Source organism: Tenacibaculum sp. TC6 (genome assembly GCF_050606265.1).
GTDB lineage: Bacteria > Bacteroidota > Bacteroidia > Flavobacteriales > Flavobacteriaceae > Polaribacter.
Genome location: NZ_JBOCUK010000003.1, coordinates 1 through 115,343 on the forward strand (window position 1 = coordinate 1; position 115,343 = coordinate 115,343).

General features: G+C 31.6%; 65 protein-coding genes and 1 pseudogene (1 of these 66 running past the window's edge). 52 read left to right on the forward strand and 14 right to left on the reverse strand.

Annotated features, from left to right (window positions below; genetic code table 11):
* Positions 1-166 precede the first annotated feature (166 nt).
* The 4 genes from ACQY1Q_RS02545 to ACQY1Q_RS02560 all read right to left on the reverse strand — a co-directional run bounded on the left by ACQY1Q_RS02545 (position 167) and on the right by ACQY1Q_RS02560 (position 6,824).
* A complete protein-coding gene (locus tag ACQY1Q_RS02545) occupies positions 167-2,521 on the reverse strand; it encodes a sodium-translocating pyrophosphatase (protein WP_431003718.1) in 2,355 nt (784 codons plus the stop codon).
* A 109-nt stretch (positions 2,522-2,630) separates the two neighbouring features.
* Positions 2,631-3,158, reverse strand: a complete 528-nt coding sequence (locus ACQY1Q_RS02550; RefSeq protein ID WP_431003719.1) for an inorganic diphosphatase — start codon at positions 3,156-3,158, stop codon at positions 2,631-2,633.
* Between the two features lie 102 nt (positions 3,159-3,260).
* Positions 3,261-5,765 (reverse strand): DUF5686 family protein, encoded by a 2,505-nt coding sequence (locus tag ACQY1Q_RS02555; protein ID WP_431003720.1) that lies wholly within the window; start codon positions 5,763-5,765, stop codon positions 3,261-3,263.
* Positions 5,766-5,843: 78 nt separating this feature from the next.
* On the reverse strand, positions 5,844-6,824 hold the full coding sequence (locus tag ACQY1Q_RS02560; RefSeq protein ID WP_431003721.1) for a pyruvate dehydrogenase complex E1 component subunit beta: 981 nt from the start codon (positions 6,822-6,824) through the stop codon (positions 5,844-5,846).
* Positions 6,825-7,076: 252 nt separating this feature from the next.
* Here ACQY1Q_RS02560 and ACQY1Q_RS02565 point away from each other — a divergent pair, with 252 nt between their 5' ends.
* The 9 genes from ACQY1Q_RS02565 (at position 7,077) to gldA (ending at position 14,834) form a co-directional block, all read left to right on the forward strand.
* A complete protein-coding gene (locus tag ACQY1Q_RS02565) occupies positions 7,077-7,385 on the forward strand; it encodes a hypothetical protein (protein WP_431003722.1) in 309 nt (102 codons plus the stop codon).
* Positions 7,386-7,541: 156 nt separating this feature from the next.
* The gene (locus tag ACQY1Q_RS02570) at positions 7,542-8,282 is read left to right on the forward strand and encodes an electron transfer flavoprotein subunit beta/FixA family protein (RefSeq protein WP_431003723.1); all 741 of its coding nucleotides are present in this window, start codon (positions 7,542-7,544) and stop codon (positions 8,280-8,282) included.
* A 72-nt stretch (positions 8,283-8,354) separates the two neighbouring features.
* Entirely contained in the window at positions 8,355-9,308 is a 954-nt protein-coding gene (locus tag ACQY1Q_RS02575; RefSeq protein ID WP_431003724.1) for an electron transfer flavoprotein subunit alpha/FixB family protein, read from the forward strand.
* 144 nt (positions 9,309-9,452) lie between these two features.
* Positions 9,453-10,058 (forward strand): bifunctional nuclease domain-containing protein, encoded by a 606-nt coding sequence (locus ACQY1Q_RS02580; protein ID WP_431003725.1) that lies wholly within the window; start codon positions 9,453-9,455, stop codon positions 10,056-10,058.
* A 24-nt stretch (positions 10,059-10,082) separates the two neighbouring features.
* The gene (locus ACQY1Q_RS02585; RefSeq protein ID WP_431003726.1) at positions 10,083-11,822 is read left to right on the forward strand and encodes a NupC/NupG family nucleoside CNT transporter; all 1,740 of its coding nucleotides are present in this window, start codon (positions 10,083-10,085) and stop codon (positions 11,820-11,822) included.
* 92 nt (positions 11,823-11,914) lie between these two features.
* A complete protein-coding gene (locus ACQY1Q_RS02590) occupies positions 11,915-12,739 on the forward strand; it encodes a thymidylate synthase (protein ID WP_431003727.1) in 825 nt (274 codons plus the stop codon).
* An 83-nt stretch (positions 12,740-12,822) separates the two neighbouring features.
* Positions 12,823-13,005, forward strand: coding sequence for a hypothetical protein (locus ACQY1Q_RS02595; protein WP_431003728.1), 183 nt, complete (start codon positions 12,823-12,825; stop codon positions 13,003-13,005).
* A complete protein-coding gene (locus ACQY1Q_RS02600) occupies positions 12,987-13,937 on the forward strand; it encodes a dihydrofolate reductase (RefSeq protein ID WP_431003729.1) in 951 nt (316 codons plus the stop codon). The genes ACQY1Q_RS02595 and ACQY1Q_RS02600 overlap by 19 nt, the downstream gene beginning before the upstream one ends.
* 3 nt (positions 13,938-13,940) lie before the next feature.
* The gene (gldA, locus tag ACQY1Q_RS02605; RefSeq protein WP_431003730.1) at positions 13,941-14,834 is read left to right on the forward strand and encodes a gliding motility-associated ABC transporter ATP-binding subunit GldA; all 894 of its coding nucleotides are present in this window, start codon (positions 13,941-13,943) and stop codon (positions 14,832-14,834) included.
* Positions 14,835-14,900: 66 nt separating this feature from the next.
* Here the strand turns inward: gldA and ACQY1Q_RS02610 are convergent, their stop codons facing one another.
* The 5 genes and pseudogenes from ACQY1Q_RS02610 to ACQY1Q_RS02630 all read right to left on the reverse strand — a co-directional run bounded on the left by ACQY1Q_RS02610 (position 14,901) and on the right by ACQY1Q_RS02630 (position 21,214).
* Entirely contained in the window at positions 14,901-15,692 is a 792-nt protein-coding gene (locus tag ACQY1Q_RS02610; protein ID WP_431003731.1) for a hypothetical protein, read from the reverse strand.
* Positions 15,693-15,837: 145 nt separating this feature from the next.
* The gene (locus ACQY1Q_RS02615; RefSeq protein ID WP_431003732.1) at positions 15,838-16,452 is read right to left on the reverse strand and encodes an NADAR family protein; all 615 of its coding nucleotides are present in this window, start codon (positions 16,450-16,452) and stop codon (positions 15,838-15,840) included.
* Positions 16,453-16,474: 22 nt separating this feature from the next.
* Positions 16,475-17,521, reverse strand: a pseudogene (locus ACQY1Q_RS02620) (phosphoribosyltransferase-like protein).
* A 271-nt stretch (positions 17,522-17,792) separates the two neighbouring features.
* Positions 17,793-19,415, reverse strand: coding sequence for a DNA recombination protein RmuC (gene rmuC, locus ACQY1Q_RS02625; protein WP_431003733.1), 1,623 nt, complete (start codon positions 19,413-19,415; stop codon positions 17,793-17,795).
* Positions 19,416-19,948: 533 nt separating this feature from the next.
* Positions 19,949-21,214, reverse strand: a complete 1,266-nt coding sequence (locus tag ACQY1Q_RS02630; protein ID WP_431003734.1) for a hypothetical protein — start codon at positions 21,212-21,214, stop codon at positions 19,949-19,951.
* 740 nt (positions 21,215-21,954) lie between these two features.
* Between ACQY1Q_RS02630 and ACQY1Q_RS02635 the strand changes: the two genes are divergently transcribed.
* The 20 genes from ACQY1Q_RS02635 (at position 21,955) to ACQY1Q_RS02730 (ending at position 52,909) form a co-directional block, all read left to right on the forward strand.
* Positions 21,955-22,530 carry a DUF4255 domain-containing protein gene (locus tag ACQY1Q_RS02635; protein ID WP_431003735.1) on the forward strand — a complete coding sequence of 192 codons (576 nt, stop codon included), beginning with the start codon at positions 21,955-21,957 and terminating at the stop codon, positions 22,528-22,530.
* Positions 22,531-22,536: 6 nt separating this feature from the next.
* Positions 22,537-23,607, forward strand: coding sequence for a hypothetical protein (locus tag ACQY1Q_RS02640; RefSeq protein ID WP_431003736.1), 1,071 nt, complete (start codon positions 22,537-22,539; stop codon positions 23,605-23,607).
* Positions 23,608-23,636: 29 nt separating this feature from the next.
* On the forward strand, positions 23,637-25,598 hold the full coding sequence (locus tag ACQY1Q_RS02645; RefSeq protein ID WP_431003737.1) for a phage tail sheath family protein: 1,962 nt from the start codon (positions 23,637-23,639) through the stop codon (positions 25,596-25,598).
* A 118-nt stretch (positions 25,599-25,716) separates the two neighbouring features.
* A complete protein-coding gene (locus ACQY1Q_RS02650) occupies positions 25,717-26,163 on the forward strand; it encodes a phage tail protein (RefSeq protein ID WP_431003738.1) in 447 nt (148 codons plus the stop codon).
* On the forward strand, positions 26,163-26,603 hold the full coding sequence (locus ACQY1Q_RS02655; RefSeq protein ID WP_431003739.1) for a phage tail protein: 441 nt from the start codon (positions 26,163-26,165) through the stop codon (positions 26,601-26,603). The genes ACQY1Q_RS02650 and ACQY1Q_RS02655 overlap by 1 nt, the downstream gene beginning before the upstream one ends.
* A gap of 1 nt (position 26,604) precedes the next feature.
* Positions 26,605-26,766, forward strand: coding sequence for a DUF5908 family protein (locus tag ACQY1Q_RS02660; RefSeq protein WP_431003740.1), 162 nt, complete (start codon positions 26,605-26,607; stop codon positions 26,764-26,766).
* Positions 26,766-27,452 (forward strand): LysM peptidoglycan-binding domain-containing protein, encoded by a 687-nt coding sequence (locus ACQY1Q_RS02665; protein WP_431003741.1) that lies wholly within the window; start codon positions 26,766-26,768, stop codon positions 27,450-27,452. The genes ACQY1Q_RS02660 and ACQY1Q_RS02665 overlap by 1 nt, the downstream gene beginning before the upstream one ends.
* Positions 27,453-29,198: a type VI secretion system tip protein VgrG gene (gene vgrG, locus ACQY1Q_RS02670; protein ID WP_431003742.1), complete on the forward strand. Its 1,746-nt coding sequence runs from the start codon at positions 27,453-27,455 to the stop codon at positions 29,196-29,198.
* Positions 29,199-29,330: 132 nt separating this feature from the next.
* The gene (locus ACQY1Q_RS02675) at positions 29,331-29,621 is read left to right on the forward strand and encodes a PAAR domain-containing protein (RefSeq protein ID WP_431003743.1); all 291 of its coding nucleotides are present in this window, start codon (positions 29,331-29,333) and stop codon (positions 29,619-29,621) included.
* A 4-nt stretch (positions 29,622-29,625) separates the two neighbouring features.
* Positions 29,626-30,039: a GPW/gp25 family protein gene (locus ACQY1Q_RS02680; protein WP_431003744.1), complete on the forward strand. Its 414-nt coding sequence runs from the start codon at positions 29,626-29,628 to the stop codon at positions 30,037-30,039.
* Positions 30,040-30,045: 6 nt separating this feature from the next.
* Complete coding sequence (locus ACQY1Q_RS02685) at positions 30,046-33,234, forward strand: baseplate J/gp47 family protein (RefSeq protein ID WP_431003745.1); 3,189 nt, start codon at positions 30,046-30,048, stop codon at positions 33,232-33,234.
* Entirely contained in the window at positions 33,222-35,960 is a 2,739-nt protein-coding gene (locus ACQY1Q_RS02690) for a hypothetical protein (RefSeq protein ID WP_431003746.1), read from the forward strand. Before ACQY1Q_RS02685 ends, ACQY1Q_RS02690 begins: the two co-directional genes overlap by 13 nt.
* A gap of 40 nt (positions 35,961-36,000) precedes the next feature.
* Complete coding sequence (locus tag ACQY1Q_RS02695; RefSeq protein WP_431003747.1) at positions 36,001-41,100, forward strand: hypothetical protein; 5,100 nt, start codon at positions 36,001-36,003, stop codon at positions 41,098-41,100.
* Complete coding sequence (locus ACQY1Q_RS02700; protein WP_431003748.1) at positions 41,097-42,923, forward strand: contractile injection system tape measure protein; 1,827 nt, start codon at positions 41,097-41,099, stop codon at positions 42,921-42,923. The genes ACQY1Q_RS02695 and ACQY1Q_RS02700 overlap by 4 nt, the downstream gene beginning before the upstream one ends.
* A gap of 36 nt (positions 42,924-42,959) precedes the next feature.
* Positions 42,960-44,861: an eCIS core domain-containing protein gene (locus tag ACQY1Q_RS02705; RefSeq protein ID WP_431003749.1), complete on the forward strand. Its 1,902-nt coding sequence runs from the start codon at positions 42,960-42,962 to the stop codon at positions 44,859-44,861.
* Between the two features lie 37 nt (positions 44,862-44,898).
* On the forward strand, positions 44,899-45,450 hold the full coding sequence (locus ACQY1Q_RS02710; protein ID WP_431003750.1) for a hypothetical protein: 552 nt from the start codon (positions 44,899-44,901) through the stop codon (positions 45,448-45,450).
* A 3-nt stretch (positions 45,451-45,453) separates the two neighbouring features.
* Complete coding sequence (locus ACQY1Q_RS02715) at positions 45,454-49,749, forward strand: DNA/RNA non-specific endonuclease (protein WP_431003751.1); 4,296 nt, start codon at positions 45,454-45,456, stop codon at positions 49,747-49,749.
* Between the two features lie 11 nt (positions 49,750-49,760).
* Positions 49,761-51,110: an ATP-binding protein gene (locus tag ACQY1Q_RS02720; protein WP_431003752.1), complete on the forward strand. Its 1,350-nt coding sequence runs from the start codon at positions 49,761-49,763 to the stop codon at positions 51,108-51,110.
* Between the two features lie 46 nt (positions 51,111-51,156).
* Positions 51,157-51,975 carry a hypothetical protein gene (locus ACQY1Q_RS02725; protein WP_431003753.1) on the forward strand — a complete coding sequence of 273 codons (819 nt, stop codon included), beginning with the start codon at positions 51,157-51,159 and terminating at the stop codon, positions 51,973-51,975.
* 184 nt (positions 51,976-52,159) lie between these two features.
* Positions 52,160-52,909, forward strand: coding sequence for a HesA/MoeB/ThiF family protein (locus ACQY1Q_RS02730; protein WP_431003754.1), 750 nt, complete (start codon positions 52,160-52,162; stop codon positions 52,907-52,909).
* Here the strand turns inward: ACQY1Q_RS02730 and ACQY1Q_RS02735 are convergent.
* Positions 52,906-53,664 (reverse strand): response regulator transcription factor, encoded by a 759-nt coding sequence (locus ACQY1Q_RS02735; RefSeq protein ID WP_431003755.1) that lies wholly within the window; start codon positions 53,662-53,664, stop codon positions 52,906-52,908. The genes ACQY1Q_RS02730 and ACQY1Q_RS02735 overlap by 4 nt on opposite strands.
* A gap of 159 nt (positions 53,665-53,823) precedes the next feature.
* Here ACQY1Q_RS02735 and ACQY1Q_RS02740 point away from each other — a divergent pair, with 159 nt between their 5' ends.
* From ACQY1Q_RS02740 to ACQY1Q_RS02780, 9 genes are all read left to right on the forward strand, one after another.
* Entirely contained in the window at positions 53,824-54,474 is a 651-nt protein-coding gene (locus tag ACQY1Q_RS02740) for a hypothetical protein (RefSeq protein ID WP_431003756.1), read from the forward strand.
* A 77-nt stretch (positions 54,475-54,551) separates the two neighbouring features.
* Positions 54,552-56,888: a TonB-dependent receptor domain-containing protein gene (locus tag ACQY1Q_RS02745; RefSeq protein ID WP_431003757.1), complete on the forward strand. Its 2,337-nt coding sequence runs from the start codon at positions 54,552-54,554 to the stop codon at positions 56,886-56,888.
* 114 nt (positions 56,889-57,002) lie between these two features.
* Entirely contained in the window at positions 57,003-57,179 is a 177-nt protein-coding gene (locus ACQY1Q_RS02750) for a class I lanthipeptide (RefSeq protein WP_431003758.1), read from the forward strand.
* A gap of 67 nt (positions 57,180-57,246) precedes the next feature.
* On the forward strand, positions 57,247-57,420 hold the full coding sequence (locus ACQY1Q_RS02755) for a class I lanthipeptide (RefSeq protein ID WP_431003759.1): 174 nt from the start codon (positions 57,247-57,249) through the stop codon (positions 57,418-57,420).
* Between the two features lie 384 nt (positions 57,421-57,804).
* Entirely contained in the window at positions 57,805-58,989 is a 1,185-nt protein-coding gene (locus ACQY1Q_RS02760) for a lanthionine synthetase LanC family protein (RefSeq protein WP_431003760.1), read from the forward strand.
* Positions 58,986-60,218, forward strand: coding sequence for a lanthionine synthetase LanC family protein (locus tag ACQY1Q_RS02765; RefSeq protein WP_431003761.1), 1,233 nt, complete (start codon positions 58,986-58,988; stop codon positions 60,216-60,218). The genes ACQY1Q_RS02760 and ACQY1Q_RS02765 overlap by 4 nt, the downstream gene beginning before the upstream one ends.
* Before the next feature lie 3 nt (positions 60,219-60,221).
* On the forward strand, positions 60,222-61,172 hold the full coding sequence (locus ACQY1Q_RS02770; RefSeq protein WP_431003762.1) for an LLM class flavin-dependent oxidoreductase: 951 nt from the start codon (positions 60,222-60,224) through the stop codon (positions 61,170-61,172).
* Positions 61,162-64,284: a lantibiotic dehydratase gene (locus tag ACQY1Q_RS02775; RefSeq protein ID WP_431003763.1), complete on the forward strand. Its 3,123-nt coding sequence runs from the start codon at positions 61,162-61,164 to the stop codon at positions 64,282-64,284. Before ACQY1Q_RS02770 ends, ACQY1Q_RS02775 begins: the two co-directional genes overlap by 11 nt.
* Positions 64,285-64,290: 6 nt before the next feature.
* Positions 64,291-66,465: a peptidase domain-containing ABC transporter gene (locus tag ACQY1Q_RS02780; RefSeq protein ID WP_431003764.1), complete on the forward strand. Its 2,175-nt coding sequence runs from the start codon at positions 64,291-64,293 to the stop codon at positions 66,463-66,465.
* Positions 66,466-67,007: 542 nt separating this feature from the next.
* Here ACQY1Q_RS02780 and ACQY1Q_RS02785 read toward each other — a convergent pair.
* Entirely contained in the window at positions 67,008-67,364 is a 357-nt protein-coding gene (locus ACQY1Q_RS02785) for a hypothetical protein (protein WP_431003765.1), read from the reverse strand.
* A 4-nt stretch (positions 67,365-67,368) separates the two neighbouring features.
* On the reverse strand, positions 67,369-71,703 hold the full coding sequence (dnaE, locus tag ACQY1Q_RS02790) for a DNA polymerase III subunit alpha (RefSeq protein ID WP_431003766.1): 4,335 nt from the start codon (positions 71,701-71,703) through the stop codon (positions 67,369-67,371).
* Between the two features lie 295 nt (positions 71,704-71,998).
* On the opposite strand from dnaE, the gene ACQY1Q_RS02795 reads away from it, so the two are divergent.
* The 4 genes from ACQY1Q_RS02795 to ACQY1Q_RS02810 all read left to right on the forward strand — a co-directional run bounded on the left by ACQY1Q_RS02795 (position 71,999) and on the right by ACQY1Q_RS02810 (position 74,152).
* The gene (locus ACQY1Q_RS02795) at positions 71,999-72,190 is read left to right on the forward strand and encodes a cold-shock protein (protein ID WP_408028972.1); all 192 of its coding nucleotides are present in this window, start codon (positions 71,999-72,001) and stop codon (positions 72,188-72,190) included.
* Between the two features lie 154 nt (positions 72,191-72,344).
* The gene (locus ACQY1Q_RS02800) at positions 72,345-72,845 is read left to right on the forward strand and encodes a 30S ribosomal protein S16 (protein ID WP_431003767.1); all 501 of its coding nucleotides are present in this window, start codon (positions 72,345-72,347) and stop codon (positions 72,843-72,845) included.
* Between the two features lie 17 nt (positions 72,846-72,862).
* The gene (gene rimM, locus ACQY1Q_RS02805; RefSeq protein ID WP_431003829.1) at positions 72,863-73,390 is read left to right on the forward strand and encodes a ribosome maturation factor RimM; all 528 of its coding nucleotides are present in this window, start codon (positions 72,863-72,865) and stop codon (positions 73,388-73,390) included.
* 171 nt (positions 73,391-73,561) lie between these two features.
* Entirely contained in the window at positions 73,562-74,152 is a 591-nt protein-coding gene (locus tag ACQY1Q_RS02810) for a PhnA domain-containing protein (protein ID WP_431003768.1), read from the forward strand.
* Positions 74,153-74,197: 45 nt separating this feature from the next.
* On the opposite strand, the gene ACQY1Q_RS02815 is transcribed toward ACQY1Q_RS02810, so the two are convergent.
* Positions 74,198-75,247 (reverse strand): nucleoid-associated protein, encoded by a 1,050-nt coding sequence (locus tag ACQY1Q_RS02815; protein ID WP_431003769.1) that lies wholly within the window; start codon positions 75,245-75,247, stop codon positions 74,198-74,200.
* A gap of 58 nt (positions 75,248-75,305) precedes the next feature.
* On the opposite strand from ACQY1Q_RS02815, the gene ACQY1Q_RS02820 reads away from it, so the two are divergent.
* Positions 75,306-75,833, forward strand: coding sequence for a hypothetical protein (locus tag ACQY1Q_RS02820; RefSeq protein ID WP_431003770.1), 528 nt, complete (start codon positions 75,306-75,308; stop codon positions 75,831-75,833).
* Between the two features lie 48 nt (positions 75,834-75,881).
* Here the strand turns inward: ACQY1Q_RS02820 and ACQY1Q_RS02825 are convergent, their stop codons facing one another.
* Positions 75,882-76,481, reverse strand: a complete 600-nt coding sequence (locus ACQY1Q_RS02825) for a ribonuclease HII (protein WP_431003771.1) — start codon at positions 76,479-76,481, stop codon at positions 75,882-75,884.
* A 70-nt stretch (positions 76,482-76,551) separates the two neighbouring features.
* On the opposite strand from ACQY1Q_RS02825, the gene ACQY1Q_RS02830 reads away from it, so the two are divergent.
* From ACQY1Q_RS02830 to ACQY1Q_RS02870, 9 genes are all read left to right on the forward strand, one after another.
* Entirely contained in the window at positions 76,552-78,516 is a 1,965-nt protein-coding gene (locus ACQY1Q_RS02830; protein ID WP_431003772.1) for a putative porin, read from the forward strand.
* Positions 78,517-78,519: 3 nt separating this feature from the next.
* On the forward strand, positions 78,520-78,759 hold the full coding sequence (locus ACQY1Q_RS02835) for a hypothetical protein (RefSeq protein ID WP_431003773.1): 240 nt from the start codon (positions 78,520-78,522) through the stop codon (positions 78,757-78,759).
* 399 nt (positions 78,760-79,158) lie between these two features.
* Positions 79,159-79,680, forward strand: coding sequence for a UpxY family transcription antiterminator (locus tag ACQY1Q_RS02840; RefSeq protein WP_431003774.1), 522 nt, complete (start codon positions 79,159-79,161; stop codon positions 79,678-79,680).
* 77 nt (positions 79,681-79,757) lie between these two features.
* Complete coding sequence (locus ACQY1Q_RS02845; RefSeq protein WP_431003775.1) at positions 79,758-81,881, forward strand: AMP-binding protein; 2,124 nt, start codon at positions 79,758-79,760, stop codon at positions 81,879-81,881.
* A 64-nt stretch (positions 81,882-81,945) separates the two neighbouring features.
* Complete coding sequence (locus tag ACQY1Q_RS02850; protein ID WP_431003776.1) at positions 81,946-86,916, forward strand: aminotransferase class III-fold pyridoxal phosphate-dependent enzyme; 4,971 nt, start codon at positions 81,946-81,948, stop codon at positions 86,914-86,916.
* A gap of 28 nt (positions 86,917-86,944) precedes the next feature.
* Complete coding sequence (locus tag ACQY1Q_RS02855; RefSeq protein WP_431003777.1) at positions 86,945-99,565, forward strand: amino acid adenylation domain-containing protein; 12,621 nt, start codon at positions 86,945-86,947, stop codon at positions 99,563-99,565.
* A 126-nt stretch (positions 99,566-99,691) separates the two neighbouring features.
* A complete protein-coding gene (locus ACQY1Q_RS02860) occupies positions 99,692-101,122 on the forward strand; it encodes an aspartate aminotransferase family protein (RefSeq protein ID WP_431003778.1) in 1,431 nt (476 codons plus the stop codon).
* A 103-nt stretch (positions 101,123-101,225) separates the two neighbouring features.
* Positions 101,226-109,919, forward strand: a complete 8,694-nt coding sequence (locus ACQY1Q_RS02865) for an amino acid adenylation domain-containing protein (RefSeq protein WP_431003779.1) — start codon at positions 101,226-101,228, stop codon at positions 109,917-109,919.
* Positions 109,920-109,960: 41 nt separating this feature from the next.
* Positions 109,961-115,343: the start of an amino acid adenylation domain-containing protein gene (locus ACQY1Q_RS02870; protein ID WP_431003780.1), read on the forward strand. Its footprint extends 7,331 nt past the window's final position; only the first 5,383 of its 12,714 coding nucleotides appear in the window; it begins with the start codon at positions 109,961-109,963; the stop codon falls past the right edge of the window.

Consider the following 115,343-nt stretch of genomic DNA (forward strand, 5'->3'; position numbering starts at 1 on the left):
TACTAACACCAGAGAAAATGCATGAACAATGTAAAATCAAAACAAAAACCTACAAAAAGAAAATCTCTCAACAAACACATGTTTGTTGAGAGATTTTATATCTTTAATCATACTAAAAAACTGTAATGGTTTTTTAGGACGACACAAGATTTAGATTTTTTATTCTTTATTTCTCTATTTCTTTTGAAATTTCTTGAGCCTGCTTTTCAATTTCTTCAACAGTTCCCTCAATCTCTCTTGTTTCAGTTGTCGTTTTTCCATCTTTAGTTGTAGTCATGGTTATGGTGGCCTGAGCTGTTTCATTACCAGATGAAGTTATGGCTACCTTAACTTCCTTTTTAATTTCTTTATGAGCATGCTCATTGTTTGTAGAGTGCCCTCCTAAAATTGGAGCAATAACTAATCCAACTAAACAAGTTAATTTAATTAAAATGTTCATTGAAGGTCCTGAAGTATCTTTAAAAGGATCACCAACAGTATCACCGGTAACAGCGGCTTTGTGAGCATCAGAACCCTTATAGGTCATTTCTCCGTTAATTTCTACTCCGGCTTCAAATGATTTTTTAGCGTTATCCCAAGCACCTCCTGCATTATTCTGGAAAATAGCCCACATAACACCTGAAACACATACACCGGCCATATACCCTCCTAATGGTTCTGGACCAAATAATAAACCAATAAGTATAGGAGTAATAATGGTTATTAAACCAGGAAGCAACATTTCTTTTAAAGCTGCTCGAGTAGAAATATCTACACATTTAGCATATTCAGGAGTTCCTGTACCTTCCATAATTCCGGGAATTTCTCTAAACTGACGACGTACCTCATGAACCATTTCCATAGCCGCTTTTCCTACAGACTGCATAGCTAAGGCTGAAAATATAACAGGAATCATTCCTCCTACAAATAAAGCAGCTAATACATTTGCTTTAAAAATATTAATCCCGTCAATTCCTGTAAAGGTAACATAAGCGGCAAATAAAGCTAAAGCTGTTAAAGCTGCAGAAGCAATAGCAAAACCTTTACCTACGGCAGCGGTTGTATTTCCTACAGAATCTAAAATGTCTGTACGTTCACGCACATGATCTTCTAATTCACTCATTTCTGCAACTCCCCCTGCATTATCCGCAATAGGTCCGAAGGCATCAATAGCTAATTGCATCGCAGTAGTTGCCATCATAGCAGAAGCTGCTAAAGCCACCCCATAAAAACCGGCAAAATAATAAGAACCGTAAATGGCTGAGGCAAATAAAAGAACAGATAAAAATGTTGATTTCATTCCTACTGCTAAACCGGCAATTATATTAGTTCCAGCCCCGGTAGCACTGTTTTGAACAATCTCTAATACAGGTTTTTTACCTAAACTGGTATAATATGAAGTAACCATTGAAATCAAAGCCCCTACTGCTAAACCAATACAAGCAGCTATGAATACATTAATAGAAGAAACATTTTTTATTCCCTCACCAAAAAAACTCATTTGCATAGTTTCAGGAAGCATCCACTTAATTAAGAAGAAACTCGCAACTAATGTTAAAATGATTGATACCCAGTTTCCGGTATCTAAAGCTTTTTGAACTTGTGCTTCTTTAGCTGAATTATCTTTAATATTAACCAGGAAAGTTCCAATAATCGAGGCAATGATTCCTACACCGGCAATTACTAAGGGTAATAAGATGGGACCCATTCCATTAAATCCATCAGAAAATGGTGTTGTAGCCGACATGTCTCTGATAACGTAGTTTCCAAGAACCATGGCAGCTAATACAGTAGCCACATAAGACCCGAATAAATCGGCACCCATACCGGCAACATCTCCTACGTTGTCTCCTACGTTATCAGCAATTGTTGCCGGGTTACGTGGATCGTCTTCAGGAATACCTGCTTCAACTTTTCCAACTAAATCAGCACCAACGTCAGCAGCTTTTGTATAAATACCACCTCCAACACGAGCAAATAAAGCGATAGATTCAGCCCCTAATGAAAAGCCTGCTAGAGCTTCTAAAACTACGGTCATTTCATTGTAAAAATTTCCTCCATCAGTAATAAACTGACTAATAAATAAAAGGAAAAATAAACCGAGTCCTAAAACGGCTAAACCTGCAACACCCAATCCCATTACAGTTCCTCCTCCAAAAGAAACTTTTAAGGCTTGTGGTAAGCTTGTTTTAGCAGCTTCAGCTGTTCGAGCATTTGCATCAGTTGCAATACGCATTCCTATATTACCTGCTAAGGCAGAAAAAATTGCTCCTACAATAAACGCGGGAACAATCATGATGCTAGTAGTTTCAACTATTTGAGAAATTCCGAATAACGCCAATGAAGCAATAACAACAAAAATTAATAAAAGACGATATTCAGCGGCTAAAAAAGCAAGAGCTCCTTCTTTAATGCTTTTAGAAATAGATTGCATTTTGTCACTTCCGGCAGCTTGTTTTTTTACCCAAACCATTTTTACATACATAAAAATAAGTCCTAATAATGCCAAAAGAATAGGCACATACATCATGTTTTGTTTCATGTTTTTTCTTATTTGATTAGTTATAGTTTGGGTAAATATAACTAAATCAAAGGGTAATAAAAAAACTCTCAGAGAAATCTGAGAGTTTTTTAACTAATTTATGGTGTATTTATATGGTAAAGCTAGCTTTTTCTCTATGTTCGCTTTCTTCATAACGATCTAAACATTTTTGTAAAATGTCATAAGCTTCGTTAGCATCTCCCCAATCACCAACATCTACTTTCTTTTTCTCAAGATCTTTATATACTTGGAAAAAATGAGTAATTTCTTCTTTACGGTGAGGGTTTAAGTCAGTAATATCATTATACTTATTCCAAATAGGATCAGAAACTGGTACACAAACTATTTTTTCATCCGGTCCTTTTTCATCAGCCATATGGAAAACACCAATAGGTTTTACCTCCATAACGCACATTGGAAATGTAGGCTCAGCTCCTAATACTAATACATCTAAAGGATCTCCATCTAAAGCTAAGGTTTTAGGAACGAAACCGTAATCACCCGGGTACATCATTGAAGAGAATAACATTCTATCAAAACGAATTTTCTTTAGTTCAAAATCGTATTCGTATTTATTTCTACTTCCTTTTGGTATTTCAATTAAAACATCTACTGTTTTTCTTTCTTTTGCAGTCATATTATTAACTTAACTTCGTTTCTTAAAATCGGAAGGCAAAAGTAGCGATTTTTTCATATTCTATATATAAAAATCACTGTTATTTTACGGTTAATTCTATGGTTATAAGCCCGGTTTAATTCCTATTCTGATTGCAAATTTTGGAGATGGAGCTATTTTTAATCCGCTAGGAGGTGTGTAATCACTTCTCCATATAGCATCTATACGAAGAAAACGTAAGTTACCGTAGCCAATATTTTCAATTCCAACTCCATACTCATAATATAGTTTGTCAGGAGTATTATAAGTTATATTAGATCTGCTAATAGCTCTGTTTTTATCTGAAACGGAACCGTATGCTGCCCTGAAAGTTACTAAACTACGCAGTTTTAATTTTTTTAATAATGGAATTCTGTTAAAAATAAAACCATTAAAATGATGTTCTAAATGAGTAGCTGCGTAAGTGTCTGTTACAAAATCGTAATAATTAAGTAAAGAGAATGTATCTTTTACCAGAGAAAAAGATTGGTTAGCAGGTATAGGATTTAATAAACCAATAGGAACTGTTCCAAAAGTTTTACCACCTTCAATAGTAGCATCTAATAACCCAAGTTCACCTAGAAGAATAGGGTGATTGTATTTTATTTGAACTTTATCGTAATCATGGGTGCCGTTAAACGGTCCTTTATAACCTTTACGGTAATTTAAAATCAGAGTTGGGAAAATATTTCTACCAAAACGTCTTTCTACACCTAACCCATAAACAAACCTTCCGGGCGTATATGATACGTAAACATCGGAAGCAACGTCAGTAATTTGTGATTGTAACTTACCTTGTTCATCAATATAATTCATGGAGAAATTTTGTTCAGAAGCTGAACGAATTCTCGCATGCGTTAAGTTAAACCCAATATGAAGGTTTTGTTGGATTTGATAATCAAAGTTTGCAGCAATTTTATGTACATCAGATAAAAAATAGTTGTCTCCTCTGTTAAAAAGTGCAGTTGTACCAAATGTTGTTCCTAATAATTGAGTAGTGTTTAATAAAGTACTTCCTAACTGTTCGTAATCTTTTTGATAAGCAACGCCGACAGCTATCCTAGGCTGATATGATAAAAGATATCTGGCCTCTGCCCCGTATTTTATTTTTTGATCTTTAAAACCATAGGCTACATGTCCTCCTAATCTGAAACGATCATCTTTTGTTGTAAAAGTTCTAAATCCAAGTTTGGTTCTAAAACCTTCTACTTCGTTATTCGCAAAAATTGTCCAAAAAGGTCCGAATTGTATACCAAGTCGAGTATTAAAATAACCATTAGCTATGGTGTTTATAAAACCGGTAATATTTTGAATTTTCTTCTTAGTTTTTACTGTATTGATAAGTGAATAAGTTTCTGAGTCTACAACTTTTTCGGACTCTTTCCAGTAAGTACTGTCCTTTTCAAATTGATCGGGTCTTATTTTTTCTATTTTTTGACTGTAAAACTCGGATGATTTTGGTTGATTTAAAATGTAGTTATCAAAAGTAACGGTCTTTTTTATAGTTAACCCTTTATTACTTTCGTTTTTGTCAACCAATGTAAAGTCACCATCATATACATTTCTAGTAGATAAATAAATGCTATCATTCTTCACTTCATATTCTTTCTCAAAGCGTAACCCTCTTACAAAATTCAGGTTAATACTTTTGTGCACATGCATTTTGATTTTTTTAACTGAATAATTAGTGTCGGCAATCCAAACATTTCCTTGAAAAGCAAGATCTCCTTCTCTTCTAGGGAAAAAATAAATGTTATATAATTTTTGATTGTCTTTTACAATACTGTCGTATAAAACATAATCATAAGTAGCAAATCCATTTGAAGATAATGGGCTAACAAATGATTTTTGTAATAAGGTTATATTGTTTTTAAAAATATCAATGTTTTGGAAAGTATTGGACATTCTGTCAAAAACAAAACCTTGTGCACCAAGCCCTTCTTCCTTTTCAGCTTCAATATCTTCTCGAACTTTACTATCTACATTATTACCATAAACTTTGGTAACTTTTTCTTGTAAAAAAACAGGAATGTAATAATTAATACCATCGCTATCATATTTAACCTGTTTAATGTCTTTTTGATAATTTTCTTTAAAAATACTTTTTAGAAATACGGTATCAAGATTATTCAATCCAATCTCTATAGCAGCATGTTTTTTATATTGGTAATAATCAACAAGATTTAACCCCAGCTTTCTTTTGCGTTTCCATACCTCTTTTAAAATTTGGTAGGCCGGATTTTCTTCTTTTTTCAACCTTTTTTTAGGTTTGGTTACCACAACAACTTCATCCAGTTGATTTGAAGTTTCTTTTAAAACTACATTAAGATATTTTGTTTTTTGATTAACCTTTAATATTTGAGTTTCAAAACCAACAAATGATATTTCAAGGATTCCTCTATTTTTGGGAGTTTTTAAATAAAACTTACCATCGTCATCTGTTGTTGTACCATAAGTAGTATTCTGTATAACAACATTTACAAAAGGTAATGGATTGTCAAATTCATCAACCACTTTACCTTTTAAAGTTAATTGTGCACTTACTGAGGTTGTTAAGAGTAGTAGTAAGTATAAAATTTTATTTTTCATTATTTTTTTTACTGCAAAATCCTTTTGACTGTGTAAGAGTCAAAAGGATTTTGAATTATTTTTTCAATTTCAGTAGTTCTATTTAATATATAATACTTCTTTTACAGCGGTAATTACATCATTAGCATTTGGTAACCATTTTTCTAATAATACCGGTGAATATGGTGCAGGTGTGTCTGCTGTTGTAATTCTTTTTATAGGAGCGTCTAAATAGTCAAAAGCTTGCTCTTGAACTCTAAAAGTAATTTCTGAAGAAACACTACCAAATGGCCAAGCTTCTTCTAAAACAACTAATCGGTTTGTTTTTTTAACAGACTCTAAAATTGTTTTATGATCCATTGGACGAACAGTACGTAAGTCAATAATTTCAATAGAAATACCTTCTTTAGCTAATTCATCAGCAGCTTTATAAGCTTCTTTTATAATTTTACCAAAAGAAACTACAGTTACATCAGTACCTTCTCTTTTAATATCAGCTACCCCAATAGGAATAATATATTCTCCTTCAGGAATCTCCATTTTGTCTCCGTACATTTGCTCAGACTCCATAAAAATAACCGGATCATCATCTCTGATGGCAGCTTTTAATAAACCTTTAGCATCGTATGGGTTCGATGGAACGATTACTTTTAAACCAGGACAATTTGCAAACCAGTTTTCAAAAGCTTGTGAATGGGTTGCTGCTAACTGACCAGCTGAAGCCGTTGGACCTCTAAAAACAATAGGGCAATTAAATTGACCCCCACTCATTTGTCTTATTTTAGCTGCGTTATTTATAATTTGATCAATTCCTACAAGAGAAAAATTGAAAGTCATGTATTCAACAATCGGGCGGTTTCCGTTCATAGCTGAACCTACAGCAATTCCACCAAAACCAAGCTCAGCAATAGGAGCATCAATTACACGTTTTGGACCAAACTCGTCCAACATTCCTTTACTGGCTTTATAAGCACCATTATACTCAGCAACCTCTTCACCAATTAAATAAATGCTTTCATCTCTACGCATTTCCTCACTCATTGCTTCGCAAACGGCCTCTCTAAATTGTACTGTTTTCATACGTTTTATAAGTAGTTGTTTATCAAGATTGCAAAAGTAATAAAAATAGATGTAAAAAAATTATATTTGACAGTTATAAAAGTCATATGAAAATGTTAAATGCTAGCATTAAGACTATTCATGTAGTTGTTTCACTTTTGTTGTATTTGTTAATTAATAGCTTATTTGTAGTTAAATATGCTGCTAGACAGTCGGTTGTTTCTGAGTTTGTAGTTGTGCTTAGTTACATTGTTTTTGTGATTTGTGTTTTTTTTGCTTAAACAAAAGCATAGTGAAATTAATAAAATAAGACGATTCTTTTTAGCAGGTATATTTCTTTTCACAATAGTATTCATTACCATCAATGTTTTTGTAGATGCTGAAACATTGCATGTTGATAGATGGTCTGCCATGGAAATTACTATTAAGAGTTTGTTAAAAGGAGCGTATCCGTATAATCAATTAGATCATTTAGGACAAACCTCTTCTAATCTACCTGCTTTATCGTATCTGGGTATGATGTTACCATTTGCTATAATGGTTTTATCAGGACAAGTCATAAAAAATGAGGGAACTTCATAAACTTTAAGAAGAAAAAATCAGTTTAATTTGGTTTTTAAATGTTTACTTTTGTGAGGGAGGAATGTAAGGAATAAAAAATATTATGCACGCATAGTATTTTTTAAAAAAAATACTTAACTTCGTCGTTCAAAATAAGATTCTTTAAAACAACAATATATGAAAATATTAGTATGTATCAGTCATGTTCCTGATACCACTTCAAAAATTAACTTCACAGAGAATGATACTAAGTTTGATACTAATGGGGTTCAATTTGTTATAAATCCATATGATGAGTTTAGTTTAACCAGAGCTATGTGGTTTAAAGAAAAGCAAGGAGCTACGGTAACAGTTGTTAATGTAGGAGATGCTACAACTGAACCAACATTAAGAAAAGCTTTAGCAATTGGTGCTGATGATGCAATTAGAGTAAATGCCAATCCTACAGATGGTTTTATGGTTGCCAAAGAATTAGCAGAAGTAGTAAAAAACGGAGGCTATGATTTAGTATTAGCAGGAAAAGAGTCTGCTGATTATAACGGGCAAATGGTTCCGGGTATGTTAGCTTCATTATTAGATTTTAATTTTGTAAACGGTTGTGTAGGAATTGAAGTAGAAGGTACTACAGCTACATTAAATAGAGAAATTGATGGAGGAGAAGAAAAAGTAACATCAACATTACCTATGGTCGTTGCCGGACAAAAAGGAATTGTAGAAGAAAAAGACTTACGTATACCTAATATGAGAGGTATTATGATGGCACGTAAAAAACCGTTAACAGTTGTTGAACCTACCGGAGTTGCGGCTGCTACAACTACTCAAAGTTTTGAGAAGCCTGCGCCTAAAGGAGCTGTTAAATTAGTGGATAGTGTTGATGAATTAATCAACTTATTACATAACGAAGCGAAAGCAATCTAAGAGTAGATCAATAAAAAATAAAAATATTTGTTTGTGTTTACTAAATACAAACTACTAAAAAAATAAATAAATATGTCTGTATTAGTTTTTGCCGATTCATCGGAAGGAAAATTCAAAAAAACAGCTTATGAAGTTGTTTCATACGGAAAAAAAGTTGCTGAACAATTAGGAACAGATTTAGTAACATTAACTATCAATGGTGGTGATGCTTCTGAATTATATACTTACGGAGCAGAAAAAGTGGTTGAGGTTAAAAATAGCTTAACAACGTTTAATGCTAAAGCATATGCTTCTATTATTAAACAAGTTGCAGAAGCTAAATCGTCAAATGTTGTAGTTATTGATTCTAGCGTTGACGGATTAACAGTTGCACCATTAGTAGCAGTAGCTTTAGAAGCAGGATATGCATCAAATGTTGTGGCTTTGCCAAATAGCACAACTCCTTTTGTTGTTAAACGTAAGGCGTTTTCTAACAAAGGATTTAACAATACTGAAATTTCAACTGAGAAAAAAGTAGTAGGAGTGGCTAAAAACTCATACGGAGCTCATGAAAATCCGGTATCAGGGAGTACTGAGAGTTTTGAGGCAACATTACCGGAATTAGGGGTTACGTCAGAAGCCGTTAGCAAAGCATCAGGAAAAGTAACTATTGCAGATGCAGATATCGTAGTTTCTGCAGGTAGAGGATTAAAAGGACCTGAGAATTGGGGAATGATTGAAGAGTTAGCAGACGTTTTAGGAGCTGCAACAGCTTGTTCTAAACCGGTTTCTGATTTAGGTTGGAGGCCTCATAGTGAACACGTTGGACAAACAGGAAAGCCGGTAGCTTCAAACTTATACATTGCTATAGGTATTTCGGGAGCTATTCAGCACTTAGCAGGAGTAAATGCATCAAAGGTAAAAGTGGTTATTAATAACGATCCGGAAGCACCTTTCTTTAAAGCTGCAGATTATGGTATTGTTGGTGATGCTTTTACCGTTGTTCCGGAGCTTATTGAAAAGCTGAAAACATTTAAACAAGCATAATAAAATAGGGTTAAATTTTCTTTTTAAAGAAATTAGAGAAGAACTCATAATTTTTAGTAAATTGTGCCCACTTATAAAAGGCTGTCTAAAACTTTAAAAAAGCCTAAGTTAGACAGCCTTTTTGTTTTTTTATGATGATGATACATGAGCCTAATTAAACTAACCATTAAAGGAATTTCATACAGTCAAACACAAAGTGGAGCCTATGCTTTAGTGTTGAGTGAAGTTGAAGGTACAAGAACCTTACCTATTATTATAGGAGCTTTTGAAGCACAATCTATAGCTATTGCGCTGGAAAAAGAAATTAAACCACCAAGGCCGTTAACGCACGATTTGTTTAAAACATTTGCAGACCGTTTTTTTATCAATGTTAAACAAGTGATTATTCACAAGTTGGTTGATGGAGTATTTTTCTCAAGTTTACTATGTGAAAGAGACGGAGTAGAAGAAGTAATTGATACAAGAACATCTGATGCAATTGCCTTAGCAGTTCGTTTTCAAGCACCTATTTTTACGTATGAGAATATACTGGATAAAGCAGGTATTTATTTAAAAATTGAAGAAGAACTTTCTGATGATGAAGATGAAGACGACGAAGATGAGTTTGAACTGACATTTGATGATGAAGATGATGATGTGTTTACTCAAATGTCTTTATCGGAATTACAAGAACAATTAAATGAAGCAGTTGCTAACGAAGATTACGAATTAGCTGCAAGAATTCGTGATGAAATTAGTAAACGTTCTTAATTTTTATTTTTAAAACCATAATAAATGAAGAAGGTATTAACTTTTTTAATGCTTTGTGTTTCCATTGTCACATTTGCTCAAAGTATTGAAAAGAAATGGAATTTTTCATCAATAACAACAACAGACGGAGAATCAGTTGTTGCCATAAATCCGGTTGATATATTTACTTTATCAGAAGGAAATTTTAACTACTCATTAGTAGCAAAAGATAGTCTGCAAGCATCCGGTAACTACATTCATCAAAACAACTTATTAATTTTTAATTATAAACAACCTACAGATACAGTTCGTTATTATAATATAGTTGAATTGTCAGACACAGCTTTAACTCTTTCTGAAAAAAATATACTATACAAATTTACATCTCAACCACAGTTAGTTTCAAAAGTTGAAGTACAGCAGCAAAACGAATCTGTAATAATTCCAAGCCAAGGTTTTTCTTTTACAAGTTTATGGAGAGGAGCTTTAGGAATGGTTTCTTTGTTAATTATTGCTTTTTTATTTAGTGCTAACAGAAAAGGAATTGATTGGAAAACAGTAGGGTTAGGGTTAAGTTTTCAGTTGTTAATAGCTGTTGGCGTGCTAAAAGTTCCCTTTGTACAAAAAACATTTGAATTAATAGGAAGCTTATTTGTAAGTGTATTAGATTTTACAAGAGCAGGAAGTGAGTTTTTATTTAGCGGTTTGGTGGCAGATATGGATTCTTTTGGATTCATCTTTGCATTTCAAGTATTACCAACCATTATTTTCTTTTCGGCACTAACCTCTTTATTATTCTATTTAGGAGTCATTCAAAAAGTAGTAAAAGGCTTAGCTTGGTTATTATCTAAAGGATTAAAAATATCAGGAGCAGAAAGTTTATCGGTAGCCGGAAATATTTTCTTAGGGCAAACCGAAGCACCTTTATTAATAAAAGCATACTTAGAAAAAATGAACCGTTCTGAAATCTTATTAGTAATGATTGGAGGAATGGCAACGGTAGCAGGAGCTGTTTTAGCTGCTTATATTGGTTTCTTAGGAGGTGATGATGAAGCATTACGTTTATTGTATGCAAAACATTTATTAGCAGCGTCAGTAATGGCAGCACCGGGAGCTATTATTATTTCAAAAATACTATATCCACAAACAGAAGAAGTAAATACAGACGTACAGGTTTCTTCAGAAAAAATAGGATCAAATATCTTAGATGCAATTGCTAATGGTACTACGGAAGGATTAAACTTAGCCATGAATGTAGCCGCAATGTTATTGGTATTTATTGCTTTTATTGCCATGATTAACGGAATTTTAGGAAGTGTTGGCGGATTTGATGGTATTGAATACTTTAACTGGAAGTTTACTTCTTTAAATGAATTAATAGCAGGAGCCACTCCATACAAATCATTGTCCTTAGAGTTTATTTTAGGCTATGTTTTTGCACCTTTAATGTGGTTAATAGGAGTTGCCAAAGAAGACATGGCGTTGATGGGGCAATTATTAGGCGTTAAATTGGCAGCAAGTGAATTTGTGGGATACATTCAATTAGCAGAATTAAAAAATGCAGCAAGCGCTACCCATTTAACATTTAATAAGTCGGTTATTATGGCAACGTATATGTTATGTGGTTTTGCCAACTTTGCCTCTATCGGAATCCAAATAGGAGGTATTGGCTCATTAGCACCGGGGCAACGTAAAAACTTATCAGAGTTTGGTATGAAGGCTTTAATAGGAGGAACCATAGCCTCATTAATGTCGGCCACCATAGCAGGAATGATCATCGGTTAATAACTTTTGAATATAAAATAAAAAAGCTTCAATAACCTTTATTGAAGCTTTTTTATTTTTACCCAACATTTTCTTTAGGATAAATAGATATTATGAAGCAGTATTTAGATTTAGTAAAACACGTATTAGATAATGGTAATGAAAAGGGAGATAGAACCGGTACAGGAACTAAAAGTGTTTTTGGGTATCAAATGCGTTTTGACTTAAGTGAAGGCTTTCCTATGGTAACCACTAAAAAACTCCATTTAAAATCCATTATTTATGAATTATTATGGTTTATAAAAGGAGATACTAACATTAAATACTTACAAGAAAATGGAGTAAGAATATGGAATGAGTGGGCAGATGAAAATGGCGATTTAGGACCTGTTTACGGGCATCAGTGGCGTAACTGGAATAGTGAAGAAATAGACCAGTTAAAAGAAGTAATTGATACCCTAAAACAAAACCCTAACAGCAGAAGAATGTTAGTTTCTGCATGGAACCCTTCTGTTTTACCGGATACCTCAAAATCATTTGCTGAAAATGTAGCCAATGGTAAAGCAGCTTTGCCACCTTGCCATGCCTTTTTTCAGTTTTATGTAGCAGATGGTAAGTTGTCGTGCCAATTATATCAGAGAAGTGCCGATGTTTTCTTGGGAGTTCCTTTTAACATAGCATCTTATGCTTTGTTAACCATGATGGTAGCACAAGTATGCGGCTATGGATACGGAGAGTTCATTCATACTTTTGGTGACGCTCATATTTACAACAACCATCTTGAGCAATTACAATTACAACTATCAAGAGAACCCAAGCCATTACCTAAAATGAAGATGAACTCTAACATAACCCGTATTGAAGATTTTACCTTTGAAGATTTTGAATTGGTTGGTTATGAATCACATCCGCATATTAAAGGCGTAGTAGCCATTTAATTTTTAACGTACTTTTATCTTTTTTAAGGGGTAAAATTTAAAAGGAGTTGTTATTTTAGTAGGCAAACTATAGCTACTAAAAAATGACTACAGAAATAGACGTTATTAAAGAGAATATTTATGATAAAATAGCAGAAATTAACGACGAAAAAGTGTTAATAGCTATTCAAACGATTATCGATAATATTGAAAAAAGTACAGAAGACGAAATTACCAATAAAGAAGATTTTACGAGTTATATAAGAGAATGGGTGAAGAATATGTAATAAAGAATGCGGTAAAATCATTACAAAAAATACTCCATTATTTTCCTATACAGTCGGCCATTCTATCTGAAAAAGAGTGGAATGAAAAAGCGCATGTAAATACCTGGAGTAAAAAAGAAGTAGTAGGGCATTTAGTTGATTCGGCTTTTACCAATTTACAACGTTACATTCGTATTCAATATCAAAATACGCCGCATATTGTTTATGATCAGGATGCTTGGGTGAAAGCCCAACATTGGCAAGAGTTGCCCGTAACAGACATTATAACGTTATGGAAGGTTGTAAATACACAAATACTTCATATATGGAATAACTTTCCTCAGGCAAAAATTAATTCTCTGTTGAATGTATCAAAAGATAAAGAAGAGATGTATACTTTTGCCGAAATGATTCAAGATTATATTGACCATTGTAAACATCATATACAACAAATTTTGCCTCAAATGATAACAGTTATAGCGGCCGTAGGACAAAACAATGAGCTAGGGAAAGGGAATGATTTAATATGGCACTTGCCAGCAGATTTAAAGAGATTTAAAGAGGTAACAACAGGGCATCATATTATTATGGGGCGCAATACTTTTGAAAGTATAGGAAAGCCCTTACCTAACAGAACCACTATTATTATTACCCGAGATAAAAACTATACTAAAGAAGGTTGTTTAACAGCCGCAAGTATAGAAGAAGCTATTGAATTGGCTAAAAGTGATTCTGAGATTTTTATCATTGGAGGCGCACAAATATATAAGCAAGTAATCAACAATCATTTAATTAACAGGTTGGATATTACCCATGTGCATGAAACTTTTGATGCAGATGTATTTTTCCCGGAAATAAAATCGGAGAGCTGGAAAGAAATAGCCAGAGAAGATTTTAAGGCAGATGATAAAAATAGATACGATTATAGTTTCGTTTCTTACCTAAGAAAATAACCGATGTCTATAGAACTTACTTCCATAACCAAAACATACGGAGCGCAAAAGGCTGTTGATTCAGTTACGTTTTCAGCTCAAAAAGGCCAAATAGTTGGTTTTTTAGGTCCTAACGGAGCCGGAAAATCTACAACTATGAAAATTTTAACCGGGTACTTAAAACCTACGGAGGGAACTGTTTTTGTAAACGGCGTAGATGTGGTTACAAATCCTGTAGAAGCGCAAAAAAAAATAGGCTATCTACCGGAACACAATCCACTGTATTTAGATATGTATGTTCGTGAGTATTTACAATTTCGAGCTTCTGTGTATCATGTTGAGAAAAGTGCCGTTACTGACGTAATTGAAAAAGTAGGACTTACTGCCGAAGCCCATAAAAAAATAAAACAACTATCTAAAGGCTATAGACAACGAGTGGGCTTAGCAGCTGCCATATTACACAATCCGGAGGTGCTAATTTTAGACGAACCCACTACAGGTTTAGACCCTAATCAGTTAGTTGAAATTCGTCAGTTAATTAAAGAGTTAGGAAAAGATAAAACCGTTTTATTATCTACTCATATTATGCAAGAAGTAGAAGCGGTTTGCGATCGAGTGATTCTTATTAATAAAGGAGTATTGGTAGTAGATAAAACGTTAGAAGAGCTTAAAACCAGTGAAAAGCAAGTAATTCAGGTAACGTTTGATTATAAAATTGAAGAACAATTTATAAAACAACTGCCTAACATAAGCTACTTTAAAAATACCTCAGAAAATAATTGGACGTTAGAATTTGAATCTACAGAAGACATGCGCCCTAAAATTTTCGATTTTGCACAAGAAAACGGATTGAAAATTCTAGGCCTACATTCTGAAAATAAAAATCTGGAAAATCTATTTCAGGAGTTAACTAAATAATGTGATTTACTTTTTAGAAGTAGGCGAGAACAAGCAATTACTTATAGCATTGTTTTAACTAATTATTTATAAATCAAATTGCCCAATGAAACTAAGATTACTTCTTTCAGCAGGATAATAGTATAGTCCAATGATAATTCTTGTTTTGTTTGGTATTTCTATTTCTTTTTTTCGTGCATAAACTTCGACACTTTCTTTTACACAATTCAATAAGTCCAATTTCAGGCTTTCAGTATCAAATTCTTTTATAGCCTTTACCTCACTAATTGACAAATCATTTTCAATAGTCAATTCGTAAAGTGCGAATCTATTGTTTTTTACTTCAATACCTTTAAAGTTTTTTAAGCAACCATCAGAAAATGATGCTCTTAGTCCAAATTCGTTTGAGGGTTGAATTTCAGAGCGTTTTAGATAGTCAAGAACCTGAAGTTTAAGCTCAATTGATTTTTTATGATTCTTTTCGGCGTTTGGATATCTGTCAGAGTAGAATTTTCTATCTAATTGTTTTGCTCCTGAACAAAATCCGAAACTTAAATCTCCATTTTTATTTTTATTCGCAAAAATTAACCATTTACTATTTTCAGGTGTGTAAAATGCACAACTACTATTTAAGACACTATAAATTTTTAAATTGCTTGTAGCCTTACCTTTATATAATTCAATTATTTCTATTTCAATATTGTGTAGATTTGAATTTTCCTTATCTGGTGAAACTTTAAGAATTTTAGCAGTTGCAATAAAGTCAGACATTGGAATTCTATCCATTAACGGAACAATTCCACAAGAACAAGCAAACAGGTTTTGAATGTTTAATAAAATTAATATGACAAATGCTTTTTTTATAATTGATGATAACATATTTGTATAAAGGTTATTACGGATTTAAAAATACATATTTTGTTTAAAAACTATAGTTATGTTTAGTTTTTTTACATTGTCAAGTTCTATTTTATGTTGTTTTTACCTCTTGAGCAACCGCTATAAATGTTATGGGCTGCCGTTCTTATATGTAAATCTCGTCTAAGTCAAGTATAAAATACTCATCATTTCTAATCTCTTCAATTAGATTCCCAAATAATAAGAATGCAGGAATGTTTGGTGGAAAAATAACTGTAGATTTAGTTATTTCTTTTATTTTGACTTTCTCTCTTAATTCCATTAAAAGTCGTCCTAAAGCATTTTTTCCAACAAGTGTCGTTTTATCTTTAAAAGTAGCACCCCAAATAGTATCTTTTTTGGAATATTCAACAATTACTTTGTTATCAGTAGAATAAAGTATATCTGAGAATTTATCAAAATTTTGGACAAGTTTAACTTCGAGACACCATTTCATAATTTTGAATTTAACGTTGTCCCAATCTTGACGGCTATATTGTATATATTGACGACTGATTTTTTTAGCGTCCATTGGATTTTGTGTTCTAACGATTTCTTCTTGAATGTTGGGAAACAATGGAAATCTGCAAGCTTGATACAATATTTCTGAACTTTGAATATTAATCTCGTTAACAAACAAATTGAACTCTGGAGCCATATTTGAAAAAGCTCCATAAGGTCCGTTTGTTTTTGCAAACGTAATAACATTCTTAGCTTGATATTCCCTTACGCTCGGATTCATAATGCTAAATTAAACTATTTTTTTAATTACCTCTATTGGCGACAGAAAATAATGGTTTCCAATTATGTCCATTAACTTCCCACCAATACACTAACGGTGAATTATTAGGAATATTACGCCATGTAAAAAAATGAGTTCCAAGTCCAAATATTTTGTATTGTGGATTTATCAAACCTAATGGTCTTATATTGGTTTTAACCCCTCCTTGTATCATATTGATAATATCTATTCCCTTTTCAGTTAAAACATTTTCAAATTTTATTCTGTTGTCTGCAGAAGTAAAAAACAGCTCTTGTGTTGGTGCATTTACTTTTCTATATGCATAATCTTCATACTTTGTTGCAGATAAATTTTCCAAATATCCGTTTATCTTTAAGCTATTGCCTTTTACAGGTTTTGCAATATTAAGTTTTTGGTTGTTGAACTTTGCGTGATTTTGAATTTCGTAATTCCAAAACCAATTTATTTTTTTTATAACTTTTTCACTGAACTCTTTTTGAATTCGATACTTCTGGAATTCAAATCCCCAAGTGTGTAAACAAAATATACTGATTGACAACTTTATCTCATTGTCTTGAATTTTTCAGTCAAACTTTTTATCTGATGAATCCTTTCTACTTAAAAATGCTATTAGATCTCGTCCAATAGTGCTTCCTGAAGCAAGAATATCATCGAAGTATATATAGTTTATTTTTGGGTAATCCTTGTAGTTTAAATATGACTCTTGAAATTTTTCACTTAAAACTTCTTCCAATAAGTTTAAAATTGCTGGTTGACTTTTATGGGATTGTTGTACGTCTATAAATTCGGTATCAATTAAAAAAGTTGTAATATTTGAGTAGTTGTATAATTTTAAATAAGCAAGAATATGCTGATAAATAAAATCTTTGGCCTTTTCTCTTGAAACATATGTTTCTTCAATTATTTTGTTTAGCTCTGTTAAAATAAGGACGCTATCATCTTCAAATTGTTCAGCCCATTCTATTATACTTTTTGAGGTAATAAAAATATTGTCGTGATTTCTATAATCTTTAATAACTTGATATATACTCTCTGCAAGTTCTTCCATTGTTGTAGTTTATCTGCCGTTTCTGTAAATACAAAGATAAGTTATTATTTAAGCCGTTTAGTTGATGTGTTTTTTCAGTATTTCAGTTGTTCAAATTTTAATCACCTCTTACGTATGTAATGCTATAGTTTCCCATAACTGTAAATTGTATGAGTAGTGGCAGATTGCGTTGCACTTTCCTGTCAAACCACTACGCAGTTTGAGTGGGCTACAAACTTTGATATTTAGACTTTCCCTGCCATTACTTATACAAAGTGTTAAGGTTCGTTATTTATCCTTCACTATCATCAGTGGTATCATCATCTGAGTCGTCAAAGCTTAGAGGAATTAATTTGTCCGGAACTTTTTTGTTAGATTTCAATCCTAAATTTTTTAATTGAATTGCTTGACTTATTACATTACCTCTTCCTGTTTTGAGTTGTCCTAAAGCATTGTCATATGCTTTTTGAGTTGTATTTAATTTGTTGCCTATTTCTTCAAAGTTTACTGTAAAGCCGACAAATTTTTCGTACAATAATTCACCACGTTTTACAATGTTCATTGCGTTTTTATTTTGCCATTCACGTCTCCATAAGTCAGAGAATAGTTTAAGACAAGCAATCAAGGTCGTTGGACTAACTAACAAAATTCTCTTAGAGTAAGCATAAGACCATAGGTCTGAATCGCCTTGAATTGCTAGTAAGTAAGCTGGCTCTATTGGTATGAACATCATTGTAAAATCCAATGATGCTTCAATATTGTCATACCTTTTTGAACTTAGTTGGTCAATATGTAGTTTGGTGGCATTGATGTGTTCTGTAAGAAAAGTCTTTTGTTCGTCACCATCTTCACTTGAAGAAAACTTGTCATAAGCAATTAAAGATACTTTTGAATCAATTATAATTACTCTATCATCAGGTAAATTTACTTTAACATCAAGTCTTTGATTCTTACCTTCATCATCTTTAATCGATTGTTGAATGAAATACTCTCTATCTTTTGTTAAACCTGATGATTCAAGTATTCTTTCTAAAATCATTTCACCCCAATTCCCTCTTTTTTGTGCTTTCCCTTTCAACGCTGTTGCTAAGTTATTCGCTTCGGCACTTACTTTATTGGTTTGTTCAATTAAGCCTTTTATTCGCTCGTCTAAAGATGTTCTTTGTTTAGTGTCTTCGGTATGGGTAGCTTCAACTTTTTCTTTGAATTTGTTGATGTCTTCTTTAAGTGGATTTAAGAGAGTTTCTATATTTATTTTATTTGTTTCAGTAAAGTTCTTAGATTTTTCTTCAAACAGTTTATTAGCTATTTTTTCAAATTGTAAATGTGCTGTTTTTTGAAGTTCTTCAACTTCAGTTTTCTGGGTTTCTAACTTTTCTGTCAAAGCTGAATTGTTAGCTGTTAGTTTACTGATTTCGGATGTTAAGTTGGTTAACTTACTTGTTAATTCCTCTATTTGTTTTGTTTGTTTTTCATTTGTCTCATTCTGTTTTGCTAGTCCTACAGTCAATGATTTGTTATTAGCAGAGAGTTCCGATAAGTTTTGTTTGTAAAGGTTAATATCGTTTTGTTGGCTTTTATTCGTTTCACGTTCTGTAGTTAGCTCTTTTAAAAGTTCGGATAGTTTACTCTCATTATTGGAAAGGTTTGTTTCCAATGAAGTTACTTTTGAAAGAAGTTGAGTAACTTCGCTTTCTTTTGAGGTGAGCTTATTAGATAGTATGTCATTTGTCTCTTGTAGTGTCTGTGCCTTACTCTCAAACAACCTGAGATTAGTAACCGTTTCGTTGTGTTTCAAAGATAATGCGTCAAAGTCTGCTTTTGAAACATTTTTAGTCTTGTTGAGCAAGTTGAAAATTATATAGGAAATCACAAGCCCTACTACAAGTCCGATTAAGATTGAGATTATGTCCATTTTCTATATTGTTTTTGTTGTCAGTTAATGCTATTGATGTTTTTCGTTACAATTACCCACAACTTATTTATACATATAAAATACCTCGTTATGCAACCATTCAGTTAGGTTACAATAGTATAAAGTTATATTCCACGAACATAACCAATAAAAATCTAATTTCATTACGGAATCCCGTAATCTCAGGTATGTGAGTCATAAAAACTATTCTGTAAAGCATAAATAGCAGCACTATGATGACTTTTGATACACCCCGTTGAATAATCTCCAAAACCGCCCTGTAGCTGGTGGCGAATACGTATGATACTGCTCCGATAAGGAGTTAAATCAATTGTCCATCCACCAGCTAGTATACTAGTAACAGAAATCACTACACGGTTTTTCTCTAAGGTTTTTGAGGTGCTATCAAATGTATTGACTTTTCTAATGCTTACCAACGATTTGACTAAACTGCGTTTTAATAGAGATTATGTTATAGACATCCTTTACTGTTAAAAGTAATATTGAATAAGCTGTTATTTTTCAAAATTTAATTAAAGAGATTTTTCCCAAGGATACGTTGAATAAACGTAAGAAGGGTTTTCATCTAGTGCTGTTTGAGGTAATTCAGAAATTGTAGCCTTCGGATTAAGTGTATTATATATGTTTAACACTGTCTTGTCATACACATTTGCAATCATTTGTATTCGAGAACGATCGGAATCAATATTACCAATATTTTTACCATCTAAATCTTTACAATTTACCTGTAACTGACCTGAGCCACTACTAAGCTTTGCAATTGTAGTTCCGTAAATCAGCGAACGTTTTAATGAAAACTTTCTGTTGGCTATCATGTAAGCAGAGGCAACAATTCCTGTTCGATCATGCCCGCTTGCACAGTGAATGTAATAAATATTAAAAATATCCGGGGCTGTTTTAGGACTCATCCAACTACTTAATTTTTGAACAGCGTCTATATCAAAAACATCATTAGATGGCTGGTTATGTGGTTGAATTTCCCAGTTGCACATTTGATTTTGCGGTTCTGCTTTATCGGAAGGATACCAAACTTGCCCTTTCAATTGACTTAATTCCTTGCCACCAAATGATTCGAGTTCCCATAAAATGGAATTACCTTCTGAACTTTGGCTTTGCAAACATATATCGCGTAAATTATAAGTATTAAATGCAGGAAAATCATTTTTTCCTGTTTCTTTAACATACTTAGCTTCCATATAATCATGCAGTTTTTTAAAATCAACAGTTTGTTTACCGTTATCAGTTGCTGGCGCATCAAAAGGAGTATTACCACGAAATAACATGGTTTTATTTTCAGGATAATAGTCAACTAAAAATACCATTTCAGGATTAAGTACTTGATAAAGTGAGTCCACACCCGAACTTTTTTGTCCGGTCGGTTCTGTAACTACTAATAATGTGGGTGACGACGGCGATGGCTTAGTTGACGATTTTGCGATGATGGTGGTAGTATCATTAGGAAAAGAACCTGATGTATCTTGATTCCAGCTTGTGTTTTCTAAGAAAAAATTAAGGTGACACTCAGCTGTTGATGTTATGTCTACACCGGTATTGTAGGTAATTGTAATGTACCCTTCGGCATATTCGCTGCTTGCGGCAATATAGAACTCTTGTGATGCTCCACTTGCCGGACTCACCAGTTGTAAACTTGTTTTTGGTTCAGTACTATCGCTAAGATAAATAGAACCTGAAGTCAATGTTAGTACGGTTGTTGTTGATGCTTGCGGAGCTAAAAGATAATGTTTACTCTTGAATTGTTCACTTTTTTTATTACTCATTTTAATTTCCTTTTTAAGTGTTTCGTTTTTATAGTATATGGGTATCTTTTTGAAGGGCTGTCTATAACTTGTTTATATAATCAACTAATTTAATGAATACGTATTTGTTTTTTATTACGGAATTCCTTAACCTCAGTTATTTAAGTCATAGAAGTTATTTTATAAAGTATAAATAGCAGCATTATAATAACCTTTGATACACGTTATTGAATATTCCCTAAAACGATGCTGACGTGGTCAGGAAGCTTTCGGCAGTTCCTAAAACCGTCCTGCCACTGGTGGGAAGGTTTCGGGGTTTCTGGAAGTCGTGCCAGCGAGGCTGGGAAGGTTTCGGGGTTTCTGAAAGTCATGCCAGCGAGGCTGGGAAGGTTTCGGGGTTTCTGAAAGTCGTGCCAGCGAGGCTGGGAAGGTTTCGGGGTTTCTGGAAGTCGTGCCAGCGAGGCTGGGAAGGTTTCGGCATTTCCGGAAGTCATGCCAGCGCAGCTGGGAAGTTATATAGCTTGATTTTCTTCAAGAGAGCTGTTAACATAGGTCTTGTGCGTAATAATTTAAGGTTTTACAAACATAAAATCAAGGGGGATTTTCCTTATTCTCTTTCCTGTATTCACTTAAAATAATTTAGGGTAAACTACTTTTTTAAAAGAGATTTTCATTGGGGTTTCTCTTGGTTACTGAGGCTAATTTTACCATGCTCAGAGTACAACTCCGGCAATACGTCAAACTAACCAAACTAACTACCAATGATTTTTGAAATATTACAAATCATTACAGAAGAGTTAAATGATTATCTGGGAGAAAAAGCAGTAGCGCTATCTAATATCGCCATGGCAGATATAGAAGGGAATTCTCCCGGCAACAATCCGGATATATCATTAACCCTAATCAATCTTCAAGAAGAATTTGCGCTAAAAAACACGCCTAACAATTTTAGCAACGGTACTACGGTTAGTTATAAAAACCCTAAAGTATATTTAAATCTCTACATACTTTTTTGTGTAGATAAACAAACCTATACAGAATCATTAAAAAGCTTAACCAAAGTTATTGCGTTCTTCCAAGGAAAAAAAGTGTTTACCCACAACAATACAAACTATGAGGGTATTGACGGGCTGGCAGATTTAAAAAGCTTCAAGTTTATTTCACAATTATACACGCCTACGTTTGAAGAGCTTAGTTATATATGGGGAACATTGGGAGGAAAACAATACCCTTCTGCCCTTTATAAAATAACACTTCTTGAAATAGAGAGAGATGTAATTACCAAAGAAGGAACGGTTGTTTCCGGAATAGAAAAAAATTCCTTAATCAAAAATTAGATCACGATGTATACAACACTTTTCAATATCAATATATATCACTCTTACTTTCTTGATGAAGGAGAACGAAGTTTTTTTGAGTTAAACGGAGGAAACAACGGAATTACACCGCTAACCGAAGACGAAAAAAAGGTATTGGAAAGACACTATGATATAGCAGATTATTTAACCATAGTGCCCACGCAAGAAACCAAAGAAAAACTCAAAAATCACCGACTTTTACTCAGAAACCATGCTAAAGGCATTCGAATTTTAAACGAAACAATCCAAGAAACGGCAGAAGAAAACAATGTAGAAGTTACACGCTATAGTCCTATCATTACCCTGTCAGAAACATTAACATTTACGTTTTATATCAAAGTACACGATGCCTATTTTGAAAACTACTCTAAAATTGTAGAGAAAAATCAGCATCAACTTTATTTATTATCAAATAAAAACACAACCGTTACCAATATTTTTGAAACCACCTCTGAAGTTAAAAAATGGGAAGAATTTCTTTTAACAGTAAAAGAAACCAGAAAACTATTGCTTGAAATTGAAAAAGAAAAACAATCAAAAATAATGCTACCCAGCTTGGTAACTATTGCCAACATTAGTACCACCGTGTTAGAAGCTATTGAAACTAAAATTGAAAATGCAGTAAGCTTAAGTGAAGAAGAAGAAGAAAGTATACAAGCCATAAACTCATACATCCAAGCCGCAAAAAACAAAGGAGTTATTGGGGTGCTTCAATTACAAATTAACGGAGCAAACAATACCGATTTGGTAGAAGAAGTACTGGTAAAAAACCTGGAAAATCAGCAATTCGATATACAAAAACAATGCTTGTTAGCTACCCCACCGGAGTTTAGTATTTGTATAGAAAACAGAGCCACTTTTTGGCGATACAAAAAAACAAGCGAAAATCTTGTAATGACCACAAAAGAAGAAAAACCATTAACTAAAAATGGCAGAGTGGAAATTGAAAAACAAGATGTACAACCCCAACCCCAAGAAGATTATTATTTCCCGAACCCTACCCCTGAAATTATTAAAAAGGAAGCACAAAGCTATTATTCCGAAGTATTTATATAAACAAAAATTTAAATTAAAAATTAGTAATTATGTCAGCGTACAAAACACCAGGAGTTTACGTAGAGGAAATAGTAAAATTTCCACCTTCCGTAGCTCAAGTAGAAACAGCGATTCCGGCCTTTATAGGATACACTGAAAAGGCTAAGAAAAAAGAGGATGATGATTTACTATTAGAGCCAACAAGAATTACTTCACTATTAGAATATGAAGAATTTTTTGGTTTTTCTGAAAAAGAAACAACTATTGGAGTTAATGTAATAAATCCTAACACCGTAAATGAGGAAATTGTAGTTACTCAACCAAGTACACCTTCACCTTTTAAAATGTACTACAACATGCAAATGTATTTTGCTAACGGAGGAGGCCCTTGTTACATTACCTCAGTAGGAACCTATACCTCATCAAGAGCTAATAACAATGTAAATCCGGTATTGTTAGAAGAAGTTGGAAACAACGGAGCTATGGGGTTAAAAGACGGATTAGACAAAGTTGAAATGGTAGATGAAGCAACCTTACTTGTTTTTCCGGATGCTACTTCATTAGCTTCTGATGATGATTTTTATGCCTTATACTCATCAGCACTTATGCAGTGTAACAAATTACAAGACCGTTTTACCATTATTGATACCTATTCAGATGTAACGTATAATAACGGATCAGATGTAAACCCGGTAGACGCTCTTAGAAGTAAAATATCTTTAGGAAAAGATTTTTTAAAGTACGGAGCAGCCTACTTCCCGTATCTAAACACCATCTTAGATTTTTCGTACAACGAAGCTAATATTAGTGTAAACGGACTAGAAGAAAGTTTATCGGTAAAAGCAACCAATGTAATTAATGGGATAAACTTAACGGAACTGTCAGATGTATTAGAAGCTTTGGTAGCTACTGAAAACGCTATTGATGCTGCTGCTGATAATACTGCCGCTTTGGCTTTTAAGAACACGGCAATTTTAAATGTTAAGAGTATTATTAATTACTTAGAAAAGGTAACCGATTCAATTAATGAATTAATAACTGCCGCTGTTGACTCGGGAGAAGCAGCCTTGGCAACTCCGAGTACAGACATGACTACATGGATGGACAGCAATTTAGAAAGCACTGTAGCAGATTTACATGCGAAACTTTTTAAACTTCAACAAGATGATACCAAAGCTAAATTAACCGGTAGTTTAACATCTAACACAACAAACGTTTACGGCTTATTAGGAATTACTGATGAACTTGATATGACCAATAACGGGATTTATACCGATTTAGAAGGACAAAAAACAGCAGATGAATTATTTGCTTTAAAAGGAGCTATTGATGGTTTAGGAGGCGTAACAACTTTACCAAGCTTAGAAGATTTAAAGACAGATAATAATGCGCTTTACAATAAAATACGAACTCAAATAGGCTTATTACCGGTTAAACTGGCTCCGAGTGCAACCATGGCAGGAATTTATGCAAGAGTTGATGCTAACAGAGGGGTATGGAAAGCTCCGGCAAATGTAGGGGTAAGTTATGTATCATCACCCTCGGTAACTATTTCTCATGAAGCGCAACAAAACTTAAATGTAGATACCGTTGCCGGTAAATCTGTAAACGCCATCAGATCTTTTGTAGGAAAAGGAAACTTGGTTTGGGGGGCAAGAACGCTGGCCGGAAACGATAATGAGTGGAGATACATTTCTGTAAGACGTTTCTTTAATATGGCAGAAGAATCTATTAAAAAAGCTACAGAACAATTTGTTTTTGAACCGAATGATAAAAACACATGGGTACGTGTTAAAGCAATGATAGATAACTTTTTAACACTTCAGTGGAGATCAGGCGCTTTAGCAGGGCCAACACCTGAAAAAGCATTTTATGTAAGCGTAGGTTTAGGAGAAACCATGACTGCACAAGATGTTTTAGAAGGTAACATGATTATTGAAATAGGAATGGCAGTAGTACGTCCTGCAGAATTTATCATTCTTAAGTTCTCTCACAAAATGCAAGAAGCATAGTTGAATAGTAGCATTTGGTTATGGGTGCTGAATAGTTAACAGCCAAAAACGCATCACCAATAACCCCATACCAACAACCAATAGAAAAATAAAATTAAAAACATAAAAAAAAGAAATCATGGCAGAATTATATCCACTTCCAAAGTTTTCCTTTGAAGTTACTTTTGGAGATACAAAATTTAATTGTACCGAAGTTTCTGGGTTAACTTTTGAAAATAAAATGATAGAATATCGTGGTGGAGCCGATAGTGAATACCACAAATCAAAACAACCGGGACTTTTCGAATACCCAAACATTACGGTAAAAAGAGGAACTTTTGCTGATAAGAGTAAACAATTTTATGAGCAATGGGCTAAAACCGTATACTTTCAAGAAGGCGGAGAGCAGTTTCGCGGAGACTTAACAGTTAGTTTGTTAGATGAAAACGGTGATCCGGCTGTAACATGGAAAGCACAAAACGCTTACATCACCAAAGTACAGCCAACCGATTTAAAAGCCGATGGTAATGAAATTGCTATCGAAACTGCAGAATGGGTACATGAAAAACTAACAATGATAAGTTAATGGCACGCTATTATCCACCAGTAGGCTTCCACTTTAAGGTAGAATTTGAAAATCTCTCAACTACCGAAGAAGACAATTCATTTCAATCAGTTTCGGGTCTTTCAGTAGACCTTGAAACTGAAGAAATAGCAGAAGGTGGTGAAAATAGATTTAAGTATAAAATTCCCGTACGATCTAAATTTCCAAATCTTGTTCTTAAAAGAGGCTTGTTGGTTAACTCAGAAGTAATTAAGTGGTGTAAAAAAGCATTAGAAAACTTTGAAATACAACCGGTAAATATAACCGTAAAACTACTTGATGAAAACCATGAGCCATTACAAACCTGGAATATTGTGCATGCATATCCTGTAAAATGGAGTGTTGGCGATTTTAATGCCGAAGAAAACAAACTGGTTATTGAAACACTTGAATTAACCTATAACTATTTTAAAGTAGCATAATATGGCAATTACCATTAAAGAGTTACATATAAAAATTAATGTAGATGAAAAGTCTGAACCTCAAGGGCAACCTGGCGGGGCAAAAAGCAGTAATACAGCAGCTATAGTTGCCGCCTGTGTTGAAGAAGTAATGGATATTTTGGAAAGACAAAAAGAACGATAATGAGTCAGGGAGAATTAAAAAAACTAGTCATAAAAGCCTATAAAGACGAAAAGTTTAATGATGAGGTGGCAGACGGTGAATTTACAACGCTTGTAAATCCTGATAAATATTTGGTGGCTTATAAACCGGAATATTCTGAACAACAAGGTCAGGGAACCAGCGGCTCACAACCCAAATTTACAAGAATAGCACCGCAAGAGTTAGACTTAGATTTATTATTTGACAGTTCCGGAGTAATAGATGGAGAAGCCAATCAAAAAGACGGAATTATAGATAAAGTAGAAGCTTTTAAAAGAATTGTTTTTGACTATAGCGGAGAAGAGCATAAGCCGTATTATTTGATGATTAAGTGGGGAACCTTACTTTTTAAAGGTTCATTAGTAGATTTATCTATAGAATACAGATTGTTTGCTCCGGATGGAACCCCGCTGCGAGCCAATGCCAAACTAAAAGTTAAAGGAACCATTGATGATGATCTTCGCGTAGCAAGAGAAAACAATCAATCGCCGGATTTAACACATTACAGAAAAGTAAAGGCAGGAGACACCTTACCCTTAATGTGCCATCGTATTTACGGAGATTCAAAGTATTACTTAGAAGTAGCCAAAGTTAATAAGATAGCCCAGTTTAGAAAATTACAACCCGGACAGGAATTATTTTTTCCACCCATACAAAAACTTGCATAAATGAACAATACCGGAGTCATACAAACTTCTAAAAGTGCAGATTTAACCACTTTTAAAATCTTGGTAGAAGGAGAAGAACTCTCTAAAGCATACGAGGTAAAAAGTATTACAGTTTCAAAAGAAACCAACAGAATACCCACTGCCGAGTTTGTTTTAATTGATGGAGATCCTTCCGGAAGAGATTTTAAATTGAGTAACGAAGAACTGTTAATTCCGGGGAAGAAAATTGAAATTACGGCAGGCTATCACTCAGATGAAGAAACTATTTTTAAAGGAATAGTTATTAAGCATAATCTAAGAATCAGAGCTAATACCTCTCAGTTAATTGTGCAGTGTAAAGATGAAGCTGTTAAAATGACCGTGGGTAGAAAGAGTACCTATTTTTACGAAAGTACCGATAGTGACATATTTGAAGAATTAATAGGCAAATACAGTTTGTCTAAAGAAGTAGAATCAACAAATCATTCACATGCAGAGTTGGTTCAATACAATGCTTCCGATTGGGATTTTATGGTTTCAAGAGCTCAAGCAAACGGAAAACTTTGTTTTGTTGATGATGGAACCATTACCATTGCGAAACCCAATGTTAGTCAGTCAGAAATAGAAACAGTAACCTTTGGTGGCTCGTTATTAGATTTTGATGCCGAAATAGATGCTCGTCATCAAGTACAAAAAGTAGCTGCTTACGGTTGGAATCATGCCGACCAGGAATTACTTGAAATAGAAGGGAAAGACCCCAAAATAAGTTTAAACGGAAACTTATCGGTAAATGACTTACAAGAGGTAATCGGATTAGAAAATTTAGAATTACGTCATGGAGGTGCCGTTACAGATACAGAACTACAAGATTGGGCAGATGCTAAATGGCTTTTTCAACAATTAGCCAAAGTAAGAGGACGAATGAAATTTCAAGGAATCCCTTCTGTAAAGCCCAATACCATTATAAAGCTAGAAGGAGTAGGTGATCGATTTAATGGAAATGTATACATCACAGGGGTACAGCACGTAATTTCAGAAGGCAATTGGGTAACCAATGCACAATTCGGACTGTCAACCGAATGGTTTTCAGAAACTTTTGAAATATCGGCTTCGCCTGCATCAGGATTACTACCGGCAATTCAAGGACTACAAGTGGGAATCGTATCACAATTAGAAGAAGATCCGGACGGAGAAGATCGAATTTTAGTTCAAATTCCCATTATCAATAACACAGAAGAAGGTATTTGGTGCCGAGTAGCTTCACCGGATGCCGGAGAAAACAGAGGTATTTTTTTCCGCCCTGAAATAGGGGATGAAGTTATTGTAGGATTCATTAATCAAGATCCTAATGATGCCATTGTATTAGGCATGTTGCATAGCAGTGCAAAACCGGCACCTATTACGGCGGCAGATGATAACCATGAAAAAGGAATTATTACCCGAAGTGAAATGAAAGTGTTATTTGATGATGATAAGAAAATTATCACCATTGAAACTCCCGCAGGAAAAATTATTTCGTTAGATGAAGACGCAGGAGCTATAACCATTGAAGATGATAACTCTAATGTGATAACCATTAACAGTGATGGCATTTCTATGGAAAGTGCCGGAGATATTTCCATAAAAGCGTCAGGAGATGTAATTATAGAAGGAACCAATGTAGGAATTACGGCCAATGCCGAGTTTAAAGCGGAAGGGAGCGCCGGAGCAGAAGTTTCTACCAGTGCCATAGCAGTATTAAAAGGCTCATTGGTACAGATAAATTAGTTTTTAGGGAGTTAGGAGACAGGAGTTAGGAATTAGGGACTAGGGAACAGGAAATAGGAAACAGGAATTAGGGGTTAGGGAATAGGAGCTAACAGCCAATAACCAAAAGCCAATAATAAAAAAATAAAAGAGATGGGAAATCCGGCAGCTAGAATAACAGACATGCACGTTTGCCCGATGGTAACAGGTGTAGTACCTCATGTAGGAGGTCCTATTTTACCGGCAGGAGAACCTACCGTTTTAATAGGCGGTTTACCGGCAGCTAGAATGGGTGATATGGCAACTTGTGTAGGGCCACCGGATACCATTATTGCAGGTTCGGGCACCGTTTTAATAGGTGGTATGCCGGCAGCCAGAATGGGAGACAGTACGTCACACGGAGGTACCATAGTTTTAGGAGAACCCACCGTATTAATAGGATAAAAAAATGGACAATAAAAAATCATTTCTAGGAGTAGGTTGGGGATTCCCGCCGGAGTTTTCAGAAGACTTGAATGAGGTTGTAATGATCGCTGATGAAGAGGACATTAAAAGTAGTTTGGAAATCTTATTGAGTACCCGATTAGGAGAAAGAGTTATGCTGCCTAATTATGGATGTAACTTGGAAGATTTACTTTTTGAAAAGCTAGACAGAACCTTAATAACCTATATAAAAGAGCGCATTGAAACAGCCATTCTGTATCATGAACCCAGAATAGATGTGGTTAAAATTGATATTTCAGAAACAGACCCGATAGAAGGTAAAATTAGTATAAAAATAGATTATAGAATCAGGGCTACCAATAGCAGAACCAATGTTGTATTCCCATTTTATAAGGGAGAAGGAACCGATATAAAATAGAAAATCATGAGTAAAATCATTTCTAACATATTAAAAAGAAACGGAACAGGTCAAGAACAACGTTACATAACCGCCTTAGACCCTGATAATTTCGAGTTGCACGATTTTACCATAGAAGATTGGATATTATTTGCCTATAATTTCTCTGAAAATCTACAGTATTATTCGGTTAGCAATCATGAAACCCCTTCCGGAAACTGGAAAAATTTCTTCAAAAAAATAACGACAGAAACACTTCCTTTCAGAGGAACCCGAGAGTATGACAAATTAAAAGAAAAGGTTGCCGAAACGTTAGAAGAATTAACGAAAGAAGCCAAATTAACACCGCACCTAACCCTTTTTGTATGCTTTTTAAAATTACTGGAGTTTTCTAAACAACGATTTAATCAATTAACAAAACGTCATTTAGACTTTTATTACAAAGAAATACTACAAGTAACCAAAAAAGAACCAATTCCGGATCAAGTGCATGTTCTTTTTGAGCTAGCTAAAAAGTTAGATAGTCAACAAATACAAGAAGGCACTCTTTTAGATGCTAAAAAAGATGCTTTAGGAAACCCATTGGTATATACCACCAAAGAAGGGTTAATTGTAAACAAAGCTTCAGTAGCTACCATAAAAACAGTTTATAATTCCAATACGGAAGAACTTAAAAAAATAAAAGCGAGTCATGCAGCCATTACAAAAGACGGATTGGAAGAACCTTTACCTGAAGAAGCGCCGTATTGGTATCCGTTTGGCTATCCATCTACCGGAAAAGATGCCGATGAATTACCGGATGCTGAAGTAGGTTTTGCTATTGCTTCTCCGGTATTACAATTACAAGAAGGAGAAAGAACCGTAACCCTAACCATACAATTTGGGAATGCTTTTGAGTCAAAAGAACAATTCCATATTGAAGAAGTTCTTCAAACCATTCAACTTTTTGGAAGCGGTAAAGAAAGTTGGATAACCCCTACACTAACTCTGATTAACGGAAAAGATAAAGGTGAATTAACAAACGGGTTTAACGAAATGAGTTTTACCTTCATGTTAGCGTATGACACCAGTGCTTTAGTAGCCTATAATGAAGAGTTTTTACTTAAAAAATATGGAACAACCTATCCGTTGGTTCGTTTTGTTTTTGATGTTTCAGAAGATGTTGGCTATAATTTTTACAGATGCATAGCCGATAATACGGTTACGCAAATAACCGTTAAAGCAGAAGTAAAAGGAATTCAGTCGTTAACGGTAGAAAATGATAATGGTTTGGTAAAAGCCAGTAAACCTTTTTATCCTTTTACCACTCGCCCCATAAAAGAGTCTAACTTTAAAGTGGGATATGAAGAAGCATTTACAAAAAAATGGACAGACTTTACAGTACACGTACGATGGAAAAATACACCGGAAAACTTTAAAACCTGGTATCAGGCTTATGTAAAACCGGAAAGTTACACTTCAATAACTACTTATGCCGGTGAATTAGGAAAAGCCATAGATTCCCGACAACTTCTCATTACCGGAGAAGCTGATTTTAAGGCAGAAAAAAGAATGTTACATGCCGGTGGTGAAGCCAAAGAAACCGTTGGAGAAATTATCAACTTATTTGTAAAACAAACCATTGAAGACGAAGCGGCAAACGAAATTTTTTATACGGCCGATATCACCACATCGAACACCAGTAATGCCTATGACATTGATAAAGCAACGGCATTACAATTATCGTTAGAACAGTCCTTTTTACATGATTTATATCCGCGTTATTACGCATTAGCCGTAAGTTCAGAAAGCAAAACAATTAATCTGCCTAATGAACCGTATACACCACTCATAGAAACTATTACAGCAGATTATACGGCAGAAGAAACTATTATCGTATCAGAAACTACGATAGAAAACAATCGTATTCAGTTATTTCATGAACATCCTTTTGGACAAAATGAAGAAAACTATGCTCTGAAAAAATATCAGCAAGAACAAAAAAATATCAGAGATGTTTTTGATAAAGATATTATTCAACTCTTTTTAGTACCAAGATACTGTTTAGGAGGCCATTTATTTATAGGACTTGAAAACGTAGAAGTACAACAAAATATTTCGTTATTAATTCAGGTTTTAGAAGGAAGTGAAAATCCGTTAGTAGAAAGCTTTGGAGAAAATGAAAAGGTAAACTGGTCGGTACTTTGTAATAACAAATGGAAAAGTATAGACAATCATATTATTTCAAATAATACAGATAATTTCCTGAAATCAGGAATTATCACGTTCTCTGTACCTAGAGAAGCCACTACCGAAAATACATTATTACCTGAAGGGTATGTATGGCTAAGAGCTCAAATGAACAAATCATTTGAAGCGGTTTGTAAAGTTATGAATATACATGCTCAGGCGGTAACAGCCATTTTTAAAAATAATGACAATGAAGTAAGTCATTTAAAAGACGGACTCCCAAGCGGAACCATTAAAAAAATGGTGACAAGAATTCCGCAAATAAAATCGGTATCACAACCGTACAATGCATTCGGAGGAAGCCCGGAAGAATCAGATGATGATTTTTACAGAAGAATAAGTGAACGCCTTCGTCATAAAAACAGAGCCATTACACTTTGGGATTATGAGCACCTGATTCTTCAGAAATTCCCTGAAATATATAAGGTAAAATGTTTAAACCATACCTCTAAAAAAAGCTTTACAGCCGCAGGGCATGTAACGCTTGTAGTGGTACCCGATACGGTGAATAAAAATGTATTTGACATTTACCAGCCAAGAGTTAGCAAAGCAACGTTAAATAGTATTCAAGCCTATATTAATTCATTAAACACACTTCATGTAGATGCAGAAGTTATCAACCCCAATTATGAACCGGTGAGTGTTGGATTAGAGGTGAAGTTTTATGAAGGGTTAGATGAGCATTTTTATGAAGAAAAACTAAAAACAGACATTACCAAATTCTTGTCGCCTTGGGCATTTGACGATACAAAAGAAGTAACCTTCGGAGTCATGTTACACAAGAGTGTGCTAATTGATTATATAGAAAAACTATCGTATGTAGATTATTTACAGAACGTTACCATGAACGGAGATGCGGCAATTCATAAAATTGTTCCGAGCAATCCCAAATCTATACTCGTATCAGCACAAGAACATTCGGTAAGTACGGTATTAACAACCTGTAAAGGAACTAAAAAAATTATTGAACAAACATGTCAGCTATAAACCAACATATAACTATTCCAAAAAATGTAGCTACTAATGATGATTTAGACTTCCATTTTTTAAGGAGTGAAGGAATTTCGTATTTAGAAAGTTTAGGGGGTAAATTATGGACTGATTTTAATAGTCATGATCCGGGAATTACCATCATGGAAATGCTTTGTTATGCAATTACCGATTTAGGGATGCGCATTGAAACGCCTTTAGAAAACTTACTGGCTTCAAAAGATCCGGCGTTATCATTACAAGCTCAGTTTTACAAAGCCTCAGAAATTTTTCCAACAAAACCGGTAAATGAACTCGATTATAGAAAATTATTTATTGATGTAAAAGGCGTTAAGAACTGTTGGTTACGAAAATATAAAAAGAAAGTTTTTGTCGATTGTAAAAACAACCAACTCTCGTACAAAAAGTTTGAAACGATTACCGAAGATTTTCAAAAGGAATTTAACTTAAAAGGTCTATACACCTTACTGGTTGATTTAGATGAAGGTTATGGAGAAGAACTATTTCCATTACTCAGAAAACGATACCATGAAAACAGAAATTTGTGTGAAGACTTAATTGAAATAAAACAGGTAGAAACACAACCGATAGCTATTTGTGCCAATATTGATGTGTTTCCGGAAGCTGATGAAGAAAAAGTATATGCTCATATTTTATATGAAATAGAAAACTATTTATCACCGTCGTTAAATTTCTATTCTATACAACAAATGATAGATAAAGGCTATACTACAGATGCCATTTTTGACGGACCTATTTTACAACATGGTTTTATAGATGAAGCAGAGCTTAAAGAAGCTGAATTAAGAAAAGAAGTTCGATTGTCTGATATCATGAAAATTATCATGAATGTAGAAGGAGTTAAACTGATTAATGACATTTCTGTAGGATTTTGTGATGAAAATCTTAACCAAGGAAATAAATGGGTGGTTTGTATTAATCCGGATAAAAAACCAATTTTATGTGAAAAAAGTACCTTCAATTTCAGTAAAGGTTTTCTTCCGTTAAACCTGAATTATGATAGAGTTGAAGAGTACGGCAAACAAATTAAAGAAGATAAAGAAGAAGCGCAACAAATAGCCGCAGAAGATAAAGAAATAGCCTTGCCTCAGGGAACCGTAATAAGTTCTCATGAATACACAACCCTTCAAAACGATTTTCCGGATACCTACGGAATTGGTCAGGAAGGACTATCAGTACATGTTACCAATGAAAGAAAATCAAAAGCAAAACAATTAAAAGCCTACTTAACATTCTTTGATCAGGTGTTAGCTAGTTATTTCAAACATCTTTCAGAGGCTCGCACTCTATTGTCGGTTAGCGGAAAAGAAACCAGAACGTACTTTACGCAGGCAATTAAAGACATTCAAGATTTTGAAGATATTGTAAAAGAATATCCGCAATCTAATGATGATGAGTTAACTCAGTTATTATTAAATCAATTTGATAATAACATTGAAAGAAGAAATTCAATCTTAGATCATTTATTAGCTCGCTTTGCAGAACGATTCGGAGAATACACGTTTTTAATGAAAGCTCTTTATGGAAAAACAACCAATGAAATTGTGTTAGCAAATAAAGAAGACTTTTTAAAAGATTATAGAATTATTAGCAGTCAACGAGGATTGGCATTCAACTACTATCAACAACCCAAAGAAAAATTATGGGATACTGATAATATTTCAGGGTTTCAAAAGCGTATAGCACGGTTGATGGGAATTACCAATGAGAACAGAAGACATTTAACAGAAAGCAATGTTGAGGTATATGAACTGATAGACAGTAATTCAAAAACGGTTTACCGATGGAGGCTTAAAGATAATGACGGAAATATAATACTATCGGCCACAGAAAACTATCCCAGAGTAACCTTAGCAGTAGAAGAATTATATTTTGCAGTGCTTCAACTTGTACAAACAAGCGAAGCCGATATAGAACAAGCATTTGCTCAAGGAGTTTCAGGAGAAACCGTAATAGGTTTTGTCAGAATTCATGAATCAACTCCTTCAAACCCTTCTATTCCTGTAAAATATTCATTCGATGTTATCAATCCGAAAAAGCCAACAAGCAGCTCTGATTATGTAGTAGCAAAGCAATTCAAATACTATACAGCATTAAACGATTTAAAAGAAGCGCTGTTAACCATCATTGCTTTTTTGAAAAAAGAATTTACAGAAGAAGGAATGTTTTTAGTAGAACACATGCTATTACGTCCGGATGTAACTAAAGAAACAGGAGAGCACTTTTTACCGATTTGCGCAGATGATTGTGCCGATTGCGGAACGATTGATCCGTATTCATATAGAGTAAGTATTGTACTTCCCGGATATACCTACCGATTCTCTAATCCGGATTTCAGACGCTATATGGAAGATGTTATTCGAGAAGAATTACCCGCCCATGTACTTCCTAAAATATGTTGGGTAGGAAATAGAAACGGCATTGTAGAAGATACCGAAAATGATTTACTGCAATTTGAAAATGCCTATAAAAAGTATTTGTATGAAAAAACAACTCTGGAGCAAGAACAACCAACAAATGCTAATGAATTGCAAAACCTGATCAAGGCAATGCACGAATTAAATACCGTATATCCTGTAGGCAGATTGATGGATTGTAATGCAGAAGATGAAGCCTTAGACGGAAGAATCATCTTAGGACAATCAAGTATAGGAAATATAGAAGGAGAAAAAGAAAATATAAGTAACTCAGAAAAGTCATAAAAAAATATTGTGTGGTAACCACAGCCAAAACTTAATAAGTATGGAAACTAAGCTAAAAGATATAACAACAGAGTACAGTAAGTTTAATGCTAATCAAGTATTAACTGAAAAACAATTAAATGCATTTATTGATTATTTTGATGATCAAGATCGTTTGTCTAGAATAGGTTTAAGCGGAGTAGGACTCGTTTGTGGTTTTGAATTAACACCGCAGTTTAATGCAGATAAAACAGCATTAAACAGTATTCAAATAACCCAAGGTGCAGGGGTTACTACAGATGGAGATTTAGTTCAGTTTTATGACTTATTAAAAGAGAATTTAAAAAGTAAAACATTTTCATACTATAAAAAGTTTGAAGATGATAAAGCCACCTATAGTAAGTTTTTAAACGCTCAAAACAAACAGTATAACCTGTGGGAGTTACACAGTGTAAAAGATGAATCCTATACGGATTTAGTTGAGTTTCCGGAAATACAAAAAATGGCTGTTATTCTGTATATAGAGCAATATGCTAAAGAAGACGAATTGTGTAACAAACTAACCTGTGACAATCAAGGGATTGAACAAATTAGCAACCTACGAGTTTTACTTGTCAGCAATGAAGATTTAGAAGCAATTGCACTTAATGATGATATATATGTAAAACACGATTGGTATAAAATTAATTACGAATTACCGGTTGTTGAAGCAAGAAGAGTGGTTTTAACACCTAATAACACACAAACGTTTACAGCATTAAAAAAACAATTTGATGAGGTAATCAAAGATGAAAGCATCACTACCGATTTAATTCTGGGATTTGATGTGATTCTATCTAAATTCCAACGCCCGTCAATTGCCAATAAAATTAAATCACTATTCAGTTTTAGCTCCTTAGCCGTTCCGTTAGATTTTCAATATCGATATGATATATGTAAAGATTTAATAGATACCTATAATGAAATTAAAGAGTTACTACTGCATATTAATGTAAACTGCTGTCCTAATATTGGAGCGTTTCCTAAACATTTAATGCTTGGAAAATTAAAAGAAACCATTTACCCTGAATTACGACACCGATTTTATAAAGCCCCGATTGTAGGTGTAGAAGATGAAAATTTACAAAGAGTTCTTCACTTGGTAAACAGAGCAATTGTAATTGCAAACAGTTATATAGGAAAAGACAAAACGGATGATGTGGTTATTACCCCGTCTCAAGCATATACAACGCTAAGTGAAAAAGCAGTTCCTTTTTATTATAATGTTTCTTTACCATTACTAAAAAACTGGAATTTTGATAAAACAAAGAATTACAGAGAAAACCAAAATTTAAGTTACCATAAAGAAAACCTGTCTCAAGCATTACCCATACAAAAACCATTGTCATACAATATAGATAAAAATGATTTCTATAGAATAGAAGGGCATCAAGGAAAAATGTATAGAGAAGCTTTAGCCAAACTATCAAAATTAAAAAAAGATCACGGGTTAAGTTTTGATGTTAAAACACTTTCTATCAATGCCACTCAGCAAAACATTAATCTGAATGATTATGAATGTGAGTTTGAAGATTTAAAAATGCTATTAAATGCATGGAGAGCAGAACAAAACTGTATTCTGTCAGAAGTAAGTAAAACATTTTCTGCGTTCAGATTAAGTGACCCTAAATCAAACACCGTAGTTGATAAAGTAGTAGCTGTAAAAGGCAGAGATTATTTGTTAGATACTGTAAAAGATGTAGAATTGACTCCGATAGCTAAAGAACCTATACTTCGTGTAGAAGAGGTGATAAGCAAACCGGTTTCGTATAAAGAGCTTGCCGATGCTTATACCATTAATGAAAAAGAATATAGCTATACTTCTTATAAAGAAAATATTGTAAAAGACAGTTTAACCAAAGAAGAAGACTCACTAGGCTACTTAATAGAAAAAGTTTTTGATCAAAACAAAGAAGCAACTGCCGGAGATATTATTGTTGATTTAGGAAAAGAAACTTCACTGATAAAAGATAACGAAGTATGGAGCAAAGAACCTGAATTAGGAGAGTTTATTTTAACTGATATTTCTGAAACTTTGGTACATGCTTATGTGCTTGATAATAAAGTACCTTTAGATATAAGAGATATCAATAACACTGTGTTGGTAAGCTATAAACTAACGATTGAACAATTATGCAAACAAGTAAAAAAATTACAAGCAAAATACAACAGTACCAGCTTAAAATTAACCATTAAACAAATTTTAGGACTATTAATTAACCAACTCTCAATTGTTTGTTGCTCAGGTAAAAAGTTAGAAACCCTATTGGCAGAAATAGAAAAAAGAAAGAAGAAAATTTTAGACAGAATTCAACTTTCTGAATTTGTAAAACAACATCCGGGGTTAGAGCACAAAGCAGGAGTTATTCCGGGAGGAACGTTTGTAATGGTGTATGTAACTGAAAATGCAGCAGACAAAAACACATTTGATGAAGTGGTGTTAACGATTGTTTTTAGAAACCAACCTATTACAACTACCGATTTAGGCTCTATAAAAGATGAAATCTTATCCCCTAAAGAAGCCTTTTTAGGTAAAGAAATTCTATATAAAAACGGAGGCGTTATCAATTTATGGGATAAAAGTGCCAGCATTCAATTTTCATTTGTAGACAGAACTTCATTAGATCTTAAAGACAGAATATTAATTAATGAAGATGTTGTATTGGTAGGAAAAACACTACCGGAAACCGTAAGTAATTTTACAACGTTTTTAAATAGAACTTGGTCGAGAGCCGGATTGTCTGAAACAATAAAAGCAGGAGAAACGGTACTATATAAAGACGGCTCAGTAGGAATGCAAATTATGATAAAAGATCATTTAGTTCCTAAAGATGCTTACTATTTACAAATTTTTAATCCGAATGTTTTAGGTACCAATGCCCGATTATTTTTTGATGAAAATAAAGTAATTACCAGCAACGCAACCCTAAGAAACACAGTAGTGGCAGATTTCTCATTGCCTTATATGTGTTGCTCAGATTGTGCTCCGATAAACTTTATCATACCTAAAGAACCACCGTTTTTAAGTTTACCATATAGCCACATTTGTTTACGAGAAGATACCGTTATAGAACCCTTAGTATTTACCGTGAAACCGGAAGACGGAGTTATTAAAGCGGTAGCACCGGAAGGAATTGAAACCGGAGTTTATGTAGATCCGGAAGACAATAAAACAAAATTAGAGGTTACTAAAATTGATAAAAGTTTACTAGGAACAACTATTAAATTTACGGTAAATGACGAATCTACGCATTGTGAAATTATAGTATATCCTGAACTACGATTAACCGTAACTATTGAAGAACCAATAGAATATAATAACGACAAAACTGAGGCAAGAGTAACGTATGTATTGAATTGGCATGACGAATCTTTAGTAAATGCAGACTTCTTTAAAAGCATTATTTATAAATGGGATTTTAACGGAGACGGAACTAAAGTTGAAAGAATACCAACAGATAATAAGATTATTCAAAATTACAAACTACCTATTAACGATACCGATAATACGGTATATCCGGAATTGGAAATCTCATTAGGACCTTGTGCAAAAACAGTAGTGATTAGACCTATAATTTTTGATAGATTAATTCCTTCTGAATTAGCCATTCAACCTTCTTATTGTTTAGATGTAGAAAAAGAACCTACGGCAAGAATTAAGTTTATAAATGTAAATGGAGTGATTACCGTTGCAGGAGATGAGATTAAAGGACTATCCATTGAAGGAGAAGAGTTAGTGATTGACAGTGCTGTATTTGATGCCTATGACCAAACTATTGAGTTTTTAGAAGGCGGACAAACTACCAATGCAAGAATTTCGATTCACAAAGTGCAACAAATTAGTATTGTAGAACAAAGCACTTCAAGATATTTCTGGAAAAGTGGTCAATTGTATTATGAAGGTTTCTTTGAAGCCGGACTTCCGGATGGAGTTAAGCCTACAGGTTTATTCTATCAGTGGGAAGCTAACGGAATAAAATCAACCAGCGAATTATTTACGCCTCAATTTTTGATTAAAGAGGGAATAGAAAATACAATTACAGTTACCTTACAAATTAAAGACGGAAATGGCTGTTCATCAAGCACAGAATTAAGTAAAAAAATTCCATTCCCTAAATTTACCATAAGCCTGCCACAAGCCGAGTTCTGTTTGAATGATAAAACCCCTCATGCTATTGAGGTAAGACCAGATTTTGAGGGCGTTCAACTCACCGGAGGAAATGCAAAATTTAATGAAGATAAAAAAGTATGGGAATTTATTCCTGCACAATCAGGAATCTTAACTCCGGGCACGGTAACCTTTAGTGTTGTAGGTGCATTTGCTTCACAAACAGTTACATTAATTGATAAAGCAACATCAGATTTTACCTACAGTTTTGATGAAGCCACAAGAAAACTTTCATTAACCAATACTTCGGAACAGGGAGAAGAGTATATCTGGGTAATAGCCGGTAAAGAAAGAGATCCGCAAACCAAAAGAATTACTATAGTTGAAGATTTAAGTAATTACGACGGTGAGTTTATAGAAGTGTCATTAGTGGTCGTAAGTCAATGTGGAAAAGATGTAAAAACAGAAAACATCAGTTTAACTAAAATCCAAGACCAAACCTGTGAAGAAATAACTAAAACAGGAATTACTGAAGATGCAAAACTGTTGAATAGAGAAGATGGAAAGTTAGGAACCTTTTTAAGTACAAATGTGGTAATTCCTACCATAGATCTATACGATTCAATACTAAAAGATACCGCTAATTCTTTCTTAACAGGAGATAAAAACAATGACTTACCAACTATTTTCTTACCACTATTAGAAGATAGCTCTGAATTGTTAAAACGAACAAGTACCGATACAGAAAGAGCATTGATATCAAAATATTACAGAGCACAAGTAAAACTATTCTTTAATATACTTCACTGTCAAGATGCTGTTTTATTAGAAGAATTTCAACCTGCAATAGAAGAAATACTGAATGAAATCAGAATTGATATTCAAGAATTCAGAGAGTTCGGAATAAAAGTAGATGACGGAACATTGGCTACGTTTTTGAAAAAATATGCAGTAGAAATTAAAGCACTATTCATTTCAGAATTTATTAATAAAGAATTGTTACCTAATTTATGATACATAACCAGGAACATATCATTAATAAAGTATTTGTAGAGGTAAATACAAAAAGTATAAAAGTAGCCGAAGAGTTTAAAAACTCCATAGAAAACTTTTTGCAAGAGGAATTATTACCTCAAATAGAAGCCTATTTTAATTCGTTGAACTTAAATACACCCGAAGTAATTCAACAAATAACAAAGTTAAATTTAGAGGTAAATTTATCAAAGAACCATTCATCAGTTAGTTTCAATTCCATTAAACAGGAGATAAAAGAACAGCTAATAGAAAAGTTAGATGAAAAGATTCAAAAACCAGCAATCCATGATATTGAAATTGAATCTAAATCAATAGCTACTTCAAAAGCAGATACGTTTTTTTATTTCCTGGAAAATGGTACTTCAGCTTGGTGGAATACCCATACGGAGAACGAATATAAGTTTACCAAACAACTCTTATTTGAAATTACAGAAACAAGCAGTTTTGAAACACGATTTTTAAGAGCGCTGAAAAATCCAAGACAAAGGCAACGCTTGTTATGTCAGTTTTTTAACGACGAATTGCACATTTTGTTTTTAGGAATTTATCATAAACCTCCAGGATATAAAGAAGTATTATCTGTAATAACCAACTTTAATTTTATTGCTGAAGAAGTAAAAAATAGCATTTGGAATTTCTTTATAGACAGTATATATCAAAAGAATATTGCTACGATTATACAAAAAACAGAAGCTGTTATTAATGCATACAGCAATCTGAAAACAAAAGAAAATGAAGTGTCAGAACTGTATAAAATTACGCAACTGATTAACAACAAAATTTCTGCAAAGAAAGAAAACTCGACTCAGTTATCGGGTGATTTGATAACTCCTAAACAATCAATAGGTATACGTGAAGAAAATACAGAGCATATAAAAGCGGTAAAAAATAAAGCGGAAGAAAGTAGTGAACATAAAGAAACAGAAGAAATACATTATTTGAGCGAAAAAGTAGAAAAAACAAATGTAGAGACTATTCATAACAAAGAACTTCTTTCTGAAAAAACAACATCAATAAATACAGAAAATCAACAAGCAGCATATAAAAATACAGACTCTTTAAAGAAAGAAGAAAGCAACGATAATACTTCAAAACCAATAGCTGAAAGTGAAGAAAATCAAGTAACAGAGAATAACTCAAATCAAGAAAAAGAACAATTTGCTTCAGAAACACAAGTTCATGAAGAAACACTTTCTAATGCTAAAAATAAGCAAACAAAAACCGATAAAGAAACTTCTGAAAAAGCGTTAGAAAAACAACCTGTATCCATAAACAATCTTTTTAAGAACCCGGAAACGGTAAATGAAGCAAAAACATATCTGATTAACAATGCAGGGCTCATTTTAATACACCCGTTTTTAAAACAATTCTTTGCCACGTGTGGTTTTTTAAATGAAGAAAATAAAATAATAAAACCTACAGAGGCTGTACACTTACTGCATTATATAGCTACTAAAAAAGAACAACAGTTTGAAAGCAATTTATTAGTAGAGAAGTTTTTATGTAACATTCCTATTCATCAACCTATTGAAAGAAGAGTGTTGTTAAGTGATGAGTTAAAAGAAAAGTCAGAAGAGTTATTAAAAGCAGTTGTACAAAGCTGGGATGTATTAAAAAACTCATCAACTGATCTTATAAGATATGAGTTTATTCAAAGACAAGGAAAATTAGATCTAACAAAAGAACACCCAACAATTATTGTTGAAAGAAAAACACAAGACATTTTATTAAGCAAATTACCTTGGAGTGTGAGCTTATGTAAACTGCCATGGATGCATACTTTAATTTTTACTGAATGGTAAACGTTAGAGATAAACGAAACTAAAACCACGCAAATTATGTTTTTCAGAGATAAAAAATACAAGCCACAAACCCATGCTGATTTAGAAAAAAAGCAAGGTGCCTTTATTCAACCTAAACTAACGTTTGGTAAACCGGGAGATAAATATGAGGTTGAAGCCGATACAATGGCAGCTAAAGTTGTTAATAAACCTACCGAACATAAAACCATTCAAAAAAAAGAAGAACAAGAAGAAATACAGCAAAAACCATTAGCTTCTGAAGTAACACCGTTCATACAAAAAGCTGAAAGCTCAGAAGAAGAATCGGTTCAACAAAAACAGGAAGAAGAAGAAAATAAAGTACAGAAAATGGAGGAAGAAGAAGCGGTACAGAGTAAAGAAGAGGAGGAAGAAACAGTACAATCTAAATGTGAAAAATGTGAAAAAGAAGATAAAGTTCAAAAACAAGAAGATGAAGAAGCTCAGGCAAAACCTAATAAAGGAAGTGCCAATTTGCAAACCAACTCTATTGAAGGGCAACTAAGAAGAGGTCAAGGTGGAGGAAAAATGGATGCGCAAACCCGTAATGATATGGAATCCGGGTTTGGTGCCGATTTTTCTCATGTAAATATTCATACAGATTCTCAGGCTGCACAAATGAGTGCTAATATAGGAGCACAGGCGTTTACACACGGAAATGATATTTATTTTAATAAAGGAAAATACAATCCAACCTCAAAAGAAGGAAAAACATTGTTGGCTCATGAGTTAACACATACCATTCAACAAAAGGGAATGGTACAGAAAAAAATTCAGAAAGCATGTGGGTCGGCAGCGGTAGGACCTACTCCGTCTAATTGTGTTTTGGTAAATAAACCTCCGTTGGGAAGAAGATTTTTGTTTAAAAGCAATTGTGATGATTTCGAAACCGGAGAGGAAGGAAGTTTGAGAGCATTTGCAAGGAGTATAGCTTCTGGTAGTAGAGTTGAGGTTTTAGGAATGGCAAGCTCAGATGGGAATGCATCATATAATGAAAGTTTATCATGTCATAGAGCCAATAGAATGGCAAGTGTAATACATTCGGAAGGGATTATGCCTAATGTAATAGAAGCTACCGGAGAAGTGGCAGGAACAGATGGAAATAGTTCTTTCAGAGCAGCAGCTATTAATGTAACGGCACCCTCAGTACCAACTCCGGTGCCTCAGCCTCAGTGTACTACTCCAAGCTTTGTTCCGGGGTCTTCTACTTTAACATCTATAGGTTTAAGAGGGGGATGTGGTTCAGGAGCCGACTTTATATCACATGATTTTCCCGGGGTGCCGGCAGCATTAAGAAGAAGAAGCCTATATAGCCCTATGAGCTTTCTTTCGGATACAGGCCTAGAAAATAGAATGAGGTCTGAATTAAGCTTTTTTGCCGGTAGTTTGGGGGTAAGTTTATTTAATCATTTTAATATAGGAAGTGGTAGTACACTTTCACATGGTATAGGAACAGCTTTATCAAGAGAAGTTAATAGCTCGCCTACTTTTGCTAGTTTGTCGTCAGCAACCATTACGTTGATAGAATCACAGATAAGAGCCCAGGTATTAGCTTCTTGTCATATTGATTGGACAAAATTTAATGTGTTGCCAACAGCAGGAAGTTTGCCTGGTGCTAATTTCAATGTATTACATGGAGATACCTTAACGCTTAATGCAGTATTAGGAGGCACTCAAGGATTAGAAGTTTTTATTAGGGATTTTAATTTTGACTCTACAACAAATACCTTTTCAGGTGTTTTAAGATTTAAGATTTGTGATGATTTTGGTGTTGATCACAGCGATATGGATCCGTTAAATCCGGGTCACGGTTCTCCCGGATTAGTAGCCTTTTGGATTTTACAACATGAGCGCCCATCTAGACACGTAGCCTACATAAATAATGTTTTTGTAGAAAGAAGTTTTTCAGGTGTTCTATAAAATGCGATAATAAGATATATACATAAAAAAAGAGTCAATGACTGATCCAACTAAAACAAAATTTGCAACAACCATTATAGCCATAACAGGCTTAATAAGTGCTATAGGAGGTGTAATAACCATATTACATAATGTAGGAGTTTTAGATTTTGGTAAGCTTAAAAAAGAGGAGATAAAAATTGAAGAAGTAAAAAAAGAAGAGCCCCATCAAGAAGAAAAAATAAAAGATACTAAGCAAAAGGTTATTACAACGATTAATCCTAAAGTATATGAAGCAGCTAAAGAATATAACTTAACCGGGTACTGGTTAGATAAAGCCAATGCAAATGGCAAATATTATATAACACATCAAAATACAGGGAATGTCAGTTTTACTGAATACTCGTTGATTTTCGGGCAATGGATTAGTACAGCTACAGGACAAGGAAAGTGTAATAACAATACCCTGGAAATTCCTTATGAAACCTATTTAGGTACTAACGGAAAGTTTACAGGAAAAATTTCAAATAACGGCAAAGAAATAGAAGGGACTATTAGCGATTTTAATGCAGGCATGACGGCTATGTTGAATCTTAAAAAAGAAGAATAAATTATGTTTACAGCTAAGAAAAATAATACACCACAACCCAATTCAGCATTGCATAAAAAAACACCTTTCATACAACCGGAAATGAAGGTGATAAAATCGGATAATGATAAAGAAAAAGCTTCTAAAGATTCCGCAAAAAAGACAACAGAAGAAACTCCTGATTTTTTTCAGGCTACCCCTCAAAAAGTTTTAAATAAAGTAGAAGAGAAAACTACGTTAGAAAAAAAAGAAGGCGCTAAAGAACTTCAAAGCAATAAAGGACAAGAAGGAAGTAAAAAAGGAGAACAACAAGGAAAAATGATGTCCTCTAAAGGCAAAAGCAGTGTTGTAAATGCCTTAAAAGGAAACAATGCCGTGCCTAAAAATACAGCAATTCCTTCTCTTGAAGTACAACCGGATCAAAAGGTAGAAGCAAAAGAAACAGGAAAAGAAGAGGTTGATAAAAAAGAAAAAGAACCTAAAGGAAAAGTAGAGAAAGCAGAAAAGAAAATACCGAAAGCACCTACCAAACCCGAAGATGACCCTGCTTTTCAACAACAAATAAAAGAAACAGAAAAAACAAAAGAAGAAAAATCGCAACACCCGGAAGCTTCAGCAAAAGTTACTGAGCAAAAAGAAGCGGGGTATGCCTCAGCAGAAGCACAATCGAAGAAAAATGATCAAGAAGTGCATGCTGAGTCAATGTCTGAAGTATCTGAAAAAGAAAAAGAAAGAGAACCTTTTACACCGGAATCATTTAAAAAACTATTAGAGAAAAATTTAGAAGATTTAGAAGATGATTTACCTAAAAATTCTGATGAAGCAAAAGAGTTTAAAGAAGATAAGCCTATTGAAGGCATTAAAGAAAATATATCCGGACAAGTAACGGCTGAAGGAGATAAGTTAGCTGGGCCCATGAAAAGTGAGGCAAACAAACCAGCACCTGCAAGTGGCAAACCTACAGAGGAAGTAAAACCCTTACCTGCTGCCGATCCGGGGAAACCACCTAAACAATTAGATGCCAAAGCAGCTATTCCGAAGCCTAAGACTTCCGAAGAAATTTCAATGGAAAAAGAAAGTCAGTCATTAGATGATTACATGACTGAGAATGAAGTTACCGATGAGCAATTAGCAAAATCTAATGAGCCTAAATTTACAGGAGCTTTAGATGAAAAAAACAAAGCCCAAACAGAAGCCAAATTAGCACCGTCAAAATATAGAAAGAAAGAGCAAGCACAGTTGGGAGCTGCCCAAAAAGTAGCTTCGGTTGATAGTAAGGAAGGTTTAGATCAAATGCAAGCAGCCAAAGTTTTATCAGAAAATACGGTTTTAACAAATCAAACCACTAATAAAACCAATGATAAAACAGAGCAGGAAAAAATTTATGCAGAGTTTGAAACTATTTATAATGACACAAAAAAGAAAGTAACCGATAGTTTAGAAAAACTTTCTGAAGATGTTGATAAAAAGTTTAGCGAAGAAGCAGAAAGTGCTCAAAAAACATTTGAGAAAAATGTTGAAGATGGCTTAGGAGAAATTTATGGATGGACGGTAATTGATGATTGGATTTTCGGAGAAGATACGGAGGCTATTGATAAACTATTCAGAGTTGAAAAAAATAAATTTATCACTAAAATGAACAGCGTTTTAGATGATATTTCTATCATTATTGCCGATGGGTTAAACGGAGCTTTAGATGCTATTGCTGAAGGAAAGAAAAAATCAAAAGAAAAATTTGATAGTCTGGATGCATCACAAAAAAAACTGGCAGAAGATGCTTTTAACGATTTTAATGATCAATATGCAGATTTAGAAGATACCGTTTATGAAAAACAAGAAGAGTTAGCCGCAGATTTAGCACAGTCTTACAAAGAAAATGTAGATGTACTTCAAGAAAAATTTGATGAAATAAAAGAAAGAGTAAGTGCAGGGTGGATTGGAGCAGCGCTTAATGCCTTAGCCGGAGTTATAAAAACAATCTTAAAAATAAAAGATTTATTGCTTAATCTGCTAGCGGCGGCGGCTAGCGCTATCGGAGCTATTATTTCAGACCCGATAGGCTTCTTAAGTAATTTAATTAGTGGAATTAAGCAAGGATTTGTTGATTTTGGTAATAACATTAAACAACACATGATTAAAGGACTGATAGAATGGCTAACAGGATCTTTAGGAAATGTGGGTATTACCCTACCGGATAATTTATTTAGTCTTTCAGGAATATTTAGTCTGGTAGCCCAAATGTTGGGGCTTACCTGGGAATATTTTAGAAGTAAAGCTGTTAAACATTTAGGAGAGCCTGTTGTTGCCGGAATAGAGAAAGCAGTGGAAATATTTACCATTGTTAAGTCGAAAGGAGTTATGGGGCTTTGGGAATACATTAAAGAACAATTCGGTAATCTTAAAGAAATGGTTATGGATGCCATTCGTGATATGATTATTACCAAAGTTATTGAAGCAGGAATCAAATGGGTAATGGGATTGTTGAGTCCGGCAGGAGCTTTTGTAAAAGCCGCCATGATGATTATAGATATTGTGAAGTTTTTTGTAGAAAGAGCCGCACAAATTTTTGAATTGGTAACTGCGTTTATAGATAGTATAAAAGCGTTAGCTTCCGGAAATGTTAAAGCAGTAGCTAAAGGGATTGAAACAGCGTTGGCTAAAGCCATTCCTGTATTGATAAGCTTTTTAGCGGCTTTGGTTGGAATTACAGGGCTTACCGGTAAAATTCAAAAGATTATTAAGAAAGTTCGTAAAAAGATTGATAAAGCCATCGATAAAATAATTTTTAAGGCTAAAAAAATGTTCAATAAAATTTTAGGAAAAAAGAAACCTAAAAAAGGAGCTGCTAAAAAAATTAAAGACGACAACAAAAAACAAAAACCGGCAGAACTTACGGCAAAAGACAAAGCAAAACACAAAAAAATTGCAACTACCATTAAAAAGAAATTAAGTGAAAAAGCTAAAAAAGATGAAAGCTTTGAAGTATTTCATAAAAGAAAGAAAAAAGAAGCAAAAGCATTTGAAGATAAATACCAACCTCAATTAAAAAAAGGAATTAATATAGATGTATCGGTAACTCCTTTAGAAAGTGATAAAAAAGATAATGATGTAGATTTTAAAATTAAAATAGCACCTAATAATACAACAGAAGAGGGAGCAGCAGTTCACGAGTTCGGAAATATTGAAGAACTGGAAAAAGAGCCGCAAATCCTGAGTCAATTAGGTAAAAAAGTTACCGATAATAATGATGAAATTACACCTGAGTTTAAAGCTAAATTAGGCAATCATGCTGATAATAAATTAAAATTTAAAGGAGAAAAGAAAGAAAATCAGGCATATCAATTAATGTCTAAAACAGGTAAAATTAACAAAGTTAGTTTTAAAGGTAAGACCAATCCTCTGCCAGCATTGTATATTGATGGTAGTGATACAGATGATAACTATGCAGACCAAGGGAAATTAAAAAAAGGAGCAAGCAAGAATTATAAAAAAACACATGGTCATTATAAGCCAGATAAAATAACGATGACTTATAATAAGGCAACTAAAAAATATTTAGCAGAGTATACAACCAAGCCATATACAGGTGAAGATAAAGGAAAAAATAATCCAAAATTTAAAATAGAAATTTCCTATGGTGAGGTTGCTAAGGGAAGTAATGATTTTAAAGAAAACAGAAGTGTTTTTGGAGATAATCTGGTTTTTAAACTAGAAGGTAATCCTAGAGGAACTACTGATAGTGCTGCTAATGGTTTTGATAATGCACATTTAATAGGAGATCGATTTGGTGGTTCAGGGAAAAACGCAGCATTAAATATTTATCCTTCTTCTCCCGACTATAACAGAAAAGCAATGTTGGGAGTTGAAAACAAAATGGCAGCAGTTTTTTCTGATCCTAGTGTTTCCACTTTTGATTTAAATGTATCTGCAACGATAAAGCATGAAAAAGGAGATAATCTAAATCAATTATTAGAAAAGGAGTTTGCAAAAGATAACCCGAAATTCAATCCAGAAAAATTCAAAGGTTTAGACGAAAAGCAAGTAAAAGGAAAATTAGTTAAAGTATTACAGAAAGAAATTAATGAAGATCTTAAAGAGTTACCAGGTCAATTTTTAAATGTTTTTTATAAGAGTAGCGGTTATGAATTTACTAAAAAACAAATGGTAACAGATCCTAATGATCCAAATTACAAAGCCGATTTTAACCAGCATACTTTTGGAAATAAAACTGCTAAATTAGGTGTTGATAGTAGTTATGATAACATCATAAAAGATCATAAAGCAATGCAAGATGAAACGCAAACAGAAAGTGCATCTTAAAATAAGTGAATATGGAAGTAATTGATACAAAAATAAACTCATTAATTAATTTAGAATTAATAAAATACCTTGAAGAGAGAGTTCGGGCAAGGCTATCATATGAATTGAGAGATGAGATAATTGAGGTGGTTGAACCAAAAATAGAAGATGACGGAACATTTTTGTCTGATTTTATCATTAGAAACCAATTGTCTAATTATGAAGTTGTTTTATTATTATTGACATTAATACCTCATTTCACACCAAATTTTTATACTAGAATTATTGAAGATTATATTCCTGAAGGAGGGGAATTTCCTGAGTTTGGAGGAGTTAAAGGAAAGTCATATAGAGGTATTTTACCCACTGTAGAAACAGCTCTTTATGTATTATCAGGTAATTATATAACTAATAGGTTATCAAACAGATCTTATATTCTTTATGAAAATCGATTGATAAAAAATAAAATTATATATGTAGAAAACACCTTAGAAGGTGAGCCATTAACGTCTGCAAAATTGATTTTATCGGAAGAATACGTTCATTTATTTTTGACAGGACAAGAGTTAAAACCTCAATTAAGTCAAGATTTTCCGGCAAGCTTAATTAAAACAGATTTAAGTTGGAATGATTTGGTATTGAATTCAAAAACCATGGAAGAGGTAAAAGAGATTGAGCATTGGTTGGAATATAATGAGGTATTGATGAAAGATTGGGGAATGCAGTCTAAAATTAAACCGGGTTACAGAGTTTTGTTTTACGGGTTACCCGGAACCGGAAAAACATTAACGGCAAGTTTGTTAGGAAAATACACAAATAAAGATGTGTATAGAGTTGATTTATCAATGGTAGTATCAAAATATATAGGTGAAACAGAAAAAAATCTCTCTAAGTTATTTGACAAATCAATTCATCAAGATTGGATTTTATTTTTTGATGAAGCAGATTCTATTTTTGGAAAAAGAACCAATGTAAGAGATGCTCATGATAAATATGCAAACCAAGAAGTATCTTACTTATTACAACGTATAGAAGCACATCCCGGATTAATTATTCTAGCATCAAACTTTAAAAACAATATAGATTCTGCTTTTACCAGACGATTTAATAATATTATAGAATTTGAGGCGCCTAATTATGAAGAAAGACTTGTATTATGGAAAAATAATTTACCTCAAAATGTAGAATTAGAAGAATCTGTGGCTGTTGAAGAACTTGCTAAAAAATTTAATATGACAGGAGCAAATATTGTAAATATTGTTCAGTATGCTTGTTTAAAAACCATAGCAAATAAAAAGCAACAAATACAAAAGCAGTACCTGTTAGAAGGCATAAAAAAAGAATATACAAAAGAAGGAAAAACTACCAATATTACCTTGTAAGTTGTTGAGGTGTACAGGGTAACTTAATACATAAAAACGAACCATTATGAAAACAATAAATCAAATAAACGGAATTCCCTTACATTATGCACGATTAACTAATCACCCGTATGGTACCAGAGGTGAGCAACGTAATTTTTCAATTGACGAAAGTTTTTTACCGGTACTTGAAAATGCACTACAAGAAGTTTTTACTCATTGCCCTTTAGGAGTACCCGAAGTAATTACAACTGCAGGTATTTTTGTAGATAAACCCGGACAGCACGGACACGGAAAGGCATTTGATTTAGATGCCATTTTTTGGCGTAACGAAACATTGGTAACTGCTAATTTTATACATCAAAAAGAATTGTATTTAGGCATAGAATCTTTTTTAAGAAAACACTTTGGAATTGTGTTGAATTATTACTACCCGAATCATAAAGATCATTGGCATGTAGATACCAGTGTTCCTGTTGATTATAATGAAACATCTAAATCAGAAACCTTGTATTTACAATTAGTTCTTAAATACATTTACAATGAAGAAATATTAGTAGATGGTGTTTGGGGTCGTCAAACTTCTGGAGTAGTAACAGAAGTTTTTGGAAAATTAGGAATAGATACTCCAATAACCACCAAAACTAATTATTTAAAGTTTTTAGACCTTACCGGTAGAATAGCATTTAAGCTGTTTGAAGAAAACACCTCACCCAAACATTTATTGAATAACTTAACAGAAGTAATTGAAGATTTACCACAGCAAAACAGAATAGCCGTAAGGGAAGCATTAAACAGCTTTTTAGATCATGGCGAAACGGCCCAATGGCTTGGTAATTTTGATGAAACTCATAATTTAGATACGATTATAAATAGTGTTATCTAAATGTTTATTATGGTATAATTTAATACTGTTTGTATTTATTTGTTTTATATAGCTGGCTTAAGTTTTGGTTATTTTAAAATTGGTCTTTTTTAAGAATTTTGAAAAGATATAAAACTACCCTTTTGAGTAGAATATAATAATGGAGTACTCATTATTTTTGCTGTAAATCATAACAACAATAGATATGAGATATAGTAGAAATAGAATATATGTTAAACCGGAAGAGCAAGAGCTTATTAAAAATTACCCTGTTTTATTGGCGGGTGCTGGGATTGGTAGTGTTATTGCAGAATGTGCTTTGCGTTTTGGGTTTGAAAACATAACTATTATAGATGGAGATTATGTTGAGAAGTCAAATTTAAATAGACAAAATTACACAGAGGATAATATTAATACAAATAAGGTAGATGCTATAAAAAAACGATTATTATCTATAAATAAGGAAGCATGTATTAATATATATAACTGTTTTTTAACAGCAGAAAATATAGAAGAATATATTTTTAATCATAAGATAGCAATTAATGCGTTGGATTTTACTTCAAATGTGCCTTTGATTTTTGATGAGGTTTGCCAACAAAATAATATACCAGTTGTTCACCCTTATAATTTAGGTTGGGGAGGGTTGGCTACTGTAATATCACCTAATGGTTTATCATTGAAAGCTATTGCAAAAAATGGACAAAAGGTTAATGAGCTTCGAGTAGTAGAATATACGTCAAGCTATATGAAGTTTTGGGGAACACCTCAGTTATGGATTGATGAAATATTAGATGAGTACTTAAATGAAAATAAAAAATTATCTCCACCACAATTATCTATTGGTTCTTGGTTGGTAGCTAGTATTTGCACACATCTACTTTTTAAAATAGCAACCAATAAAGAGTATAAAAGATTTCCGGAATTTTATTTTTCTTCTATCAATACTAATTAAATTAATTTATTATTGATAGCATATACAATAGCTTCTGAAATATTAGTAACCCCTAATTTTTCAAACAACTTCCTTCTATGGAATTTAACTGTATCTGGAGATACAAACATAGGGTCTGCCATATCATTAATTGTATATCCTCTTACAGAAAATTTTAAAATTTCCTTTTCTCTGTTAGAAAGCTCAATTTTCTCTTCTGTTTTCCAAAAATTGCCAATTAAATCATATTTAAAAATTTTATTTTCTCCTTTCTTGTATATGGTTATGTTTCCAGAATTTTGTTCATTAGAAAGAGAAATAATACAAATAGCTTTCCATATTTTTCCTTCATCAGTTAAAAAAATAGGAGTTAATTTTTGATTTATCAAGAATGTTCTACCTTCTTGATTTTTTAAATGAAAGTCATAAGAAATAGAATGGTATATTCTTTCGTTTAATGGTATTTTTTGATAAAAATCAAATCCAATCGTATTTATTTTAAGCAATAAATCTATATCTTCAGGTATAACATATTTAAAGTAAAAAAGATAGCCCATTTCTTTCACTTCTTCTGCTTTATGACCACATAGAAAGAGAGGGTTTTCAGAAACATATTCAAATCCTTTTTTTTGATAATCTATTACATAAATGCTTTTGTAAGTGGTTCTGGCAAAAGCTTTTATTGCTTCCAAATAATTAGCCGTTTGCTTGTGCTCATTTTCAGATATGTTTGTGACAATATTTTGTGAAGAAAAAAAATCATTAATGTTATTCATAGTTTTGAAGGGACTTTCTTGTCAAAAGTAAGCAAAAAAAAAAGCCAAACAACTTTCTTCTCATTTTTTTCAATTAATAAATTACAAATATTCTACTAATTTGTGTAGTTCATTGAAAGCCCTAACTAGATAGTTTTGAGAGTAAAAATTATATTATCTATGATCCTCTCAAAAAATTATTTAGAAAAATTAGCAATAAAAGAAGTATATAACTTATCAAAGTTTGTAGTTGAAGAAAACTTTAATCATCACATAGAAAAAGATGATTTTAAAAGTATAAAAAAATATATTTTATCTGTTTATAAGGAAGAAGTTCAATATGTACCAAATTCTAAAATATTTGTCAGTAAAGATGATTTAGGGAAAATTACCGGTTCTATTAGGGTTTTAAAATGGAACTATATAGATAAACTACCTATTCAAAGATTGTTCGGAATAAATCCATTACTAAATATAGAAGATAGATGTTTTAATGAGATATGGCATATTGGTAGGTTTGCGATTAAAAAAGGGATAAAAGATAGCAACCTATTTAAAAAGTTAATGATTTGTGCAATCTCTCCGATATGTAGTCATACTGAAAATTTCGCTTTTGCTGAATGTGATAGCAAATTATTGAGAGTCCTATCCTTATTAGGAATAAAAGCTAAAGTGGTAGGAAAATCAATTAATTATTTGGGGTCAGAAACTATCCCTGTGTGCTTTTCATATACTGGACTTATAGGGTTTTATGAAGAAAATAAACACTTAATAACAAATCAAGAACTTCTTGAAAAAATAACTTTTAATGAAAACTACACTTTTGTGTAGTAAGAGTATAGCTATAAGAAAATAATTTTATGAATTAAAGATTAAAGAATAAAATGAGTTTATTAAAAACTATCTCAATGGTTTTACTTTTTACTTACTCTACATATGCTCAAATTGAACTAAGAGGAACGGTAAAAGATTCTTCAAATGTAGCAATAGAATTTGCTAATGTTGTCTTAACGAATCAAAAAAATGAAATTGTAAAAGGAACAATTACTAATGAAAATGGAATATTTAGTATAACAGTAAAAGAAGGTAGATATAAATTATCAATTAGTTTCTTAGGATATAAAGACTGGTTAAAAGAAATTTCAATAGATGATAGTTATGATTTTGGAGTTGTAATTCTTGAAGAGAGTAAGAATAACTTAGATGAAGTTGTAATTAAGGGAGAAAAAAGAATAATAGAAAAAAAAGTTGATAGATTAATTTTTAATGTTAGTAAAAGTATTTCAATTGATGGAGGCAATGCCATTGACGCATTAAAATATACTCCATTACTTAAAGTTAATGACGGAGAATTATCTTTAATAGGGAAAAGTGGACTTGGAGTTATGGTTGATAATAGAATTATTAAACTATCTGGAGATGATTTAACCGATTTCCTACAGTCATTACCTTCTGAAAATATAGATAAGATAGAAGTAATTACAAATCCTCCTGCAGAATATGATGCAGAAGGAAATAGTGGATTAGTAAATATAATATTAAAGAAAAACACAAATGATTCTTTTTCGGGTTTTATTAGATCAACATATCAAAAATCTCAGTACTCTAAAGGTTATTTAGGAGGAGGTTTTAATTTTCAAAAGAATAAAATATCAATGTCTTTAAACGTAAATAGTGGCCTTGGTACTGTTGGTTCAAGAGAAGAAGAAAATATATTTTATAATCAAGGGATAACAAATATAAATGAAGATAGTAAGAATAAATCAAAGTTTCTTTCTAGCAGATTGGAGTTTAATTATGATTTTTCGCCTAAAACTGACATTGGTTTTGGTTATCTTTCTAATTATAGTAATCCTACTTCTTTAGAAGAAAATAATTCATCTTCATTAAATGAACTGACATCAACAGAAAGTGATTATAAAAAAGACATAGAATACCATTCTTTAAATGTATTTTTAAAGTCTAAACTTGATACTTTAGGTAAAATAATGAAAGTTGATTTTAATTATTTGAATTATGATAATGAGTCCGAAAAATTAAATAAAACTTCAACAAATCAAGTTAATACTGATATAACAGAGAGGTTTAATTCAACTCAAAAAATTAATTTTTTTACAGCTTCTGCTGACTTCACTCTTCCTTATAAATTTCTAAATATGTCAGTTGGAACCAAACTATCGTTTATTGAAACTAATAGTGGAATCAAAACATTTAGTAAAACCAATGACAGTTTTATGCTTGATACAAATAGAACTAATGATTTTAAATATAATGAAGATATACAAGCACTATACCTAAACTTTCAAAAGAATTTAGGTAAATGGAGTTTAAAATTAGGAACAAGGTTAGAGCTTACACAAACTAAAGGAACTTCTATAAGTTTAAAACAAGGGAACACAACAAATGAAAATAATTTTTCACAATTATTTCCCTCTGCTTATGTAACATATTCTCCAAGCGAGAAAAATAATTATTCTTTAAGTTATGGTAAAAGAGTTAAGAGGCCTAATTATTCTCAATTAAATCCTTTTCGTTGGTATTCTAACCCTTTTATTTACTCGGAAGGAAACCCATTTTTAAGACCGTATTTTATAGATAATTTAGAGTTTAGTCATTCACTAAAAAATAATTTAAATACTACACTATATTATTCTCAAACAAATAATGGCTCAGATCAACTAACGATAGTTGAAAATTCTAACAATTTAAGATATACTATTTGGGAAAACTTTGTTAACAGTTACTCATTAGGTTTAACAGAATCGTATACCTTAAAAGGAATAGCAAGTTGGTTGAGTTCATATCTACAATTCAATATTAATTATTCTAAAATTAATTCTTCAATAACTAACACGATAGATAGTCAAACTGGTTTTAATTATTATTTTCAAATTAATAATTCTTTCCAGGTAACCTCAAATAAACAGCTTTCAGGAGAATTAAACTTTTGGTACTCATCATCAGGGGTAGATGGAGTTTATTTTTTATCAGACATATACAACCTTGATTTAGGTTTAAGATATAATTTGAATGAGAAATGGCTGTTTTCAGTAAACTTTCAAGATATTCTAAATTCAAATAATTTAGGTCTTAGAAGTGAAACAAATGGTATAAGTTTTAATAGACAATTGGAGTATGATAGACAAAGAATAAGATTTTCTGTACGCTATAAATTTGGAAATAATAAAGTTAAAATAAAAAAAGTGAGTTTTGGAAATGATAGCGAAAGAGATAGACTTGATTAGGATTTGAAATAATTATCAGAGTTCTTCTGAAAAAAATACGTATGCATATGTTAGTCCGAAAAAGGTTATGACTTTAAAAGAGACCTGTATTTATTAATTTTAAAACATTTAACCATGAGTAAAATCAAATTAACTAAAGGATTACAATTGAATAAAGAATCTTTATCCAAATTACAAGAGAATCAAATGAACGCTGTAAAAGGTGGAAAAGTATTCAGTTCAAGCGGGCCAGCATGTACTTGTAGAGATAACTCTTGTAAAGATAAAGAGGTTACAGTAGATAGCTTATAGTATTTGGATTGGCATACAGAGTTTTTAAAATTTTGTATGCCTCTTTTATCTAAAACAATTATTTATTATGAGTAAAATCAAATTAACTAGAGCATTACAATTGAACAAAGAGTCTTTGTCTAAATTACAGGAGAGCCAAATGGCTGCTGTAAAAGGAGGCAAAGTATTTAGTTCAAGTGGACCTAAATGTACTTGTAGAGATAATTCTTGTAACGGATCAGAAGAGTTAGATTTATCTTAAAATCATTCAGACTCGGTATTAGAATTAATAGTTAGTCTGTTTTATTTAATTTTTTAAATCTTTTAAACTTGAGTAAAATCAAATTAACTAAAGATTATAATTGAACAAAGAGTCTTTATTTAAATTACAGGAGAACTAAAAGGTTGCTGTAAAAGGAGACAAAGTGTTTAGTTCTAATGGGCTTGCCTGTTCTTGTAGAGATAATATGTAAACTGCATGAAACAAAAAGTGAGTCTGAGTTATAAGTATAAAGATTGTCACACAAAATTTTAAAAATTTTGTGTGACATTTTTATCAACCTAAAAAAATGAACTTCTTACTAGTTAACTAGTCTCCTTGTTGTTAATACGAAGATAACCCCTGTATGCTAGAAGTAATATTGATATGATAAATAAAATCGATAAAAGAATATATGACATAGAAAAAGTTTTAAGAAAATTGAGAAATAAATTCGATTCGATTAGCTTAAAAAACGGTAGTCTTGGTCTTTCATTATTTTATTACTACTACTACCTATACACTAAGAAAGATAAATATTTAAACGAAGTTTCTTATTACTTAGAAAAGTCACTGGCATATTTAGAGAGTGGAAAAATTGAGGATTTTTCAATGTTTGATCTGATAGAATTAGGGGAGTATGTTTGTTTTTTACATAAAAAAGAGTGTATTGATGAGCATGATGCTTTAAAAATAATTAAAGAAATCGAACCATTTATACTAAACTTATTGGATGACAAAATAGAAGAGGAAGATCTAGGCTCCTTAAAAGGAGTATTAAGAGTTGGAAATTATTTAATTGACCTAAGAGAAACTTTTAAACTAAACAATGAATTTTATTTGATTTCTATAGTGAAATTTATTGATCAATTATCTATACATAAAAATGCAGAATCTATTTTTTGGAGATTTCCAATGCGAAATAAAGAAAACCCAATAGTTGAGTTAGGTTTTGTTCATGGAATGTCTGGGATAATTTATTTTTTATCAAGGATGGTAGAGAATCAACTTGAAAAAGAAAAATGTGCCATGATGATTAAAAAATCAACATCGTTTGTATTAAGCTTCAAACAAGATGAACCAAATACGCTTTTTCCTTTCGCAGATGTTAAACAAAAAAGAAGTCAAAAAAGCTATCAGTGTTTAGGATATGGCGATATTGGTATAGGTTATACTTTTTTACATTTAGGGAAATATGTTGATAAAGCATACTTTAAAATTGGAGAAGGTATTATAGATAATGCTTCTAACTTTAGAGATGATGAAGGTGTCTTTATAAAAGATGCGGAGTTAGTATACGGAGCTTCAGGGCTTTTTGTTTTTTTTGATAAGTTTAAAGAACTTTCAAATAAGTATGAAAAAGCTGCTGATTATTGGCTAAATCGTATTATTAATTTTAATTACCACGAATCGGATTGGGCAGGTTATAAAACTTACATAAACGGCTTTGACGAAACAATTCAATTATCTTTTCAACATGGATTAATAGGAATTGGTTTGGCTTTGATTAACACTCAATTAACCTTTGAGTCACATGACTATTTATGTTTTTTAAATTATAAAGATTTATGAAAAAAAGTGATAAACGAATTAGAGAGATTCTTTCTTATATTAATGAGAAGGTTTTATATTCTGACGTGTCAAATTTTGAAGACGACAGTGTTTTTTCAGGAAAATTAAGTTTAGCTCTTTATTCTTTCTTAGTTTATAAGATTGAAAATGAAGATGATTATTTGTTAAAAACACAAGAAGTACTTGAAAATATTTTTGCTGATATATCGCAAAATAAATCTGAAATAATTAAAAATATAACATTAGCTGATGGACTAGTTGGGTTGGGGATTTTATTAAATATTTTGTTGAAAGAAGGGGTTTTAGATAAGGATTATTCAGAACAATTAGATGTTATAAGTGATATGGCCTATGAAAACTGCCTAAAAATGTTAAAAGAAGAAAGGTTTGATTTTTTTTATGGTGCTATTGGACTATTTCATTATCTAAATGAAGTAAATAGAGTTGATTATACTAATGAAATAGTAGATGTATTATATAAATATGGTGTGAAAAATGATTTTTTATTCTATAACAATTTTGATGACCCTTATGTTGAAGGAATTAACTTTGGTGTAGCTCATGGGAGTTTTGCAATTATATCTATATGCTTGAACCTATATCATAAAGGAGTTAAAAAAGATAAAGTAAAAGAGATAGTTATAAAATCTATCAAATCTTTATGTGAATTTAGAAAAGACCTCACTGGAGATGTTGAAATGGTAAGAGGAAAGCTATCTGATTTTTGCTCGTTATTCCCTTATAATATAGCTTCTGAAAATAAAACATCATTTTCTAAGCAAAATAAAAGTAATAAGTACTACTATACAAATAGACTAGGTTGGTGTAACGGAGACTTGAGTCGTTCATTAATAATTTATAAAGCGGCTATTTTATTTAATAATGATGAAATTTTAGATATAGCAGCTTTACTATCGCTAAGTACTCTAAATAGAATAGAAGAAGAGAAAACTGCTGTTAGGAATTTTCATATGTGTCATGGGAGTTGTGGAATTTTAATGATGTACTACAGTTTATTTAAATTAACAAATAACAATAAATATGAAAAATCTATAGATTTCTGGAAAGAGAAAACTTTAAGCTTTATGGAACAAAGAATTGATAAAGGTGTTTTTCGAGACAGAGATTTAGAAATTTTAACTGGTTGGCTGGGAGGAGCTGTATCCTTGTATGCCATCAGTGGTGAAAATATTGAAATAATAAATGATTTATACTTAATAAATATTTAGGTTATGAATGATATATCATTAGGTCTTTTAGAATTTGGAGATAGAGGAGATAAAAACTCATTAAGTGCCGTAAATGAAATAATTGAGTATGCTACAGTAGCAGACAAATTAAATTACACAAGGTTTTGGTTAGGAGAACACCATGGTCCAGACCCAAGAATTCCATATACGAATCCGGATATTTTACTTACAATTATTGCAGGTATGACCGAAAATATAAGGGTTGGTTCAGCTGGAACTTTAATAAAAATGTATGAACCATATTCAGTTATAACTAACTTTAAATTATTAAATAATCTCTTTTCAGGACGAATAGATTTGGGATTGGCCAAAGGTAATCCCGGAATAAAATATTTAAAAGAAAAAATAGACTTTAATAAAGAAGGATTTTATAATCAAAAAATTCATGAAATAGCTGAATTAATAAATAATGAGCAATATAATTTTGAAGAAAAGGAGGTAATAATCCCTCCTTATAAAGGAGATTTACCAGAACTTTGGTATTTATCTAGTTCATACAATAACTTCGATGATATAATTAAATATAAATTTAACGTTTCAAGATCTTTGTTTCATGGTCAAGGAACGACTGATACTGGGTTGGAAAAAGAAAAAATGATAAAACATAAGGAAGTATTTTTTAGCAAAAATGGATTTTACCCTAAGATTAATATAGCTGTTGGTATATCAATTGGAAAAACGATTAAAGAAGCTAAAGAAAAATTTGAACTAGCCTGTAAAAAAGAAGGTGTTTCATTATCTCAAGCATGGAAAATTATTCCAGTTACTGTAAACTCTCTTTTTGATTTATTAAATGAATATAAAATCTCTTATGGAATTGATGAATTTATTCTTTTTGATATTGGTGCAAACAACGAAGAAAAAATTGATAATATTTTTCAAATAGCTGAAAAATTTAAATTAACACAACTTAAAGAAGTATATGGGGGATAATAAAATATTCAATTTTGACAAAGTTATTTTAAGAGAGCCCACGTTACCTTTCAGCAACTTTTTTAAAATTCCTAAGAAAGAAAAAGACATAGTATCTTTTGTAAAAGAACTCTTTAACGATTCACTTTTCAAAGAAGGAATTTTTTTAGCATCTCCCGAATTATACCATGAATGGGAAAAATTCTATAACGGTCATAATAATAAAGAAGAAAAAATAGTAAGAAGTATTTTAAAATATTACATTAGAGTAACTTCTAATCCGGTTCCTTTTGGATTGTTTTCTACATATTCAATTTTACAACCAAACTCAGACAATAATAATACGAATATTTCTTATAGTAGGTTTTCTAGTTTAGATATGACTTTCTTGATGAAACTTATTCATACTATGAATAAAAGACAAGAGATAAAATCAAAGCTTAAATATTTTCCAAATAATACTTGTTACGCATTAGGAGATGAAATAAGATATATTGAAGTGATAGAAAATAATAGTGATATAAATTTCAAGCTATCAACTGTTAACAAAGATGAAGTTTTGAGTTTTGTTTTGAAGGAAACTGATAAAGGCTTGTCACTAAAAGAACTTCATAATGTTTTATTAGATAACCTTGAGGGGGTTGAAAAAGAGGAAATAGACGAGTACATTGAGGAATTAATAAGGTCGCAAATAATAACAAGTTCATTAGATATCTGTTTAAATCATGAATCGCCTTTAAAGCAGTTAATTCTTTTTTTTGAAGAGAACTTTATGAAAGAGCCTAATGAATATATAAACACAGTATTTAATTTATTAAATGAGTTAGATAAAGGTTTAATGTACTTAGATAATGCCCCTAAGTATAATGATATATCTAAATACAAAAAAATAATAAGCGTTGCCCAAAAATCTGAACTAGAATTTAATCCTAAATATTTAATAAATACAAACTTAAAAAAAAATGTAGAAAAGAAAGCTCCCTTTTTATTTCAAAAAGATTTAAAAAAAATTAATAAAGCTATCCAAATATTATCGCTATTTACACCTAAAACTTTTTTGAATAAGTACGTTCCAAATAGAAACTTAAAGAAGTTCATTGAAGCTTATATGAAACGATACGAGGCCAGACAAATGCCTTTGTTGTCAGTTTTAGATAATGTAACTGGTATTGGCTATATTCAAGACGAAAATGATTTTAACTCTTTTTCTAATGTTATTGATGATATAGATTTTAATGAAATAGAAAACCCCAATAACGAACAGCAATTTTCCAGTAATAAAGATATTGATGGTTTTTGGTTTGATGCAATTCTCAAGGCACATAGAAATCATGCTACTGAAATAGATTTAAAATTAGAGAACCTAGATGATCTGCGTGAAAAGAAAAATACTAAAGATTTTTCAGGAACATTTTCAGTTTTATACAGTAAAGTAAAAGATACTATTTCTATAATGTCTGTAGGTAGTACAACGGCTTTGCATTATATTGGTCGTTTTACGTCAAGTGATGATGAAATAAAAAAATTTGCTAATGAAATTACTGAAGCTGAAAAAAGAATATTTTCAGACAAATTACTGGCAGAAATAATTCACTTACCAGCTTATAGAGCAGGAAATATCTCCATTAGAAATGTTGATAGAGATTGTGAAATTCCAATTTTATCAAAATCTAGTAGTACAACAAAAACCGTTCTGTTAAAAGATATATTGATAAGTATAGATGACGGGAATATTAAATTAAAAGATAAAAATCAAAGAGAAATTATTCCTTTCTTATCTTGTGCTCAAAATTATCATAGGGATACCCTTCCTGTTTATCATTTTTTATGTGATTTGCAATCTCAATATAGAAGTAATATATTAGACTTACATTTAAATAATCTTTTCTATCAATATTTTAGCTATATCCCAAGAATTAAATACGGAGACGATATTATTTTATTTTTAGCAAGATGGAGTATTAGGTATTCTGAATTTAATGATTTCAAGAAAAAAAGTAGTGAAGTAGATTCAAATTACATTTTTAAAGAGTTTTTACAGAAGTTAAAAATTCCAAATCTAATTACCTTATTAGAAAACAATAGAGAGCCAATAGTATTGGATATAGAAAATCCTTACATGGTAAATTGGTTGCTTGAAGAATTAGAAAAAAAGAAAAAAATAATAATTACTGAATTTATCTCTGACTATAAAACAAATTCATTTTGCAATGAATATTTAATGTCTTTTTATTGCAAACCCGAACCAAGTGATACAAAGATTAATATAAAATATGATGATATCAAAAGAAGTTTTTCCCCTTGTGATGAATGGGTGTATTTTAAAATATTCACAGGGATTAACATAGCAAATAAGATTTTGATAAGTAAAGTCGATAGAATTATTGAAGAACTAAAGAATAATGGAATAATAGATAAATGGTTTTTTATAAGATATAAAGACCCTGACTTTCATTTAAGAATAAGATTGCACTTAAAAAATGATAAAGAAAAAGGAAAAGTTATAAATATGTTTAATAATTATTTCAAGGATCTTATTTCAAATGATTTAGTTTGGAAATTAGATATTTCTACATATGAAAGAGAAGTCGAGAGATATTATGGGAAATTTATAGAAGAAACTGAGACAGTTTTTAGCGAAGACAGTACAATGGTTCTTAAATTACTAAAATCTTTGAAAAAAGACAATAGAGAAGATGATTTATGGTTATACTGTCTTAAAAGTATAGATGCTTATTTTGAGCTGTTTAATTTTTCTCTTGAAGAAAAATACTTGATGTTAGACGCTATGTATAAAAATATATCTATTGAGTTTAACTCTAATAAAACTATTAGGGCTCAAATCGATAAGAAATTCAGAAAAGAATACAATCGTATTTGTGAAATAATACTAAAAGAAGATTTATATTCTAGTTTAATTGATAAGCGAAATATTGCATTGAAAAATACAATATATTCTAGATTAATAAAGGAACCTGATTTTATTATAAAAGATTTGATTAGTAATTACATACATATGACAGTTAATAGGTTTATAACAGCTAATTCAGGTATGCATGAGTTAGTTTTTTACGGCCTTCTTGAAAAGTATTACAAGAAAGAAAAAGGATTAAAAAAATATAAATCATTTTAGAACTATATGAAGTTTATTCCTCAGCATGATCAAATGGATTGTGGACCTGCTTGTCTTAGTATGATATCAAATAATTATGGTAAAAATTATCCTTTGAAATATATCAGAGATATCACTTATATGACGAATGATGGTATTAGTTTATTAGGGTTAAATGACGCTGCAGAAAAAATAGGTTTTGAGACTTTTCCAGCTAAATTAACATTGGATGAGCTAAAAAAAAACTTTAATGAACCATCAATTATACATTGGAAACAGGGACATTTTGTAATACTTAATAAAATTAAAAAAAACAAGTATAAAATAATTGATCCAGGCTATGGAATTGTTTCAATTAATGAGGAAGATTTTAAAAAAAATTGGTGTTCTAAAGAAGAAGAAGGAATTGCTTTATTTCTAAGTCCAACGGAAAAATTTTATAAATTAATACCCCCTAAGGCAAAAAAAAAATCAGTTTTTTTGGAGATATTTAAATATCTAAAACCATATAAGAAAGAAGTTTTTCAGCTTTTTTTAGGGTTATTGTTTGGTAGTTTAATAACACTTGTTTTTCCTTTTTTAACTCAAAAAGTTATAGATGAAGGAATAGAAAATAAAAAAATAGATGTTGTATTTCTTTTACTTTTAGCTCAGGTTTTTTTATTTTTAGGTACCACAATTATTGAAGTTATTAGAAATTGGGTAACTCTTTATTTAGGAACTAGAGTTAACATTTCAATTTTATCTGACTTTTTGAATAAAATATTAAAACTCCCAATTAAGTTTTTTGATACAAAAGTCATTGGAGATTTCCAACAAAGAATTCAAGATCATGAAAGAATTGAAAACTTTTTAACTTCACAAAGCTTAATTACACTCTTCTCTTTTATTAGTTTTTCAATATTTTTTCTAGTTCTATTACATTATGATGTTGAGATTGTTATTAGTTATACTATTCTAACTCTTATATCAATTATGTGGTCAGTTATTTTTCTGAAAAAAAGAAAAATATTAGATTATTATCTATTTCAGAAAAAAGGAGAAAATCAAGAGTCTATTTATGAGTTAATAAATGGTATTCAGGAAATTAAACTTAATAACTTTGACGATTATAAAAAAGAAGAATGGGGTGAAATACAACTGAAACTATTTAAAATAAATCAAAGAGTTTTAAAACTTGATCAGTATCAATTAACTGGATTTCAGTTTATTAATCAGTTTAAAAATATATTTGTCACCTACATTGCTGCTAAAGAGGTAATCAATGATAATATTACATTGGGAGGGTTATTGGCTATTTCTTATATAATTGGGCAAATGAATTCTCCTATAAGTCAAATGATTAACTTTTTTAGATCATTACAAGATGCCAAATTAAGTTTTGAACGACTTATGGAAATTGAAAATTTGGAAAATGAAGAAAAAGAAAATCAAATAAAACTTATTAAGGGACAAAATATTAGTAAAGGAATTATTATAAATAATTTAAGTTACCAATATGAAGGGCCAAAATCTCCTTTTGTATTAAAAAAATTAAGCTTACAAATACCCAAAGGAAAAATAACAGCAGTAGTCGGATCTAGTGGAAGTGGAAAAACTACTTTAATGAAATTATTGTTAAAATTTTATGCTCCAACGGAGGGTGATATTTTTGTAGATGATAATAACCTATCTGAAATTTCACCTAAAAACTGGAGAGATAAATGTGGAGTGGTCATGCAAGATGGGTATATTTTTTCAGACTCTATTAAACAAAATATAGTTACCGGAGATAAGAACGTTGATGAAGAAAAGTTAAATTACGCCATAAAAGTGGCAAATATCGAAAACTTTATAAACTCATTGCCTATGAAGTTAAATACAAAAATTGGAGCCTCTGGTAATGGTATTTCTGGTGGTGAGCGACAAAGAATATTAATAGCAAGGGCAATTTATAATAATCCTGATTTTGTTTTCTTTGATGAGGCTACAAGTGCTTTAGATGCAGAAAATGAGAATATTATTCATAATAACTTACAAACCTTTTTTAAGAATAGAACTGTTGTTATAATTGCACATAGGCTAAGTACAGTTAAAAATGCAGACCAAATATTAGTTTTAAATAAAGGGGAAATAGTTGAACAAGGAACTCACTCCGAGCTAATAAATTATAAAGGAAGTTATTATAAATTGATCAAAAATCAGTTAGAATTAGGTGAATAATGGACTTACAAGAGAAATTAAATAAAAGTCAATTTTTATTGGTGAAATATGGATTATTAATAATATTGCTTGTGTTAGCTTTAATTATTTTAATGTTGTTTAAATTTAAAATTAATAATCAACCAATTATCTTAATGCTTATTGAATACTATATAGGATAATGTCAATTTTTATTCAAAAAAATAAATGAAAAGCTGTCAACAAATTAGTTAACCTATATACATGGCATATAATCATTGGAGATAACAAGGCTTTACATCTGTGATAATAATCAAACTCAAAAAAGTTAGCAAAAAACCTTAAGCGCTGCCGCTCAAGAGAATAAAGTTAGTTTATTACGTTCAGCGTCACCGCTCAAGAGAATAAAGTTAGTTCATTGCGTTCAGCGCCACCGCTCAAGAGAATAAAGTTAGTTCATTACGTTCAGCGCCACCGCTCAAGAGAATGAAGTTAGTTCATTGCATTCAGCGCCGCCGCTGAAGCGTATACTATAATTATACAGCGTTTAGCTGAATTGCTGTAGGAAAGCTGGTGGCAAAGATTTATTTTGAAAACTGATTTTTAAACCACACTTTTTTCCAGACTCTTTTTAAAATTAAAAAAGTAATATGTTCAGTATAACTGTCCATATCAGAAGAAGTGGCAGTAAGAACTTCTTTTTCAGAAACATCAATACGATATAAAAGATTTGTATACATATCAAAATGATGAGTGAAGAGATCTTTAATCGTATTTTGAAGTTGTTCTTTTAAAATTAAAGGAGTAGAATTTTCAGCAAAAACTACATCAATTCCGGTTAAACTAACATCTTTATTAAGCTGAATTATTAGCTGCTGATATAACTTGTTATTCGTTGCATCAGTTAATAAATCTAAACTATTTTGATAGCCGGGAAGCATTTTGTTAATTCAGTTTGTAATTAATAAATTGTTCGTCTAATGCTTTTAAAAACGCATTTGAAATTTTAACCTTAGTAGTTCTGCTAGGAAGATTTAATTCTATTTTTTCTTCTGCATCCCAAATGGTAAAATGTAAGTTTTGTGAACCCTTATTAATAACAAATAAATGCTGTAAATCTTTAATAGTTTCTTCTTTAATATCTTGTAAAGGCATGGTAATGGTAATTTTTTTACACATTTTATCCATAATATCATGAAGTAAATTAAACTCGGTAAAAGAAACTCTTGGATCACCTTTTACTCCTTCTTTATTTGTCCACCCCGGTTTAACCATCGTTTTTACAAAAACGAAGGAATTAGGAACCAAAAAGTGCTTGAATTTTAAATACTCTTCACCAAAAATTCTAAACTCAAAACTATCATTATAATCTTCAATGGTAAAGGCAGCCCAACCTTTTCCCATTTTTGATACCCTGTGCTGAACATCGGTTACAATTCCGGCAAAGCTTAAACCCATTCCTTCATACTTCGCTAAATCTTTAAAATAGGTTAGTGAAGCATTACAAAACTTTAATTCATTTTTAAAATCATCTAAAGGATGCGCAGAAATGTACATTCCAATTACTTCTTTTTCTTTAGCTAACAATTCCATAGTTCCCCAGGTATCACATAACGGAATGGTTGGTTCAGGCAAGTCTACGGCGGAAGCTTCACCAAATAATGAAACCTGAGATGAGTTTTTATTTTCTTGGTATTTATTACCAAAACGAAGTGCTTTTTCTAAAAATGTTTGGTTTTTTTCATCTTCAGCAAAATACTGAGCTCTGTGCGTGTGTGTAAAAGAGTCAAAACCGCCGGCTAAAATCAATCCTTCAAAAGCCTTTTTGTTAGCAACACGTAAATCAACACGTTTAGCCATATCAAAAATAGAAGAAAAGTTACCATTTTCTTTACGCTCATCAATAATTGCTTTTACAGCTGTTCCGCCCACACCTTTAATAGCAGCCATTCCAAAACGAACGGCGCCTTCTTTGTTAACAGAAAATTTAGAGAACGATTCGTTAATATCCGGACCTAGTACTTCTAATCCCATACGTTTACATTCTTCCATAAAGAAAGATACTTGTTTAATATCATTCATGTTGTTTGAAAGAACAGCCGCCATATATTCTGCCGGATAATGCGCTTTTAAGTAAGCCGTTTGATAGGCTACCCATGCATAACAAGTAGAGTGCGATTTATTAAAAGCATAAGAAGCAAATGCCTCCCAATCTTTCCATATCTTTTCTAATTTCTTTTCATCATGCCCGTTTGCAGCTGCCTGTTGAACAAATTTAGGCTTCATTTTTTCAAGTACCGCAATCTGTTTTTTACCCATGGCTTTACGTAATACATCGGCTTCACCCTTAGTAAAGTCAGCTAACTTTTGCGAAAGTAGCATAACTTGCTCCTGATATACGGTAATACCATAGGTTTCTGCTAAGTATTCTTCCATTGCGGGCAAATCATATTCAATAGGCTCATCTCCGTGTTTTCTTCTAATAAAAGACGGAATGTATTCTAAAGGTCCCGGACGGTATAAAGCGTTCATGGCAATTAAATCAGCAAACACAGTAGGCTTTAATTCACGCATGTATTTTTGCATTCCGGGAGATTCGTACTGGAATATCCCTACAGTTTCACCTCGTTGGAAAAGCTCGTATGTTTTTAGATCGTCAATAGGGAAATTTTCCGGATCTAATTCAACCCCATGACGGGCTTTTACAATTTTTACCGTGTCTTTAATAAGGGTTAATGTTTTTAACCCTAAGAAATCCATTTTTAATAATCCGGCACTTTCCACTACAGAGTTGTCAAACTGTGTAACGTACATATCGGAATCTTTAGCTACTGATACCGGTACAAAGTTGGTAATATCATCAGGAGTAATAATAACACCACAGGCATGAATTCCGGTGTTTCTTACAGAACCTTCTAAAACAGCCGCTTGATTAATGGTTTCGGCATCCAAACCGCTTCCTTGCGCTATAGAGCGAAGTTCTTCAACACTTTCTTTTTCTTCTGAACGTAATCCGGCAACTTTACCTTTACTTTTTTCATCTTCACCAAAGATGTTTTGTAGTTTGATTCCGGGAATTAATTTGGCAATTCTATCGGCTTCAAATAAAGGTAAATCCAATACACGGGCAGTATCACGTATAGAAGATTTAGCAGCCATGGTACCATAGGTAATAATTTGAGCTACCTGATTGGCACCATATTTATTAATAACATAATCCATAACCCTACTTCTTCCTTCATCGTCAAAATCGATATCAATATCGGGCATCGATACACGTTCAGGATTTAAGAAACGCTCAAAAAGCAGGTCATACTTGATAGGATCTATATTCGTAATTGTTAAACAGTAAGCCACGGCAGAACCTGCTGCAGAACCACGTCCCGGTCCTACAGAAACGCCCATTTCTCTGGCTGCTTTAATGAAATCCTGAACAATTAAGAAATAACCGGGATATCCGGTATTGGCAATTACTTCTAACTCAAAATCTAAACGTTCTCGAATATCATCAGTAATTTCTTCATAACGAATTGCAGCTCCTTCATAAGTTAAGGCACGTAAATAATTATTCTCTCCTCGTTTTCCTCCGTCTTCTTTATCAGCTTCGTCTTGGTATTCTTCCGGAATATCAAAAGCAGGTAATAATACATCTCTGGCTAAAGAATACGGTTCAACTTTATCAACAATTTCTTGAATATTAATAATTGCTTCAGGAATATCTGCAAATAACTTTTTCATCTCTTCAGATGATTTAAAGTAATATTCATCGTTGGGTAATCCGTATCTATACCCTCTACCTCTTCCTATTGGAGTTGCTTGTTTTTCTCCATCTTTTACACATAATAAAATGTCATGTGCGTTGGCATCTTCTTTATCTAAGTAATAAGTATTGTTGGTGGCAATAATTTTGACGTCGTGTTTTTTAGAAAACTCTAGCAAGGTGTTATTTACAACGGTTTCATCTTCTTGTCCGTGACGCATTAATTCGATGTATAAATCTTCGCCAAATTGTTCTTTCCACCATACTAAGGCTTCTTCAGCTTGATGTTCACCTACATTTAATATTTTACTGGGAACTTCTCCGTATAAGTTTCCGGTTAAAACAATGATATCTTCTTTATACTGTTGAATAATTTCTTTGTCAATTCTCGGAACGTAGTAAAATCCATTTACATAGGCAATAGAAGCCATTTTGGCTAAATTATGATAACCATTTTTGTTTTTGGCTAACATTACCACCTGGTAGCCGTTGTCTTTTTTAGATTTATCGGCATGATTATCACAAACAAAAAACTCACAACCTACAATAGGTTTTATAGGAGTTTCTGCAGATTTATTATAATCTAACACTTCTCTTACAAAGTGAAAGGCAGCCATCATGTTTCCTGTATCGGTAAGTGCTACGGCAGACATGTTGTTTTTTGCAGCTGCTTTTACAATACTACTAATTTGTATGGTAGATTGAAGTACAGAAAACTGTGTGTGGTTGTGTAAGTGTGCAAATTGTACATTTTGTAAAGTAGCAAGACCTTCAGAAGTGGTGTGAGTTGATAAACTTTCAGCTTCGGAAGCTTTTCGTTTACGAATTTTTTCGCTTTCCTCTTTAAGATTTAAATGATTCAATCCAATTACCTTAATAGGCATTGGATTTTTTTCTGAGTAGTTATCAAAATAATCTTCTGTAACGTCAAGTTCCTCTTTGGTAAATTGACGTGATCGGATTAGTTCCAAAAAACATCGGGTAGTAGCTTCAACGTCGGCAGTTGCATTGTGCGCTTCATCAAACCCGGTTCCAAATAAAAAACTATGTAATTCTGTTAGTGTAGGTAACTTATATTTACCACCTCTACCTCCGGGAATTTTACATAATTCTGCAGTATGCTCGGTACAGGTATCTAAAACCGGAAGTTCTGTTAGGTTATTTTCAACACCTAATCGATAGAACTCACAGCCCATGATATTAACATCAAAGCCTACGTTTTGTCCTACAACAAACTTAGTTTTTTTTAAAGCTTCATTAAATAAATGTAACCCTTCCTGTAAAGGAATTCCCTGTTCTTCTGCTAAGTCGGTAGAAATTCCATGAATACGCTCTGCATCAAAAGGTATATTAAAACCATCGGGTTGAATAAGAAAATCATTGTGCTCAATTAAGTTACCCATTTCATCATGTAACTGCCAAGCAATTTGAATAGCTCTTGGCCAGTTATCAGTATCTGTAATTGGAGCATTCCAACTTTTAGGTAATCCAGTTGTTTCAGTATCAAAAATTAAGTACATCGATGTTTGTTTTCTTATGGGAACTTTACAAAAAGTCAGCGTGTAAAAATACGAAGAAATTATGTTGTTGAGAACTTAAGTTATTAACCAAAAAAGAACATGTGTTAATGAAAGAAAATGTAATTTGTTAAATAATAAAAGTGTAGGAATAGACTGTTGAGTAATATGGTTTTACGAAAAAAAATTAAAATATAAAACTAAAGTGTTGAGTATGAGTTGCAAATAAAATTAAAAAAAAGTTGTTGATACTCAATTAATAAGCGTACATTGCCGCTTTAATTTTAATACATTTATAATGAAAGAAGGAACGGTAAAGTTCTTTAATGAATCTAAAGGTTTTGGATTCATCATTGAGTCAGGATCAAACAAGGAACATTTTGTACACGTATCAGGACTAATCGATGAAGTTCGAGAAGGAGATACTGTGGAGTTTGAACTAAAGGAAGGAAAAAAAGGATTAAACGCTGTTAGTGTTAGAGTAATTTAATAGATATACACTTTTAATTTTTTTAAGCACTTGGTACTCAGGTGCTTTTTTAGTTTAAAAAACTAACGTATTAGAGTGTCATATTGAAAATATTTTATAAATTTGCGCACTCAAAATTAATAATCAAGGTACGTGTACCTTAAAAATTAAAATTATGCCTGTAAAAATTAGATTACAAAGACACGGTAAGAAAGGTAAACCGTTTTATTGGGTAGTAGCTGCTGACTCAAGAGCTAAGAGAGATGGACGTTTCTTAGAAAAATTAGGAGTTTACAATCCAAACACAAACCCTGCAACTATTGAATTAGATGTTGATGTTGCTGTAAAATGGTTACAAAACGGTGCGCAACCAACTGACACAGCTAGAGCAATTTTATCTTATAAAGGAGCTTTATTGAAAAACCATTTAGCTGGTGGAGTAAGAAAAGGAGCGTTAACTGAAGAGCAAGCTGAAGCTAAATTCAACGCTTGGTTAGATTCTAAAGATGGTAAAATTGCCGGAAAAACTGAAGGTTTAGCAAAAGCTCAAGAAGAAGCTAAAGCAAAAGCTTTAGAAGCAGAAAAAGCAGCTAATGAAGCGCGTATAGCAGCTAAAGCACCTGTTACTGACAGTGAAGATGCTGTAGTTGAGAACGGAGCAGATAGTGAAGAATAAAAACGTGTAGGACGATGATGCAAAAGGAAGATTGCTTTTATCTTGGCAAAATCGTAAAAAAACATAGTTTTAAGGGTGAAGTGGTTATTAAGTTAGACACGGATGAACCCGATCTTTATGGAAATTTGGAATCAGTTTTTGTCGATTTAGGCAATAATCTGGTTCCTTTTTTTATTGAAAAATCATCTTTAAGCCGAGGTACCATGTTACGTTTGAAGTTTGAAGGTGTTGATTCTGAAGAAGACGCAGAAGCTATATTGCGTTCTGATATTTACTTACCACTTAATTTATTACCGGAATTAACCGGAGATAAATTTTACTTTCATGAGGTTATAGGGTTTAAAATTGTTGATGCCACTTTTGGTGAAGTAGGACAATTAAAAGAAATAAACGATACCTCTGCTCAACCTTTGTTTGTCGTAGATCGAGATGGAAAGGATGTTTTTATTCCAATGATAGACGATTTTATTAAAAAGGTAGATAAAAAGAATAAAACTATTGAAGTAACTACGCCGGAAGGTTTGATAAGCTTGTATATAGACTAATAAAAGTTTGAAAGAAACACACGTCTGTTGTTTCTTATTTTCATTATAATTCTTAATCATACTCATTAAAAGAACTCGCTTTGTAATTTGCTTTAACAAAGAGTAATCTTGTGTATTAAAGTAGGTCAATTCAATTAAATATGTAATTTTGCTCATCAAAAAATTTCAATAATGAGTTTATTACAAGAATTACAAAATAGAAGCGGAAATCAATGTGAATTATGTGCAGCAAAGGATACATTAAAAATTTATGAAGTTCCTCCCATTTCAACCGGAGGTGTTGATGGTAGTTTATTGGCTTGTAATACCTGTGTTGAGCAAATAGAAAACCCTGAAATTACTGACACAAACCATTGGCGTTGCTTAAATGATAGTATGTGGAGTGAATTCAGAGCCGTGAAAGTTGTTGCCTGGAGAATGTTACACAGAGTGAAAAAGGACGGATGGTCTCAAGACTTATTAGATATGATGTATTTAGATGATGAGGAATTACGTTTTGCTGAAGCAACCGGAGATCATTTAGATGAGAGTGAAAAAGTAATTCACCGCGATGTAAACGGTGCTATTTTACAAGCTGGAGATAATGTAGTGTTGATTAAAGATTTGAAAGTAAAAGGATCTAGTATGGTAGCTAAACAAGGAACGGCTGTACGTAGAATTTCGTTAGATCCGGAAAATGCTAAATACATAGAAGGAAAGGTTGACGGTACCCAAATAGTAATTGTTACTGATTATGTGAAGAAAATGGCTGAAAAAGAGTAGTCATCAATAACAAGAAATAAAAAAAGCGACTTTAAGTCGCTTTTTTTATTTCTCAGTATTGTAATACACCTTATAAAATTTCATTTTTTTGTCCTCATCATAACCTCTTTCTAAATATTCAGAAGAAGCGTCCGGGGCATCTACATCAATTTTAATTTGGATATTGGTGTCAAGCTTAATTTCTGTTTTAAACTTACTTTTCTCTTTCTTTAAAACAGCATCAGACACTTCAAAATTATTTCTGATAAGTACATCATTTAATTTTTCAAAATGCTTTTTATAGTCTTCAAACATATCTTTATGTTTGTCTTCGGCAAAAACATCATCTTTAAAAGAGTGGTAGTCTACACTTTCATGTTCTTTAAAATAATCTACCGTATTGGCTAAAAAAGTACTTTGCTCTTGCTTACCAAACTCCGGTTTAATTACTTCTTCAGAAAAATCTTTACATAATTCTAAATAATTCTGAGTATGTAAATTTCTATCGTCAGCATACTTTACGTTTAAAAAGTTTCTAATCCAATATTGAGCATCGTAATTATTATTATCAACAGATAAAACTACAGTTCCTTCACTATCCGAAGAATTAAGTATTAAACAACCTTTGTCTAGTTTTTTAGTAGAAATACCTTGTTGTACAACCACATCATAACTGGTATCATCTAAATAGGTTTGAAAAAAATCAACTTTACTTTCAATTTTAAAAATACCTATGGCTTCTGTTAATACATCTTTATACTCAAGCCCATCGAAAAAAGCAACTATTACGTCACCCGTTTTAATATTTGCAGAGTTAGATTGTTCATATAAATGATTAACAATGTTTTTAGAGTGTTCAATAAACATTTCTTCATTTTCAAAAATATCAGAAGTATATTTATTAATCTCATTGAGTTTTATATCTGCATGATGGTTGAAACGATAGCTTTGTGTTACGGTACCAAAAGGTTTTAATAAAAAAGGGAGTAACAACTCGTAACTCTCTTCATCAAAACGAATTAAATTTTCAGACAAAGCGTTTTGTCCACTATTATATTTATTAGCTACTTTATGAATAATACACTTGCTAATTTCGGCACGAGTTCTTTTAATCATTTTCTAAAAAATTGAGAAGCAAAAATAACTATTTTAGTGTCTTTTAAAATAGAAGAATATGAAATTATTAGGAATAGGATCAAGAATTAATCACCCTGAATATGGTTTTGGAGTTGTAACGAATGTAGATAGCAAGCACTACTGGGTAACATTTCAAGAGTATGGTATAGAAACCATTCCGTTAAATGATGAAATTGAAATTATAGAAGCTGTAAATCAGGAAGTGGACACGGTTAGTTTTTACGAAGTTGAAAGTTCTCTTAGAAAAATACTAAAAGAATGGAGTGATATTACTGAAATTGTACCTATTGCTGATAAGTTTAAAGGAGGGAAATTAATTATTGAACCGGCAGATGCTACTTTGGCTTCTAAAGAAATACCTATTGATACTTTTTTTCATAAAATAGTTATGGTTCGTGATCGTATTAGAGTAATGGAGCAAAAAATAAATGCGAGTAAAACTCTGGAAGATCAAGATAAAGTAGAATTACAACAATATATTACCCGTATATATGGTAGTTTAACCACATTTAATGTGTTATTTAAATTAAAATCAGACCAATTTGTAGGTGTAAAAACAAAATAATTTAAAGTCCCTAGTATCAATGGTTAACTTCTTTCTGAACAATTAAAACTATAACTTTAGCTTTAATTGTTCGGGTAGTAGTTTAAAGGATTTTCTATGATATAAGGTTGCTCCAAATTCACGAATTGCATTACGATGTTCTTGAGTGGGGTATCCTTTATTTTTTTTCCAATTATATTGCGGAAACTCATGATGGATTTTTTCCATATACTCATCTCTATAGGTTTTGGCTAAAATAGAAGCCGCTGCAATACTCATAAATTTAGCATCTCCTTTTACAATGGTTTGATGTGGAATTTCTTTATAAGGTTTAAACTTATTCCCGTCAACAATAATAAATTCCGGTTGTATATTAAGTTGATCAATAGAACGATGCATTCCGGTAATAGAGGCCTGTAGTACATTTAACTCATCAACTTCATTTTGATGAATAAAACTAACGCCAAATGCTAAAGCATGCTCTTCTATATAAGGACGTACTATTTTTCTTTGTTTCTCAGAAAGCTGTTTAGAGTCGTTCAATAAATCATGATTAAAATTTGATGGTAAAATAACAGCAGCAGCTACCACCGGACCTGATAAACAACCTCTACCGGCTTCATCTGTACCAGCTTCTAAAGAATATTTACTGTAAGTAAGTTTCAACATGCTACAAATTAACAGTTTTGAAAGAAAATATTGACTTTTTTTCTCGTTTTATTATTATATTTTTGCTCTTATGAAGAAAATTTTTTTGTTGCTACTTTTCTGTTTGGTGGGTGTTCAGGTATTTTCACAGCTTCGAACAGTTGACGGAGGCTATAAAAGTCCAAATTCACAAGTTCTAGGGGATAAAAGATTGGATAGCTTAAATAATGGAGAAGTTAATGTTTTATTAAGTGGAAAAACTAAGTACACTGATTATAAAATTATTTCTCATAAAAATGATACGACCATAGTTGATACTACCTTAACAATACAAAAGTATTATAAGTTTAATTTTTTAAGAAAAGATAACTTTGAGTTATTAGCATTTCATAATCAAGGACAAACATTTAATAATCTGGGGTATGATTTTAGCAATATCTCAGCTATTCCGGATATAGGTTTTAGGGCTAAACAGTTTAATTACTTTGATGTTGAAGATGTAAAATATTATCAGGTTCCTACACCTACTACCGAAATTATGTATAGAACCGGTTTAGAACAAGGGCAGGTATTAGATGCTTTATTTACTTTGAATTTATCTAAAAGACTTAATATAGCGTTGTCTTATAGAGGGCTACGATCTTTAGGGGCATACAGAAGGTCACTTGCTAGTACCGGAAACTTTAGATTTAGTTTTCATTATGAAAGTCCTAAAGGACAATATACCATTAAAGGGCATGCCGTAAATCAAGATTTTACAAATCAGGAAAATGGAGGTTTAACCGAAACTTCTTTATTAGCATTTACATCAAATGATCCTAATTTTAGTAATGATAGAGGTAGATTAGATGTAAATTTAAATGATGCAGAAAATATTTTAGAAGGAAAGAGACTCTTTTTTGAACAAACTTTTAAATTATTATCATCAAAAGATACACTTGATAATAAAGATTTTTCTAACCTGAAAATAGGGCATTCATTTGTAAGAGATTCTAAATTTTATAAATTCAGACAAACCAATCCTTCCGATTTTTTTGATAAGGATAGAATGATTGGAGATATTTCTAACCAAACAAATTACTTGGTTTATGACAATCAATTATTTTTAGATTTTAACTCTAAATATGTTTTAGGAAAGTTTAGGGTAAAAACAGGATACATAACATATAACTACGGGTATGAAAATTTACAAAACAATCTAGTTGGTATAACTAATAATCGACTAAAAGGAAGTGCCGTGTCGTTAGGAGCTGATTGGAAAGGAAAAATTAATAACTTCCATGTAAACATTAGCGGAACATTAACTCCGGGTAGTGGCAGATTGTCAGGAAAAGATTTATATGCAGAAGCATTTTATAAAAAAGACAGCGTTTTTGAAGTCAAAGCAAAGTTGAGATTAAATATTAAAATGCCAAACTTTAACTTTTTACTGCATCAAAGTAATTATAATAAGTTTAATTGGGAAAATGATTATGCAACAGTTGGTACAAGGGTATTAGGAGGTGAAATTATTAGTAAATGGGGAAATGCCTCAGTTGATATTACCAACATAGATAATTATACTTATTTTGATGAAAACGGACTTCCTGATCAATATTCTGGTAATGTTAATTACTTAAAAGCAAAAGTGTCTAAAGAAATTTCTTTTGGAAAATTTGCCTTAGATAATACAGTTATGTATCAAAAAGTAACAAATGGTAGTAGTGTATTAAGAGTTCCGGAGTTTGTTACTAGAAATACATTGTATTATACAGATAATTGGTTTAAAGGAAATCCTTTATTAGTACAAATAGGAGCTACATTTAAATATTTTTCTCAATACAGCGCTAATGCCTACAATCCATTATTAGGAGAGTTTACACTTCAAAATAATACAAAGATTGGTTACCCAACTATAGATTTGTTTTTTAATGGTAGAGTACGAAGAACCAGAGTATATTTTAAGGCAGATAATATTAGTTCTTTCTTTTTTAAGAAAAATTATTTTTCAGCGCCAACATATCCTTATCGTGATTTTGTAATTCGTTTCGGAGTGGTTTGGAATTGGTTTATTTAATATATGAAATATATAAAACAGCATTGGCAATTATTTTTAATAGCAAGTCTAACGTTAGGTTTGGCTCCTTTTAAAGAATCTCATATCATAGGGAAAATAAAATGGATTATAGGAGGTAATGCTTTTACCGGTGAACACGCAATGAATTTGTTAGATTGGTTTGATGTATTATTACACGGAACTCCATGGGTATTATTAATTACTTCAGTAATACTAAATTTTTATAGTAAAATTTCAAAATAATATATAATTTTTAGTAGTTTAAAAAAATAAATAAATTTTTAAGACGTTTAGTTTTAAGATGTATTAAAATATATTTTAAGGATTAAGTTGTTGTATTTTAGCTGCTTATTTATTTGTTAAATGAAAGTAATAAGCAGTAGTTAACTATTAGTTAAAACAAAATAGCTCTTGTTTTTATGTTTTTTTAACATTTAAAAATTTTTTTGAAACAAAAATTTACTATACTTGTACTCGAAAAAATAATAGTTATTTAAAACCTTACTACCTACTACACATAAATAACTATTTTGGAAAAGGGAATTCATATTCCACCATTTTATTGATGAAAAATAAAGCTCATGTAAGTGGGAGAGGCGAAGCCTTATCCAAAAAAAGTAACCAATCAAAACTAACCGAACTATGAATTACACTAACGGATGGCATGTAATTTATGTCAAATCCCGTTGGGAAAAAAGGGTCTACGAATCTTTAAAAGAAATCAGTTTAGAACCTTTTTTGCCACTAACAAAGACACTAAGACAGTGGAGTGATAGGAAAAAAGTAATTTTTAAACCTTTGATACCATCTTATGTGTTTGTAAACCTAAATTCTCCTAAAGAATTTCACAAAGCTTTATCTGTTGATGGTGCTTGCTCCTTTATCCGTTTTGGAAAAGAGTATGCAAAAGTTACAGATAAAGAGATAAATAATATGAAGTTCTTGGTTGAAGATCAGAATATAATCGATTTAGAAACAAATTATCAAATACCTAAAGTAGGTGAAGTAAGAAAAATTAATTACGGGTCTTTACAAGGCCTGGAATGTGAAGTATTAAAAGTTAATAATACGAATAAAATAGTTGTTAGAATTGATTCTCTTCAACAAAATATAATAGCTACTGTGCCTGCGAATTATATAGCAGATGTAGTTGAGTTGGTGTAAAACCAATTTCTCCGTTTTCCCCTTTCCCCTGTATATTATCCACATAAAAAATAAATTAACACGTCTATTTAAGAGGTATGGAAGCTCTATATCAATATAAAACTCTAAATGAAGTTCTTTTAGAAAGAAGTAAAGAAACATCAAGAGGTATAACTTTTATTACAGGAAGTAAAGAAGAATACTTTGTTTCGTATGCTGAATTATATCAACAAGCACTAGCTTTTTTAGGAATTTTACAAAAAGAAATTAAGTTAACAGAAGGAAGTGAAGTTGTTATATATGAAGAAGATAACTATAAGTTTTTAGTTTGCTTTTGGGCTTGTTTATTAGGCGGTTATATACCGGTACCTTTGGCCATTGGAGGAAAAGAAGAACACAAACAAAAATTTTATAAAGTTTGGAAAACTCTTAAAAACCCACATCTTTTTTCATCCATTGTTGATTTAGAAAGAATGGTTGAGTTTGGTTTAGATAAAGGTTTTATTTCTGAAAAACCAGAATTAGAAAGTAGGTTTATAGATTCTTCACAGCCGCTTTCCGGAACAGAATTAGGAATTCATATAGAAGTGAATCCTGATAAATTAGCGTTTATTCAATTTTCTTCAGGTTCAACAGGAGATCCTAAAGGAGTAATGTTGACACATCAAAATTTGGTATACAATGCTTATGATTTAACCTTAAGCATGGATATAGCTCAAAATGACACTTATTTTTGTTGGATTCCACTTACCCATGATATGGGAATGATTGCTTTTCATTTAACAAGTATTGTGGCCGGATGTAATCATATAATGATGCCAACGTATTTGTTTATAAGAAGACCTATCTTATGGATGCAAAAAACATACGAACATTCAGTTACTAAATTATGTTCTCCAAACTTTGGATACCAGTACTTTTTACAAGCATTACAAAGAAATAATGATGAAATTTTAGACTGGGATTTATCTAGTGTAAAATCTATTTTTAACGGAGCAGAACCAATTTCTGCAAAAATTTGTAACGAATTCACAACTACTTTAGCTAAATATAAATTACCGGAAAATTGTATTGTGCCCTCTTACGGATTGGCAGAAGCCTCGGTAGGTGTTAGTATGGGAAATACAAAAGTTTCTGTAAAAGAATATTATCTTAATAGGGATTCTGTTTTTATAGGAAATGAAGTTGAATTTGAAAATGAGGTACAAGAAGGTAAAACATTAAGTTTTGTTGGTATTGGAAAAACGTTGGCAAGTTGCGAGCTATCAATTAATGACGAAGAAGGAAACCCGTTAAAAAAAGGTACACTCGGTTATATCGATATAAAAGGGAAAAATGTTACTCAAGGATATTATCAAAATCCTAAAGCTACGGAAGCAGTTTTTACAAAAACAGGTTGGTTACGTACCGGAGATTTAGGGTTTTTATTAGAAGATGATACCTTGGTTATAACAGGAAGGCATAAAAATATGATGATTTTACAAGGTCAAAATTATTATGCACACGATATTGAAGAAATTTTATTTGGAACGTCTGATATTACTTTAGGGAAAGTTGCCGTTTGTGGAATTCCCGGTAATGCAGATGACAGAGAAAAATTATTAGTTTTTGTTTTATTCAAAAAGAAACCGCAACATTTTGTTGATACTGTTTTAGCTATTCAGAAAAGACTATCGGATGTTATTGATATTGTGCCGGATGAGATAATTCCTATAAGAGAAGTTCCTAAAACGACTAGTGGTAAAGTACAGCATGCCTTTTTATTAAAAAAATACCAAGAAGGAGTTTTTGACGAAGTAATTTCAGAGGTTCATAATGAGGTAGTAAAAAGAACTACTGAACAATGGAAAACTCTTAAAAATAAAGAAGAGCGAATTTATTCAATTAGCCAATGGTTACAAAAACTTTGCGCTGAATTGGTCTATACAACTCCTGAAATGATTGATGTTAATAATCCTCTGAGTGATCAAGGATTCAAATCAATTCATGCAGTACAATTAAATCAAATGGTAAGTAAACGCTTAGGGGTACCTTCAATTCCTACTATTCTATATAAATATCCTACAATCAATCAGTTTTCTTTATATCTGGAAGAAAACTTATTCTCAACATCTGAGACTACTACACCAAGCTCAAACAATTCTGTTAATGATGATGAATCGCTTTTATCAGCAATAGAATCAATGAGTGAAGAAGAAGTTATTCAATTGTTAAATGATTAAATAAAAAGCAGTCATTTTTTAAGAAATAGCACAAGAAACCAAACTCTTTAAAAAACTAACCAACATGATAAACTCATCTGAAGAGCGACTTAATAATTTAAGTCCGCTAAAGAAAGCTCTGTTTAAAATTGAAAAATATAAAGCTGAATTAGCCAATTTAAAATCAGGTAAAAATACTGAGGAAATTGCTGTAATTGGTATGGCTTTAGACTTTCCAAATGCAAAAAATACAGATCAGTTTTGGAAGAACCTTATCCACAAAAAAGACGCTGTTACAAGCTTTCCAAACAGTCGAAAAAATCAATTAGAGCCTTATTATAAAAGTAAAGGAAAAGCTGTTGAAAATATGGCATTTCAAGAAGGAGCTTATCTTGATCATATTGATCAGTTTGATTATGAGTTTTTTAAATTTCCTGCACCTTTAGCAGCAACTATGCATCCATTACAAAGAATGTACTTACATACATCATGGAGAGCTTTAGAAGATGCAGGAGCATTACATCCGGATAATACAAATGTTGGTGTTTTCTTTGGAGCTTCGGGTGATATAGCATATTCTCAGTATATAGATATCGTTGAAAATTCAGAAAGTTCTTTAAATCCGGCAGCTTTAATGGGAAATACAAATTCTATAACCTCAAGTAGAGTTTCTTATTTTATGGATTTAAAAGGGCCGGCTGTAACTCTTGATACGGCTTGTTCTTCTTCTTTGGTAGCAGTTCATCAGGCTTGTAATGCCTTACAAAAAGGAGATTGTGAAATAGCCATAGCTGGAGGAGGAAAATTATATATTTTACCTGAAAAAGATAAATATCACGTTGGTTTCGAATCTCCAACAGGTAAAACAAAACCCTTTGCCGCCAATTCAGATGGAGCAGGAATAGGAGAAGGAGTTGGAGCAGTTGTGTTAAAAAAATTAGATAAAGCAATTGAAGATAATGATTGTATTTATGCTGTTATCAAAGGATCTGCCATAAATCAAGATGGTACTTCATCAGGGGTTATTGCTCCTAATCCGAAATCACAAACAGAAGTAATACTTCAAGCAGCTGAAAGAGCAGGAATAACACTAGATACATTAAGTTATATAGAAACGCATGGTACCGGAACTCAATTAGGAGATCCAATTGAGTTTCAGGCATTACAAGATGCATTTAGAGGCGTAGAAAATAAACAATTTTGTGCGTTAGGTGCTGTAAAAAGTAACATAGGGCATTTATTTGAAGCGGCAGGTGTTGCCGGACTTATTAAGTGTGTGTTGGCTTTGCAACATAAAGTTATACCACCTTCTATTAATCATGAGTCAGCAAATACAAATATTGATTTTTTAAGTTCACCTTTTTACTTAAATACAGAAGTTGAAACTTGGAAAGAAACACAAAACCCAAGAAGATGTGGGATTAGTTCTTTTGGAATTAGCGGAACCAATGCGCATGTAATTTTAGAAGAATATATTGAGAAAAAGAAAGAAAAAGAAAATATAACAATTCCATCATTATTTACGCTAAGCGCTCATTCTAAAGAAGCTCTTAAGAATACAATTGAAACCTATATAAATTGGTTGTCAGAAAATACTACAGCATCTTTTGAAGATATTTGTTATGCTACAAATACCAAAAAAGGACTTTATGATTGGAGATTTGCCGTAAAGGTAAATACAATTGATGAGTTAAAAGAAGCTTTAAAAGCATCTGATGATTACATTGCTAAAACTGAATTTACCTATACTATCAGTAAAGAAGTTTTACAAAGAGTTGTAGAAAGTAATTATGATGCTTCAAATATAGAATTGCTAATTGCAGAATATAAAAAAGGAGGTATAATTTCTTGGAAAGATTTCTATAAAAATATTACATTCAATAAAATACAACTACCTGTTTATCCATTACAATATGTTTCTTGTTGGCCTGTTTTTGATGAAACAAAAGCAATTCAGTTACAAGAAACATCAAAAGCAGCAATAATTGAGTTAGTAGCTGAAGATTTGTCTTACGATGAGGTATATGGCCAATTATCAAAAATGATTAAAGCTGATACCGGAATTGAGTTAGGAGCAGATATGGCTGAAGAAGATTTCTTTGATTTAGGAATTGATTCAATTATTATCATGCAGTTTATCCAAACTATTCAAAAGCAGTATGGAGTTAAACTTGAGATGGGACAATTTTATGAGGTGGTTAATAATTTGGGTAAACTAACAGAATACATTATTAACAACGGTAGTAAAAAAGGAGAGAAAAAACAAGAAAAGAAACAAGGTAAAGCAACTAAAAAAGATTTAGGAGAAATAGATTACTTTGTTCCTTATAAAGAGATTGATAACCAAACTTCTACTCATACATTAACAGAAGAACAAGCAAGTCATCTTAATGAACTTGTAGAAAAAATTGCTAGAGAAACACAGAAATCTAAACAAGTAACTCAGCAATATAGAAAGGCGCTGGCTAACAATAGAAACGTTGCCGGATTTAAACCTGAAACGAAAGAAATTACATATCAAATTATTGCTGAGAGTGCTCAAGGATCAAAAATTAAAGATTTAGACGGTAATGAGTATGTAGATTTAACCATGGGGTTTGGTGTTAACCTGTTAGGATATAATCCAGATTTTATACAAAAAGCATTACAGGATAATTTAGGATTAGGATACCCTGTAGGACCTATGAATGAAACTGCAGGGCAAGTGGCCGCTTTAATTACTGAAATGACGGGTAATGAAAGAGTCGCTTTTTATAATTCAGGTTCTGAGGCTATTATGGTTGCTTTACGTTTAGCAAGAGCTACTACAGGAAGAGCAAAATATGTAATTTTTAAAGAATCGTATCACGGTACATTTGACGGAGTTTTAGCGTTAAATAATCCTTTGGATATAGCCAACTCTATACCATTAGCTCCTGGTATTACCGATAATTTTATAGAGAACACGATTGTTTTAGAGTATGGAAGCAAAGAAGCAATCAGTTATATTGAAAAGCACGCACATGAGTTAGCAGCTGTTTTAATAGAGCCTGTTCAAAGTAGAAGACCAGAAATTCAACCTACTGAATTTTTAAAAGAAGTTAGAAGAATAACAAAAGAAAACGGAACCGCATTTATTTTTGATGAAGTAATTACCGGTTTCAGAATTCATCCCGGCGGAGCTCAGGCATGGTATGGTATTAAAGCCGATTTATGTACTTACGGAAAAGTAGTAGGAGGCGGTATGCCGGTTGGAGTTGTTGCCGGAACTGCTGAATTTATGGATGCAGTTGATGGAGGAGATTGGCAATTTGGAGATGCTTCTTTCCCTAATAAACCTACAACTTTTGTTGCAGGTACTTTTAATCAGCATCCGTTAACAATGACAGCTTCACTTGCTATTTTAACACATCTGAAAAAGGAAGGTACACAACTACAGGAAGACTTAAATACTAAAACTCAAAAATTAGTAGATAGATTAAATACCTTTTTTAAAGAAACTAATGCTTCTATTAAAGTGGTTCGCTTTGGTTCTTTATTCCGATTTGTTTTAAGAGGAGGTTGGGAGTTGTTTTATCAACACTTGCTAGCCAACAAAATATATGTTTGGGAAGGGCGAAACTGTTTCTTATCAACAGCTCATACAGAGGAAGATGTTGAGCATATTTATCAAGGAGTTGTTAAATCTACCCAAGACCTTTTAAATTCAGGATGGGGAAGTTTACAAGCGCAAGACAGTCATAAAACTACGGTAATCCCATTTACAGAAGAACAGATGCAATTATATACTGTGGCTTCTGTTAGTGATGAAGCGTCTAGTTCATTTAATGAAAATCAGATTGTTGATGTAAAAGGTCATTTATCAATTAAAGAATTAGAAAGTGCTTTTGAATGTATAGTAAATCGTCATGAAGCATTAAGAACTATAACAATTGATGAAGCAGGATATCATGTAGCTAAAGAGATAACTCCAAAAGTTGAGGTTTTAACTATAGATGTTTTAGACGGAGTAAATACAGAAGAAGATAGCCTTAAGTTTTTAAGTAAAAGAGGAAGCTTACCTTTTAATTTATCACAAGGACCTTTTATAAAACTAACGATATTAAAAATAGCAGAAAACCATCATAAACTGTTATTAACAACACATCATTTGGTTGGAGATGGTTATTCTATAGAAGTAATTTGGAGCGAATTAAGTGAAGCATATTCTACCGCAAAGAAAGGGGCAACTTTAGGCTTATTACCATCAACTCCAATTAGAGAGTTTAATAAATGGTTTGATATACAAGATGTTAATGAAGAAAAAGAAGCATTAGCTTTTTGGAAAAAAGAATTTGCAAAAAAGTATCCTAAATTAACCCTGCCAAGTAACTTGGTTACAGCGAGTAATTCTAAAAAAGGACATAGCATAAGTGTACCTTTAAGTGATGATTTGAAAAATAGTTTAATAGTATTTTCTAAAGAAAACAGATCTACTATTTTTAATGTACTTTTCTCTTGTTACACCATTTTATTACACAGACTTTCAGGGCAAACAGAATTTGTTGTGGGAATACCAGCATCAGGACAGTTAGTTATGGGAGAAAAAAGTTTGGTAGGACAGTGTGTAAAAATGTTGCCGTTGTTTATTAAAATAGACGAAAACAAAACCTTCGCAGAGTATTTATCTGAGGTAAAAAATGTAATTACCAATGCAGTTAAATACCAACAATGTTCTTTCCAAAAAATAATTGAGTCAACAGATGGGTTAACGGCACCTAAAATTACAACGGAGGTTGATATGAACAGTGTAAAAAGTAACTTGAATTTTGAAGATTTAAACACTTCTTTTTACTTCCCACCGGTAGCCTATGCTAAATATGAATTAAGTATCAGTATTATTGAATTAGAAGATAAATTATCTGTTGATTTTTACTACAATACAGAACTTTTTGAAGAAGAAACCATAACAAACTGGACACAATATTTTGTGAATTTATTAGAAGGTGTTGAAAAAGAAGCTTCAACAACTTTAGCAGAAATTTCTATTGAAAACCAACAAGAAACCACTGCGTTTTCTACCTGGAATAACCTATAAACTTTAAAGCAGAACCAAAACTACTGTGATGAACAACAAACTAACTAACGATAACTTTTCATTTTTAACTACTATAGAAACTGACATGGAAGCTATACATTATAACGGCACTTCAATCAACTATTCTGAACTGAAGAATTTAGTTGATGAAAAACACCATGAATTAGGAGCGCTTAACGGCAAAAAAATTGTAATTAATTATACAAATCCTATTCAGCAAATTACTATGGTACTGGCTGTAATTGAAGCAGGTGGTTATGCTATTGTAACTAATTCAGAAAATGAAATTTCAGAAGAATCATTAGTAAAGGTTTTTAATAAAGAAGAACTATATATAGCTACTGATAGTGAAGAAGTATTAGTATCAACCATACTTCAACAATTAGCTGTAGGAGTAACTAGTGAAAAGTCTGTAGAAAAAGGGGGAGTTATCTTAGTTAATAACTCTGTTAGTGAAGTATATCAGGTAGAAATAAATGAAATTCAAGAACATGTTTCATCTGTAATACAAACACTTGAATTAGAAAAAGGAGCAAAAGTTTTGGCTACTAAAGCACTAACAAATGTAGATGTTTTAGAATACATATTACCGGCTATAACAGCACAAGCAACATTATATATTAGTAATGAAACTGCTAGAATAGCAACAGAAATAAAAGGTATTGGAACGTTAAAAATAACAACTAAAGAATTAAACGAGGAAGCACTAGAAAAACTTTCAAATAGTTGTGATTTTGAAATTACTAAAGTAATAATAGCTGCTAATGAAAAAGTATCTGGAGCAGCAATAACAAAGCTAAAAGCAGCTTTTCCTAAAGTAGAAAAAATAACAGCAGTATATCAGTTAAAAAATGTCTATTATTCAGTACTTCAGTCGGATAATTTACTTGATTTAAAAGAAAATGAAATTGCTGTATACACCAAGCCTATAGGAAAAATTAATGTTCAAATATTAGATGCTAAATTAAGACCAGCACCTATCGGTGTTTTAGGAGAATTATGGATTGAAAGTAAAGTTTTAAATATTCCTCTTATTGAAAATGCTAAAATGCATGAATTACATATTGGAGGCGCAGACAGAAAACTAAGAGTTTTAGAACACAGAGCAAAATTTGAATCCGGAGGAAAAATAGCATTATTAAACAAAAAAGATAGAGAGCTATTAATCAACGAAAAAATAATAACTCCTGATGTAACGGAAGAAAATTTACAATTACATCCGCAAATTAGCAAAGCAGTAGTTGTGTTTCAAGAAGCTAAAAACTTATTAATTGCTTTTATTGAAATAGCAAAAGAAGAAGAGTTAACGGTTACTACTGTAAGAAACTGGATAAAAAGAAAAGTATCTAGAGAAAACATGCCTGCTCATTTTGAGTTTGTTGATAAACTTCCGGTACTTAACAATGATATTGACTATACACTTTTAGAAAACACAGAAGTAACTGTTTTACCTAAAGCAGAAGTTAGTGCAGAACAACAACAGTTGGTTACTATTTGGGAAGAATTATTAGGCGTTTCTGCTGTTGAATTAGATGATAATTTCTTTGAGTTAGGAGGGCACTCAATTTTAGCTACAAAATTAGTTTCGTTAATTCGAAAGGAAATGAATACTGAAGTTTCCATTAAAACTATTTTTACATTTCCAACAATTGAAATGTTGACAGAGGTAATAGCTCTAAATAAACATAAAAGTTTAATACCTTCTGTAAAGTCATATGAAAAAAAGGAATACCTTCCATTATCATATAGTCAGCAAAGATTATGGTTTTTAGATAAATTACAAGGTACTCGAGAGTATCATATCTCCGGAGGTCTAAGACTACAGGGAGTGATAGAAGAAGATTTAATAGAAGCTTCTTTACAAATTATCATTGAAAGGCATGGAGCTTTAAGAACAGTTATAAAAGAAAAAGAAGGGATAGGGTATCAAGAAATAATAGATGCGAAATCTTGGAATTTATCAAAATTAACAGCAAAAAAGAACCAAACAGAGCAAGATGTTATAAAAATGTTTACAGACATTCCTTTTGATTTATCAAAGGATTATATGTTTAGAGCAGGTTTGCACACTATAAATGAGCATGAGAGTTTATTAGTTCTTGTTTTTCATCATGTATCTAGTGATGGTTGGTCTATACCAATATTTATTGATGAATTTATTAGTATTTATGATTCATTAAAAAATAAAACAAATTTAGTTTTACAAAAGCTACCAATTCAATATGCCGATTATGCTATTTGGCAACGTAAATATATAGGAGGAGAACTTTTAGAAACTCAGTTGACATATTGGAAAGAAAAACTTACAGGAGTTTCACCATTGATGTTACCATTTGATTATGAAAGGTCTAAAGAAAGAAGTACACAAGGTGAGTTATTTGAAACTGTTGTAGATAAAGAACTTGTACAGAAATTACAGGAATTATCTTCAAATAATGGAAGCACATTGTTCATGACATTACTTTCTGTCTATAAAATATTATTATTTAGATACTCAGGACAACAAGATATTTGTGTAGGAACTCCTATTGCAGGTCGTATACATCAAGAATTTGAAAATTTAATAGGCTTTTTTGTAAATACGTTAGCTATAAGAAGTCAGGTAGATACTAATAGTTCGTTTGAGAGTTTTTTAAGAGAAGTAAAAGAAAATTCTTTAGAAGCATATAAAAATCAAGAAGCGCCTTTTGAAAAAGTTGTTGAAGTAACTACTAAGGAAAGAGATTTAGTCAATAATCCGTTGCTACAAGTTTTATTTTCTTTAGAGAATATGCCAGTTGTAACAGAATCAGCTTTGTCAAATTTTCAGGTAAAAGTTGTAAAGCCTACTAATATTCATGTTCAAAGTGATTTACATTTTGTGTTAGAAGAAGATATAGATAAAGGTTTAGTATTTGAAATACATTACCGTAAAGATCTTTTTAAAAAATCTACAATTCAGCAATTAGCAAATCATTATTTAAAGTTGTTAGCTTCTGTAGCGGAGTGTCCAACTGAAAAAATAGGTAAATTGAAAATGCTTGGTGATGAAGAAATTACGGAATTATTACAAGCATTTAATCCAAAAAGTGATGTGCAATTTTCTGAAAATGAAGTAATTTTAGAAACATTTTCTTCACAGGCAATTCAGAAGCCTAATGCAACTGCTTTAATTTTTGGTAATAACACAATAACCTATGCTGAGCTTGATGAAAAATCAAATCAATTAGCAAACTATTTACAAGGTAAAGGGGTTAAGAAAGGAGATTTCATACCTATTTGTATGGAAAGATCTATTCTAACTGTGGTAAGTATTTTCGGTATTATAAAATGTGGAGCAGCATATGTGCCAATTGACCCTTCAAACCCAAATGAAAGAATATCTTTTATTACTAACGATATTGAAGCAGAAGTTCTTATAACAACAAGTGATTTGTTAGTAAAGGTTAAGAGCTGCACTGAGATTGAATGTATTCTTGTTGAAGAAATTCAAGAGGAATTAAAGTTACATTCTAAGGATAAATTAAATATAAATATTACCCAAGATGATGTTGCTTATATAATATATACTTCAGGTACTACCGGTGTTCCTAAAGGAGCAGTAATGCAGCATGGAGCTTTAAATAGTTTTTTAACTGCTTTACAATATACCCATCCTTTAACATCAAAAGATAGAATGGCATTTAAGACTAATTATGGTTTTGATATGACAATTCCGGAAATTTTTGGTTGGATCAAAGCTGGAGCAAGTGCCGTAATATTTTCTGATGAACAGGTTAAAGATGTAACATTATTTTCAAAAGAATTAGAAAAACAGGAGGTTACACAATTACATATGGTACCGTCTCATTTTTCAGTATTCCTGGATTATGTGTATGCTAGTAATATTGAACTTCCTGCATTGAAATATTTATTAGTAGGAGGAGAAGCATTTCCTGAAAAAGCATTGCAGATATATAAAAACTCTAAATTATCTGCAAAACTAGATAATATATACGGCCCAACGGAAACTACAGCTTATATGACTTTTTTTCCTGTAAATGAAAAGTCAAAAAATTATTCAACACTTCCTATTGGTAAACCAATGCCCAATGCTACAGCTTATATTTTATCTGATAATATGGAGTTACTACCTAAAGGAGTAGTAGGAGAGCTTTGTATAGGAGGATTAGGACTATCAAAAGGATATTTGAAAAGAGAGGATTTAACAAATGAAAAGTTTGTTGTTAACCCTTTCAATACTAATGAACGTTTATATAAAACAGGAGATTTAACTAAGTGGTTACCTGATGGAAATATAAGTTATGTTGGAAGGAAAGATTCACAAGTAAAAATACGAGGGTATCGTGTAGAGTTAGGTGAAATTGAAAATGTATTATCGAAGTATCATGAAATTCAACAATCATGTGTAATTACAAATCAAGATATTCATGGTACGAAATATCTAGTTGGTTATTTTGTTTCTGAAAAAGATATTGCTAAAGAAACTTTACAGGGATACCTAAGTGCAAAGTTACCTGATTATATGGTGCCGCGTATATGGGTAAAATTAGCTGAAATGCCTTTAGGATCTAGTGGTAAAATTGATAAGAAAAAATTACCATTGCCTAATAATGAATCATTATCTACAACAGAATATCTTGCCCCAAGAAATGAACAAGAAGAAAAGCTAACTGAAATATGGGAAAAACTATTAGAAGTAGAAAGAATAGGTGTAAATGATAATTTTTTTGAATTAGGAGGGCATTCACTTTTAGCAACCAGATTAGTATCGATGATACGAAAAGAAACTGGTGTAGAAATTCCAATTAGAACAATTTTTACTCACCCAACAATTAGCTTATTATCTGAAAACTTAGGGTCAAAAAATTTAAGTAAAATATTACCTCCTATAACCTCAAAAGGAGAAATTGAAAAAGTACCATTGTCGTACAATCAACAAAGAATGTGGTTCTTAGACCAACTTCAGGGAACTAGAGAGTATCATGTTTCCGGAGGAGTAAGAATACATGGAAATATTGATATTGATTTATTAGAAATAGCATTACGTACAATTGTTGAACGTCATGAAATTCTTAGAACAGTAATAGAAGAAGTTGACGGAGTTGGATATCAGAAAGTAATTAGTTACAGAGATTGGAATTTATCAAGTGTAGTGATAGATGAAAAGTCACAAGAAAAAATATTAATAGATGAATTTTTAAATATACCGTTTAATTTAGCCAAAGATTTTACGTTTAGAGCGTGTTTATATGACTTAGGAGAAGATGAATATATTTTAGCATGTGTATTTCATCATATAGCAAGTGATGGTTGGTCTATTCCAATTTTTATTGATGAATTAACAGATATTTTTGGAGCACTTCATACAGAAAAAGAATTAATATTACCAAAATTATCACTTCAATATTCAGATTATGCAGTTTGGCAAAGAGAACATATTGAAGGAGAATTTTTAGAAAACCAATTGTCTTACTGGGAAAATAAACTTAAAGGAGTTACACCTTTAACTTTACCAACAGATTTTGTTCGACCTTCAGTACAAAGTAGAGTTGGGTCTAATCTTTATTTTGAACTAGATAAGTCTTTAAAAGATAGTCTTGTAAAAATGAGCCAAGAAGAAGGAGTAACTTTATTTATGTTGTTACTTTCTGCATTTAAAATTCTTTTGTTTAAGTATAGTGGACAAAATGATATTTGCGTAGGAACTCCTATAGCAAATAGAACTCAGTCTGATATTGAAGGAATGATAGGTTTCTTTGTTAATACAATAGCATTACGAAGTAGCTTAGAAGAAAAAATGAATTTTAAAGCGCTATTAGAAGAGGTAAAGAAAACTACGTTAGAAAGTTATGATTATCAAATGGCTCCTTTTGATAAAGTTGTAGAGCGTATTGGTGAATCAAGAGACATGAGTATTACTCAGGTATTCCAAGTAATGTTTGATTTACATAATATTCCTGAGCAGAAGAAATTAAAAATAGATGGAGTTAATTTTACTCCTTATGAATTTGAAGAGGATACAGCCCAATATGATTTAATACTTGTTGCAAAAGAGCATAAGGAAGGAATTTCATTAAATTTAGAGTACTGTTCAGATTTATTTGAGCAAGAAACAGCACAAAGAATGTTATATCATTATGAAATGCTGTTAAGAAGTATTGTTACTGATAATAAACAATCTGTAGCATCATTATCAATTTTGACAAATGAAGAGAAAGAACAATTGTTATATGATTTCAATGCTACTAAAGTAAATTATCCTCTACATTTAACATTTGTTGATTTATTTAATGAACAAGTACAAAAAACACCTGACAATATAGCTTTATCTTTTAAAGGACAAGCAATAAGTTATAAAGAGCTTGATGAAAAATCAAATCAAATTGCTCATTGTTTAGTAGAAAAAGGAGTTGGAGAAGATGACTTAGTAGCCATCTGTTTAGAAAGGTCATTCTCAATGATAACAGGAATTATAGGTATTTTAAAAGCAGGAGCAGCTTATGTACCAATAAAACCTGATTATCCGGAATCTAGAATAAAACATATACTATCTGATATTAATAGTAAGCTTTTAATAACCGATAAACAAAGCAAAAATGGTTTAAATTTTGCCAATCAATCTAATGTTGACGTAATTGTATTAGACTCAGAAAGCAAAGAATTTGATGAATATCCAAAAACAAAATTAAATATTATATATAATCCTGATTCATTAAGTTATATAATTTATACTTCGGGAAGTACAGGAACTCCAAAAGGAGCATTAATAGAACATAAAGGTTTACTTAATCATTTGTTATTAATGATTGATGAATTAAAATTAAACGAAGAAAGTGTAATAGGATTTACAGCTCCGTTTACTTTTGATATTTCTGTTTGGCAAATTTTAAGCGCTTTATTAGTTGGAGGAAAAACAGCCATCTATAAAGAAGAGGATCTGTTACAAATAAAAGCTTTTGGAGATGCCTTATATGCTGATAAAGTAACTATTTTACAATTAGTACCTTCTTATACTTCTAGTTTATTAGAAGCATCTACAAATCACAGACTAGACTTTTTAAAATACTTTTTAGTTACAGGAGAAGCAGTTACAAAAGACATATTGGATAGATGGTTTAGTGTATATCCAAATATTCCAGTGGTTAATGCATATGGGCCTGCAGAAGCCTCAGATGATGTAACATTACATATTATGACTGAATCTCCAAAAGAAGGTTTGGTTCCTATTGGAAAACCTGTAGCAAATATGCAGTTATATGTAGTAGACAATTCAGGAGAATTGTGCCCAATAGGAGTGATTGGAGAATTATGGGTAGGAGGAATTGGAATTGGTAGAGGATACCTGAATTTAGAATCATTAACAAAAGAAAAGTTTGTAGAGAATAAATTTACTGGAGAAGGGAGGTTATATAAAACCGGAGATTTAGGATGCTGGCTTTCAGATGGTACTCTTGAGTTTGTTGGACGTTCAGATGATCAAGTTAAAGTACGCGGACATCGTATAGAGTTAGGAGAAATTGAAAATATTCTATCTGTAGCTCAAGGAGTTACTAGTTGTTGTGTGTTAGCGAAAGAAGATGCAACCGGTAATAATAATTTATTAGGATATGTAGTGATGAGTAATGGAGTAACATTTGATAAAACATACCTAGAAAATCACTTACAGGAAAATTTGCCAGACTATATGGTGCCGAGACTTTGGGTTCAACTATCGGAAATGCCACTAACACCTAATGGTAAGATTGATAAAAAGAACTTGCCAGATATTGAATATGTAAATGAAGTAGATGAAAGTTATGAAGTGCCTAGAAATGAGGTTGAAACCATATTGCTTAAGATTTGGCAAGAGTTATTAGGAATTGAAGCAATAGGTATTAATGATAACTTTTTTGAGCTAGGAGGACATTCACTTAAGGTGATTAGTATGGTTTCTCAAATACAAAAAGAACTTGAAGCAGAAGTAGCAATTAGTGATATTTTTGGTAATCCAACTATCAGTACTCTAGCAGAACTTATTGGAGTAGCAGAAGAGGTTGTGTATGAAGAAATCCCTAAAATAGCAGAAGCTCCTTATTATCCGGTTTCTAATGCACAGAAAAGATTATGGATTCTGGATCGTCTCGTAGATGAAGTTTCGGGCTATAATACATATAATGCCTATTCTTTTGAAGGTAATATAAATGTTGAAGCCTTTGGTGATGCTGTATTAAGTGTAGTAAATAGACATGAAGTATTAAGAACAACTTTTGCAGAGAAGAAAGGAGAGCCTGTACAAATAATCCATAATAAAGTTTTAAAAGAGCAAATATTTAGCATAATTGATTATTCAAATACAAAAGTTGCTGAGCAAGAGATTATTAAAGAGTTAACAATTGAAGCTAACAACCCTTTTGACTTAGAGAAACCGTTTTTATTTAAATCAAAAATGTTTTTGCTAGGTGAAAATAAGTACATATTCTTCTGTTCTATGCATCATATTATTTGTGATGGATGGTCGAATCCTATTTTAGTTAAAGAAATTTTAACGAACTATAAATCTTATATTAATAATTATACACCTAATTTACCTTTATTAAGATTACATTACAAAGATTATGCTGCTTGGCAATTGAATAGATTAGTTACAGGAGCTTATGAGCCACATAAAAAATATTGGCATGAAAAATTAGCAGGAGATTTACCTGTATTAAACTTTCCAACGTACAAACAAAGACCATTAATTCAGGATTTTAGTGGAAAAGCAATTGAACATTATTTCAATAAAGTAACATTAAATAAAATAAAAAGTTTAGTTCTTAAAGAAGAAACAAGCTTATATATGGCATTGGTTTCTTTCTTAAATATATTGTTTTATAAATATACAGGGCAAACCGATATTATTTTAGGAACAGGAACTGCTGGAAGAACGCATCCTGATTTAGAAGATCAAATAGGATTTTATATAAGTACTTTACCACTTAGAAATTCTATAAATCCAGAAGCTACATTTATAGAGTTTTTAAAAGAAGTTAGTAGCAAAACTTTAGAAGCTTTTGAACATCAAGATTATCCATTTGACAGGTTAGTAAACGAATTAGATATTGAAAGGGATATCAGTCGAAATCCAATTTTTGATGTAATGATTTTATTACAAAGTTTTGATGAGGATGAAGATCAACTTTTAATTAATGGATTTGAAGGAGTAAAAATAAAAGAACTACCTGTAGAAAATCAAGGAAGTCCATTTGATATGGATTTTGATTTTACTGAAGAAAAAGACCAGTTAAAACTTATGCTTACTTACAATGATACTATTTATAGTGATGAGCAAATGCAAGATTTATTGGTTCATTTAGAGTTGTTAATCAACAGGATTTTAGAAAACCCAAACCAAAAAAACGGAGAGGTATCTATTTCAACTAGTGAAGAAATCACTCTAATTGAAGAAATTAATAATACAGAAAAAAAATTACCACTCGAAAAAACATTTCATCATTATTTAGAACAATTTGCTAAGGAAACACCGCATAAAACAGCTGTCATTTTTGAAGATAGAGAAACAAGTTATAGTTTATTAAATGCAAAATCAAATCAATTAGCAAGAGCTATAACAACAATTTTACCAGTACAAGAAGATGACCAGGTTGGAGTTTTATTAGAAAGATCAGATTTATTTATGGCCACTATACTAGGAATATGGAAACTTGGAGGTTCATATATTCCTATAGATAAAAAAGTGCCAGATAACAGGGTTCTAGCTATGGTTGATATAGCAAAGGTTAGCTTTGTAATAGCTGATAAAAATTTAATAAGTGATGAATTAAAAGAAAAAATTCCAACCTATTGTAAGCTAGTTTACATTCAAGATCTTGTGGAAGTTTCACAAAACCAAAATTCAGAAAATTTAGATATAGATATTAACCCTCATAGTTTATCGGTAACTATGTTTACCTCTGGTTCAACCGGATTACCAAAAGGAGCAATGAATGAGCATATTGGTATGATGAACCATGCTTTAGCTACAGTAGATTATCTAAGCATGAATGAAAATTCGGTGCTTGTTCAAAATGCATCATTGAGTTTTGATATTGCAGTATGGCAATTTTTCACAGCATTGATTACAGGAGGTACTACGGCTATTTATGGAGATGAGCTGGTAAATGCACCTGAATTGTTATTACAAAAATTTATTGAACATAAAGTAACTGTATTCCAGGTAGTACCGTCATATTTATCAATGTTAGTAGATGTTATTGCAGAAGATAAAGAATCTTATCCGTTTACTATATCACATTTAATCAGTTGTGGTGAGGCAGTTAAGCCAAAATCAATTGCACAATGGCTTTCATATTATCCTAATACGACCATAATTAACGATTATGGACCGGCTGAAGCTTCAGATGGAACAACATGGAATGTTTTTAATTCTGTTGATGAAAATGCAACAAGTATTCCTGTAGGAAAACCTATTTATAATATGGCAAACTATATTGTAGATGACTATATGAATCTATGTCCGATAGGAGTTATAGGAGAAATATGTGTTGCAGGGATAGGAGTAGGAAGAGGATATATTAATGATAAAGAAAAAACAGAAAAAGTATTTATTACAAACCCATTCAAAAAAGAAGTACAAGAAAGATTGTATAAAACCGGAGATTTAGGAAGAATTTTACCTAATGGAATGGTTGAGTTTAGAGGAAGAAAAGATTATCAGGTAAAAGTAAATGGTCAGCGTATTGAGTTAGGTGAGATAGAATCCAAATTATTACAACTGGCAGGTGTTAAAGAAGCAACAGTTATTGATCGTATAAATGAGCATAACGGAAGAAAATACTTACATGCTTTTGTGGTTTTTGAAGATTCAAGTAAATTGAATATAGAAAATATAAAGATAACTTTAAGCCAAGAATTACCGCCTTACATGATTCCTGCAGATTTTCAGGAATTATCTGAGTTACCATTAACCATGAGTGGAAAAGTTGATAGAAAATATCTTGATAAGGTAGCTGTTAAAAAGGATGAAAATGATAGAGAATTAGAAAGAGCCGAAAATGATTTTGAAGTAATTTTATTGAAGGCATGGAAAATCACTTTACATCTGGAAGAAATAGGGACAACAGATAATTTCTATCAAATAGGAGGAGATTCTATCAGCGCTATTCAAGTATCTTCATTTTTGTATAAGCACAAGTATCAGATTGATGTGAAAGATATTATGCGTTATCCAACCATAAAAGAAGCTGCTAATTTTGTTAAACCTTTATTACAAATAGCAAATCAAGGGGTAATAACAGGTGAGGTGCCGTTAACGCCAATACAAGCGGCATTTTTCCAATCTCAAAAGAATGAGGCACACCACTATAACCAATCCATGGTGTTGAAATCATCTGAAAGAATTGATGCTCAGATTTTAGAGGAAACACTGAGAAAAATACAATCTTGGCATGATGTTCTGAGGACTACTTATTCATTTAAAGATGATTTGATCAAACAAGAGATTCAAGAAGATGGAATACCGGTGGCTTTAACAGTTCATGATTTAATGGAAGAAAATTCTATTGAATCAATCCATAACCTAGCAACAAAAATTCAGTCAGGAATTTCTTTAGAAGAGGGGCCTTTAATGCATAGTGTATTATTTAGATTAAAAGACGCAGATTATGTATTAATAGCTATTCATCATTTAGTAATTGATGCAGTTTCGTGGAGGATAATTTTAGAAGATTTCGCAAACATATATGAGAAATTAACTAAAGAAGAAGAAATAGACCTACCTGCTAAGACACATTCTTTTAAAGAATGGTCAGAAGAGCTTAGAGCTTATATGGTTTCTGAGGAGTTTGAAGAGGAAAAAATATTTTGGAATTCTAGAATTAAAGAAAATATTCAGCAAATTCCTTATGATAATACAACCAATCAAACGTATAAAGGAAAAGTAGAAGAAGTTTCAGAAAAAACAATTTATCTATCAGAGGAGTACGTTAATCTATTTGAGACAAAAGTACATAAAGCCTTTAATACAGGGGCTAATGATATTTTACTTACGGCTTTAATGATGTCAATTAAAGAATGCTTTTCATTAAACGAAACTGCAATTATGTTAGAAAGTCATGGTAGAGCAACTCTAAATGAAGATATAACAACAAATAGAACCGTAGGTTGGTTTACAAGCGAATTCCCAGTTTACTTATCATCACAAACAAATGATTTAGGAAGTTTGCTTAAAGAGATAAAAGAAAACCTACATAAAATTCCTAATTATGGAATAGGTTTTGGAATAGCAAAATATATAGATATAAATACATCTGAAACTTATAAAAAGAGTATAATTCCTCAAATTGCATTTAACTTTCTAGGCTCTGTAAATGAAGGTGATGAGGCTGAGGTAGGATTTGAGCTTTTAGATAATACCTTTGGAGTAGAAGAGTCTTATCAAAATCAAAGTGATTATGCTATTGAAATTCTAGGAAGTATTAGAAATAAGAAAATGGAATTAACTATTCAATATCATAAATCACAATTTAAAGACGAAACAATAGCTAATTGGTTAAAAGTATTTAAAGAATCGCTGGAAGAGCTAATTAGTTTTTGTGCAAATAGAGAACACACAGAAGCAACTCCTAGTGATTACGATTATTCAGACCTATCCTTAGATGATTTAGTAGAGTTAAACGATTTATTCTAATACATAAAAAACTCAGTTACTTAATAATTCTCTTTGTATATACCACTTTAACAACTTTAAACACTTCTGTTTTTAGATGTTAGAACAGAATTATTAGTAAATAAACCTAACTTTAAAATAACAAAAATGAAAAACACAAACCATAAATTTTCTCGTTTCCATTTATCGGAAACGGCAAAAATAGTAAGTAGCATTCCAGGAGAAAAATCAAAAGAATTATTGGCTTTACAAAAAGAAATTGAAGGAGCCGTTGTTTCATATCCTAGAAGTATGCCTTTTGCTATTAATAGAGCTAAAGGAGCTATTATTGAAGATGTTGACGGAAATCAATTTATTGACTTTTTTGCAGGATGTGGCGTTGTAAATGTTGGGCACTGTAATGAAGAAGTGCTTTCATATGTTAAAGAACAACAAGAAAAATTAGTTCATGCACTGGATTTTCCAACAGAAAATAAATTAACAGCAGTTCAAAAAATTCTAAACAATTTACCGGAAGAAGAAAGAAAAAATTATAAGGTAAGTTTTGGAGGACCAACTGGTTCAGATGCTGTTGAAGCAGCTATTAAGTTAGCAAAAATTAAAACAGGAAGAGATGGAATTATAGCTTTTTCAGGAAGTTATCATGGAATGACATCCGGAGCTTTAGCCGTAACTGCAGATACTACTTTCAGAAACAAAATAAGCTCATTAATTCCAAACGTACACTTTACTCCTTTTACATATCAATACAGATGTCCGTCTAACCAAGATGAACAAGCTTGTAAAAAATACTGTGTTGAACAATTAGAGTTTTTATTAGAAAATAAACATTCCGGAATTAGAAAACCGGCCGCTATAATTGTTGAATCCATTCAAGGAGAAGGAGGAAATATAACACCGGCAGAAGGTTTCTTAAAAGAAATTATTGAAGTTGCTCACAGAAATGACGTATTAGTGATTTTTGATGAAATTCAAAGCGGATTTTTTAGAACAGGTGAATTCTTAGCTTGTATGAATTATGGAGCTATGCCGGATATTATAACATTATCTAAAGGATTAGGAGGAGTTGGATTCCCTATATCTGCATTAATCTATAACAAGAATGTTGAAGCTTGGGGACCTGGAGATCATATAGGAACTTTCAGAGCTAATCAGGTAAGTTTAGCAGCAGCAAACGGAGCTTTTGATTTTATTGAAAAGTATGATGTAAAAAATCACACTAAAGAAATAGGAGCTTATTTAATGAATGGATTAAAACAATTAGCTGAAAAATATCCTGTTATTGGAGAAGTAAGAGGAAAAGGATTAATGATTGGTGTTGAGTTTGTAAAAGACCCTATTACTAAAGAGCCATATGCAGAAATTGTAAAAGAATTTAGAGCTAACTGTTTACAAAGAGGTTTACTGTTTGAAGTAGGTGGTCATTATAATAATGTACTTCGTATTGTACCACCATTAACTATTACTCCTGCAATTGTTGATGCCGGTTTACAAATTATGGATGAAGCTTTACAAGCAGTAGTTCCACAGCCGATTGCTTTCAATAAGGAAGAAGCAGAACTTTTAACTACTATATAAAATTATTAGGAAGTACTTTTTAAAATACTTCCTAATATATATAGCTTTTAACTAAGAGAACTCAAGAAATAACTAACCAAACAAAAACTGACTACTCTAAATCATGAAAAAAGAAGAAAATAATATAGAAAAAATTTACCCCTTAACCCCCATGCAGGAAGGGATGTTATTTCATTCTATAAGAGATAATTCTGACGCATATTTTAATCAGCTATTCTATACAACAAAAGGAAAAATAGATGTAGAAGTTTTTTCTAAAAGTTTAGAAATTTTAAGTAAAAGGCATGATATTTTAAGAACAGCTTTTGTATATGAAAAAACTGAACGACCTATACAAGTTGTACTTAAAAACAGAAAAATAGCTTTAACATTGGTTGATAAAACAATGTTAAATGCTTCTGAGTATCATGATTTTTTAGAGCAGTATAAAGAAAATGATATTAATAAAGGGTTTGATTTAGTTAAAGAATCAGTTATTAGGATAACTATTATAAAAAGAGAAGAAGAACTCTATGATTTTCTATGGAGTTATCATCATATTTTATTAGACGGGTGGTGCCATGCAATTTTAGTGGAAGAAATTAGTGAAATATATAGTAGCTTAAAACAAAATAGAAAACTTGAATTACCTGATCCAATTCCATTTAGTAACTATGTTAAATGGTTAGAAAAACAAGACAAAAAACAAAGTGAGAAATATTGGAATGAGTATTTAAATGATTATAATCAAATAGCAGAAATTCCAAAAGTACTTAGTAGAGATACTACAGATTTATCAAATCCACATAAAAAAATTGTTTTTTCTAAAGAGTTAACTATACAATTAACCAGAGAGGCAAGAGAAAATGGTATAACTCTTAATGATATATTTCAGACAATATGGGGGCTTTTACTATCTAAATATAGCGGTACTAATGATGTAGTTTATGGTAATGTAGTTTCTGGAAGACCTACGGAATTGGAAGGAATAGATAGATGTTTAGGTTTATTTATTAATACAATACCGGTTCGTTTACAATACTCTAATGAAGATACTTTAGTTCAGATAGCCAAAAGAATACATAATGATTTTTTAAATGGATTACCTCATCATTACAGTTCATTAGCAGATATTCAAAATAATACAGTACTAAAAGGGGATTTAGTAAAACATATAATAGCATTTGAAAATTACCCGATATCTGAACTTAATGAAGAACAAAAACAAGATAATCTTTTTGAAATATCAAATGTTAGTGTATTTGATCGAACCAATTATGATTTTGATATTGATGTTGAATTAGCAGAAGAAATTAGTGTGACTTTTTACTATAATTCGCAAAATTATGACATTAATTATATAGAAAAAGTAGCTGATACTTTTAGTACATTAACAAATCAATTTGCTAAAACACCTCATAAAACAATTACTGAAGTAAGTTTTGTTTCAAAAGAAGGAATACAAGAATTATTATATAGTTTTAACAAGGGCAATTTTGATTTAAATAACACACAACCAATAAATGTATTATTTGAAGAAGAAGTAAAGTGTAAAGGTAATAGAATTGCTGTTATTCATAATAATGAGAAATGGACGTATCAAGAACTTAACAATAAATCAAACCAAATTGCTCATTCCTTAATAGAAGTAGGACTGCAAAGAGGAGAATTTGTAGGAATACATATTGAAAGAACTTTTGATATGGTAGCTGCGCTCTTAGGAGTTTTTAAAGCAGGGGGAGTGTATGTGCCATTAGATATACAAAACCCGACTTCCAGAACGGTAGAACTATTGAAGGATGGAGAGATAAAAGCTTTAATTAGTGTTGAAAAACAACTACAATTATTAACAAAACATAGTTTTTTAAACACTCAATTAAAACAGGTTCTTTGTGTTGATACAGATATTACAGATGAAAAATTTGCAATAGATTCTTCAGTATCACTTATAAACAAAAGAAAAATAGAATTATGTAGTATACATAACCCTGAAAACATTAACAAAGTTAATGATTGGGCTTATATGTTATACACTTCAGGTTCTACAGGAAAACCTAAAGGAGCTATTACTCGTCATGATGGAGCCATGAATCATATTTTGGCAGAGTATGAAGCCATGCAGCTACAAGATGGTTTTTGTTTTTTACAAAGTGCCAGTATTGCTTCAGATATTTCAGTATGGCAAATTTTAGCGCCTATTTTAAGAGGAGGTTCAGTAGTAATTGCCGATAAAGAAGATGTTTTAGATTATCAGAAAACATTAGATTTAATGAAAGAGCACAAGGTTACTATTGCGGAGTTTGTTCCTTCTTATCTAATTGGTTTTGTAGATCATATTTTAGAAATTAATTCCTCAGAAAATATATTGCCATCTTTACAATGGATGATGATGGTAGGTGAAGAAATACCTGTAAAACTAGTAAATAATTGGTTGCAATTATTTCCAGGTTGTCGTGTGTTAAATGGTTATGGTCCCTGTGAAGCGTCGGATGACATTACACAATATGAAATAGTAAAACCTATACCTGTACATTTAAATAAAGTGCCTATAGGGAAACCAATACTAAATATGAACATTTTTGTATTGGATGCTAATGAAAAATTAGTACCAGTTGGAGTTCCAGGTGAAATTTGTGTTTCAGGAGTAGGAGTTGGTGCTGGATATTTTAAAGAACCGGAAAAAACGGCCAATAGTTTTAGACCTAACCCTTTTCCGAATACTCTTGGAAATATCATGTATAAAACCGGAGATTTAGGAAGATGGTTACCAGATGGAAATTTAGAGTTTTTGGGAAGAAAAGACCGACAAGTAAAAATTAGGGGAAACAGAGTTGAATTAGGAGAAATTGAATCTATTATAAGAGAAAATGATTTAGTAGATAATGCAGCAGTTGTGGCTTATAAAAAAGATATCTCTAATACCTCTTTGATAGCGTTTGCCACAAAAACAATAGTACCCGTAAAACCAAATTTTGATATTTCATTTGAAAAAGAAAGAGAAAAACAAATGTTACAATTTGAGTTTGAAGGATTAAAAAATAAAACAATGAGTTTTGATAATGGGTTGAAAATATTCTCGTTAAATAACTCAGAAACTACTTTTGTTTTTAAAGAAATTTTTGAAGATAAAGCCTATTTACAACATGGAATTGAGTTAAAACCAAAATCAGTTGTTTTTGATGTTGGAGCAAATATAGGAATGTTTAGTTTGATGGTTGCAACATGCTTTCCTGGGTCAAAAGTATATGCCTTTGAGCCAATTCCTCCAACTTTTCAAATCATGGAAGCCAATGCAAAACTGTATAATTCTTATTCAGATATATATACTTATAATGCAGGTTTGTCAAACGAAAAAAAGACAATAACATTTACACATTATCCTAAAAACTCCATGTTATCAGGAATGTATGGAGATAAAAGCAAGGATAAAGAATATATAAAAAATGTAATTCTTCAACAAATAACTACAAACGATCTTAATGAAAGTTTAGATAAGGATATTGAATACCAGGTAAATAAGTTAGCAGAAGAAGCGCTGTTGTCTGAAAATTATAATTGTCAATTATTAACTATTTCAGAGATAATAGCGGAACAAAATATAGATCGAATTGACTTATTAAAAATAGATGTTGAAAGAAGTGAAAGGGATGTTTTAGAGGGAATTAATAAAACGGATTGGGATAAGATTCAGCAAATAGTAATAGAAGTACATGACAATGATGATTCTTTAAATAAAGTTTTAGAATTATTAAATAAAAAAGGGTTTGTGTGTTCAGTTGAACAAGAAAAACTATTAGTAGGTACTGATTTATATAATATTTATGCTTATAGAAAAAATAGAGATGTTGATACATCGCTTATTCTAGCATTACAAGAAAAATGTGCCAAAGAATTGCCTTTATATATGCAACCTGATGAATTTTGTATAATAGACAAACTTCCACAAAATTTAAGTGATAAGGTTGATGAGAAAAAATTAGTTTCAATATATAAGGAACGTTTTGAAGGAATAACACAAGCCTCTGGTCTTATTAAACCTTGTGATACAAATACAGAGAGAGAGGTAAAAAATATATGGGAGCAAATACTTCAAAGGAATGATATTGGAGCTGATGAAGACTTCTTTGAAAAAGGAGGACACTCTTTACTGGCTATGAGAGTTAAGGCAGCTGTATTAAAGAAATTAAAGGTTCAATTAGAGGTTAAAGATTTGTTTATCTATACCAAACTAAATGAACTAGCTGCGCTTATAGATAAAAAATCATTACAAGAAGAAGGTGAAATTAAGGCATATTCTAGAACAGAAAATATACCATTATCATACTCACAAGAAAGTATCTGGTTTTTAGATCAGTTACATGGAGGAAGTTCAGAGTATCATATTCCGGCAGCATTAAAATTTAAGGGGAAAATTAATGTAGAGCTACTAGAAGACTGTTTAAGAGAAATTATAGACAGACATGAAGTTCTAAGAAGTATTGTAAATAATAATCAAGAAATTCCTTGTTTAGAATTTTTAAATAGTGAAAAATGGAGTTTAGAAGTTATTAAAGAGAAATTTGTTGATGAATCAGAATTAGAATCTAAAATTGTAGATTTAATTGAGCGACCATTTAATCTGACAAAAGATTATAAATTAAAAGCAAGCCTTATTCAATATGAAAAAACAAAAAGTGTCTTAGTTTTAGTAATGCATCATTTTGCTTCAGATGGCTGGTCAGAAGGTATTTTGGTAGATGAACTTTTAACATTGTATAAAGCAAAAGAAAAAAATCAAGCAGTTACATTACCGCAATTAAAAATACAATATGCTGATTATATCTTGTGGCAACAAGGAAGGAAAAAAGTTGTAGAAGAGCAGCTTATTTATTGGAAAGAGCAATTATCTGAAGCACAACCTTTAGAATTTCCAACAGATTTTAACCGTCCCAAAAATAAAAGCACAGAAGGAGGTACTGTTGAGGTAGTTATTCCTATGTCAATAGAGAAAGCTCTGAGACAACTGTCATCAAGTTACGGAGGAACCTTGTTTATGACGTTGTTATCTGCTTTTAAAATAATATTACATAAATACTCTGGACAAAATGATATTTGTGTTGGAACTCCAATTGCAGGAAGGTCTCATCAAGAATTTGAAAATTTAATAGGTTTTTTTGTAAATACACTAGCATTACGTAGTTATATTGAAGGAGAAACAAGTGTAAAAGCCTATCTAAAACAAGTTAAAGACACATCATTAGAAGCTTATAAAAATCAAGATGCACCTTTTGACAAAGTAGTTGAAGCAACGGTAAAACAAAGAGACCTTAATAGAAATCCAATCTATCAAGTAATGTTTACCTACCAAAATACACCTGAATCACAAGAGTTGGTTTTTGAAGATTTAGAAGTAGAAGTGGTAAAACCATCGGAGATACAGGTACATAGTGAGCTGCATTTTATTATAGAAGAAGATTCGGACAAAGGATTAATTTTAGAAATTGAATATAGAAAAGACTTATTTAATCTTTCTACTATTGAACGTTTGGCAAATCATTACATGAATTTATTAAATTCAATTGTAGAAAATCCGGAACAAAAAATATGTGAATTAAAAATGTTAAATAAAGAAGAGGTTACTCAACTTATTGACACTTTTAATCATAGTAATTTAGATTTCTCAAAAAATGCAACTGTACTCAGTACTTTTAAAGAACAAGTTATTAAATCGCCTAAGGCAATAGCTTTGATTCATGATAATGATGTGCTTACTTATGAAGAATTGGAAGAAAAATCAAATCAAATAGCACATTATCTTAACAATAATGGGATAGTAAAAGGTGATTTAATTCCTATTTGCATGGAGCGATCTATTCTTACGATTGTTGGAATTTTTGGTATTATAAAAAGCGGGGCTGCTTATGTTCCTATTGATCCTACGAACCCATCAGATAGAATTTCGTTTATTATTCAAGATTCAGAAGCAAAATTAGTAATTACACATACTGAATTAAAAAATAAAATTCAAGGGTGTACTGAAGTTGCATGTGTTACAATTGATAGCATGGAAAAAGAGATAGGTATATTACCATCTACTGAATTATCAATTACTATTACGCAAGACGATTTAGCTTATATTATATATACTTCCGGAACAACAGGAAGACCTAAAGGAGCTATGATAGAACATAGAGCATTAAATAGCTTTTTAGAGTTTACAAACCATACACATCCATTAACAAGTGGAGAAAAAATGACATTTAAAACCAATTATGGTTTTGATATGGCAATTCCTGAAATTTTTGGATGGATTATGGGAGGTGCAAGTATGGTTATTGTTTCGGATAGTGATGTTAAGGATTTAGGAAAATTCATAAAAGTACTTGCAGAAAAAGAGGTAACTCAATTAAATTTGGTACCATCTCATCTTTCTGTATTTGTTGATTATATTTTAACTAATAATATTTCATTACCTTCATTACGTTACTTTTTGATTGGAGGAGAGGTATTACCGGTAAAAACTGTTCAAGCATACCAAAAATCAAATTTAACAGCTTCATTAGATAATATATACGGGCCAACAGAAACTACAGTTTTTAGCAATTATTTTACAGCAAATAACTTATCAGAAAAAGCACAAACAGTTCCTATAGGTAAACCAACTCCCAATGCACAAATATATATTCTTGGTGATGATTTGAGTCTATTACCGGTAGGTGTTATAGGAGAGTTATGTATTGGAGGTTTAGGCTTAGGTAGAGGATATTTAAATAGAAACGAGTTAAATGCAGAAAAGTTTATAAAAAATCCATATAAAAAAGGAGGAAGATTATATAAAACCGGAGATTTAGCAAAATGGCTTCCTGATGGTACTGTTAGCTATATTGGAAGAAAAGACTCTCAAGTTAAGGTGAATGGTTATCGTATTGAGTTAGGAGAAATTGAAGCAGTTTTGGATCAATGCGTAAATATCAAGCAATCTGTTGTAATTACAAGAGAAATACCTGATGGAGGTAAACAACTAGTGGCATATGTAACTGTCTCTGATGGAGAGTTGAACTCTGATCAGTTACAAAAACAACTATTACTTAAATTACCGGAATATATGGTGCCAAAGGTGTATGTAGCAATGGAAAAGTTTCCATTAAATAGAAATGGGAAAATAGATAGAAACCAATTGCCTGATGCCGTTTCGTTAAATAGTATTGTTGATTCAGAAGTACCTCAAACAAAAACAGAATTCCATTTACTTAATATTTGGAAAGATTTATTAAAAGTCGAAAGTTTAGGAATAAATGATAACTTCTTTGAGATTGGAGGGCACTCTATTTTAGCAATGAGGACTATTTCAAGAATTCAATTAGAGTTAGGAGTGGTAACAGATTTAACACTATTATTTAAAAATCCAACAGTTAAACTGCTAGCAAAAGAAATAGATAATCTAGAAAAAGAGCAAAAAAACATAGTAATACCTGTTATACCTGAATCTCAGTTTTATGAAACTTCGCAGGCGCAGAAACGTCTTTGGTTGGCAGAGCAAATGGAGGTTAATCGTTCTGTGTATAACATAATTATTGGGTTTGAGATCATAGGAGAGTTAGCTATTGATAAACTAACTCAATCAATTTATCATGTTATTAATAAACATGAAATATTAAGAACCAATTTTATTGATATTGATGGAACACCGTATCAAAAGATTGAACCATTTTCAGAAAATCAATGTGCATTTGAAATATTTGAAAAAGCAGAGGTTATAGCTACAGCAAGAACTATATTTCAAGAAGAGGAAGCATATGAATTTAATTTAGAAAAAGATTCATTAATTAGATTCAGGTTAATTACCAATGGAAATACACATGCGCTAATTATAAATATGCACCATATTATTGGTGATGGTTGGTCAATTCAAACATTACAGACTGATATTTTAAAAGCGTATGAACAATTAAAAATCACGAATTCAATATTAGAAAACAACCTTCCAATTCAGTATAAAGACTATGCTTTTTGGCATAATAGACAGCTTGAGAAGGAGAATTTAGAAGCAGAAGAATATTGGTTAAAAACATTAAAAAATATTGCTGAACGACCGGATTTACCTTTGGATAAAAAAAGAGGGACTGTTCGAAATACAGAGTCAAATACAGTTGAGTTTACTTTAGGTCTTGAATTATCCAACCAAGTAAAGAAAATATCAAATACTTTAGAGGTAAGAACATTTATAGTGTTGCAAGCATTATTAAAAACATATCTAGCTCAGTATATTAAGTCAGAAGATATAACAATAGGAACGGCAGTAGCAGGTAGAAATCACCCGCAATTAGAAGATCAGATAGGTTTTTATATCAATATGTTAGTGCTAAGGTCGCATATTTCTGATACTAAGTCTCTTAACGAAATTGTAAGCCAATTGAATTTAGAAGCTGAAGACGCATTTAAGCATCAAACGTATCCATATGATTTATTGGTCAATAAACTAGAGCCCGTTAGAAAAACAGCGAGAAACGCTTTATTTGATGTGTTAATTTCTTATTACGATGGTTTTGAAACAGATGAAGACAATCATGAATTAAAGTTTGTAGAGTTAGAAGGAAGTGAAACAAATGATACACAAAACAAGTACGATTTAATCTATACTTTCCAGACAGAAGAAGATGGAGCAATTACCATATCAATAAAGTACTTAATAAATCTATTTTATGATAGTACTATTAAGGAAATGAAAAATAATATGTTAGGTTGGTTTGAATGGATTTTATCAAATCCAAGTACTCCGTTATCAAGTTATGTTAAAAAGAATGTTCAGCAAGTAGATTTAGTTGATGATTTTCTTTAAAATCATTTAAAACTATACTCATACAATTTTTATAAAGAAAGATGAAAGAAAGTACACTATTTGGAATATCAAAAACAAGTTACTGGAAAGAAAAAATAGAAACAGTTACCAAAACTGTTCCTTATACTTGTTATTCTGAAGAAAATATAATCCTATCAAAGAAAGAGTCTTTTACGATACAGGCTTCTGAAATGTTATCAGAAAAGATAATAACTATTTCAAAGGAAAAAGACGTAAATATTTTTAAATTGTTTATGACAGGACTATCAATAGTATTGTCAAAATATACAGTTTATGAAGATTTACTAATCACCACATCAACTTTAAATATAAATTCATTAAATGAGTTTATAAAACCAAACCTTTCATTTTTTAAGATAAATCTTAATGATAATGACTCTGTTAAAGATTTACTAGGAAAAATTCATTCAGAATTAATAGAAGTTGTAGAGAATCAGGATTATGATTTTGAAGAATTAACTAAAGAAGTACTTTCTATCAAAGAAAATAAAAGTACTATTTCTGGCATAGGTTTCTTTTATGAAGAATTAAATACTTGGATTGATGAATTATCTGATTGTTCTTGTCTACTAAAACTATATAAAAAAGAAGATAAACTATCAATAAAAATAGAATATAGTAAAGAACTGTATTCAAAAGATGAAATGGAATTATTTTGCCTTCATCTACTAAAAGCAATAGAGGTTTTATTAGATGATTTAAATGTTAAGGCTAAAAAAATTAATTTTATTACAGAAAAAGATAAGCAAATAATATTTGATGAATTAAAAAGGGCTGAGGTTGTTTATGAACAAATACCAGTAGTAACTCAATTTGAACAACAGGTACTTAAAACCCCTGAATTAATAGCTGTAAAAAGTGGAAACATCACTTTAAGTTATGAAGAGCTTAATGAAAGAGCTAACAAACTAGCTCATTTTTTACTTGAAAACTGCAACTTGAAAAAACATCAAAGAGTAGCTTTAATGGTAGATAGATCAGAAAAAGTGATGATAGGAGCTTTAGCTGTATTAAAAGCTGGCGGTGTTTTTATCCCTATTGACTTATCAGCTCCTAAAGAACGTGTTGATTATTGTTTATATGACTGTGAATGTTCCGTTATTCTTACAGAAGATTGGTATATAGAAGAGCAAAAAAATAAGTTAGATAAGGTTTTTGTATCAATGAATGATATACATTCTAACAAAACTTATAATCCTCAAAATCAATTAGAGCCTACAGATGTTATTTATATGATTTATACCTCAGGAACTACAGGAAAGCCAAAAGGTTCCATGATTTATAACTATTCATTGACAAATAATGTAAACTGGTTTAAAAGGCAATATGAGTTAACAGAGAAAGATAGTACCATGCTTATAAACTCATATAATTTTGACGGATGTTATGGATATGTGTGGGCAACATTGGTAACAGGAGGAATATTACATATTCCAAATGAAACTATTTTTGATCCGGATGCTACCTTAGAATATATTAAAAAAGAAAAAGTAACACATATAAAAATTGTTCCGTCAACTTTCGGAATTTTAGTAAACTCACAAACCTTTATTTCTGATACTGAATCTTGTAAATCATTACGTATAGTAAAACAAGGAGGAGAAGCAATCAATGTTAATAATTTAGAAAAATACTTTAAGCAATATCCGGAAGTCACTTTAGGAAATCATTATGGTCCTACAGAATGTACCATTGGTTCTGTTGCGTATTGGATAACAAAAGATACGTTTAAAGAGTTTAAAAGAAGACCAGTTTTAGGAAAACTCTATGATAATCAGGAAATATACATAATGGATGCTTCTTTAACAATGCAACCTGTAGGAGTTTTAGGAGAAGTATGTATTGGAGGAGAAGGTGTTAGTAAAGGATATTATAATCAACCTGAATTAACCGAAACTAAATTTGTAGACCATCCTTTAAAACCAGGTAAAAAAATATATAGAACTGGAGATCAGGCAAGATGGCTTCCAAATGGAACATTAGAGTTTGTTGGCCGCCTTGATAATCAGGTTAAAATAAGAGGATATAGAGTAGAGTTAGATGAGATTACTGAAGTAGCTAAAGAATATCCTTTGATTACTGATGCTATAACTTTGGTTTATAAAAATGAAGAAGAAGAATTTTTGACTTTATGGTTTGTGTCAAAAGAAGGCATTAGTAAAGAAGAAATAACCAATTTTTTAAAGCAGAAACTACCTTCTTACATGATTCCTCATTATTATGTAAGAGAAGAGAGAATGCCAATTACTCCGAATGGAAAAGTTAATAAAAAAGCGTTATCTGATCCTAAGAAGACAAAGATAGAAGATGAAAAAGCAATCATACTTCCAAGAAATAATGATGAAGAAAAAATGTTGAATATTTGGAAGGATATACTAAATGTAGAGGAGATTAGTATTTTTGATAATTTTTTTGAAATAGGAGGGCATTCATTAAAAGCAAGTCAATTAGCTGCAAGAATACGACAAGCATTTGGGGTAAGGTTACCTTTACGAGAAATTTTTGTGACTCCAATTCTGTCAGACTTAACGACATTAATCATATCTCAAGAAGCAAATGATCAATATGTGAGTATTGATAAGGCACCTTTACAAAATGATTATGCATTATCACATTCTCAAGAAAGAATGTGGATTTTAAACCAAATAGAAGAAAATAAAGCAACGTATAATGTTCCCCATGCTGTTCGCCTAGTTGGTGATGTTAATAAAGATATTTTAAATCAATCAATTCAGGCATTAATTGATAAACATGAGGTTTTAAGAACCATCTTTGTAACGGTTAATGGAGCACCAAGGCAAAAAATTCTAGATTCATATTTGTTTACAATACAATATGAAGATCTTAGAAATGAAAATAATGCAGATGATAAGCTTAGACAAATATCAGAAAGGCAAGTAAATTATATTTTTCAATTAGATAAAAAACCTCCGCTTTCTTCAGTTTTAGTTCGTGTTTCAGAACAGGAGTATATTTTCTTCTTTACGTTACATCATATAGTATCAGACGGCTGGTCTACACAAGTATTTACTCAGGAATTATTGTTTAATTATGAGGCTATCAGAAATAATAAAGAAGCACATACAGAACCTTTAAAAATACAGTATAAAGATTTTGCTTTTTGGCAAAATAATTTATTAGAAGACGATAAAGATCGTTCTTTAAAAGCCTACTGGAGTCAAAAATTTTCCGGAGAAATTACTTCTCTTGAACTACCTTATGATAAACCATTAAAAAAAGATAGAAGCCATAAGGGAGCTACTAAAAAGATTTTTATTGAGGAGGGTACATATAATAAGGTAAAAGATTACGCTAATATAAATAAAGCATCTTCATTTATGGTGCTATTGTCGCTAGTGAAGACTTTATTATACAGATATACAGGACAAAATGATATAATTGTTGGAACACCAATAGCAGGTAGAGAGCATGTAGATTTGGAAGAGCAAATAGGTTTTTATGTAAACACGTTGGCCATACGCTCAGAAATTAAAGGAACATTCTCTTTTAATAACGTCTTGGAAGAAGTTAAAAATAATTTATTAGAGGCATATCAGCATCAATTATATCCTTTCGATAAACTTATTCAGGATCTAAATATTACAGCTTCTACATCAAGTAGAAATCCACTTTTTGATGTTTTTGCAGTTATGCAAAATAAGTCAGAGACTATTGAAACAAATATTGAATCTCTAGGCTTTGAATTAGTTTCTTATGAACAAGACTTTGAACATAGTAAGTTTGATTTATTATTTAATTTTATTGAAGAAAATAATGGTTTATCTGTTGAAATAGATTACAGTATAGACTTATTTTTTGATTCAAAAATAGATAGAATGCTTGCGCATTTTAATGAGTTGCTAATAACTTGTTTGGAGATGCCGGAAACTAAAGTTGGAGAGGTTTATTATCTTACAAAAAATGAGAGAATTATACTTCATGAATTTAATGGCTCGGTTTCTGAAGAAATGCCTTGGAGGTCATTAGTAGACGAGTTTAATAAGCAGGTAAAGAAATCTCCTTTTTCATTAGCATTAGCTGACGATACACTTAGTTATACGTATCAAGAGTTAGATGAAAAAACAAATAAAATTGCTAATTATTTACTATCAAAATACACCATTAAAAAAGATGAAATAATAGCAGTTTTATGTGATAGAACTGCAGATTATATTTGTAGTATTTTAGCTATTATTAAAGCAGGTGGAGCTTATTTGCCATTAGAAAGAACTTTCACAGAGGAGCATATTCAAAATTTGTTATCGATATCTGAAACAAAAGTTATGATAACAGATAAATTAGAAGATGTAGAGAAATGGGAAAATAAGTTAAACTGTCTAGATATAACAGATAGTAATAGTATTTTAACTTATAATGGAGAAAAAGTAGAAAAAAGTTTTAACTCTCTAGAGGCTCTTGCTTATGTAATGTTTACTTCAGGTACTACCGGAACTCCTAAAGGAGTAATGGTAAATCATAAAAATATTTTACGATTAGTAAAAAATATTTCTTATTCAAATATTAGTGAAAAAGATAAATTATTGCAAACAGGATCCTTGTCTTTTGACGCAGCAACATTTGAAATATGGGGAGCCCTTTTAAATGGAGGAGAACTCCATATTATAAAAAAACAAAATCTATTAGATGTAAAAAGCCTTTATAAAACTAAGAAGGATAGAGGAATTACTAAAATGTGGATTACCACAGCATGGTTTCATCAGTTGGCAGATATTGATACAGATATTTTTCAAGGATTAGATGAAATTTGGGTAGGGGGAGAAAGATTATCACCTATCCATTTTAAAAAAGTAAAAGAAGTATATCCTAATGTCCCTATTATTAATTTTTATGGACCAACAGAAAATACAACTTTTTCGACTTCTTGTGAAGTATTTCATGACGACATTGAAAATATACCTATAGGGTATCCGATAGATAACACTACTGTATATATATTAGATAATGATATGCAACCTGTTCCGATTGGAATTACTGGTGAAATATACTTAGGTGGTTTAGGTGTAAGTAAAGGATATTTGAATAATGAAGAAGAAACTAGAAAAAGATTTATCACTTTACCTTTTTCTGGAAATGAATATTTATATAAATCGGGAGATTTAGGAAGGTGGCAAGATGACGGTAGAATAACATTTTTTGGAAGAAAGGATCATCAGGTTAAAATAAGAGGACATCGTATTGAGTTGGACGGAGTTGTTTCATTGCTACAAAAGCATCCTTTAACTCTAGAGGTAGAAGTTTTAGCATTAAACTTGCAAGGAAGTGATAAAACGTTAGTTGGTTATTATACTTCTGAAAATGATGTGAATCTAGAAAATGAGCTTAGAGACTATTTAAGAAAAGAACTTCCGTCATATATGGTTCCGACTTATTTAGTTCATCTTG

What these genes read in the sequence shown, in the direction of transcription:
- ACQY1Q_RS02545 (WP_431003718.1), bottom strand. Translation starts at nt 2,521, where the DNA reads ATGAAACAAAACATGATGTATGTGCCTATTCTTTTGGCATTATTAGGA.
- ACQY1Q_RS02550 (WP_431003719.1), bottom strand. Translation starts at nt 3,158, where the DNA reads ATGACTGCAAAAGAAAGAAAAACAGTAGATGTTTTAATTGAAATACCA.
- ACQY1Q_RS02555 (WP_431003720.1), bottom strand. Translation starts at nt 5,765, where the DNA reads ATGAAAAATAAAATTTTATACTTACTACTACTCTTAACAACCTCAGTA.
- ACQY1Q_RS02560 (WP_431003721.1), bottom strand. Translation starts at nt 6,824, where the DNA reads ATGAAAACAGTACAATTTAGAGAGGCCGTTTGCGAAGCAATGAGTGAG.
- ACQY1Q_RS02570 (WP_431003723.1), top strand. Translation starts at nt 7,542, where the DNA reads ATGAAAATATTAGTATGTATCAGTCATGTTCCTGATACCACTTCAAAA.
- ACQY1Q_RS02575 (WP_431003724.1), top strand. Translation starts at nt 8,355, where the DNA reads ATGTCTGTATTAGTTTTTGCCGATTCATCGGAAGGAAAATTCAAAAAA.
- ACQY1Q_RS02580 (WP_431003725.1), top strand. Translation starts at nt 9,453, where the DNA reads ATGAGCCTAATTAAACTAACCATTAAAGGAATTTCATACAGTCAAACA.
- ACQY1Q_RS02585 (WP_431003726.1), top strand. Translation starts at nt 10,083, where the DNA reads ATGAAGAAGGTATTAACTTTTTTAATGCTTTGTGTTTCCATTGTCACA.
- ACQY1Q_RS02590 (WP_431003727.1), top strand. Translation starts at nt 11,915, where the DNA reads ATGAAGCAGTATTTAGATTTAGTAAAACACGTATTAGATAATGGTAAT.
- ACQY1Q_RS02595 (WP_431003728.1), top strand. Translation starts at nt 12,823, where the DNA reads ATGACTACAGAAATAGACGTTATTAAAGAGAATATTTATGATAAAATA.
- ACQY1Q_RS02600 (WP_431003729.1), top strand. Translation starts at nt 12,987, where the DNA reads ATGGGTGAAGAATATGTAATAAAGAATGCGGTAAAATCATTACAAAAA.
- gldA (WP_431003730.1), top strand. Translation starts at nt 13,941, where the DNA reads ATGTCTATAGAACTTACTTCCATAACCAAAACATACGGAGCGCAAAAG.
- ACQY1Q_RS02610 (WP_431003731.1), bottom strand. Translation starts at nt 15,692, where the DNA reads ATGTTATCATCAATTATAAAAAAAGCATTTGTCATATTAATTTTATTA.
- ACQY1Q_RS02615 (WP_431003732.1), bottom strand. Translation starts at nt 16,452, where the DNA reads ATGAATCCGAGCGTAAGGGAATATCAAGCTAAGAATGTTATTACGTTT.
- rmuC (WP_431003733.1), bottom strand. Translation starts at nt 19,415, where the DNA reads ATGGACATAATCTCAATCTTAATCGGACTTGTAGTAGGGCTTGTGATT.
- ACQY1Q_RS02630 (WP_431003734.1), bottom strand. Translation starts at nt 21,214, where the DNA reads ATGAGTAATAAAAAAAGTGAACAATTCAAGAGTAAACATTATCTTTTA.
- ACQY1Q_RS02635 (WP_431003735.1), top strand. Translation starts at nt 21,955, where the DNA reads ATGATTTTTGAAATATTACAAATCATTACAGAAGAGTTAAATGATTAT.
- ACQY1Q_RS02640 (WP_431003736.1), top strand. Translation starts at nt 22,537, where the DNA reads ATGTATACAACACTTTTCAATATCAATATATATCACTCTTACTTTCTT.
- ACQY1Q_RS02645 (WP_431003737.1), top strand. Translation starts at nt 23,637, where the DNA reads ATGTCAGCGTACAAAACACCAGGAGTTTACGTAGAGGAAATAGTAAAA.
- ACQY1Q_RS02650 (WP_431003738.1), top strand. Translation starts at nt 25,717, where the DNA reads ATGGCAGAATTATATCCACTTCCAAAGTTTTCCTTTGAAGTTACTTTT.
- ACQY1Q_RS02655 (WP_431003739.1), top strand. Translation starts at nt 26,163, where the DNA reads ATGGCACGCTATTATCCACCAGTAGGCTTCCACTTTAAGGTAGAATTT.
- ACQY1Q_RS02660 (WP_431003740.1), top strand. Translation starts at nt 26,605, where the DNA reads ATGGCAATTACCATTAAAGAGTTACATATAAAAATTAATGTAGATGAA.
- ACQY1Q_RS02665 (WP_431003741.1), top strand. Translation starts at nt 26,766, where the DNA reads ATGAGTCAGGGAGAATTAAAAAAACTAGTCATAAAAGCCTATAAAGAC.
- vgrG (WP_431003742.1), top strand. Translation starts at nt 27,453, where the DNA reads ATGAACAATACCGGAGTCATACAAACTTCTAAAAGTGCAGATTTAACC.
- ACQY1Q_RS02675 (WP_431003743.1), top strand. Translation starts at nt 29,331, where the DNA reads ATGGGAAATCCGGCAGCTAGAATAACAGACATGCACGTTTGCCCGATG.
- ACQY1Q_RS02680 (WP_431003744.1), top strand. Translation starts at nt 29,626, where the DNA reads ATGGACAATAAAAAATCATTTCTAGGAGTAGGTTGGGGATTCCCGCCG.
- ACQY1Q_RS02685 (WP_431003745.1), top strand. Translation starts at nt 30,046, where the DNA reads ATGAGTAAAATCATTTCTAACATATTAAAAAGAAACGGAACAGGTCAA.
- ACQY1Q_RS02690 (WP_431003746.1), top strand. Translation starts at nt 33,222, where the DNA reads ATGTCAGCTATAAACCAACATATAACTATTCCAAAAAATGTAGCTACT.
- ACQY1Q_RS02695 (WP_431003747.1), top strand. Translation starts at nt 36,001, where the DNA reads ATGGAAACTAAGCTAAAAGATATAACAACAGAGTACAGTAAGTTTAAT.
- ACQY1Q_RS02700 (WP_431003748.1), top strand. Translation starts at nt 41,097, where the DNA reads ATGATACATAACCAGGAACATATCATTAATAAAGTATTTGTAGAGGTA.
- ACQY1Q_RS02705 (WP_431003749.1), top strand. Translation starts at nt 42,960, where the DNA reads ATGTTTTTCAGAGATAAAAAATACAAGCCACAAACCCATGCTGATTTA.
- ACQY1Q_RS02710 (WP_431003750.1), top strand. Translation starts at nt 44,899, where the DNA reads ATGACTGATCCAACTAAAACAAAATTTGCAACAACCATTATAGCCATA.
- ACQY1Q_RS02715 (WP_431003751.1), top strand. Translation starts at nt 45,454, where the DNA reads ATGTTTACAGCTAAGAAAAATAATACACCACAACCCAATTCAGCATTG.
- ACQY1Q_RS02720 (WP_431003752.1), top strand. Translation starts at nt 49,761, where the DNA reads ATGGAAGTAATTGATACAAAAATAAACTCATTAATTAATTTAGAATTA.
- ACQY1Q_RS02725 (WP_431003753.1), top strand. Translation starts at nt 51,157, where the DNA reads ATGAAAACAATAAATCAAATAAACGGAATTCCCTTACATTATGCACGA.
- ACQY1Q_RS02730 (WP_431003754.1), top strand. Translation starts at nt 52,160, where the DNA reads ATGAGATATAGTAGAAATAGAATATATGTTAAACCGGAAGAGCAAGAG.
- ACQY1Q_RS02735 (WP_431003755.1), bottom strand. Translation starts at nt 53,664, where the DNA reads ATGAATAACATTAATGATTTTTTTTCTTCACAAAATATTGTCACAAAC.
- ACQY1Q_RS02740 (WP_431003756.1), top strand. Translation starts at nt 53,824, where the DNA reads ATGATCCTCTCAAAAAATTATTTAGAAAAATTAGCAATAAAAGAAGTA.
- ACQY1Q_RS02745 (WP_431003757.1), top strand. Translation starts at nt 54,552, where the DNA reads ATGGTTTTACTTTTTACTTACTCTACATATGCTCAAATTGAACTAAGA.
- ACQY1Q_RS02750 (WP_431003758.1), top strand. Translation starts at nt 57,003, where the DNA reads ATGAGTAAAATCAAATTAACTAAAGGATTACAATTGAATAAAGAATCT.
- ACQY1Q_RS02755 (WP_431003759.1), top strand. Translation starts at nt 57,247, where the DNA reads ATGAGTAAAATCAAATTAACTAGAGCATTACAATTGAACAAAGAGTCT.
- ACQY1Q_RS02760 (WP_431003760.1), top strand. Translation starts at nt 57,805, where the DNA reads ATGATAAATAAAATCGATAAAAGAATATATGACATAGAAAAAGTTTTA.
- ACQY1Q_RS02765 (WP_431003761.1), top strand. Translation starts at nt 58,986, where the DNA reads ATGAAAAAAAGTGATAAACGAATTAGAGAGATTCTTTCTTATATTAAT.
- ACQY1Q_RS02770 (WP_431003762.1), top strand. Translation starts at nt 60,222, where the DNA reads ATGAATGATATATCATTAGGTCTTTTAGAATTTGGAGATAGAGGAGAT.
- ACQY1Q_RS02775 (WP_431003763.1), top strand. Translation starts at nt 61,162, where the DNA reads ATGGGGGATAATAAAATATTCAATTTTGACAAAGTTATTTTAAGAGAG.
- ACQY1Q_RS02780 (WP_431003764.1), top strand. Translation starts at nt 64,291, where the DNA reads ATGAAGTTTATTCCTCAGCATGATCAAATGGATTGTGGACCTGCTTGT.
- ACQY1Q_RS02785 (WP_431003765.1), bottom strand. Translation starts at nt 67,364, where the DNA reads ATGCTTCCCGGCTATCAAAATAGTTTAGATTTATTAACTGATGCAACG.
- dnaE (WP_431003766.1), bottom strand. Translation starts at nt 71,703, where the DNA reads ATGTACTTAATTTTTGATACTGAAACAACTGGATTACCTAAAAGTTGG.
- ACQY1Q_RS02795 (WP_408028972.1), top strand. Translation starts at nt 71,999, where the DNA reads ATGAAAGAAGGAACGGTAAAGTTCTTTAATGAATCTAAAGGTTTTGGA.
- ACQY1Q_RS02800 (WP_431003767.1), top strand. Translation starts at nt 72,345, where the DNA reads ATGCCTGTAAAAATTAGATTACAAAGACACGGTAAGAAAGGTAAACCG.
- rimM (WP_431003829.1), top strand. Translation starts at nt 72,863, where the DNA reads ATGCAAAAGGAAGATTGCTTTTATCTTGGCAAAATCGTAAAAAAACAT.
- ACQY1Q_RS02810 (WP_431003768.1), top strand. Translation starts at nt 73,562, where the DNA reads ATGAGTTTATTACAAGAATTACAAAATAGAAGCGGAAATCAATGTGAA.
- ACQY1Q_RS02815 (WP_431003769.1), bottom strand. Translation starts at nt 75,247, where the DNA reads ATGATTAAAAGAACTCGTGCCGAAATTAGCAAGTGTATTATTCATAAA.
- ACQY1Q_RS02820 (WP_431003770.1), top strand. Translation starts at nt 75,306, where the DNA reads ATGAAATTATTAGGAATAGGATCAAGAATTAATCACCCTGAATATGGT.
- ACQY1Q_RS02825 (WP_431003771.1), bottom strand. Translation starts at nt 76,481, where the DNA reads ATGTTGAAACTTACTTACAGTAAATATTCTTTAGAAGCTGGTACAGAT.
- ACQY1Q_RS02830 (WP_431003772.1), top strand. Translation starts at nt 76,552, where the DNA reads ATGAAGAAAATTTTTTTGTTGCTACTTTTCTGTTTGGTGGGTGTTCAG.
- ACQY1Q_RS02835 (WP_431003773.1), top strand. Translation starts at nt 78,520, where the DNA reads ATGAAATATATAAAACAGCATTGGCAATTATTTTTAATAGCAAGTCTA.
- ACQY1Q_RS02840 (WP_431003774.1), top strand. Translation starts at nt 79,159, where the DNA reads ATGAATTACACTAACGGATGGCATGTAATTTATGTCAAATCCCGTTGG.
- ACQY1Q_RS02845 (WP_431003775.1), top strand. Translation starts at nt 79,758, where the DNA reads ATGGAAGCTCTATATCAATATAAAACTCTAAATGAAGTTCTTTTAGAA.
- ACQY1Q_RS02850 (WP_431003776.1), top strand. Translation starts at nt 81,946, where the DNA reads ATGATAAACTCATCTGAAGAGCGACTTAATAATTTAAGTCCGCTAAAG.
- ACQY1Q_RS02855 (WP_431003777.1), top strand. Translation starts at nt 86,945, where the DNA reads ATGAACAACAAACTAACTAACGATAACTTTTCATTTTTAACTACTATA.
- ACQY1Q_RS02860 (WP_431003778.1), top strand. Translation starts at nt 99,692, where the DNA reads ATGAAAAACACAAACCATAAATTTTCTCGTTTCCATTTATCGGAAACG.
- ACQY1Q_RS02865 (WP_431003779.1), top strand. Translation starts at nt 101,226, where the DNA reads ATGAAAAAAGAAGAAAATAATATAGAAAAAATTTACCCCTTAACCCCC.